This is a genomic window from Paenibacillus glycanilyticus NBRC 16618 (genome assembly GCF_004000805.1).
Taxonomy (GTDB): Bacteria; Bacillota; Bacilli; order Paenibacillales; family Paenibacillaceae; genus Pristimantibacillus; species Pristimantibacillus glycanilyticus.
The window spans coordinates 1-115,343 of the sequence record NZ_BILY01000004.1 but is presented as its reverse complement, the minus strand read 5'-3'; the positions used below and the strand labels follow the sequence as shown (position 1 = coordinate 115,343).

Sequence of the window (115,343 nt, the reverse complement as noted above, 5' to 3'; positions counted from 1 at the left end):
GGACTTATCACTGCAGTGGGCATAGGCTCGGCTACTGTTACAGTGACAAACGGTGCTTTCACTAGTACGGTTGATGTTACAGTAACGGCGGCTCCACCTACTTTCACAGGTTTGTGGATTGATTCTACTAACGTAACAATTACTCAAGCAGTGACTCATCAGATTGTTTTGAAGGCAAATTACAGCGATGATTCTCAAATTGACATTGCCCCAACACAAGCTACTTATAGTTCGAACAATCCGTTCATTCAGGTAAGTGCTAGTGGTGTGATTTCGTCGATAGCCATGATGCCTGGAATAACAGGTGTTGTTACGGTGATATATAACAATCTTCCACCTATTACTATCAACGTAACTGTTGCCGCAATTATGCCACAACCAACTCTGTTGGCTATGACTGCAACTCCGGGATATCATACTCTCGTTGTTGGACAAACAGCTCAATCGACAGTATCTGGTTTGTTCTCGGATGCTTCGACAGCTGATGTAACTAGCCAAGTTGTTTGGACTACTTCGGATGCAACTAGAGCAACTGTAAGCTCCACAGGTTTGATTACCGCAATCGCACCTAACCTTGGTCCAGTTACGATTACTGGTACTATCGGTTCGGTGGTAGTAAATATTCCGATTGCTATTACTGCGGTTCCTGTTACAACTACAAGTGTAACTATCCAAGGTAACTACCAGAACAATTCGGTTCCGGTTGGAACTAGTGGTCCGGTAATTGCATCTGCACTTATGTCTGATATGACTTCTATTTCGAACCTTGGTTCCTTGGCTACTTGGACTTCTTCGGATGCGAGCGTAGCTACAATCGATAACACTGGATTCGTTAATACTCTGAGCGTAGGTACAACTACAATTACTGTAACATACGGTGGGCAAACTGATTCTGTAGTTCTTACTGTAGTTCCGGTTGCTCCGACTGTAACAGGCATTACGGTTTCCCCTGCTACTACAACAGCAACCGTTGGAGGTACTCGTTCTTTGGCAGTAACAGCAGCTTATAGTGACACAACTACAGCTACTGTAACTTCGCAAGCCACGTATTCGTCCAGCAATACATCGGTTGCTACGGTATCTACTGCAGGTGTGATTACTGCGGTTCATTATGGAACAGCCACCATTACTGTTTCATTCAGTGGACATACGGCAACTTCTGTGGTCACTGTGAACTCGGCAGTAGTAACAACACCACCTCCGGTTGTGGCACCACCTACGGCGACTATACCTACAGTTCCGACTCTTGTGCATCCTGTTGCAAATCAAGATATTGTCAGCAATACTCTGATTATGAACATTCTTACTAAGGCTGCGACAGGTACTGCTCCTAATTTCGTAGACGTACCTGCTACTTCTTGGAGTTCGAGTGTAGTTGATAAGGCTGCTAAAATGGGTATTGTTGATGGTAAGGACGCGGAGCACTTTGACCCTAATGGTAAAGTTACTCGGGCAGAATTCTCAACAATGATCATGCGTGCTTTTGGAATCACACCTACTCAAGGTCAAAGTTTCGACGACATTCAAGGTCATTGGGCAGCTGAATCTATTCAAACGTTGGTTAATAAAGGAATTCTGAAAGGTTACACTGACGGAACTTTCCAACCGGAGAAAGAGATAACTCGCGAAGAGATGGCGGCAGTTCTTGCTCGTATGATTAACTTTGTTAAACCAGAAACTAACCAGTTCGCTGATTCGGCTAACAGCTGGGCAGTAAACGAAATCAATGCCCTTGCTAACGCAGGAGTTGTTGGTGGAGTTGGTAACGGTCAGTTCAATCCTCAAGGTGATGCTACTCGTGCTGAGTCAGTTGCGATGATCGTTCGCTTGATGGAAACTTTAGTTAAACCAGCAGACAAACAAGCTTAATGTTCTTTAGGGCCTCCCTATCTTCTGGTAGGGGTTCCCAATAAGACCATAAAGGCTGCCGAGTGCTGGAGCAGCTGGCTAGAACGATTTTATCTGGAATAGCGACATAGGTCGTTATACAAGTATTGAGTTTAAATTTCTCACTCAACAGTGGATTACGCTAATGGGCACGTTAGTTGATGACAACAGCGGCAGTCTAAGACTTTATTTTTCAAGTCTTGGTCCGCCGCTGCTGCTTTTAATGGATCAGTCTAAAACTTTTTTTTCAAAAGCTGACGATCCTTCAATTCAAAAGCCGCGTTAAATCAATGACTCCAGTCTAATACTTTATTTTCACCGAACATGAGCGGTAGTTGCCGCAGAACATCTACTATTTAATGGGAGTCGCATAAATGGCGACTTTTTTATTTTTGAGCAGGGTTCTTGTTTGTCGTCCTTCTATACAGACATGCTGGATCCCCATTTTGCACGATTTATTAAACGGGAGAATAGTTCCAATATGTGGTATTATCATGTTGGACTAAGGGCTTAAATACTCTTGTTATCGAGAGGAGAAAACATTTGAAAAAGGAAATAACCATAACCATAGAGATAAAGAATAAAAAAGCAAAAGCTCTATTAGGTCTTGGAGTAATTTTAGTCTTCCTATTCTTTTTGTGGTTTTATAGGGAACCTATTTCTTCCACCGATATAGAACTTAATGAAGTAAAACACTCAGGCAACCAACTAATTATTGATGGCATTTATAAGGATATGTGGACACGTTATAAAAGCTACTCAATTCAATACGTAAATACAGGTAATTCAAACTATGCAATATTAAAAATATACGGCGGTATTATTGGCAAGCGAGATATACATATCGAGACAAATGCAATAAACAACAACAGACCACTTTACCTTTACTATAAGCAACTAGAGGCAAGGACAGAGGACGTAATAAGACAAAACAAATAAACGAATTAAAGTATTAAACTATCGGGTAACATTAGTTTAAAACTACACAATGTCGGATGACTAATTATTGTTGAAAATGAGGTATAAGTGTATGCAACATATTATTAAAGTGGTTAGATATCCCGTAGAAGTGAATGGAAAATGGGGATACATTACTGTTAATGGTCATTCTTTAATGGATATAAATTATGATCAAGCAGGTCCTTATTCGAATAATCAGGCATGGGTTGAAGTTAATAATAACTATCTTATCATTGATAACAGTGGGATTGTTTTAAAAGAATATACATATGAAGAAGTTGAAGGAATTCTCTCATTTTCTGCAAATCTATATCTATTCGAGAAAGATGGAAGGTATGGTTATTTAGATAATCGGGGTATAGTGATCAATGCTATATATGATGAAGCAAGTCCATTTGATAATGGTGCTGCCTTTGTAACCCTTAAAAATATATCTTATTTTATTGATATTAACGGTGAGGTAATTAATTTTAATAATGATTATAAGGTTCAAGAAGATTTCTCTGAGGGATTGGCTCTTGTTTCAAATGGGAACGAATACGGCTATATAAATAGGTCCGGGAATCTTATAATTCCATTTAGTAAGCACCTAGGAAGTAGCTTTAGCGAAGGAATGGCTTTTATCTTTAACTCTAAAATTATGAAGTATGGATATATTAATACATCAGGTACTGAAGTTATAAACTCTAAATATGATGCTGCGTTACCATTTGTTAATGGACTGGCATTTGTAAGGGAAGGGAAGGAAGCAAAAGTAATTGATATTAATGAGAACATTAGGTACTCTCTTCCAGAGAAATGTTCTATTGACGTTGATTCTTATCTAAAAGGTCTCTTATTTTATAATATAACTGTCGATGGAAAAGAATTGGTCATAAATAGGATGTCAGGTGAAATTCGATCCTTCAGTGAATGATTAAATACCGAACATATAAAGATTCGTGAGATCCTCAAAAATAATATCCTAACAAAGAATCTATGGCTTATCTCGAGTTCTAACAATAATCCCTTATCTTGCAACCTTCCTCTATTTCCGAACGTCGATTAACTGATGAAAAGGGGGGCATTATGGAAAAAAAGATGATTACACTGATAGCCATTTGCTTCATTCTAACTGGATGCTTTTCTAATCAAACGAAAAATGAGCCAGTGAATGTGAATGATAAAGTTAAGCTTGTGACGGAAAACGAAAACAATCTTACTTTGGATAAAGTGATAACCGCTTTGAAAACTGAGGGAATTGAAATGTTTAAAGAGGAACTGAATAATGATTGGGTATTAAATAACGTTAACGGCAACAGGTTTTCTGTGTCTCGATCAACTGTAAAAGAACTTTATAAAGAGTACATTTCAATATACATTTTTAATTCAGAGACAGCTCGAAAAGAAGGTTTGAATGATTTTAATCATCAAAAGGAAAAGTATGATATGCAATTACCAAACATCTATGAATACAAAAATGTTCTTATTCTGTATTGGCATAATGAAACCGTAGACAACGCGAAGAATGCGAAACTTAATAAACAAATTGAAGTGGCAATTCATAGGATTTAAGTTTAGGAGTTCGACATTAAGCTAAGACTGGGAACATTAGCTGAATAAAGAAGAAAGGCCGCCGGTAATTATGACCGGCGGCCTTTCTCTTAATTTAAGGGGAGGAACTATTATGACAGTTTCTAGGTAACAAGTGAGGCAGCCTTCCGGAGAATCAGTTAGTGAATCGAACGGATCTTTTGCGACATTAGGTTAATGGACTTTTTCGGACTTATTTCTGCCAGTAATAAATTATGCTTTTCTGAAATAGGGTCTTAAAAACTTCCCGATATCCTCAGACTGAGATAGAAGCGAAATTGTTCTTCTAGCTCGGGCATCGTTAAGGGGAATGCTAACTAAAGAATGATTTGCTATATGTTCAGATACTATTTTCGGTACGAAAGTGATGCCTGCACCTGCTGCTACATAACCAAGGATGAAATCATTGAAGAAGACCTCGGTTTTTATCTGAGGATGAAGACCCTCTTCTAGCATTAATGATGTTAATAGTCTGCGTATGCTGCAATCTGGCGGGTTCAATATTAGCGGTTCATTTGCTATATCGTGTAAAGTGACAGATGGATACTTGGACAAACGATGTGTTGGATAAACGACTGTATAATAAGGCTCAATGAATAGATCTGCATTCCAGATTGAAGAATGGACGGCATTTTTCTCAAGAACGGCACCGTCGAGTTCACCGCATTTCAGCATTTGATACAATTCCATAGACGTGTTGCGAATCGTAACTTTGACATCTATGTTTTTGTTTTCCAATTCGAAAATGACTTCCGGTAAATAATTTGCTGCCAAACTAGGCAGCGTGCCTAAATTGATCATTTGAATATTGTTCACATTTATCATATCGTTCTTGAGAGTGATATCTATGTGACGTCCGACCATGATGAAGCAAAAAACTCGGTCATTGATCTATTACAAGGCGTTCCATTTCGGATAATGGACGCGGGCAAATTGATGAACAACAGGACGATCGAGAGGATGACACTGTTTGAACGCGATTCCAAAAAAGGAACATTAATGAGATCATTTTAAACGAGCCACTCAGGATCAAGAAAGTACAACTAGATCCATTATCATAAATTTAAAGGGAGGACAGACAGCCGTAGAAGCTACCGGTGCTGATCGGTGGCTTTGCTGCGTTAATGGATAGGGCATTTCCAATATTTGGTATAATAATGCGAGTATAATACATTGGTTCGACAGCGCTAAGTACCCTTATAAACATACTCAATTCACTAATTGGTAGATACAATGGAGGAGGATACATTGAATACTCTTTTCTTAACTCTAACCAACTTAAAAGAACGATTGATAGAAACTCCAATCATTAAAGTCCAAAGAGAACTAGGATATTTGTTTGAAAGTTCCTTTGTTTTCCATAGTGCATGCACAGAAGAAAGAATCAATGAATTTACAGAAGAAACTGCATTCAAAATTCCACAAGATTATCGTGAATTTTTACTTATTCATGATGGTGCTATTCTTTTTCAAGATGAATCTGGTCGGTCTAATCCCTCTTGGATAATCTTTGGTATTGATGATATAATTGACTATTTGAATAAACATCATATACCCGAGCATCTATATCCCATAGCTAAATATGGTCAAACCGTTATTTTTGTTAATGGAGATCGTGTAAACGAGGGTAGGGAAGACTATTTATTTGACCGTTCAATTTATGATTCGATTGATAGTGAAGGTGAAGATATTAAACTAAATTTCGAACTGTTCTTTGAGCGCCTAATTGTTTCACAAGGATCTCATTGTTGGTTTTGGAATCAAATTAACTCTACAAACTATTCAAGATAATATGAAAGAGTGGGCAATCCCACTTATCTTTCATGTCTACTGGCTCATAGGAGTTCAGCTCTAACGGGAGTTCAGAACAACCATTCGGCAGCTGATTCAGTGAATCAGCTGTCGTATTTGTTGAAGTAAAGGGCAGAAAAGCGGAATAAATCAATTATGGTGAAATTCGCCCTTTGATCAGTTATTTCTTCCTGTACAATACAGGTAAAAAGAAAAGGAGGATGCTCCTATGTTGTCGGAAGGTCCCAGCATTATTTTAATTACCGGGATAATGGCAAGTGGAAAATCAACAGTGGCGCAGCTACTCTCCGAACGATTTGAGAAATCGGTGCATTTGCGGGGAGATATTTTCCGAAGAATGATTGTGCATAATCGTAAAGAAGTTCGTCCAGACGCGGGAAGTGAAGAATTGGATCAGCTACGCCTACGATATCGGTTGGCTGCACAATCCGCGGAGACGTATCACGAAGCAGGGTTTACGGTTGTCGTTCAAGATGTCGTCATTGGACCTTTGTTGTATGATTTTATTTCTTATATCGAAAGCCGCCCTCTATATGTGGTGGTGCTTTGCCCGCACTCGTCGGTTGTTACGTTAAGGGAATCTATACGTTCAAAGAAAGGTTATGGTGCTTGGACCGTTGAAGGGTTAGATAGTGTACTACGAAATGAAACACCTCGAATTGGACTGTGGTTAGACTCATCTGAATTAACCCCTGAAAAAACCGTTGATGAAATTATCACAAGATTGCAGAATGAAGCGGTAATATTATAAGTGATTGAGCGAGAAACAATAGTTGAAAACAACGTAAAGGCAGCTGGTCAGAGGATCAGCTGCCTTATTTATTGAAGAAGGGAGGCTGCCGTTTTCTTCATTTAGTTCATTACAGTGAATTCCCGGAGTAATTCATTTAACTTGTCGCGCTCTTCGTAGAACGAACCGTGGCCGCTGTACATGAACGGCACGAGCCGTGAATGGGGGATTTTTCGATGCATCTCTTCTGCCTGGCTGAATGGAATAACCTTGTCGTGAATGCCATGCACGATCAGTGTCGGCACTTGGATTTTTGGCAGGTCGGCATTCAGATCAAGGTCGCGCAACGTGATGATGATCGCGGCCGTTGACCAGCCGGCAGCTTGCATGCCTATCTGATTGAACCAGTCCGATAATGGCTTGGTGATGTACTGGAAGAAGAAAATGTCAGTTACGCCGCGCAACATATTTGCCCTGTCGTTCAACGTTTGTTTCAGCAGCTGTGCTGCAGTCTCCTTGGTGAAGCCCGTTGGCGCTGCCGCGTCTATTAGCACAAGCTTGGATACGTCTCCGCCATTGTAACGCACCACGTACTTGATAGCTATTGCGCCTCCGGTCGAATGTCCGACGAGCACGAAATCTTTCAACTGTAGCACGTCAACGACTTTGCGGATATCGTCCGCAAGCCGCTCTAAAGTATAACCGCCATAGGGGCGATCTGACTTGCCGAAGCCGCGCCAATCGATACCGATGCAGCGAAACCCCGCGCTCGGCAGTACATCGAACTGATACTCGAATTGGTCATGGCTGAACGGCCAGCCATGAAGAAACACGATCGTCTTGCTTCCTCCCGGGTTGATGTCCTCAACGTAGAGCTTTACCCCGGGCTCTACCGTTACGTAATATCCCACTGTCGTTGCCTCCGCGAATCAAAATCCTTTCTCGATAGAATACGCGACACACGCCCAAACGTGAACTGTATAAGACCGTAATTCTTAGCTGACGAAGGAGAAGCTTCTCCTTGTTAAGGAAGGATATTGACTTCTTCCCACGGACACAAGATGGCGAGGGGGATTAGTAGCGGGAAGCAGACTGTTTAATCAAGCTCCTGACCTGACAATTAAAACATTAATTGAAAACAACAAGCCGGCTGCAGATCAGAGATCCATTGCCGGCTTGTTGTTGAAGTACCTAATACGAATTACGGAGCGCATCAGTCGGCTTACTGGAAGGTGTTCTGTTCTTTAATTCGTTGCGTGTTGCTTGATCAAGGTAACATCCTTACTGTTGGCGTCCTTATCATCGAAAGATGCGCGGAAAGTCGGGAGCAGCTGATCCGCTACCCATGTATGCTTTTCCACTGAACCATTGCCAATAAAGATCTCGATATAGTATGTCTTCTCCGGCAACCGTAGGATCCAGAATTGAGAGTACGTGACGGAAAACGGTTCATTATGGCCGGCCACAAAACCGACGAAACTGCCGTCGCTTGTCTTCAATGTCCGCTTCTGAATCGTAAACCAAGACGTATGGATTTGCTTCTTCAGTTGCTCCAACGACTCGTCCTCCGTCAATGGCTTCCCGCCGTCATCCGTCCATATCGTAACAGTGAAACTAGCGTTCGGATTTGCATTTAGCGATCCGCTCCAGTTCCAGGCTCCCGGATGGGTCTCGAATCCAAACAAACTAGTGGCGGTCGGTTCGCTCGGGTTATAAAGCGGTGCCGCGATCGACCAGCTATCCTTACTGCTGCCTATACGATGCTTGCCGTCGACGAGAATATCAGCCGCTCTCGTAATACGAATCGTCTTATTCTTCCTGTCAAGCTTGACTACGGCTTCAAGGGACTCGGCAAAAACCCGCAACGGAACCATAAGGGAGCCTTGCTTCTCTACCGCCGGCTGAGGAAGTTTTACAACTTTGCCGCCCACTTGAGCTTCCAGCGCGCCAAGTTTTACATAAGCACTGTAATCCCGATACGATTTGCTATTCAATGTGAAAGACTTTTCATGGGCACTATTAAAAAATTGAATGTTTAGCTCGAACGCTTTCATTAACACTCTAACGGGTATCATTGTGACGCCTTTTGTTTCATACATACCTTGAACTTTTATTTCTTTGCCATTTACTAAAGCCGTATCGCTGCCCAGCTTCAGCTCAATCTCTATTCCCGCAGGTTGAGCATCGGCAGCACTTGTTACCAATGGAGAAGCAGACAGCCCTCCTATTAACAGAGAAACAATTAATATAACCGCCACCAAATAAGCGATTCCGTTTTTCCTCCATTGCTGCGGCATAATTTGCAGGTTCAACGTAATGCGCACCTCCTCTTTTTTACTCTCAAAAACCGTAAAGTAGGTAAAATGTTTTCGTTCATTTTACTATGATATGGGATTAAATGTATATAAATACTTTTTATGCATACGCACCAATTGCTAACTCCGTTTGATTAGTTAAAAAACGCCCTAACCGTAAAGGGAAGTACCACTCTACGACTCAATTGATGAAATAGCAGACTACTATTGGGAACGTATTAATTCTGACACATTAGTTCAATAAATAAAGCTGCAGCAGATCGGAGGATCAACTGCAGCTTTTGTTTTAACGCGACTTTCAAGAACATTATGCGTCAATATTCAAAATGTAGTTATTAAGGGGGGGCCTAATTGAATACCAAGCTTACAATCGGAGTTTTAATTGGGATTATTGCGGTTTTGGTTATTATTCTAACCTTAACTCTTACGCAAAATAATACTTCGAAAACGAATGACACACAAAACATTATCCTTACCCGATTCGACAAAAAGGATATTAAGAGACTGAATGAGTTGGTTCAACGACATAATAATGGTGATGGAGACTATCTCATGTTAATCCCACCAGTTATTGATGGGGGATACTGGATATATGATGTGCGTTCAAATGGAAAAGAAATTACTTGGACAATTGATAATACAAGAGATGGTATGAGTGCAGAGAATGACAGAGGGAAAAAGGTGTATCAGTGTAAGAGTATTAGCTTGAATGAAAAATCAGACTCATATGAATATATATTAGATAAATGCGAAAATCTGGGTGACAAGAGTATTCCAATCTTCAGAATCTCAAAGTAAACTTCGTTGTTAGGAGGAAATTGCATGCAGAAAGATTGCAAGTTAATCTTGGTCGAAGGGTTGTGCGGCACTGGTAAATCAACGTTAGCGGAACGATTGCATCACTATCTTGTGCAACAAGGCAAATCGTCTGTTTTTTATGATGAAGGTGCCGAAGGGCATCCAGCAAGCTTAAACTGGCATGCACTCTTTCGAGAAGAGGAATATAATGAATTTCTGGAACGTTATCCGAACCTAGCTAACGATATCAGTTTACGGGCTATAAAGGATGGTAGCAATTTTTTACTGCCCTATCGTGGGGTTAAGGAGTTCAACGGACAAATTGCGCTCAATGCAGAGTTGAAATCCCGTGAGTTATGCTGGGCGGAAATGCCTATAGTTGCGCAGTCAGAGTTTACATATTTAATCCAACGCCATTGGGCTCGTTTCGTCGAGCTTGCCAGCCTTACCGATACCGTTTATGTACTTGAAGCGGTGTTTTTTCAGCATCAAATTCATGATTTGCTAAAACATTATCAAGCCTCTGATAGCCAAATTGAGCAGCATATTCAAGGAATCGCCCATCAAATTGCTGCTATGAATCCAATCTTAATTTATTTAACCCAACCTAGTGTGCGCGACCAGCAAGTATGGATTTCATCCATCCGTTCAAAACCCCGTTTCGCATCAGAACAAAATATTAAGTTTATGGAGAACCGCAAGAGAATCGAATTATGGTTGCTTGATGTTTTCTTTAAAATGGTATGCGCAATGAAAGACCGAACTGAGGATGCATTGTGCTCTAACGGGTAACGATAGTTCAAATCAAACTGATCGCAGCCAACAGTAATCGGCTACTGTTTTGCAATATTTTAGAGTATCTTTATCTGAATTCACTGCTCGTAACGGAAGGGAGTTCAAGCTTTTGACAACAAGTGTTTACGTAAAACAAGCAGAGGAATAAGTTGATTTCACTCTGTGTTTGCACGAAAAATTACTTTCGAAACGCGGTCGAGGAGTTGAAGGATGATCCTGATGAGGCGGACTTCGTTCAGAAAATAGAAGCTTTCCTTGTTGGAGATGAGGTCCGCTATCACTACTATTATGACCGTCCAGAAGACGATGATCTTTATGAATTGCCTTATGAGAAGTTGCCACGCAACGAGCGTGGCTTGTATCCTCGTTCATTGGAAGTATGGTATCCGAGTAAAGGTATTAATGAAGCAGTCATAGAAGCATGTATAAGAGAAGTTAGCCGGGATTATCTTGAGTTAGAGACTGGCTATATTTCATTTATTCACCCGATTGTCAGGGAGGAGGCGCTGCAAGCCTATTCTGAGCATATAGCTCGTTTCGGGGGGAATGTAAAGATGGTTTTTACGGAAGAACTGATTGAGTTAATGATGAAACAAATGTCACTCACGCGAGAGGAAGTAGTGAATCTGCTTGACCGCAGCGTATAACAGTACCAATAACGAGAGTTAATGGGTATTGTGTTACACTAAGTTGAGAACAACAAACCAGCAGCAGATCAGAGATCTGCTGCTGGTTTGTTATTGAAGTAAAAGCAGTTTAATATCGTCTGCAAATCAATTAGGAGCAACTAATCCGGTGATTCCTGAGTCATATAAGAAGGAGGTGCTTTTGGTGAAAAAATTATCCATTGCGCTGATTGTTTTCTTTATTTTGTTATCTGGTTGTACGAGTGAAGAAAAAGGTGAATCTTCAAATCCATCCTTGACCCTATCTCAACCGACCTTTACTCAATCAACAGTTATGTCTACCCAACCAACTACAGCTAGCGAACACAAAGAGGATGGATTACTGGCTTCCTTCTCATCAAATTCGCAAGATAAGCAACTGGTGCTTTATAGGAACAGTGTTTCTTCCCTTACTGTAAAAACAAACGGTGGTACATCAAACGTGCCGATTAGTAAGGACTGGGAAAAATACGTCGTAAAAGAAAGTATCTTTGCCTCAATTGTTCCTAATTCAAATGTTAGCTGGCTTCTGCTCACTTCTGAACCGTCAGCTGGGCAAATGGGGAAGACCCTCTATAAATCTAAAGACAACGGAAAGTCTTGGGCCCTCGTTAATGACATCTCTCAAGTTATAGATGGTTATGTAACAGGCGTAACTTTTAGTGATGACAAGAATGGCTGGGTTGCAGCATCCCAGCATGGAACGGAATTGGTGCCACTTTATCGCACAAAAGATGGAGGGAAAAGCTGGAGTGTTCAGAGTATTGATATCCCTAAGGGATATCAATACGGTAATGCGTACCCACCCATTTTCAATGAAAAAGATACAAAGCAAGGAACATTAAAGATTGAATTTGTGGGCATCTCGAATACAGAGTCAGTTGAATTTAAAACAACAGATGGTGGAGAGACTTGGAAATCCTAGTGAAGACAACTTGCAGATTTTTTTATATTGATACCGATAAAGCTACTGTGCATATATAATCATTGTGGTATTAAGCTATCTGGAGACGATAGCTGAATAGCATGTAATTATAAAAAGGAGGTACTAATGACTCCATTAATGCCATGTGGGATGCCGATTGATTTTACTATTTAGTTCAAATTCAGGAGCAGTTTGCTAAACGCAGCAACTGCTCCTTTTTATTGAACCATAGGGCAGTTATCTTTGATAAATATGGTATAATTTTCAAAACGCATGTGTGGGAGAGTGGGGAAATGAATCTTGGAACCGATTTTTTGAAATTAGGTACAGATGAACTTAAGGATCTCTATCAAGAGTTACAGGGAGAATACAACGAGTACAAGAATCGGAATCTGAAATTGGATATGTCCAGAGGGAAGCCTTGTCCTGAACAGCTTGAGCTTTCTATGGAAATGCTTGATATATTGAAATCTGATGATCAAATAAAAGCTATGGATGGTATAGACTGCCGCAATTATGGGGGAGTTGATGGAATAGACGAAGCGAAGGAATTATTTGCTCAAATGCTTGGGGTGAGTACCAAAGAAATCATTATCGGTGGGAATTCCAGCCTGAATATGATGTACGATGCTCTATCCAGAGCGATGCTATTCGGAGTCAGCGAAGGCGAAATGCCATGGGGGAAACTCCCGAAAGTTAAATTTCTTTGCCCGAGTCCCGGTTACGACAGGCATTTCGCAATCTGCGAACTCTTAAATATTGAGATGATAACCATAGACATGAATCAAGATGGCCCGGATATGGATACCATTGAAAGGCTTGTAAGTGAAGACGATTCCATAAAAGGTATTTGGTGCGTTCCCAAGTATAGTAATCCTGATGGAATCACTTACTCCGATAAGATAGTTGATAGGCTCGCCTGCATGAAGACAAAAGCAAGGGATTTTCGCATATTTTGGGATGATGCATATACCGTTCACCATTTAACCGATAAGCCCGATCAGTTGAAAAATATCCTCGCTGCTTGCAATACTGCAGGATATCCGAACCGCGTTTATATGTTTAGCTCTACTTCCAAAATTACGTTTCCTGGTTCAGGCGTTGCGATGATAGCATCCAGCGAAGAAAATGTGAATTTTATAAAGAAACAGCTTGGAATTCAAACCATTGGTCCGGATAAGATAAACCAACTTCGGCACGTTCGTTTCCTGCGAAGTCTGGATAATTTGAATGTTCATATGAAGAAGCAGGCTGCTATTATTAAACCTAAATTTGATTTGGTTTTACATCAGCTTGAGGTGGATTTAGGCGGGAAAAATATTGCCGAATGGAATAAGCCCAATGGCGGCTATTTCATTAGTCTTAACACGTTGGACGGTTGTGCAAAAGAAGTTGTAAATATGGCAGCCCAAATCGGGGTCACATTAACGAACGCAGGTGCTACATATCCTTATGGAAAAGATCCGAGAGATCGGAATATTCGAATAGCGCCAACTTTCCCTTCAATTAAGGAACTCGAGTTAGCGATTAAAGTGTTATGCGTATGCGTTCAATTAATAAGCATAAAAAAGATTTTGGCTGGCGGTATTTGATGTCCTTCTATTGCTTGATAGGTTGATATCCATGTGTATGCAATGCTGATTTCGACAGTGCTCTTCAAACAATTCTTTTTAGGAGGTTTTAGAGTGTCAACAGAGAAAAAAGCTGCGTACTCTGCGTGGTCAAACATCATGTACTCCATGCAGCTGCATTGGCGGGCGAGGCCGCTAACGCTCATTTGCTGTGCCGTCTCGGCGCTTGTTGGCGTCGGCGTGCCTTTTGTAAGCATCTACATGCCTAAAATTGTCATCGATAACATCACTGCGGGAGTCACGCCAAGCGAGTTTATACTGTCGGTAGGCCTCATGGCGCTTCTCCTGGCCGCGCTTAACAGTGCTAAAAGCTATGCCGATCTCATCACCCATGAATCCGTAGGTACCATCAGCATATTGAAGCACCTCCAAACCGTCATGCATAAGCATCTAAATATGGACTACGAGGTGCTGGAAAGCCCCGGATACGCCAAACGGGGCGAGAAGGCGTGGCGGGCCATGCAGAGCAATCACTCTCCCGCCTCCAACATACCGAGAAACCTATCGCAGCTTCTAATGAACGTATTGGGTTTTCTTGTATATGGAACAGTTATCGTCTCGGTACATCCCCTTATTATTCTCTTGCTGGCCATTTCTGCCGGAATCAATTGGCTTGCGCTCTCCCGTGCACGTAAGGTTGAGAGGGACACGCGAGAAGAACGGTCAAAGCTTCAAGGAAAGCTCTGGTATCTTCAGAAGGTATCGAAAGAGCCGTCCGGCGGTAAAGACGTACGTCTCTATGATCTTGGCAGCTTAATCCGCGGTATTTTTCAAAACGTACTCGGTTCCTCCACCGATAAGGAGCAAAAGGTAGCGGCTGGCGATATGAAGGCTCAGTTATCGGATGCGGCGCTTAGTCTCATTCGTGACGGTGCTTCATACGCGTTTCTAATTTATTTGCTGTTGAACGGCGAAATGACATTGGGCAGCTTCGTCCTCGTATTCGCCGCCATCGGGGCATTTGCGGGCTGGTTGTCGGGTATATTGACCAGCGCAAGCGAGCTGATTCGTGCCTTAAGCGAGCTGTCGGACATACGAGATTATCTGGATGTTCCGATCTTTCGAATACCGGCCCCGGCCATGCGCTGCCTTCCGGCGATCTTCTTCCTCCTACGATTACATTAAAAAACGTCGGATACACCTATCCGGATGCTAAAGAACCAACCCTTTCAAGCATCGATTTCGAGATCAAGCCGGGGGAGCGCATCGCCATTGTCGGGGCGAACGGAGCGGGCAAGACGACGCTTATTAAGTTATTATGCGGACTTTACCAGCCGACATGCGGGGAGATTACGCTCGGCGGCGTCGACATCACGCGTTATAACAGAGACGAATATTTTTCGCTTTTTTCAACGGTATTTCAGGATATTCATCTCTTCTGCTGTGATATTGCCGGCAATATCTCGCAGCAGTCACCGGAAGAGACGGACTACGGGAAGGTAGAGAAATGTCTCGTCATGTCCGGGCTTATGGATAAGGTTAGAGGGCTTGAGAAAGGGGAATCCACGCTTCTAGTACGCCGGGTGCATGCTGACGCTATCGAACTCTCGGGCGGCGAGAAGCAGAAGCTTGCGCTTGCGCGCGCGCTGTACAAAGACGCGCCGGTTATCATCTTGGATGAACCTACCGCTGCGCTTGACCCGATCGCCGAAAGCGAGATTTACCAGCGATACGCCGAACTGACTGCAGGGCGAACATCGATTTACATCTCTCATAGGCTGGCAAGCACGCGCTTCTGTGACAGGATTCTATTAATCGACGGCGGCGGCATCGCCGAGTGCGGCACGCACGATGAGCTCATGAGATATGGCGGGAAATATGCCGAGATGTTTAATGTGCAGTCTCATTATTATAAGGATGGGGAGGTGACCGATCATGAAGGAGCGTTCCATCTGGCGTAACCTGGTCCGAGGATACGGCATCGTAAATCGCTTAACGCCAACCTACATTCCGCTTACCGTCGCCTCCTCCTTTATTAAAGCGGTTCAGCCCTTAATGGTGCTCTTCCTATCCGCCCAGATCATCAACGAGCTGGCCGGCGAGCGCGACACCGGGCGCATTACGCTGTATGCCGTACTCGCAGTAGGACTTGCTTTTGCCGGTTCGGCTATCAATGCCGCGGTTAACCGACGGATCACGACCTTAAACAGCACGTTGTGGGCGCGTTTCTACTTCTTCCTGGGTAACCGGTACATGCAGCTGAACTACGATCAAGTGGAAGATACGATGAATAATGAGAGGTTAGCGGATATTGAAGCGAAGTCGAACGGAAACGGGCTTGGCCTTCTGCGTCTGCATTACAGTCTGCCGGAACTATTGCAGCCTCTTTTTGAACTGATTTTATCTATCATACTGGTTATCGGGATGTTCACGTCCGCTTCTTCCTACGAGCAGACGTTTATAACCTCACCGTATGCTACCGTTTTGCTGATTCTCCTCATCCTGTCCATGATTCCCTTCACTTATTTAATCAAAAAGAGGGAGGAGAGAATTCAGAAGAAGGTGTTCGAGGATAACCCGAAGGCAAATACCTATGTGGATTTCTTCAACGAATACATGCAGGCAAAGAATGCCGCCAAGGACATTCGACTCTATAAACAGGCGCCGGCGATAGAGGATCATTACAATAAATCGGTTGGAGCGGAGTACTGGTACCGCATTTTTAACCTGGTCGGAAAAAACAACGCCTTGGCAGCGGCTATGAATGCCGTACTAGGCGGCTGCGTGTATCTCTTTATCGGCCTGAGGGCGCTATATGGCATGTATCCTTTAGGCAGCGTGGTGCAGTACATCGGCGCAGTGACCGGCGTTGTAGGCGCGCTCGCCAAGCTGGTCTCCGTTGTGGGCAATTTTATAACAAACAACCCTTATCTGAGCCTTGTGTTCGAGTATCTTGACCTGCCGGACAACATGCAAAATAGCGCTAGCAGCAGACTAATCCCGCAAGAAGAACTAGAATTTGAGTTTCGTGACGTCTCGTTCAAATATCCTGGTTCCGACCATTACGCCATTAAGAACCTTAGCATGAAATTCAATATCGGCGAGCGGCTTGCCGTCGTGGGGTTGAATGGCAGCGATGATTAAGCTGCTATGCCGGCTTTACGAGCCTACGGAGGGCGTTGTCACGTTAAACGGCATCGACATCAGAGAGTACGACTATTCGGCATATATGGGCGTATTCAGCGTTGTGTTTCAAGATTTTAAACTGTATTCGTTCTCCCTTGGCCATAACGTTGCCGCATCCGAGAGTTATGACGCGGCATTGGCGGAGGAGTCGCTTATTATGGCGGGGCTGAGCGAAAAGGTAAGGAACATGCCGGAAGGGCTTCATACTTACCTTCATAAGGATTTCTCTGACGACGGCGTGGAGATTTCAGGAGGGGAAGCGCAGAAGGTGGCACTTGCAAGGGCGCTGTACAAGAACGCGCCTTTCGTGATATTAGACGAACCTACGGCGGCACTGGACCCGATCGCGGAGTTCGAGATTTATTCCCGGTTTAATGAATTAATCGGCGGTAAAACGGCGATCTTCGTCTCGCACCGGCTCTCGTCCTGCCGATTCTGTCATGATATCGCCGTGTTTCACGAGGGCCGGCTTATTCAACGCGGTTCCCATGACAAGCTCCTCGCTGAACGGGACGGGAAATACGCGGAGCTGTGGAATGCGCAGGCTCAGTATTACGTTGGGGCATAAAAGGTTTTGTTCAATAGCGGCTATGGCTTGATGCTCATAACTGCTTAATTAATAATCGTTTTATTCCTATCAGCATAGAAAAGAGCCCTTTACAGCAAAAGGGCTCTTTTCTTTAGAATTTAATTCCATTAATTTGAAGCGGAAGCCATTGCTATATAGCAAGGCTGGGTACTTTTATTATGATGATCTGTGGTTGACCGAAGGATTTAGTAAGACACGGTTGTCTTGATGCGACAGGTTTTCGAACCTTCCTCCCGATGGATGTCCCTTTAGATACTGTTCCAGATATAACTCGACGTATTTCAGAATCAGTCGATGGCTTTGCTTCGGATTCGGTGCTTTGGCTTTCCACTTCAGAAAAGGGGAGTACATGTAAAAATCCGAGAAGCTTGAATGCTTTATCCCTTTAAGCTGCAAAATTTGACCGCCTTCGGATATCGCTTGGTCTTTTCTGCGATAGAAGTTGTCTATCCAGTCATTATAAACGGCTCGTTGTATCCCTTCTTCCGACAACTGCTTGTCGCTTGGTTCCGGCAGACCTAGCCCATTCAAATAATTATCGGTGCACATCCATAGAAAAGATTGATTCGCGGAAAGCGGGGTCTGTGTACTTCCGTAAAAGGAGCCGTCCAGACTAATTCCCACCTTGAACCTTTTGTCCTTGCGAAGCACGGCAAGGGCATCATCCCCGCCAAAAGAATGGCCGGCAATTGCGGTTTCCTCCAGATTTAGACGATGGTTGAACCGTTTATCCATAATTCCCTCGTTCAGCTTTTCCAACTGATCCAGCACAAAGCTGTCGTCTTCCGCCCAAACATTATCGATGATACGGTCCCAAGCCGGAAGTTGAAATTCCGAAGGAGCTTTTTGGGACATAATCCGACCGTCGGGATAAACAGTCGCAAGCGTACCGTAGGTGTGCTCGACTACGGCTACCACATAACCTTTGCTAGCTAAATCCGTGACTAGATAATGATAGGCGTACCGTGCGCCTGGCCAACCATGGGAAAAGATAACGACTGGATACAGGCTTTGATTATTCGCCATATCGGCATCCATGTAGGTATACGTCCTCGCAAGGCGCATGTAGCTCAGCAAGAAGGAAGGAATATGCAAGCGCTGGTTTATGTAATGGCTCAAGCCGGTTAGTTCGGGAATATACGGAGCCTGCTGTATTCTTCCTTTGACTTGTGCCGGATACCAGATTTGAACGTTCATCTCACGGTATTTATTCGTCTTCTCCATAGTCTGCTCGGGCCTGCTTGTGTCAATCCAGTGATACATGACTGTACCGACCGGGTTATTTCCCGACGGAACCTCTAGCGAAGGAACGGGTATCAAATAAGGCAATGCCCAGCACATCAGCAGCAATCCGAGTGAGGGTATCAATCCCATACGGATGGGGGACATGCGCTTTCGCTTGAATAATCCCGGAACAGCGGTCACAAACGAATAGAAAGCGAATAAATACGAAGGAACCATTTGCCAGCGATATCCTTCGGTTAATAAATGAACAATCATGGGAACGGGCAAAAGCATACAAAAGAAGCGTAAGTAAGACTGATTTCGATTCATTGTCATCGTGCTAATGGTCAGCATAATAAGCAGAACGGATTCCCAAATTCTCATTGTTCCATGGTAGGGCTTATATATAAGGCATGGTTCATGTAAGGATTGCCCTTTCTCCAAACTTTATTGGTCATTATAGTATAGTGTAATATTATTTTTCCCCTAAAAAAATATGTACAGACTGAGAAAGCGCCCAGCTTTGCTTGCAAAGCCGGGTGCTTTCTTTTAATTCTCTTTCGCCAATAATTGCAAATTGTAAAGGCTGTAACCTTTAAATTCATAGATGCGTCTAGAAAGTACATCTGAGCAGAAAGGAAGAATATAAATATGCGTAAAAAAAATCTCATGCTGTCCAGTCTTCTTGTCGCAACCGCGATTTCAGCAGGCAGCGCTTCAATAGTACACGGAGCAGAAAGCCAATCTGCAACTGCCGCGGCTTCTGCGGTTACTTTCAAAATTAACGATGTTCTTTATAGCGATAACACGGGCAAGCATAGCTTGCTCGCAGCGCCTTATGTTCGTAACGGAAGCACGATGGTTCCCGTTAGAGCCGCTGCCGAATCACTCGGCGCATCGATAAGCTGGAATAACAAGGATCGAATGATTACCTTGTCGGGGAAAGCCTTCGGAACGATTAAATTCACCTTGAACTCTTCCTATGCGGTAAATGCGAAGGGAGAGAAAATCAAGCTGCCCGAGCAGGTTCGCCAGGCCAAGGGAACGGTATTTGTTCCGGCCCGGTCGTTGGCGGCTCTTATGGGGGCCCGCCTGCAATGGGTGTCTGCAGCCAATACGGTTACTCTCACCAGTCAGGCGAATACTCCTGCCAGTCTGGACTCCAATTATTCATTTGCGAAGGATACGGAAGGATGGAAGGGCGGCTTTGCCGATATGCCGACCAACTATAACAAAGAGATTTACGAGCTCGACTTTGCGCGCAGCTTGATTCCGGTCCCGAACAATACTTCTAATTACGGCTTGAAGCTTTCCGGGCATAATCGAAGCGATGATTTGTTTATGTATCTTTCCAAAGGTATTGAAGGCTTCAAACCAAATACCTCTTACAACGTTAATTTGAAATTTGCGATGTACACCGAAGCGGGAGGAGGATCGATTGGTATCGGAGGCTCGCCTGCGGAATCTATCTTCATAAAGGCCGGTATCCTGCCGAGCGAGCCGTTGTCCGTGCCTACCTCCTCTTCGGGTGAAGAATATTACAGAATGAACGTAGACATCGGCAGCCAAGGAACCGGCGGCAAGGATGTCAAGGTCATCGGCAATGCGGCTAAACCGGATGTGGACAAGGAAGGGTATAAGCGTGTTGAGTTTGACTACAACGCCAAGGTGACGGCGAACGCCAAAGGCCAGATCTTTATTCTAATTGGCTCCGATTCAGGCTTTGAAGGGCTGACTACTCTTTACTTTGACGATATCAAGGTAAGCGCTAAGGTCGCAGACTGAGAGGAATAAGGCGCAAGAAGCAACAAAAAGCCTGCGGCAATCAGCCGCAGGCAACAATAGAGAATATATAAAGGGGGGTCATGTCCCTTATTATAGGAGCCGATGATGAAAGGAACCTGAGCGAAATATTACAGGAAGATTACAAATGATCCTGGGGTTCTCGACAATCTAGCTAGCTAGCATAAGCAAAAAGCTGCCATTTAAGCGGCATTTTTTATTATTTCCGGATAATCGAAATAATCTCCTGCAGCTCGGGAAGATGCTTATGCTTGCTTTTATAACCAATCAACAGGTCATTGGTGACAGTCAGATTGTCGAAGCAGGTACGGATACCGGCCTTCGAATTCTCGAGCAGATACGTCGGGATCACGCTGATTCCGGCTCCCATCTCTACGGCTCTAACGACCGCATGCAGATTAGGGATTACGTGCTTGGGCTTAATTAGAGGACGTCTCTTGAAATGCTCTCTCCATAAACGTCTGATAATCGGGAGCTCCAGCCCGTAGGAAATCCATCGCTGCGCGGACAACCATTCCTCGATTTCTTTGGGATGGTGAAGATCGGGGATCTCGAGCGAAGCCGGCGTTATGATCGTAAACGTCTCTTCCATTAGCAGTTCATACTCAATGCCGGGCACGATAAATTTCTTGGGAGTAATAATGAGCTCCACTTGATCTTCTTTTAACAGCTCGAGCAATTGGTCGGCGGTCCCGAAGTAAGAGACGCTGCACATGCCGGAATTCGTAACCTTGGGAAGAAACAGCTCCTGGAAATACTCCAGGGACAAGCCAATGCGGAACACTTTATTGTTCGGCAGGGACGTGGATTTCAGCCCGGCCGTTGTTTCCTCCAGGGACTCGACTAACGGCGCAACCCGGGAGTAGAGCTCCTTCCCCCGTTCGGTTACGACAAGTCTTCTCGATACTCGCGTAAATAAAGCTTCGCCAACCTCGGCCTCAAGTGCGGCTAAATGCTGGCTCATGGCGGGCTGCGTCATCATTCTGGTCTTGGCGGCCTCGGAGACGGAGTGATGCTTGTAGATAGCAATAAAGCTTCGGTACCATTCAAAATCGACCATCTTATTCCTCATCCTCTATTGTTCATAAGTAAAACCAAATTATAAATATTTTTATGATTTAATGCAATTTATATAATTAGTTTTATTGTCGGAACAAGGGTATAATGGGCTCTGTAACATTTCTTTACAAATGCCTGTTCATGAGTTGTCCGAAACGGGGTACATTATGATGTAGCCGAATTGGATCCGTGGAACTATAGAATAGAGGAGAGATCGTATTTTGAAGCACTTATTTACTCCGTACGAAATGAAAAGCTTGTCCTTGAAAAACCGCGTCGTTATGCCGCCGATGTGCCAATACTCGGTAACGGCCAAAGACGGCATCGCAAACGATTGGCATTACGCGCATTACGTCAGCCGCGCGGTTGGCGGTGCGGGATTGATTATTATCGAAATGACGGACGTCGAGCCGGACGGCCGGATTACCGATTATGATCTGGGATTGTGGTCGGATGATCATATTCCGGCGCTAGCCCGCATCGTTGATGCCGTCCATCAGCATGGGGCCAAGATAGGCATTCAGATTGCCCATGCCGGCCGTAAAGCCGAGGACGCGGAGCTGCCGGTAGCCCCGTCGGCAATTCCTTTTGACGAAAATTCCAAAACGCCCCGGGCTTTGACTACCGAAGAAGTAGAGCAAATGGTGGAGAAATTTAGACTTGCCGTGCGCCGTGCCGTACAGGCTGGCGTAGATACGATTGAGATTCACGGTGCCCACGGCTACCTGATTCACCAGTTTGTGTCTCCGCTGACGAACAAAAGAAACGATAAATACGGTCAAGACCGGACGCTATTCGGCAAAGAAGTGATTAAAGCCGCAAAAAGCGAAATGCCGGACCATATGCCGTTAATTATGCGGATTTCCGCACGCGAATATGTAGAAGGCGGCTATGGCATTAACGAAAGCATTGCTTTCGCGAAAGAATTCAAAGAAGCTGGCGTCGACCTCTTCCATATCAGCGCGGGCGGCGAAGGTCAGATCGCGGCTGCCGGCAGACCGGGTACGCATGCGGGTTACCAGGTGCCTCTCGCGAGAGCGATCAGAGAAGCACTGGATATCCCGGTTATCGCAGTCGGCAGACTAGACGATCCAGCGCTCGCCAACTCCGTGATCGGCAACGAAGACGCGGACCTTGTAGCCGTCGGCCGAGGCATGCTTCGCAATCCTTACTGGGCCCTCGAAGCAGCGACCGTTCTCCACAAAGAGATCGAAGTTCCAAGACAATACGATCGCGGTTTCGCGCGCGGTTAATATAACTTAATGACCCAAAGCGGTGCAGGACTAAATCCTGCACCGCTTTTTTTTCACAAGAATAGTTCAGTTATCCCAATAGCAGAACCAAGAGGACCTCTTCCCCCAAGTCGTACGAATGTAAGGGAAGGTTAATGCCAAACGGAGCATTCGATGATTCTGGAGAAGTGGAACGTTCGCTTTTGTGAGGGGATTCCTTCCTTATTCCCCGTTTAGGGGAATCGCCGAGCAATGGCGATCGGAAGAACATCGAATGCGCAGTTTGCAATTTAACCTACTGGTCTAAGCAAAGAGGCTGTCTCAATCTTAGGTTGAGACAGCCCCTTTTATTTGTATAGCCTGCCGCTATTGCCAATTGCGGATTTTGCCCGGTGCAATCCCGTAGGCGTCTTTAAAGAGATGGTAGAAATGGCTTAGATTATCGAACCCGGCGTCGTAAGCGATATCGACGATGGGCAGCTGCGTGGTGAGCAGCAGGTTTTTGGCATGGCCTAGCCGGAGGTGGTTCAAATAAGCCGTTGGCGTCATGCGGAGATATTGCTTGAATACGCGGTTAAGATGGCCGTCGCTCCGGTCCGTTAATTCCCGCAACCTGGGCAGTCCGGCGCTGAAATTTTCTTTTCGCTGCAGCTGCGCGAGCAGCTGATCGAACCATTGCGGCAGCGCCCGCGTGCTATCATTGCGGAAGTGAAGGAAGAAATGGGTTAAGGCATCGCTTAAGAAGCTGCGGGCCATCGTTCTTGCCTTTTGCTTATCGGTCGAGTTAAACAGCTGAATCTGCTCGCTTTTTCTCATGAGAGCCTCCATGTCCGTTCCGGGCAGCTGGATGACGGGCGGAAGCTGCGGACTCCGGAGCGCCTGGGCAAACGCCGCGTGTCCGATGTAATCGAAAGCGCCCTCCACAACCTCTTTATAGAAGTTGACGTTCAAGAACTGACAGTCTTTTCCCTCCAGCAAATCGTATCCGTGCGTATCGTCGGGACGAATGAATACCATGTCCCCCTCCTTCAGCAATTGGACGTCACCGTTGATCAAATGCGTGCATTGGCCGGAAATGACGATAAAGATTTCGTAGAAGTCGTGTCCGTGCAGCGGATAAGCGTGTCTGACCGAGTGCACGATGTGAAAGTTGGATTGCACAAGCGGATCGATCAGCGCCGCGGCGTACAGCATGTTAACGGTCATGGAGGCCGTCCTCCTTGTCGTCGTTGGATTTAAATAGTGATGTTAATATAGCACAAAAAAAGCATTTGCATAACAAGACGTTAAATGGCTTCGAATGCTACGATAGGGCCGAATCATGCATCCTTCCTAACCTAATGTCGAAGGAATGGCATCATTCCAGCACAATTCATACATTTGAAAGCAGGTTGATAAGCATGCGCTTAGTAACGCTAAACGGCAATTGGACGATGAAAAGAACGGATGAAGCGGAGTGGAACAACGCGATTGTTCCCGGCTCCGTATTCCATGATTTAATGACTGCAGGCAAGATGGAAGATCCGTATTATCGAGATAACGAATACGATATTTTGGAGCTGACGAAGTTCGATTACGAATACCGGCGGAGCTTCCTCGTCGACGGGGAGTTGCTGCGGATGGACTGCGTGCTGCTCCGCTGCGAAGGGCTGGATACGCTCTGCGAGGTTTACGTAAACGGACAAGCCGTATTAAATACGGACAATATGCACCGGACCTACGAAGCCGATGTGAAGGGGCTGCTCACCGCAGGCAGCAATGACATTCACGTCATTATCCGCTCCGCCACGAACTTCGTGCTTGCGAAGGATAAGGAGCTTTTTCTGACGAGCTGCGCCGACGCCGTACCGGGCATCTCGCATTTGCGCAAAGCGCATAGCATGTTTGGCTGGGATTGGGGTCCGCAGCTGCCGGATATGGGCATTTGGCGGGATATAACGCTATGCGGCTTCAATATTGGCCGAATCGATGATGTCTACATTACGCAGCAGCATGGCGACAATAACGTTAAGGTGAATATCGCCGCGGAATTGCAGCGCTGGTCCTCTGACGAATCGCTTGCTCTTTACGCCACGATCGAGACACCGGATGGAAGGACGCTGGAGGCGTCGGTGTACGAAGCTGGCGACATCTCGAACCTCGTGATCGCTGTTCAGAATCCCGAGCTATGGTGGCCGAACAATCTCGGAAGCCAGCCTTTATACGGGCTGCGGGTCGAACTTCGGAGCGGAGACCGGATACTGGATGAACGCTCGCTGAGCATCGGACTCCGGACGCTGCATGTCGCCCGTCAACCGGATCAATGGGGCGAATCGTTTGCGTTTGAAATTAACGGTCATCAGATCTTCGCGATGGGGGCCAATTTTATTCCCGAGGACAACATCTTTGGGCGGCGCAGCAACGAACGGACGGAGCAGCTGATCCAAAGCTGCGTCGAGGCTAACTACAACTGCATCCGCGTCTGGGGCGGCGGGTACTACGCGGACGATTATTTCTATGACCTATGCGACCGGCACGGTTTGATCGTGTGGCAGGATCACTTATATGCTTGCGGCGCTTACGATTTCAATGACGAGTTTAAGGAAAATATCCGCCTCGAGACGATCGACAATATGAAGCGGCTTCGTCACCATGCCTCGCTGGGCCTCTGGAGCGGAAACAACGAGCTGGAATATGCATGGGCGTATTGGGGCTGGACGGAGCGTTACGGCGAGAAGCAGCGCGACGATTACCTGAAGCAGTTCGAAGAGTTCCTGCCGGTGCTGTCGCAGTCGCTTGATCCAAACACCTCTTATTTGGTATCCTCGCCATCCTCCAAGGGCGGTATTGACGATCCGAATAACGAAGATATCGGCGACATGCATTATTGGGATGTCTGGCACGGACGGAAGCCGATAACGGAATACCGGACGCTGCATCCGCGCTTTATGTCCGAGTTCGGCTTGCAGTCGTTCCCTTCCATCAAGACGGTGGAGACGTTTACGCTTCCCGAAGACCGCAATATTTTCTCGCGGGTGATGGAGGCTCATCAGAAGAACGGCACCGGCAACGAAAAGATCATGTATTACATCAGCGAATATTTCAAATATCCGAGAAACTTCGAGAAGCTGCTATACGTTTCCCAGCTCATTCAGGCCGAAGGCATGCGGGTTGGCGTGGAGCATTGGAGACGCAACCGCGGCAGATGCATGGGTGCGGTCTACTGGCAGCTTAACGACATCTGGCCGGGCGCGTCCTGGTCCAGTCTGGATTACTTCGGCAGATGGAAGGCGACGCATCATGCCGCCAAGCGTTTCTTTGCGCCGGTGCTTGCATCCGCTCTGGAGGAAGGGACGACGGTATCGCTTCACGTGACCAACGAAACGCTGCAGACGGTCAAAGGGCAGCTCCGTTGGAGACTGCTGGACCGCAAGTCGGAGACGATCCAATTCGGCGAAGCCGAAGTAACGCTGGACGCTCTCGCTTCGGAAGAGATCGTCTCGCTCGATTTCTCGGAGACGCTGACGACCAAGCAGCTGTTAGGCCAAAGCTATCTAGCATACGAATTTGTCAGGGGCAAAGAGACGATCAGCGAGGGTACGGCTCTGTTCGTGAAGCCGAAGCATTTTGAGCTGCTGAATCCGGAAATCCGCGCTGCGGTTGTGGAGGAAGACGACCGTTTTGTCGTTACGCTGGACAGCCGGGCGTTTGCGCCGTTCGTATTGCTGGAGCTGAGCCATGCCGACGCCCGCTGGAGCAACAACGTATTTGCTCTTTCGGCCGATCGCCCGGCCGTTGTGACGGTACCGAAGGACGGCTTGTCCGAGCCGCTTAGCCTGGCTGCGTTCCGCGAGCAGCTAGTTGTTACAAGCTTATACGATACTTTTGAATAAAGCTCATCATGGAAGGGAAGGGAGGACACACGCCTGGCAATAGCCGCTTGCGTGTGTCTTTTCTCTTCGGGGCAGTCAATTGAAATTGACAAACATAGCGATAGAAAACCAATCGTTGTTGCGTAGTTCGAAAGTCCGGCGCTGCCGTACAATTAAGCTAGAAAGAGGTGATACGATGTCTGCCATACTTAAATACAAATGGCAATATCTCATGATCATGCCGGCCGTCGTGCTGCTTCTGCTGTTCAGCTACGTGCCGATGGCCGGTATACAGGTCGCGTTCAAGGACTTCCATATCGGCTATACGATTTGGAACAGCCCATGGACCGGCTTCGAAAATTTCGCATTCCTTCAGGACAGCCAATTCTGGCTGGTGGTGAAGAACACCGTGTACATCGCGTTGCTCAAATTCGTATTCGGTTTTCCCGCTCCAATCATTCTGGCTTTGATGATCAACGAAGTAAGCCACGGGGGCTTCAAACGATTCGTCCAATCGGTCAGCTATCTGCCCCACTTTTTCTCCTGGATTGTAGTCGCTTACATTCTGCAATCGCTGCTTACTCTGGACAACGGTCTCGTGAATCAGCTGATCGTGTCTCTCGGCGGTGATCCGGTATTTTTCCTGGGCTCGACCGAGTGGTTCCGCCCGATGATCGTAGCCAGCGGATTGTGGAAGGAGGTTGGCTGGAATACGATTCTGTATCTGGCCGCGATCACGTCCATCGATCCGCAGCTCTACGAAGCAGCCAAGGTGGAAGGAGCGGGCCGTCTGGCGCAAATCCGGCACATCACGTTCCCGGGTATTCTGCCGACGATTTCCATCGTCCTGATCCTCAGCATGCCAAGTTTGATTGCGGTCGGCATGGATCAGATTTATCCGCTGATGAACCCAGCCAACCAACCGGTTGCGGATGTTCTGGATACTTATATTCTCCGAAGCGGTCTGCAGCAAGGCTATTTCGGCAGCGCGACGGCAGTAGGCTTGTTGTCCTCGGTTATCAGTCTGCTGCTGGTTCTCAGCACGAACCAGATATCCCGAAGAATCAACGGAGAGGGGCTCTGGTAACCGATGAAACGTTCAACCGGCGAAAAGTTCGGACAGGCGGTTATTACCCTGCTCCTGCTGCTGCTCTGCCTGACGGTCCTCTATCCCTTCGTTTACATGCTGGCGATTTCCCTGAATACGGGCAGCGACGCCGCCAAGGGAGGCGTATATTTATGGCCGAGGCAATTCACGTGGTCCAACTTCCATATCGTGCTTGGCAACAAGGTCATTCAGCACTCTTACCTGATTACGATTCTGCGAACGATCATTGGCACAGTAAGCGGTCTTCTGGTGACTCTGCTTGCCGCGTTCGCCTTGTCCTACAGGCAGATGCCGGCGAGAAAGGCGCTGCTGACGATCGTGCTGATCACGATGCTGTTCAGCGGCGGACTCATTCCTTTCTATATCCAGCTGTTTAATCTGTCGCTGATCAACACGTTCTGGGTATACATTCTGCCAAGCGCCTTTTCGGCCTGGAACATGTTCGTCATGCTAAAGTTTATCCAGGGCATTCCGGAAGCCTTGATCGAATCGGCCGAGATGGATGGCGCCAAGCCGCCAAGAGTCCTGTTCTCAATTATTATTCCGTTATCCAAGCCGATGCTCGCCGCGCTTGGTCTCTTCACGGGCGTTATGCACTGGAACGACTGGTTCGCCGGCGCCTTCTTCGTCTCGGACCAGAATCTGATTCCGGTCCAAACGTTCCTGCAGCAGCTGCTCTCCGCCCAGGATATCTCGGTGGTGATGGGCTCCAACAATAGCGTGGAGGCGCTCGCGCGGGGCAGCCAGAACTTGGCCCAAATGACGCTGATGTCCGTCAAGATGGCAACCGTTATGGTAAGCGCCATTCCGATTCTGTGCGTGTATCCGTTCCTTCAGCGGTTTTTTGTCAAAGGCGTACTAATCGGTTCGGTCAAAGGATAAGACATTCCGATCTTGTTGAAGGTTATCGCAGGGTATTAGGATTAACCACATATACCAAAATAGCTAGACAGAGAGGGGAAAAAACATGAAAAGTCGCGCATTTTACGCGAAATCGACCACGGCCGGCGCGCTGGCCGCGCTTATGCTGGCATTAACCGCCTGCTCGGGCGGAGGCGGCAATTCGACGAACTCGCCATCGAAGGATCCGGAACAGACCGGGCAGACGGCCGAGGGAGGCAAGCAAGGCGGGAAGTTTGATCTGTGGCTCGGATGGACGACCACCGTCAACAACGACAGCATGGTTCAAAAATATTGGAGAGAGAACGAACCATTTGTCGATGTACAGATCGAGTCCACGCAAGGCGATGCATCCACCGCGCTTAACTTAAAGCTGAATACGGGCGGCTTCGACGATGCGGCCATCTTCGGGCGGAGCGACGTTATCAATACGTCCATGGTTCGCTCCGGCACGATCCAGCCGCTTGAGCAATACTTCGACATGCCGGACAAATATCCGGGACTCGCTTCGATTCCGAAGCAATATCTGGATGCGATGAAGGACAAGGACGGACATATCTGGTCCATTCCGACGTGGTTTGACCAGAATCCGCAAGATCCATGGCCGGGCTGGGCATCTCTTGGGTGGTTCGTGCGCGAGGACGTCCTGGAGAAAGCGGGCATGAAGAAAGAAGATTTGGCTACGATTGAAGGCGTTGAGCAATACTTGAAGGCGGCAAGCCAGCAGACGGACGCCTCCGGCAACAAGCTTATCCCGCTTGGCTTTCTGTCGGATGCCAATGACGAGAACGTCATTCTGAACACGTTCGGCGTATCGACCAGCGGAGGCGGCGTCGTACCGGTGGAGAAGAAGGGCGACGACTACGAGTTCATCTATGACAATCCGCAATACAAGGAAGCTTACAAATGGATGAACAAAATGTACAATGAAGGTCTAATCGACAAAGAAGCGATCACGGACAAAAAAGAGCGCTACAAGGAAAAAAATCAGTCCGGACGCATTGCGATGAACGCTGGCGGATTCTTCAACATGGACGCCTCGCTCTGGGAAACTCTCAATGGACCAACGGCACCAGCTTGGTATTTACAGACTATTCCGTATCCTAAAGTAGCCGGCGTAGACAAAGTCGGCATCAACACCATCATTAATCCGAATCCGGGCGATGACGTGTATATCAGCAAAAATACGAAAAATCTCGATGCCATACTCAAATTCTTCGATTATACGCTTACGCCTAAGCCGGAAATGCAGCAAGTGGTCAATGAAGGACCTGCGGGAACCTTCTGGGATTGGGTGGATAAGCCTCTCGGCAAATGGCATTATATCGACGAGAATTACACGGCTCTTCACGATTCCGGCGATGCGGCGAAGAAAGCTAGCACAACACCTGAGCTTTATGCAACGTCCTCGTACAGCAACGAGTGGTATCCATGGTGGAACTACGAGGCAACCGACAGCGTAGCGGGACGCCAGAAGACAATCGACTTTACCAACGCAATCAGCAAAATGGGGGCCATTCGTGTCGCTCAGCCTTATGACCTGGTCAAATCCGAACCGGGCAGCCTGTGGGAGAAATATTCGCCCGAGCTGGAAAACGTAAGAAAAGAATACAAGGCCAAGCTTATGATGGCCAAGGACGACAAGGCCTTCGAAGCGGCATGGACCGAATTCCAGTCGGCGCTTGAGAAGCGCGCGCACTGGAGCGAGCTGAAGGATGAATGGCATCAGCTGCTGTCCAAGCAATTCCCGGGAGCATAAAAAACATAGATACGGCGCAGATCAAGCCGTGAGAGAAGGGAAGCCGGGATGCCGGCTTCCCTTCCGTCGGCTGCGGCCGGGCATTTTCAGGAAAGGAGCGGGAGCTCTTGCGTGTTCCTCTCTCTCGATGGATTATCCGATTTACCCGCGGCATGAGTCTCCGCGGCAAGATTTTGTCCCTATACGTGCTCATCCTGCTGCTACCCACGCTGTTATTGGGAAGCGGTTCCGCGTATCTGGTCGCCCGGGGCTTCCATAACAGCTATTTGTCCGCCGTGGATGAGACGGTTCTTCAGACGGCGCAGATTGCGGATTTCAGCAAACGAAACTATGATCTATTAGCCGTCCGAACGGCAACCGACGGGGAATTGATCTCCCGTCTCTCCAGGCATTACGACGATATGACGGAAGTGGTGGATACCGTCAATTACGTAGATCGCACCTTCCTGCTTACGGGCAAGTATTTGCCCGGCATTTTGGATTTCCGCATTTATCATACGAACGATACGCTTGTGCAGGACGGCCAGCTGTTATGGCGCCCGGAATCGAGAAGCATTGCGGGCCAGAAGGAAAGCGCGTGGTATCGGGATACCATGGCGGCCGCGGAGCCTCTTAAATGGAGCAGCGTGCCGGGGAGCCCTGATCGTGTCGTCATCACGCACAAGATTGTAGACAGGACGGGGACTCCGCTGGGTCTCGTTTATATATTGCTGGACTATGACGCCGTATTCGGGGAGCGGGTCGACCGTCCGTTTAACGATAAGGGAAGCTTGTTCATCGTGGATAACAACCGGAGCATCTTGGCGGCAACCGACCGGGAGCAGATCGGGAAAAGGCTTGCGCTAAGCGAGTGGCAAGAGCAACTCCAGGAGGACAACATCAACGATAAAGCTCATTGGCTGGATCTCACGCACAGCAAAGAGCTGCTCATCGTTAAGCCGCTCTCTTCCGGTTGGAGCGTTGTCTCGTCCACCGCGATGAAGCAGTTGAGCACGCAGGACCGCATGATCCTGCTTCTTATTGCCGGGATTACGATCTTCTTTCTGCTGCTGTCCGTATCTTTGATGATGACCGTCGTGCAGAACATCGTTCGGCGGATCCGGAAGCTTGGCAACCGAATGGGCGATCTGTCCCGGGGAGAATTCGAAGCGGCCATCCGCTACAGCGAGCAGGACGAACTAGGCGACCTGGAAAATAGGTTTAACCTGATGTCCGAACGTCTAGGCAAACTCGTCGAAGACATCACGCAAGCCGGCTTGCAGGAGAAGGAGCAGGCATTCAGGGCATTACAGGCCCAAATCAATCCGCATTTTATTTATAATTCGCTGGGACTGCTCCGCTGGCGCGCCATGGATGCGAGGGATCAGGAGCAAATTCAGATTATCGACGCGCTGACGACCTTCTACCGGCTGACGCTGAACAATCAGATTAGCGTTATCCGAATCAGGGAAGAGGTAGAGCATGTGAAGGCATACCTGGAAATCTGCGAATTCCGCTATCCGGGCAAAGTCCGGCTTGAGTGGGACATCGACGAATCGGCGCTTGACCTGTATACGATCAAGACGGTGCTGCAGCCGATTGTGGAGAACTGCTACCAGCATGGCGCTATTGTCCGCAAGCCGGACGCTTTCATCCGTATCTCCATTCATAGAAGGGATGACCGGGTCGTTATGTCGGTATTCGACAACGGGCAAGGCATTTCCGGGGATACGATCAGGCAGCTGGCTGATGGCGTGTACGAAGGAAAAGGAAACGGTTTTGGCTCTACGAATATTAAGGAGCGGCTGGCGCTGTATTTTGGCGGCGATGCCCGTTATACGATAGAAAGCGCTATGGGAGCATGGACGCTGGTTACGATTGATTTTCCGGCCTGCCGGGTGCAGCCAGTCATTAAGAAGGGGCGATAGAGATGCTGAACGTACTTATTGTGGATGACGAAATATCGCATGTGCAGGGACTCGTCCGGTTTATCGAATGGGAGGAGCTTGGCTACGCGGCCCCGTCGACGGCGGAATCGGGAGAGGAAGCCGTAGAGCTGCTTCAAGGCTCCGAATTTGACGTGCTGATCTCGGATGTTTCCATGCCCGGCATGACGGGAATCGAGCTTGCGGCGGAGGCGAAGCGGCTTCATCCCCATATTCAGATTCTGATGATTAGCGGCTATAACGAATTCGAATTCGTCCAGGATGCCATCCATGTCGGCGCCCAGGCTTATGTGCTGAAGCCGCTCAAGATTGAAGAGGTGACTTCGCGGCTGCAGAGCTTCCGGAGCGCCATCGAGATGCGGAAGGAAGTCGTAGAGCAGACCCGGGAGCTGGAGAAAAAAGTGTCGGGCAGCGTTAAGCTTGTCAAAGAAAGATTCGTAGACGACCTGATTGCCGAATCTCTTCCCGTCGATGAGCTCCTTGCTTCGTGGGACGGCCTGTTGACGCTGCCTGAACTGGATCACGGGTACCAGATTATCGTGCTAAGCCTGGACCGTAATCCTTCCTCCGGGCAAGAGGCGAAGCAGCGGATGCTGCTTGGCAGCAGCTTTAAGAAAACGGTGGAAATCGCCTTCGCCCAAGACGATTCCATCTGGCTTGCGCAGACTTCGTTTGACGAATTTGTCGCGCTCCACGTCAATCCGTCGCCGGCAGCGCGCGCGAAGGGAGAGAAGCAATATCAGTTTATTCAATCCATCATGAGCGAGCAGTACGGGGCAAGCGTGACGATCGGCTGCAGCCGTGAAGGCACCGAATGGGAGGACGCGCCGCTTCTCTACCGGGAAATTCGGTTCAGCATGACCAAGGCGAGGCTGATCGCCGACGGGCAGATCGTACGCGGGAGCGAATTAGAGCCGGGCGATTTTGCTGCCTACCGGATGCATGACGAATTTATTCCGGGCTTGCTTAAGCGGCTGGACTCCGGCGATGCGGAACAGGTCTCGGCATACATGAACAAGATCAAGGATGCGCTGCTCTCGACCGGCAATGCTTCCTTCTCCTATGCGCAAGCCTTCGCCATGAGCTTCCTGGGAGAGCTGATCCGCCATTTGAAGTGGAAGAACGAGCCGGAGAGCGAAGCCAACATTCTGCTGTGGCGGCAAATGCTCGATTGCGGGAGCGCCCTGCAGCTGGCGGAGCTGCTGGCCGGTTACGTGCAGCGGTACATGGATACCGAGCAGAAGGCGCAGCTGAATCAGCAGCATAACCTGATCAGGCGAGTATCCCTGTTCATCGAGGAGCGGCTTCACGAGCATTGGACGGTGAAGCAATTGGCGGAGCATTTCAACCTGAACGCCAGCTATCTCAGCGTGCTGTTCAAGCGGGAAATGGGCCGCACGATATCGGAGTTCGTTCAGGATACCCGAATTGAGCGGGCAAGGAAGCTGCTCCAGGACCCCAATATTAAAGTTTATGAGGTTGCCGAACAGGTAGGCATTCAGACAACCGCGTATTTTACTTACCTGTTCAAAAAGCTGGTTGGCGTCACTCCGCAGGAATACCGGGATTACGGTTATTCGCCGGAGGACAAATGACCGATATTGCCGGTATTGTTTTTGGTCAACAAATCCGTTCATCGTACATCTTCCGTGACCTTATTATACCGCCTTACGGGGGAGAGGCCATTGGCATAGCGGTTGGATTTTTATCGTTTTGATTGCCTGCTTGACTGAATCATCATATCGTCCATCATTATCCGTATATCGTTAATGGATTCGGGCTTCGTTTTTCCGTACGATAAGCGCATCAAATACATGAGGTGATTCTCTTGAACATACAATTTGACTCCGATTTGCAGTTATTTTCAATCTCGACGGTAAACAGCTCCTACGTGTTTGGTTTAAACGATAAGGGGATCCTGCAGCATTTGTATTGGGGGGCTCCCGTTGAAGCAGCCGATTGCGCGCTTCTCATGGGTTCCCGTTCGCATAGCTCGTTTGACGCCGCGCTTGACCGCGAAGCGGAAGAATTCGCTTTTTGGGGCGGGTTATCGTACATGGAGCCTACGCTGAAGGTTCGCTTGCACGATGGCGTGCGCGATCTGCGCCTTGTCTATGACGGATATCAAACGGAAGCAGCGGGCGGCAAAGAGACGCTGACCGTTACGCTGAAGGACGAGACGTACCCGATTGAAGCCCGTCTGATCTATACGGTAGTGCCCGGGCTTGATTTGATTGAGCGGTCCGCGGTTATCGTGAATACGGGCAGCGAGAATATCGTGCTGGAGAATGCCCAATCGGCAGCTTGGACGATGCCAACGCTCGAGAATTACCGGCTGACGCATGTAACGGGCAAATGGGCGGGCGAGTTTCAACTGAGGGAGACGGTGCTGTCGGAAGGGAAGAAGGTGCTGGAGTCCCGCCGCGGCTTTACCGATGCCCACGCGAATCCTTGGTTTGCGATCGACAACGGCAGAGCAACGGAGGAATCCGGAGAAGTATGGTTTGGCGCGCTCGCATGGAGCGGCAACTGGAAGATCGTAGCGGAGAAAACGGCGTTTGACCTTGTGCGGGTAACGGGCGGCATTAATGACTTCGACAGCGAATGGACGCTTGCTCCCGGAGAAAGCTTCGAGACGCCCGTATTTGTCGGAGGCTACGCTTCCGGCGGCTTTGGTTCGATGAGCCGAATGCTGCATCGCTATCAGTATGAAGTCGTGGCGCCGGGCCGGAGTCTGCGCAAGGTACTGTATAACTCGTGGGAAGCGACGTACTTTGACGTCAACGTTCAGGATCAGACGGCCCTTGCCGAGCGTGCGGCGAAGCTTGGCGTAGAGCTGTTCGTCATTGACGACGGCTGGTTCGGGCAGCGCAATCATGACCGCGCGGGCCTTGGGGATTGGATCGTTAATCCGGAGAAATTCCCGAACGGACTCGGCGAGCTGATTGACAAGGTTCGCGGACTTGGCATGGAGTTCGGCATCTGGGTAGAGCCGGAAGCCGTTAACCCGGACAGCGACCTGTACCGGCAGCACCCGGATTGGGTCTACCATTTCCCGACACGCTCGCGGACGGAGCTGAGAAACCAGCTTGTCCTCAACATTTCCATGCCGGAAGTAAAACGCTACATTATCGGCTTTATGTCCGATCTGCTGGAGCGTCATCATATTTCCTTCGTGAAATGGGACATGAACCGGACGATTACCGAGCCGGGCATGATGAACCATCCGCTTAACCGGCAGAAGGAGCTGTGGGTCCGCCATGTGCGAAGCTTGTATGAGATCTGGTCGGAGCTTAGGGAGAAATTCCCTCATGTCGCGTTTGAGACTTGCGCGGGCGGCGGTTCCCGCATCGACTTCGGCATGCTGCGTTATGCGGAGCAAGCTTGGCCAAGCGACAACACGGATGCTTTCGACCGGCTGAGCATTCAAGAAGGCTTCTCCTATGCGTACGCGCCGAAGCTGATGACCTGCTGGGTGACGGAAGAGGTAAGCGGAATGAACAAACGCGTGACTTCCATCCCGTATCGCTTCCATAGTGCCATGACGGGCACGCTTGGCATCGGGGCCAACCTGAATCATTGGAGCGAGGAGCAGCTTGCGGAAGCGGGCGCTTTGGTCGCGCAATACAAAACGATCCGTCCGCTCGTTCAAGAAGGCCGGCAGTATCGACTCCGCACGCTGAAGCATAAAGGCGTGGAAGCGGTGCAATACGTCGGTATCGGCGAAAGCGGGGAAGAAGAAAGCGTGCTGTTCGCCTTCCTGCATTCCCAGAAGCTTGGGGACCATTTCCCGCGTTTGCTTTTGCAGGGCCTTAACCCGGACAAGCGGTACGCTATTAAAGGTATCGAAGGCGTATTCAGCGGTCGGTCGCTCATGCGGATCGGCGTGGAGCTGCCGCTGAGAGGCGACTTCGACAGCTTGATGTACCATATTCGGGAACAACAATAATCGTATTCGGACGGGGAAGTTATCCTTTATGCGTGCTGCGGTACGCGGAAGGCGACTTCCCCATTATTTTTTTGAACAGCCGCGAGAAGTAATAGGGGTCCTGGAAGCCGACGCGAATGCCAACGGCCTTGACGCTTTGATCCGTCAGATCGAGGTATTGGCTGGCCAGCTGGATCTTCAGACGCAAGTAATAATCGATCGGCGAATAGCCGGTCTTTTTTTTGAACAATTGGGTAAAATGGGGCACGGACAGCGCCGCTTCCGCCGCCAGCTCCGCCAGCGACACGTTATCCTCCAGATGCTCCGTCATATATTGAATCGCCTTCTCGATGTCGAGCTGCCTGCGTGGGCTTGGAGCAGCCTGGCGATGCGCATGAATTAACCGGATCATGCCCGCCAGATGACAGGCGAGCTGCGAGACGTAGACGACATGATCCAGCGTGTAGCCTTTCAGCAGCATTTCGTAGCATTCGTCGAACAGCCCGATGATCGCCGAGGAACGCTCCACCGGGATGGGCACGGGGGCTGCTTTCCCCTGCTCGCCGAAGAAGGAGAAAGCAAGCTCGCCTTTGAGATGGATCCAATAGATGGTCCATGGCTCCTCTTCCGACGATCCGTATTCATGGGGCGTACCGGCGGGAATAACGGCAAGCTCGCCTTTGCGTACCTCATGGCGCCGCTCGTCGTCCAGTTTGACCCATCCGCAGCCGTCCGTGCAGTACATGACAATATAGGCCTCGCTTCCTTCCGGACGGCGGCGGTAGTGATGCCGCGCGTAAGGGAAGCAGCCGATATCCGTAATATGAAGGGGCCGGATAAGAGGATGGGCGGCATATTCGGCCAATATGTGATCGGGAAGCACTATTAGTCTCTGTGAAGGGAAGCCATCTTCCTTTAATAATCTATCCATGCCTTGAGATATCCTCCAATCATGCCTGTAGATCGGTCTTCGTATGTTCTAATAATCATCATATTGTCCATTATAATCATTTGATTGTCAATGGCGGTCCTAGCCGCGATTGCGTACGATTAATCCATAACTATCGTACCTCTGGGAGGATGAATCGAGAATGGCTGCTGAAGTAAAAGTATGGGAGCAGACGGTGGAGCTGCCCACTTATGAAGTCGGGAAACCGGACCCTAATCCGATGTTTCTGGAGAAACGCGTCTATCAAGGAAGCTCGGGACGGGTCTACCCGCATCCCGTTATCGACAAGATTTACGACGAGAAGGTGATGAAGCCTTACCGGATCGTTTTTTTGGAAAATGAATTCGTGCAAATTCAACTGATGCCCGAGCTTGGAGGCCGGATCTACCGGGCGGTGGATAAGACGAACAATTATGATTTCGTCTATCATAATCAGGTCATCAAGCCGGCTTTGGTTGGACTTGCCGGTCCTTGGATCTCCGGCGGCATTGAGTTCAACTGGCCGCAGCATCACCGTCCGAACACCTACGGACCGGTGGAATGCGATATTCGGGAGAATGCGGACGGCAGCAAGACGGTATGGGTCGGAGAAATCGACCGGATGTACGGAACCAAGGTGACGACAGGCTTCACCCTGTTCCCAGGAAAGGCTTATCTGGAAATAAGCGCGCAGCTGTTCAACCGGACCTCCGAGCCGCAAACGTTCCTGTGGTGGGCGAATCCGGCGGTTGCGGTCAACGACCATACGCAGTCCGTATTTCCGCCCGACGTTCACGCCGTGTTTGACCACGGCAAGCGGGATGTATCCAAATTCCCGATCGCAACCGGCACGTATTACAAAATGGACTATTCCGAAGGAGTCGACATTTCCCGTTACCGCAACATTCCGGTGCCAACCTCGTATATGGCGTACCGGTCGGATTACGATTTTGTCGGCGGCTATGACCACAACGTGAAAGCGGGCATTCTTCATATTGCCAACAAGCATGTGTCTCCCGGCAAAAAACAATGGACCTGGGGACATGGCGAATTTGGCCAGGCCTGGGACCGGAACCTGACGGACGAGGACGGGCCTTACATCGAGCTGATGACGGGCGTTTATACGGATAACCAGCCGGACTTCACCTGGCTGCAGCCGTACGAGGAGAAAAGCTTCAAGCAATACTTCATGCCTTACAAGGAAGTCGGCATGGTGAAGAATGCTACGATCGATGCCGCGGTTAATCTGGAAGTCGAAGGCCGGCAGGCTAGCGTAAATGCATACGCGACTTCGGTCTACGCAAATGCCCGCATCGTATTAAAGGGGGCAGCCCGCACCTATATTGATCAAACGGCGGATTTATCGCCATCCCAGGTTTTTGCCGCAACAGTGGTTCTTGAAGAAGGGGAGCTGGAGGAGAATCTGAAGCTTGCGGTATTCGCGGACAACGGCAAAGAGCTGGTCAGCTATCGTCCCCAGCGGAAGCAGCTGGAGAAAACGCCGGATCCGGCAAAAGCGATTGGCGAGCCGGAAGAGCTTCGCAGTACGGAGGCGTTATTCCTCGCAGCGCAGCATCTGGAGCAGTACCGGCATGCAACTTACGAGCCCGATCCTTACTACTTGGAAGGACTTAAGCGCGATCCGGGGGATATCCGCCTGAACAATGCTTACGGCTTGCTGCTGCTGCGACGGGGCCAATTCGCGGAGAGCGAGACGTATTTCCGCCGCGCGATCGAGACGCTGACGCGGCATAATGCGCGGCCATACGACGCGGAGCCATTCTTCCATCTGGGCAAGGTGCTGAAATGGCAGGGGCGTCATGAGGAAGCATTCGCCGCCTTCTATAAGTCGGTCTGGTCCGGTGCTTGGCAGGCCGCGGGATATTTTGCCCTTGCCCAGCTCGCCTCGGGCAGCGGCAAATACGAGGAAGCGCTGGAGTTAATCGATCGTTCCATCGATGCGCAGTATCGCAACCGCAAGGCCAGGCTGTTAAAAACGGCTCTGCTGCGCAGATTGGGACGCCTGGAAGAAGCGGGGCGGGTGGCGGCGGAAACATCCGAGTATGATCCGATCGACTTTGGCTCGCGCAACGAATGGATTCGCATTCATCAGCTGGAAGGAAGGGAAGAGCAAGCTTCGGCAGCTTTGGAAGCTCTCGCCGGCCTTATGCGGGACGACGCCCACAATTACATCTCGCTGGCGCAAGATTACGCGGATGCGGGATTGTACGCCGAAGCGCAAGACGTGCTGGGGCGGATCGAGGAGCGGACGGCGGGCAGCGTCTATCCGATGGTCCATTATTACCAGGGGTACTACCATCATATGGCGGGAGACCAATCCGCAGGCAACTATTGCTACTCGCTTGGCCAAGAGGCGAACCCGGCTTACTGCTTCCCGAATACGCTTGCGGATTACGTTGTTCTGACCCATGCGGCCCGGGTACGCGCGGATGACGCAAGAGCGTTCTATTATCTCGGCAATCTGCTGTATGACAAGAAGCGCCATGCGGAAGCCGCGGCAAGCTGGGAAGCTTCGGCGGCCATCGACGGCAATTACGCAACCGTGCACCGAAATCTCGCGCTTGCTTATTACAATAAACAGAACAAGCCGGAAGCGGCCTTGGCTTCGCTTGAGAAAGCGCATGCCTTGGCGCCGGACGACGCCCGCATTTTCTACGAGCTGGATCAGCTGTACAAGAAGCTGGCCTACACGGCGGAGCAGCGCCTGGCCGTCTTGGAGCGGAACAAGGAGCTGGTAGAGCTTCGCGATGATTTGTATCTCGAATACGTAACGCTTTACAACTCGCTTGGGCGTCATGAAGAAGCGCTGGAGCTCATCTTCGCCCGCAACTTCCATCCTTGGGAAGGCGGAGAAGGAAAGGTGCCGGCCCAATACGTACTGGCCCGCGTAGAGCTGGCTAAGCAGCTTCTGGAGCAAAGGCAAGCCGGCGAAGCCATCAAACAGCTGGAAGCGGCTAAGCAATATCCGTTGTCCATTAACGAAGGCAAGCTTGAAGGCGCGCAAGAGAACAATATCAATTACTATCTCGGCATGGCGTACCGGATTCTCGGCGACGCGGAGCGGGCTGAGGCCTTCTGGTCGCTGGCTTCGGAAGGGCTGGACGAACCAACTAGCGCCATGTTCTATAACGACCAGCCGCCTCACATGATTTATTACCAAGGCGTGGCGCTGCGCGAGCTCGGACGCGAGCGGGAAGCCCGCAGCCGGTTCAACAAGCTGGTCGACTACGGCGAGCAGCATTTGTTCCAGCCGCAGAAGATCGATTACTTTGCGGTATCGCTTCCGGATTTCCTGGTCTTCGACGAGGATCTGGACAAGAAGAACCGCATTCATTGCCACTACATGATAGCGCTTGGTCAATTAGGCTTAGGGCAGGCGGCAGCCGCCGAAGAGCATTTCCGCAAAGTGCTGGAGCTTGAGCCGACCCATCAGGGTGCCGCTATTCATTGTAGCTTGCCGGCTTCGGCCGTGGAGCATATCTCATAATTTCGCGGGAGCGAGGTACAGTCCGGTCAGGACTGTGCAACGCTCCTTTATTTGCCGAAGCCGCTTCATTAAGACGGGAGGTGCTTGAAGACAATGACAAGCATGTATTGGGAGAAAGTAATGTTCGAGGGGTGCGAGGCGTGGAGAGGCCGTTCTTCCATGCTGGAGCTGACGCTTATTCCGTCGCTGGGCAGCAAGGTCGTATCGCTCAAGAACGCTGCCGCCAGCCGGGAGTGGTTGTCCCGCACAACGCTTCCGCTTGGCAACGCGGGGTATGCCAGTTCTTTCGCGGAAGCCGACGGGAGCGGCTGGGACGAGATGTTCCCGACGGTGGATGCTTGCCGTCTGCGGCAATCGCCGTGGGCGGGCATTGAATTGCCCGATCACGGCGAGGTGTGGTCGTTGGCCTGGGAATGCGGCCTGCGGGACGATCAGCTTCATTGCGAGGTGGAAGGCCGCAGACTTCCCTACCGGTTGGAGAAGACCTGCTCGTTTACGGAAGAGGGACGCTTGAGGATTGATTATATCGCGCATAATCTAGGCGCTGAACCTCTCCCGTTTCTATGGGCAGCTCATCCCTTGTTTCAAGTCGAAGCGGGAATGGAAATTATCGTACCCGCAAGGCTGGAACGAATTGCGGTGTCCTACTCCCATAATCGCAGACTAGGCGATAAGGGAACGCTTCTGCCGTGGCCACGGCCGCTGCCGAACGTCAGCTTGAATATCGCGGAAGCGGCGGACGCGGAAACCGCGGAGAAGTTTTATTTTGACGGGCCGCTGCCGGATGGCCGGGCTTCCCTGTATGATCCCGCAAGCGGGGAGATGCTTACGATGACATTCCCGAAGGAGCAGGTCCCTTATTTGGCGGTGTGGGCGAATTACGGCGGTTATTTGAATCAGTATCATGTTGCGCTGGAGCCCGCAACCGGCTTCCTCGACGATGCGTCCGCAGCTTGGGACGAGGGTGAAACCTCGGTTATTCCCGGATACGGCCGGTACGAATGGTATCTGGAGCTTGAGCTTGAAAATAAACAACGCCAATAAGCAACGTCTATAACCTTTTCCTTCTTCCGGCTTTTTGTTGCCTTCGCCGTTTTATTATCGGGTTCCGAATAATACAATGGGCTTAAAGAAGGTTGTCGAAGAGGGAGGAGGATTCGTAGGCATGGAGACGTTTGGCAGAGGCTGCCTCTGGCTTATTATTGCGCTTTAGGCTTGCTGGTGCTCGCCGTCATTACCCAAAGTACGATTCATATTCCTTGGTTTATCTTTATTCCCATCGTCGTTCTCGTTTTCTGGATGGCTTCAAAGAAAAACAAAAAATGAGATACGGCATGCATGAAGGGCTGTCCCGAAGTCATTATTTGACGACGGGGCTGTCCTTTGTTTTTTATAAGCTTGGCTTAGAGCTTGATTGGATTTCATACAGCGTAAGAAGCGGTTTTTCCCTGCGATCCGAGCTACATTGGATTGTCTACATTAAAAACAGCCTATTTTTGTAATAGCAGCGTATTCCCGCCCTTTTTACTGGAGTGAATCCAACGTAGTCTCTGAAGTTCTTTCTATTAACCTGTTTTCATTGGAGAAAATCCAACGTCCGGTGAGTGCCCGGGAATGACACAATAGTTTTTGTCCGGATCCTTATCAAAAAGTAAATGTCGATGGCTCCGCTTTTATATATGGCGATCATTTCAATGAAAAAACCACGCTAACCTTGAAAGGAAATTATAATAAAAAAGAATATAGTTTCCAGGGCTCCTTAACAATTGGTGACAACATCAAGCTTGAACATGTTCTATTTGCGAGCGGGTACAGCCTCATCTCTTACGTCCGCGCAGAAAGGACATCCGTAGGTCAAGTCTTTTTTGATCCTAAAAGTTTAAGAGTATCTTTTGAGGTAACCGACCCGGAGATATACAAGCTTATTACATATCAAGAATACGATGGAAAATCAAAGCTTGTTTTCAGCTCTCCCGCTGTAAATAGGGATGAGGCTCAAAGAGTTAACGAAGAGCTGGAACAAATGAAAGCGCCATTCGATAAATAGTTGCGGGAATATACGCTGGATTTGGAGAAGGATCCAACTGCCCTATGGGGACTTTGCATGCTTGATCGCATTCTCGATGTAGGCTCTTACGGTTTTGATGAATGTGCGCATAGCATATCCAATATATTTGTCTCTGCGATAAATTAGACATATATCCTGGGAAGGTGAGGGATTCTTCAAATGCACGACTTTAATGTCGGGATTATGCAGATTTTCAAGCAGCAATCGCGGTAGAACGCAAGCGCCAACCTCATTTTGCACCATCTGGAGGAGAGATGATAAGGTTGTCGTCACCATATGAGGCTGCAAAGAAAACCCGTTGTCCGTGGCATAACGGTCGATCAGCATGCGGCATTGATGGTCGGGCGGGAACATGACCAGCTTCAGGGTTTGGAGCTTGTTGAATGGGATAATGCTCTCGGTTGCAAGAGGATCATTCCTGCTTACCGCCAATGAGAATTCTTCGTGAAACAAGGGGATTGAAGTGAGCCGTTCGTCTATAACAGGCCCAATAGTTACTCCGATATCAATGCTCCTGTCCAGTACTTGTTCGGTTACCTTCATAGATTCCAGTAGAGATAGAGAGATGGTTGGATACGTCTGGTGGAAGCTTAGCAGCAAAGCGTTAAACAGGAGATCCGCATCACCGGGCAAAACACCAATCGATAACGATCCTCCTCGCATCTGCTTCAGGTCAGCGATAGCGTCGCTCGCTTGTTGAAGATGTCCGAGCACGGCAGCGCCATGTTCACGGAGAATCGCTCCCGCTTCCGTCAGGACAATCGTTTTTCCAATTCTATCGAATAACAGGACTCCTAATTCCTCTTCTAATCTCCTTATCTGCTGACTAATGTTGGGGGCGCTGACTCCCATTTTTTCAGCCGCTCTCGTAAAGTGAAGCTCTTCGCATATCGCCATAAAATACTGCAGTTGTTTGAACTCCATAGCTCATACCTGCCTTCCATCGCTATGCGGGTATTTGATTAATGAATAGTGTCACGCGATCTTCCGCTTCTGTCAATATCTTGTTGTTAACTTATGCTTAACGTTTCGGTAACGCCTGCTGCATTGATGGAAAGTTCCGTGTGGAGGTAATCTTGGGATAAGAAAACGAACCACATGAAGTCAACTTTATTAGGAGGCGGTTAACAATGACACAATCCATTATCAATACCGGTAAAATGCTTCATCAGATCGTGATTGGCAAGCTACAAGGTATAACGGAAGGCTATTATGACACGCAACCGGAAGGCTTCAACAATACCATTCGTTGGAATGTCGGTCATATCATCTATTGGATGGATCAGTATTGTTCTATAAGCTTTGGTACCCCCTCGTCTATTCCCAGAACGTATCCAGAGTTGTTTAACTCTGGAACAAGACCTTCGGATTGGACGATTGTTCCTCCGTCTACGGAAGAGCTTGCAGAGTTATTAACGGCACAGTTTTCCCGCCTATCTGAGCTGACGCCTGAAATGCTGGAAAAGAAGCTTTCAGCTCCTTATGTATTTGGACCGTTTCAATTTAACACGGCCGGAGAATTATTCAACTTCGCCCTTATTCACGAAGCCATTCACCTAGGAACGATATCCAGCCAGTTGCAGGTTTTGTCGCGCTAATTGCTGTGAAGCATGAATTACATGAAGGAGGGCTCTTCCATGCATAAGTCCACTGGTACGCGTATATCCCGGACGTATGATGCATTTGATGCTTTCAAGCATGCTTTCGAAACAGGGAAGACCATACATTTTCTTCAGAAGGTAACGGAGGATTTTCGTTTCCGCGTCCCACTACCTTTGGAGGGATGGAACAACGAGCAGTATGGCAAAGAGAGGTTCGAGGATCTGATTAGGTTCGAACGCTCCGTATTGCAAGCATATTTCACCCCTATCCTTGTGCTAGAAAACGAAGACAACGGGATTGTTGTATTTCGCGCCGAAGGGGTATTAAACGGAAAGTCTTATCTCAATGAGCTTACTGTCGTCTTTGAGTATGAAGAAGACAGGATCCGGTCTTTCCGAGAATATGTAGGGACACCGTTAAAAAACTACGAGGCTCCATAAGTATGAGTTGAACAAAGCAGCAGCCTGGGAATTGCATTTCATCCCAGGCTGCTGCTTTATGCTTATTCGCTTATTATTTCAACACAACCGACAATCCAGTGAAAATAACCCCAAGCGCGTATGCGCCCGCATCGGGATAACCGATGCTGCGTTCGCCGACGGTGCCGGCGCGGCCCATGCGGGCAACGATCGTCTCGGTTTGCTTGGCGCCTTCGACTGCTGCTTCGGCAGCCGCAATGCCGGCAGCCTTCAGCTCGGTTCCCGCTTCCGCAGCGGATTTCCAGCTTTCCGCGTAAGGAATCAACGCGTCGATAAGCGTCTTGTCGCCTACAACGGCTCCGCGGCCAAAGGACCGTTCGCCGGTTGCCTGAATGCCTTTCACTACCGCATCAAGCAGTTCCGCTACCTCGGCAACAGTCAGCTCCGTTTTGCCTTCGGCATATTTGCCGCCCGCGCGGAAGGCCGAGCCCCAGATCGGACCGGACGCGCCGCCGCAATGCTCCATGATGATCAGGGAGCAGGCATGCAGGAAGCTGCCGATATCCTCGGACTCGCCCACGATATCCTTCCATTCCGCTTTCAGCTGCTTGAAGCCTTTCGCCACGCTCATGCCAAAGTCCCCGTCGCCGGCATGGGAATCCAGCTCGCAGAACGGCACTTCGTTCTCGATAATAATCTCGCTCATCTTATCGATAAGGTAAGTCAGATTGCGGAGGGACAGCTTTCCGTTCTCCACTACGGCATACTCTTCGCTTGTTTCAACGCGGTAAGACACGTTCTCATCATTTGCTGCCGTTTCCTCCAAAGCCACATAGGACACGGGCTTCGAGGCACCCCCGCGCACAAGGAAGGCAGGCGTATCGCATTCTTCGTTCAGCAGCTGCTTCAGCTGCTCGTCCAGCTTCATGATGGACAGGGATGCACCTGCCATATCGATGCTGGTCATGTAGTTGCCGACAAACACCTTGTTAACGGCAATGCCTTTTTCATGCAGCTCGCGCATGACGGCATTGTTCAGCAGGTACAGCTCCTGAAGCGGAGTACCTCCAAAGCCGTTGACCAAAACGGCAATTTCCTCGGTGGAGCCGGCATTCATGCCCAGGCTGGCAAGCAGCTCCGATACCATGCGCTGTGCAAGCTCGTCGGCGGAAATTCGCTTTTCTCTGCGGATCCCGGGCTCGCCGTGGATGCCAACGCCGTATTCCATTTCGTCTTCGCCAATCGCAAACGTTGGCGTGCCTTTCGCCGGAACCGTGCAGGAGGTAAAAGCAAACCCGATGCTTCGGACATTTGCAATCGCGTTCTCCGCCGCAGCTTTTACTTCGGCGAGACTCCGTCCCGCTTCCGCCGCAGCGCCGGCAATCTTATGAACAAGCACCGTGCCGGCAACGCCGCGGCGTCCAACCGTATACAGGCTGTCCTCAACGGCAATGTCGTCGTCGACTTTGACGTAATCAACCTGAATGCCGTCTTCTGCCGCAAGATGAGCGGCATTCTTGAAGTTCATCATATCGCCGCTGTAGTTCTTGATAATAAGCAGCGTGCCTTGCTCGCTTGCCGTAGACTTAATCGCCTGATAGACCTGAATCTGCGAAGGGGAGGCAAAGACGTCGCCGCAGACCGCCGCATCGAGCATTCCTTTGCCGATAAAGCCGGCATGAGCGGGCTCGTGGCCGCTGCCGCCGCCGCTGATCAGCGTCACTTTGGCGGCGTTAATGTCTTTTTTCTTCATGACTTTATATTTAGAGTTGAATTCGAGACCCGGATGCGCCATCGCAAGTCCGTTACACATCTCGCGGACAAGCGTCTCCGGCTGATTGATGATCTTTTTCATCTTACGACTTCCTTCCTTGTTTGAAAGCCTGGCCGAGCTGATCGGCAACAATGATCGCAGCGGCTACCGCTTCCTCCGTAATCGGGAATGGCATAGCATGAATCGATTCTTCCGGGATGCAGGCAAGCGCCGCAACCTGTGCAAGCTCCTCGCCGATAATGCTGTCTACGCCGATATCGGAAAGACATACCGGCAGTCCAACCGCCGCGCAGAATGCAAGCACTTCGTTTACTTCTTCCTTCGGCGCGTTCTCCAGAACGAGCTGCGCAATCGTGCTGAAGGCAACCTTCTCGCCGTGGAAATAGTGATGCGTGCCTTCAAGCACGGTCAGTCCGTTATGAATCGCATGGGCTGCCGCAAGGCCTCCGCTTTCGAAGCCAAGACCGGAGAGCAGGATGTTGGTCTCGATGATATTCTCAAGCGCCGTTGTCACCTTGTTGCTGTCGGACGCCAACTTCGCTTGCACGCCGTCCTCGAGGAGTGTCTCATAGCAGAGCTTCGCAAGCGCAAGCGCCGCTTTGGTTCCGCGGGCGATTGGCGCCGCGCCGGCATGTACGCCGTTAGGCAGGCCGGCATTTACTTTGGAGAAGGAGCGGGACGTTGCTCTAGCTTCAAAGTAAGTCGACAACGCGTCGCCCATGCCGGATACGAGGAAGCGTGTAGGGGCATTCGCAATAACGGTCGTGTCGATCATTACAACGCTAGGGCTGGATTTAAAGTATGCATAATCCTCGAAAGCCCCGTCATTCGTGTAAATAACGGCGGAATGGCTTGTTGGAGCATCGGTCGCTGCAATCGTCGGAACGATAATAAGCGCTTCGCCTTCGGCTACGCATTTCGCGGTATCGATCGCCTTGCCGCCGCCGAGGCCAATCGTGCAGGAGCAGTTTTTCTCACGGGCAAGCTCTTTCAAACGGGCGATTTCCTCACGGGAGCATTCGCCGCGGAATCCGCTTTCAACCAGCGTAATATGGAATTTATTAGAAGTAAAGTCCAGCTTGTCCTTTACGCGCTTTACATCATCGGGATGAGCAATTAGAAGGGCGGAATCGCCGTACGATTGAACGAAAAAGCCGAGGTTAAGCAGTTCGTTTTCACCTTGAACGTATTTGCTTGGGCTGATAAATGCTTTTCTCATCTTGGATATACCTCCTGAAATGAATTCATACTTCGTAAGCATGAGCCATGGTAAGCCTTCGCTTACGGACTACTCTCATTATAAAATCAGGGGGCGGGAGGAAGCATTGTACGATAAGCGCAAAATAAAGCAGATTACGATGGTGTTTTTATGCTCATTCTTTCCTGGAATTGTACTATTTTGTCCTGACGACGCGTTCTAGTATAATAAAGGCATCCCTTCAGGTTTGGAGCGATCTCAATGAACGCAAGATACGATCTGAAACAAATTATGGACATCGACAAATGGCATAAGCTTCAGGATTCCATGTCTCTTGTAACGAAGATGGCGATTATTACGGTCGATTACAAGGGTATCCCCGTCTCCAAGCATAGCGAATGCCAGGCTTTCTGCCGCGAGGTGCGGAAGGACCCTGCGTTATCGTCCTATTGCCAGAAATGCGACGCGCGCGGGGGACTTGAGGCAGTCCGGTCGAACAAGCCTTATATTTACCAATGCCATTTTCAAATTCTCGACATAGCGATTCCGATTGTGGTGGATAACCAATATATTGGCGCGGTTATGGCGGGACAGGTGAAGCTGAGCGATCCCCAAGTGCCGATTGAGCAGATTGTGACAAGGCCGCCCAATGCGGAGACGGATAAAAAGTTCAACGCTCTGCAGGAGCAGTACCGGTCGCTGCCGGTGTTGTCTTACGAGGAAGTAGAGAAGATCGCCGATATGCTGTTCCATCTGTGCAACTATATCGTGGAGGAAGCGATCCGCAAGAGCGACATGCTTCAGATGTACCGGGACTCCTTGTCCCGGGAAAATCCAACGGCTGCTCCGGTTCAAGCGATTGATTCTCCTTATGAGCACATTCAAGCGCTGCAAAGCGAACTGTCCAATACGCTGATTGAGAAAAAGCTGAAGAAATCCTCCGGCGTCTACCAGGCTGGCAACTCGATTTTGCAGCCGGCCTTTGATTATATTTACCGCCATAAGCATGAGAATGCGGACCTCAAGGAGATGGCTGCCTTATGCCATGTCAGCCCGAGTTATTTCAGCCGGATCTTCACGAGGGAAACGGGCGAGAATTTCTCGGTGTTTGTTCCGCATCTGAAGATCGGCTGGGCGAAGGAGCTGCTCGAGACAACGGAGCTGTCCGTCAACCAGATCAGCGACGAGCTTGGCTTCGCCGACGCGGGTTATTTTATTAAGACGTTCAAAAAGTTCGAGAGCCTTACGCCTGCCGCATACCGGAAAATCTACCGTGAAAAGGCCTGACCGTCGCTCACCTTGAATTCTAATTCACCTTGTCCCTTTGTAATAAGCAGGGGAGAGTCCAACGTATTTCTTGAACACTTTGCTGAAATAATAAATATCGCCGAAGCCAACCAGCTCGGCGACCTCGCCGATGGTCATTTGCGTTTTCTCCAGCAGCTCCCGGGCCCGGTTCACCCTCACTTTATTGACATAATGCGTGATAGAGCAGCCGGTAATTTTGTTAAAGATCCGGTTCAAATAATCGAAATTGCAATCAAATCGGGCTTCGATATCGGAGCCCGTTATTTTGTCCGGGTAATGCTGGTGGATGTAATCCAGCAGCTCGTAAGCGGTAGCCTCCCCTTTGGTGGACCGCTTCCTTGCGCTTTGCAGATGCTCCGCAAGATAAGATCGGGACAACTGGACGAATAGCTCCGCCAGCTTGAGGGCCGTCATGCTGCGGTTATAATTTTTCCGCTGGTATAGCTGCCCCATCTCATTCAGGTGATTGTACACTTGACTCCGCGCGTTTAGGTTAGCCAGGTTAAAGTGCTTCGGGAAGCCATGGCTGCAGCCGGCCTCAGGTTCCTGATCCTCCAGGAAGAAGCTCCTCGCGTAACTCTCCATATCCTCGATATGAACCGTTTGAATATCCGGATGCTTGAAGTGAATGTAGTAATAGTCGCATACATGCTTCTCGAATCCTTCGTGATCCAGATTCGGCTCCAGCATAAACACGTCTCCTTTGCGCAATGCGTAACGCTCGCCATTCTCCTCGATGTGCAGTTCTCCGCTTTTGATGATGTACAGAATATATTCGTCGACGTTTCGTTTGAAGTGAATCCAAGGGCTCGTGTAAGCCACGAATCCAAGAAACGTAACGGTAGGGACAAGCTCCATATTTACGGCCAGCATAACATTCCCCTTTTTTCTAAAAGTCGCTATTGTACAAAAAGTGTCTCGATCCGCCATTTTCAATCATTCTATCACAGGCTAATCTGATGGTGTGGTTTTTAATCCGGGAATCGTTGGGATGGTGCGTATGAGTAAATTAAAAATCGGTATTATCGGACTTGGCGGCATTGCCGACTTTCATAGCGAAGGCATACTTGCAAGCGGGGAGGCCGAGATTTGGGCGATCTGCGACGAGGATGAGAAGCGCCTTGCCGCAAGGCGCGCGCAGTGGAATATTCCCGAGGAGCGTGCTTACCTCAGCTATTCCGAGCTGCTTCGCAATCCGGAGGTGGATGCCGTCACCATCGGCACGCCAACCGTCAGCCACTTCGCCATTGCGATGGCAGCCATCGAGCACGGCAAGCCGTTTGCGCTGGAAAAGCCGGTCGGGATGAACGCGGAGGAAGCGGCCGCCTTGCGGGCGGCTTTGCAGAATAAACCGCTGCCTCATATGATCTGCTTCTCCTACCGCTATAAAGCAGCCGCCCGATACGCCAAGCAGCTTATCGAAGAAGGCAGACTGGGCACGATCCGCCACGTGTATAGCCAATACTTGCAGGAGTGGGGCATCCATGACGATATTCCGCTTGTATGGCGGTTCGTCAAGTCCGTTACCGGCTCGGGAGCCTTTGGCGACCTTGGCTGCCACATCCTGGATCTGACCCGCTTCCTGGTTGGCAATACGGAGCGCTTGATTGCCGATGCGGATACGATTATCAAGCAGCGGGATCTGCTGGACGGCTCCGGCCAAGGCGTGGTAGACGTGGATGACTTCTGCCATGTCCTCTCCCGGATGGAGGGCGGCATATCGGCTTCCATGCTGATCTCCCGCTTCGCTTACGGGCGGGGCAATTATCAGCAGATTGAGATTTACGGCTCCAAAGGCGCTCTTGTCTATAACCTGGAAGCGGCAGACTCGCTTCAAGTGAAGTTCAAGGAGGAAGGCGATGAGCATTTCAGGCAGGCTGACATACCCGACCATTGCCGCACGGGTCAAATGCAGGCGTTCTTTCACCTAGTAAAAGGCCAAGGGGACGGCATGGACGCCACGATAGAAGACGGTTATATCAACCAGCTGGCCGTAGACGCGATCATTCAATCTTTTACCGAAGAACGCTGGATCACCATTCAACAATAGGAGGCACTAACAAACATGAAGCAAATTAAAGTAACCGTATGGAACGAGTATCGCCACGAGAAGCATAACGAGCATGTAAAAGGCATCTATCCGGAAGGCATTCATAATGCGATTGGCGGATACCTGAAAACCATTGAAGGCTTTGAGGTTGGAACCGCTACGCTTGACGAGCCGGAGCATGGCCTCACGGACGACGTACTCAATAACACCGACGTGCTGATCTGGTGGGGGCATCTGGCCCATCATGAAGTACGGGACGATATTGCCGAGAAGGTAAGAGATCGCGTGCTTCAGGGCATGGGACTGATCGTGCTCCACTCGGGCCATGCATCCAAAGTGTTCGAGAAGCTGCTCGGCACGAAGACCGGCGCGCTCAAATGGCGGGATGACGGCGAGAAGGAGCGGCTTTGGGTTATTGAGCACGGCCACCCGATTGCGGACGGACTTGGCGAATACATCGAAATTCCGAAGGAAGAGATGTACGGCGAGCGCTTCGAAATTCCGGCACCGGATGAGCTGGTGTTCATCTCCTGGTTCGAAGGCGGCGAAGTATTCCGCAGCGGCTGCTGCTACCGCAGAGGCAAAGGCAAGCTGTTCTACTTCCGTCCGGGCCATGAAACGTTCCCGATTTATCATCAGCCGGAGATCCTTCACGTGATCAAAAATGCCGTAAATTGGGCGGCGCCGATACACGGAGCAGCAGCATCCTACGGCCGCGTAGAACCTCTAGAAAAAATAAGTAAATAATTTACTATTTCGCAAATATAAGAGTGTATAGATTTTTCTCTATACAGGACTTATATTTCACCGCGAAACGTAAGCTGCACCTCCTAAGGAAGGTGCAGCCGTTTACGCTTGGATTGACAGAAAGTTTTTCAGGGCCATATACTTTGAGGTAACCGGTTACGTAAAATGGACGGGGCAATACTTCATGGAATGAGATGGATGGTCTATGATACCGACAATCAGAGATGTTGCTAGAGAAGCCAATGTATCAATCGCCACTGTTTCCAGGGTTCTAAATGGATTAACAGGCTATTCCGATAAAACCAAGCAAAAGGTGATTAAAACAATAGAGGATATGGGCTATCATCCCAACGCCATAGCGCGTTACCTGAACAACAGGCGCACCCAGACGATTGGGGTGATGTTCCCCGCTGTCACGAACGAGTTCTCATCAGCGGTTCTGCAGGGGATCGAAGAATATGCGCTGGAGCGGGGCTACAGCGTGCTTGTATGCAATACGGCAGTAGACGGGAACCGGACGATGAAGTATCTGCAGGTGCTTCGGGAACGGCAGATCGACGGCATTATTTTCGCAAGCGAAGTGCTTAAGCATGAATACAAGCAGATGCTGGATACGATGCAGGTGCCGATTGTACTCGTTTCCTCCAAGAATGAGGATCCGAAGGTTCCGTTTGTGAAGGTCGATGACCGGCAGGCCTCGTACGATGCGGTACGTTATCTGATCGATAAGGGGCATAAGGATATCGCGATGATCGCCGGTACACCGGAGGATCCGATAGCGGGCATACCAAGATTGCAGGGCTATAAGGATGCCTTGAATGACAAAGGAATTCCGTTCCGCAGCTCGCGGGTTGCTTACGGGGATTTCCATTATGACAGCGGCAAAGCGGCGATGGAGACGCTGCTGGAGCACGAGCGCGGGATAACGGCCGTATTTGCCGCAAGCGACGAAATGGCCGTTGGAGCCATGAATGCTGCCATTCAGCTAGGCATCAGGGTGCCTGAGGATTTGTCCGTGATCGGCTACGATAATATCCGGCTGTCAAGGATGATCTATCCGGCGCTGACGACAGTTGGGCAGCCATTGCTGCAGCTAGGACGAGATGCGGTCGACAAGGTCATTACGATGATTGAAACGGGAAAGATCGTCCCGAGCCTTATTGTTCCGCATGAGATTGTGGAAAGGCAGACAGTCAAGGATTTGCGTACATAAAACAGGAAATGCGTGGCGGGCCAATGCAAGAGGTCTGTCACGCATTTTCTGCTCTTATATTGGGTGCGGGAGGTTCCACCATGTTTGGCAAATCCATGAAAAAAACGAAAAAGCTAAGCTCGCGGTTTGTCCTGCTGTTCTCGGCCGTCACCCTGCCGCTCCTGCTTATCCTGTTTGCCGCCGGTCACTACGCGCAGGATGTCGTGCTCACGCAGGTGGCGAATTCCTATCAGAATCTGGTGAATTCCAATCTGAATATGATCGACCGGAGCCTGGACGATATAACGACGAATATGGTCTACAACGTGGACCATGACGAGAACTTTCAGAAGTTCGGACAGACGGGGCTGTCGGACTCCGAATACTATTTTGCCCAGATGGAGCTGATTCAGAGAAATTCGGCTTACCGCTCCTATTACCATACGGTAGACATGTTCTATGTGTATTCGAAGCCCAATGACATCCTGGCGACAACCAATGTCATCTCGGACACCGACCATGACCAGGTCAGCAGCTGGATTACGCAGACTCTGAATAACGCCGAAGAGCTGCATCCGCTTCTCTATCAATGGAAGATCGTCAAGATTGGGCAGGACTATTATTTGCACAGGGTTGTCAGCGATGATACGACCAATAATGCCTATATCGGCGCCTTGATCAGCATGAATACGTTAAAGCTGCCTCTTCAGGATGTGCGGACGGGCGGCGACGTGCTGTTTGCCGGAGAAGACGGGATGATTCTGTCCAAGCCGTCAGACAGCTTAAGCAAGGATTTTCGGCTTCCGGCCGATAAGCTGGCGAGGAATACGTCCTTCTCCTATTCGGACGGAGGCAAGAAGCTGTTTGTCATTACGAGCAAATCGCCGCTCAGCGGGATCAGCATGGCCGTGGTTCTGCCGTATTCGGATCTCTTGAAAGGGCTGAAGCAATTCCAGACGATTATCAATTTGCTTCCGCTGTTTGTCCTGATTATTCTGCTTGTCTATCTCTTTGTATTCCGGCGCATCATCCTCGCCCCGATTCTCCAGCTGCTTGGCACCATCCGGCGGGTGAAGGACGGGGACATGGAGATGAAGCTGCCGGATTCGCCGATTACCGAGTTTGCGATCATTAATCATACCTTTAACAACATGATGGACGAGATCAAGGACCTAAAGATCGACGTGTACGAGGAACGTCTGAACGCCCAGAAGGCGGAGCTGAAACATCTGCAGACACAGATTAATCCGCATTTTTTCCTCAATACGATGAACATTATTTTTCAGCTGGCGGATTTGAAAAGATACGAGCTGGTGAAGAAGACGGTCCGCCATATGGTCGGCTACTTCCGGTTTATGCTTGGAACGAGCCGGGATACGATCACCCTGTCGCAGGAGCTTGAGCATATCCGCAACTATCTGGAGATTCAGAAGATGCGGTATCAGGATACCTTCGAATTCGAGATCGGGTGCGCGGAGGAGCTTCGGGATGCCCGTATTCCCTCGCTGCTCGTACAGCCGTTTGCGGAAAATGCGATGATTCACGGCATGAGCGTCAAAGGTGAACCGTTCCTGCTTCAAATCACGGCCATGCGGGACGCCGAGGACTCCGGCCTGATGCAGATCGAAGTCAAGGATAACGGCAAAGGCTTAAGCGAGGAGCGGATGGAGGAGCTGGCATCGGAGCAATACAAGCCCTCCTCGGACGATAATCACATCGGAATCTGGAACGTGAAGAAACGGGCGGCGATGCGTTACGGCAGCCTAGCCCGGATCAGTTTCCGGCCAAATGAACCAAAAGGATTAGCCATACGGCTGACTTTACCTATCGATCATACAAAGGAGCGGGATGAAGATGGCGCGGATGCTGGTCGTTGACGACGAGAAATTTGCGGTGGACGGCATTTGCGAATGCAACGATTGGTCAACGCTGGGCATTGAAGCCGTGTATACCGCCAATCACGCCGATGCCGCAAGACAAATCATGAAGGAGCACCGCATCGATATTCTCGTCTGCGATATCGAGATGCCCGACGAGGACGGATTGTCGCTGGTCCGTTGGGTGAAACAGCATTCCCCGCATACCGAGTCTCTGTTTCTTACATGCCACTCGGAGTTTACTTACGCCAAGCAGGCGGTTAACCTCGGCAGCTTCGATTATTTGCTGAAGCCGGTCGACGGCGAGGAGCTGGTGCAGGCGGTCTCCTTAATGCTTCAGGCGGTTAGAGAGAAGGAAGAGAGCGTACAGCATCATGCCGAGTACCGCAAATACGCGGAGCTGTGGCGCAAGCAGCAGCCGCTGCTCGCCGAACGTTTCTGGCAGGATATGTTGTCGAGGCGTCAGCTCTCGTTCGGAGGTTTCCTTGAGCGGGGACTGAAGGATGCCCAAATCGAGCTGGAAGCGGACGGCAGAGTTATGCCTATTCTCATCAGCATCGAAGAATGGCATAAGCCGCTTGATGCGCGGGATCAGGAGATTATGGAGTACGCGGTGAAAAAAGCCGCCGGAGAGCTGTTCCTCTCGGGCGGCGCCGGGGATGTCATTACGGACCGGAGCGGCGTGATGTTCGCGATGGTCTATACGGGAGGAGCCGCCCGGTCTGCGGGCAGCTGGGCCGAGCCCTGCAGAAGGTTCATCGAAGTATGCCGAACCTATTTCTATTGCCAGATCACCTGTTATATCGGAAAGTTCGTTAGCCTTCAGGAAGTGTCCGGGTTATGCGAAGGGCTGAAGGACAAGGAGCGTCATAACGTCAAGGAGTCGCAGTCGGTCATTATGTATGTGCCTCAAGGCAGTACGGCCGCGCCGCTGCTTGTGCCGGACAACATCAACGTAACGGAATGGTCGTCCTATATGCTGAACAAGGAACGGGACAAGGTGATCTCCTTGATTAACCGGAGCGTGGATAAGCTGGAAGCGGGTCAAATACATCAGAACCAGCTGGAGACCTACCATCTGGACACGCTGCAGGTGGTTTACGGCTTTATGCACGTAAAGGGAATCAACCCAAGCCAGGTGCCCAACTTCCCGCTGTGGGCATCGGCTCAAATCCGCAGCTTGTCCCAATACAGGCATTGGGCGGAAAATATCGTCTCTGCCGTCATGGATGCGGCCTTTACTGCATTAGAGAGCAACAGCGTGGTGCAGAAGTCGGTTCAGTATATGAAAGAGAACGTGGAGGAGGACATCTCCCGCGAGGACGTCGCCGCGCATGTCGGTTTGAATCCGGCTTATTTATCCCGCCTGTTCAAGAAGGAGACCGGGCAGAACCTGATTGATTACCTCATCGAGACGAAGATGGCAAGAGCCAGACAGCTGCTCGATACGACGGGAATGACGGTCAGCGCAATCGCGCAGCAGGTCGGCTATTCGAATTTTTCGCATTTTACGAAGATGTTCAAGAAGCAATATGGAGTTAATCCGCAAGAATACCGCAATGTCACAAAACGACTAGACTGAGGTTACAAAAACGGTAGGGAGGTCTGCCGGGCGGCCGTATACTTAGGACATACAAACAACAAGAAGGTGAAACACATGCCCGTGCTGCGACGGCTGCTGAAGCATCGCGCATTGATTATTCTCGCGATACCGGGGATTATCATGCTATTTATCAATAACTATCTTCCGATGTTCGGCATTTTCCTGGCGTTCAAGGATCTGAATTATACGAAGGGCGTATGGGGCAGTGATTGGGTAGGACTGCAGAACTTCAAGTTCCTGTTTGCCTCCAATGACGCATGGATGATCATTAAGCACACGATTTTGTACAATGTCGCTTTTCTGGTCATCAATACGGCATTGGCCGTACTGCTTGCGATTCTGCTCAATGAGGTCAGGCGGAAGGTGCTGTCGAAGTTTTTCCAGAGTGCCGCCATTCTTCCGAACTTTGTATCAATGGTTATCGTTGGCTACCTCGTCTACGGCTTCCTGAATCCGGAGCTTGGCTTTATTAACAAGTCGATTCTCGAACCGATGGGCAAGGAGACGATTGCCTGGTATGCGGAGCCGAAATATTGGCCGTATATTCTCACGATCGTCAATACGTGGAAGACGGTCGGCTACTCCGCCATCGTCTATCTGGCCGCGATTGTTGGCATCGACCAGGAGTATTACGAAGCCGCCCGCATTGACGGGGCGAGCAAATGGAAGCAGATGACCGGCATAACCGTACCGCTCATCACGCCGGTCATTATTATTCTGACGCTGCTTGCGGTAGGCCGGATTTTTAACGCGGATTTCGGCTTGTTCTACCAAGCGACGATGGCTTCGGGGATGCTGAAGGAAACAACCGAGGTTATCGATACCTACGTCTACAACGCTTTGCTGGTAACCGGCGATACGGGGCTCGCATCGTCCGCAGGTCTTCTTCAATCGGTCGTTGGCTTTGTGCTTGTTCTTACGGTCAACTATATCGTGAAGAAATTCAGCAAAGAAAACGCGTTGTTCTAGGGGGCCAAGCATGAAGACGAATAATCGCACAAACCCGTTTATCCTGTTGTTCTTAACCTTGTTCAGTTTGTCTTGTCTCATTCCGTTCTGGCTTGTTTTTATGGTATCGGTGACCAATGAGAACGATCTAACGCGAAACGGCTACACGTTCTGGCCCAAGCATTTCGACTGGGAAGCCTACCGTTACCTGATCCATGATTCCGCGAATATCGCGAGAGCGTACGGGGTAACGATCACGGTTACGCTTACCGGCGTTGTCATCAGTCTGCTGATTACTTCGGCCATGGCCTACGCCTTGTCTCGAACTGAGTTTCCGTATCGGAATGCACTAGGTTTCTATGTATTCTTCACCATGCTGTTCTCCGGCGGACTGCTGCCTTGGTATCTGGTTTATACCCGGTTCCTTCATGTGCAGGATACGCTGCTTGCGCTTATCATACCGGGGTTAATCGGCGGCTTCAACGTCTTTATTATCCGGACGTTCTTTACGAACAGCATTCCGCCGTCCCTTGTCGAGTCGGCTAAGATTGACGGCGCGAGCGAGTACCGGACGTACTTCAGCATCATATTGCCGCTATCCCTGCCGGTTATGGCCACGATCGGGCTGTTCACTATCGTTTCCTACTGGAACGACTGGTTCACAAGCCTGGTGTTTATCAATAACGAGAAGCTGTACTCCTTGCAGTATCTGCTTAACAAAACGCTGATGAACGCTTCGTTCCTGCAAAGCATCGCGAACAAGGCCTACAGCAATACCGCCAATGTGACGCAGCCGCTGGAATCGATCCGGATGGCGATGGCGATGGTGGCGATCGGACCGCTTGTGTTCGTGTTTCCGTTCCTGCAGAAGTATTTCGTCAAAGGGCTGACGGTAGGCGCAGTCAAAGGCTAAGTCCGAACTCGCTTCGGTTTAGTATACAGAACTTAAGCTTGATCATTTTGGGGAGGTCACTTTAATGAAAAGGTTTAGACAAAGCTCGCTTGTTCTTCTGACGCTTATCCTTGCGATTGCGTTTGCCGCAACGGGATGCTCGTCGACGAACAAAGCCTCAAACGGCAACAAGGAAGAGAATACGGCTTCGAGCTCGGCGAATACTTCGGCGGAACCGGCAAAAAACGCAGCGAAGGCGCTTGATCCTTATGAGGTCGTGATGGTGTACCCGGACGCGCCGCAAGCGGATCTGGCTAGCGTACAGACCGGAATGAACGATTATTTGAAGCAAACATACCCGGAATTAAATATGACGGTGAAGCTGAATCCGATTGACTGGGGCGCTTGGAACGACAAGACGAACCTTATGATGGCCTCCAACGAGAAGTTCGACCTGCTCTTCACGGCCGATTGGTTAGGCTATAACCAGCAGGTATTAAAGGGCGGATTGCTTCCGCTTGACGATCTGCTTGCCCAATACGGCCCGGATATCGAGGCGGTGGAAAAGGATTACCACGAGCCGGCCAAACGCGGCGGCAAGCTGTACGGCATTCATACGCATCAGGAGCTGGGCGGCTCGCAAGGGGTCTATCTCGACAAAGCGCTGGTCGACAAATACAACATGGACCTATCCGCTCTGAAATCCGGCAAAGTAGAAGATCTGGAGCCTTTGCTTCAAATCATTAAAGATAATGAGCCGGGCGTAACGCCGCTGGCGGCGCCAAGCTTCCCGCTTGAAGCTTACTATTCGTCGGGCACGCTGGATACAATCTCGAGCGTAGCGGCGGTAAACACGTTAAATACGGATCCGAGCAGCCTTGATGTCATTAATTCTTTTGAAACGCCTCGTTACAAGGAGCTTGCCGACTTGACCCACAAATGGTTCAAAGCGGGCTTTATTAACAAAGACGCGTTGACTCCGGGACTTGATGCATGGAAGAAAATCCAGGCTGGCAAAGCTTTCGCCCTGGTAGGCGATATGGAGATTTTGGCTAATATGGAGATCGGCTCGGTAGCTATAGCGCCTAACGCCTCTATTAAAGCCGGCCATGAAATGATCCAAATCCCGTTAAACGTCGACAGACTGCAAACCGGCAAAATGACGGCAACGATGCAAGCTATATCCAAAACGTCGAAAGACCCGGCACGTGCCATGATGCTGCTGAACCTGTTCTTCAAGGATCAAAAGCTTCTGACGTTGTTCAACTTCGGCGTAGAGGGTAAGCATTACGTGCTGAAGAACGGCCAAATCGCGCTGCCTGACGGCAAAACAACAAACGACACGGGCTTCTATCACGATATTATGTGGCAGATCGGCAACCAGATGCTGAACTACACCCGCGAAGGCGAAGATCCGAACAAATATCAGAACTACGAGAAGTTTAACGAGATGGTCTCGAGCCGTCCAGCCCGTACGTTTGGCTTTATCTTTGATCCGGAACCGGTGAAGAACGAGATTATCGCCATCGACAATGCTAACAAAGCTTTTGTTGACGGACTGAAATCCGGTCAGCTGGATCCGGAGGAGAACATTCCGAAATTGCTCGAGAAGCAAAAAGCGGCAGGCGTGGACAAAGTCATCGCCGAAGCGCAAAAACAGCTTGACGCTTGGCGCGCGGCAAACGGCAAATAAGCAGCATGAAGGGTATAATCCACAGCGGTTATACCCTTCTTATTTAGAACGGCAGACATACGAATTTCATTTTAGGAGGATACGATGAACAAGCTGAATAAAACCCTGCTGCAGTCGCTTGCAGCTATAGTTGCCTTGCAAGGCGCGGTGCCGGTATTCGAAGCGGCAGCCGGTGAACATACGGCGAAGGCTTATGCCGAAACGACAAGCAGTGAACAGCGCCAATTCGTGAAAGCGATTACTTCGCTGACGGTGGATAAGGCCCGCTATACGCCCGGCGAAGAGGCAACGCTGACTTTCGCATTGAAGGACGACAGCTCCTGGAGCGGCGAGCTCAATGTGGAGATTTATCAGTTAAACAAGCTTGTGGCCAAAGGCGTTAAGGCCGTTACGGTCCTGCAGGGGCAAGGAGAGCTGCAGGTAAAGTGGAAGCCGCCGGCGGAGGACTATAAGGGCTATCTGGTGAAGGCTTGGATAAAAGGGGCGGCCAGCGATGATTTTGCAACCGCTGCCATCGATGTGTCCAGCGATTGGAAGAAGTACCCGAGGTACGGCTATGTCGGCGAGTTTCCGAAGGAAAAGGCGGAGCAAAGCGATGCGAAGCTGAAGCAGCTGTCCCAGGACTACTATTTGAACGGCTACCAGTTTTACGATTGGATGTGGCGGCACGATGTATCGGTCTATTCCAAAACGGACAGCAGCGGCAAGCCTATTACCGACGAGAACGGAAATTTCATAACGGAAACGATGGATGCGGATACGCATTACACGGATTTGCTCGGACGCGAATTATTTCCGATGTCGGTGAAGCAGCAGGTGGCAGCCGCCCAGAAATACGGCTCTGCCGCGATGGCTTACGAGATGAATTATGCCGCGAGGGAGAGTTATGAGGATTTTGGCGTCAGCCCGCTATGGGGGCTGTATAACAAGTCGGCGCAGTTCCCGCTTGATACGGGCAACCCGCAGAAGGACCAGAACGGATTTACGTTTGACGTGAACGGCCATCCGACGTCGCTGTTCCTGCAGGATCCGGGCAATACGGAGTGGCAGGCTTTTATTGCGAAGGAATTTAACCGCGCGGTAAACGAGTTTGGCTTTAACGGCATTCATCTGGACCAATGGGGAGCAAACGATAACGACTATTTGTATGATTACAACGGCAACAAACGGTATTATTCGCTTGATTACGATAAGCTGATTAACGCGGTCAAGAATTCGTTGACCGTCAATAACCCGAATAGAAACGATGTGACCTTCAACATGGTCGGCGGCAATGCGGAATACAGCGCGGTGCCGAATCCGGCCACCAAGACGGACTTTGATTACAGCGAAATCTGGCAGGACCGGAATCAATACCGCGATCTTCAGAAGGTTGTGGAGGGTACGCGCTCCGCAAACGGCGGCAAAGCGATGGTTATCGCGGGCTATATGAACTATAAGCAGGCGACCGGCGTAACGACCCGAGGAACGGAAGCGGAGGATGTTCCGGCCACTGTCGATTACCAGTCCCGGATAACAAAGGCTTACGGATGGGTTGGCAACTTCGGACGCAAGGATGCCGACGCGGTGACCTTTACCGTAACCGTTCCGGAAGCAGGGAGTTACAATCTTGTTCTGAATTACGGACAAGGCAACGGGACGGCTGGACCGGAAGGCAAGCTGTCCGTAAACGGCGAGGTTGCGGAAGGCGCTATTCCTTTTTCGGTCAATACGGGCTGGGGGAATCCAACCGCGCAATACACAGTGCCGGCGGAGCTTAAAGCCGGTGAGAACACGGTTAAGCTGACGCTCAATACGAACAACCTGTGGCTGAACCTGGCCAGCCTGGACGTGGTGGGAAGCGGCGTGAACGACCGTTACGAAGCGGTGGACGCCAAGCTGGATACGACTATCGTCGATCAGTACAGCAACGTCTACTATTTCGATACAAAAGGCGATTATTTGAAGTTCCGCGTCCGCGTGCCGGAAGCGGGCGATTATCCGCTTGGCTTCAGCTACGCGTCGGATTGGCAGACGGTAAGCCGGGACCTGGTCGTTAACGATCAGCCTCAGGGCAGCCTTGCTTTCCATGGCAACGGCACTTGGGATAAGTTTGTTACGCATAGTGGACTGGCGACCGTTCATCTGGAGGCTGGCGATAATACGGTTATGTTGAAGGCGCCAACGGATGATCTGGGCATCAAGCTGCGGTATATGACTGTCGGGGACAAAAAGTACGAGGCGCTATATGCGGATATCCCGCAGACGAACAGTATTTCCTACAATGAGAGCAAGACGGATAATTTCGGTCAGGCCGGTCAAACGATAACCTATGAGGTGAATCTGGCAGATGCCGTTGATCGGATTACGGTGCTCTATCATGGCGACAACAGCCCAACGATGTCCGTGCTGGTAGACGGCGAGCCTGCGGCGAGCGCGCAAAAGGTGTTGTTCCCGAAAACGCCTGGCGGCTGGGGCGGCGCGATGCAGCGGATGGCGCTGGAGGCAGCGGTTCCGGCCGGCCATCATGCGATTACGCTCCGGATGGAATCCAGCGGCCAATATACGAATGTCGGCGGGCTGCTGGCCGGCGGCTACGAATACAGCACGGGAAGCGCGGTGACTGGCGGAGGCGTCATTCCGGTGGTTGGTTATGCCTCCGATTTTAACAACGAAAACGACCGGCTTGCGTTCAACGTAGACGCGGAGGAAGCGGGAAGCTATGATCTGCATTGGTTCTACCGGAATAACGGGTCGGATGTTGTGCCGCTAAGCCGCTCGGTTTATATCGGGGACGGAGCAGGTCAGACGGTAAGCTTTGCGCCTACGGCTAGCGACGAATGGGGCGAAGCCGTGTTAAGCGGAGTACAGCTTCAAAAAGGCGCAAACCGGGTAGTGATCAAGATGCTTGAAGGCAGCGACAGCGGCATTCAGCTGGACAAGCTGAAGGTTATTCCAGCAGGAGGCGGCAGCCTTGCCGAGCGCTCCTATGAGGCGGAAAGCTTAAACACGGAAACGCCGTTTTCGTTATACAAAGACACGGTAATGAATTTCAGCGAAGTCGGACAGCAGGTCACTTATCCGGTCACGATCCCGCAGTCCGGAGAGCAAAGCCTGATCTTTACGTATTCCAACCCGGGGGCGTTCACGACCCGTTCCATCTATATAGATGGCGTAAGAGCCAAGGATGCAAACGGGAATACTCTTAAGCTGGGATTATCGGGGACGGACAACAAAGACCGTTACAGCGGCGACGGGTACGTGATTATCCCGCATATGACGGCTGGGCAGCACACGGTGACGCTTAAGATGGAAGAGGACGATGAACCCGGCATGATTCAGCTGCGCGGCGTAACGGCAGGCTATTTCGACGAATCTTCCGTGCGCTTGATGGATGCGGCGCTGGCATCTATGGGAGCCACCCATATCGAGCTGGGCACGGCGGAGAAGCTCGGGGAGGGGCCAAATATGCTGGCTCACGAGTATTACCCGAACCGCAGCAAGAAGATGACGGAAAGCACGAAGGAAGCGATGAAGGATTATTACAAGTTTTTCGCGGCGTACGAGAACCTGCTCTTCGACAGTAAGGCCGATTCTGACGCTACAATTGGCGTTAAAACCGCAGGAGGAAACGATCTGGCGCTAAGCAAGGACGGCTCGGAAAATACGCTCTGGTATACCGTCCGCAGGAATGCTTCGAACGAAGGCTATGAACATTACGATATTATCCATCTTGTTAATTTGCTCAATAACGACTCCGACTGGAGAAACGCGGCGAACGAGCCGGAGAAGCAAGGCGATCTGAAGGTTGATTATGCGGTTGGCGTCACCAAGCAGGAAGCTGCGGGGCTTAAGGTGTTTGCGGCTACCCCTGACCGTGGGGAAGGCGCCATGACGGAGCTGGCTTATACCTGGAATGGCGATCATATTGCGATTGATGTTCCGTCAGTAGATTATTGGACGATGCTGGTCGTAGACCGCGATCCGAAGCAAGGGCAGGTACAGCAGCTTGATCTAAACGGCAGTGCGGGATCAGGCGGGGGCACGACGGTTATACCGCCGTCTGAGGGCAGTCGCATCGTAACCGAACAGGATGTGAACAACGCCGCAAACGGTCAAGTGGCCATCTTATTGGAAAAAGGAACGGACCGCGTATTGCTCCCTGTTTCGCTCATCGGCAGCCTCGGCACGAATAAACTAGCGCTTCGGGCAAGCGGCGGTCTTACGCTGCAGTGGAATCCTGATACGCTGAAGAAGCTTGCAGGTTCGGCGCCGGCCGGAGCCTATATGGAGCTTGAGCTGAAGCCGTTGCCGTCCGCCGCAGCGCCTGCCGTTGCGCCAGCCATGAAGCTTAAAGGTACCGTCTATTCCATTGAGCTGAATTTGAAGGCAATGGACGGAAGGCTGCTGACATCCGCTCAGTCCCATCTTCAGGCTGAAGTGGAGTCTGAAGTGTCAGCTCCCAAGCTAAAGGGTAAGCTGCTTGGTTTGTATGTCTATGACCGCGAGAATAGTCAGTGGAAGTATGCGGGCGGCAGATACAAGGCTTCAAATGGCAGCTTTACGGCTGAATTAAATACCTCAGGCACCTTTGCCGTATTTGAATACGAGAAGAGCTACCTGGATGTAGGAAGCTCGAGCTGGTTCTACGAAGCCGTTGCTTCGCTGTCGGCGAAGCATGTCGTTAACGGGGTGACCGAGGAGCAGTTTGCTCCTGAACGGAAGGGCACCCGCGCCGAAGTGATGACTATGATTGTCCGTGCGCTAAATCTGAGCGGGAACGGGACCTCCTCTGCAGTCGGATTTAAGGATGTTCCGGCAGGTGCCTGGTATAGCAAGGAATTAGCCACCGCTTATGAAGCGGAGCTCATTCAAGGAGATGCTTCAGGACGCTTTAACCCGAACGCTCCAATTACCCGCCAGGAGCTGGCCGTCATGCTGCTGAGAGCTTATAAGCTTGCAGGCGGCGAATTGCCGGAGGCTGAGGCCGGCAGGACGCGGTATGCCGATGCGGCACTAATAGCCGCCTGGGCGAAAAAGGAGATTGCCGAAGCCAGCGCGGCCGGCCTGATGCAAGGGGACGGCAACGGGCAATTCGCTCCGGGTCGTCAAGGCACCCGCTCGGAAATTGCGCAGGCCATCGATAATTTACTGGAAAAGATCTAAAGATCCAGGGTGTAACCTTCCCTAGGCTGAGCAGCTCTATCTGCTCAGCCTTTTTAATAGGAACTCCTTATATTATCAAAGAATCTGCTAAGGTATGTGTACATGCCTTTATGCTATAGTTAATAGAATGGAAGATTAAGGAGGAGGTTGCGCTGTGAATATACTTATTACGGGTTCCAATAGAGGTCTGGGTTACGAAATCGCTGCCGAAGCGCTGGAGCGCGGGCATCATGTTCTTGCCGGCGTGCGCGATACCGCGGCGCCGGGCAAGCTTGCCGAACTTGCCAAGCCATACGGCGGGCAGCTGGAGCTTGTGGAGCTGGATGTTACGGACGAAGCGGGAGTTGCCGCGTTAGCGGGGACCTTGCGGCAGCAAGGAAGAGCCATTGGCGCAATCGTCAATAATGCCGCCATTCTCGTAGAACGCAATACCCCGATTGAGCAGTTGAATATCGAGGAAGTCGCTAAAACCTTCGATATTAATCTGTTTGGGCCAATGCGGGTCGCAAAGCATTTCCTTCCGTTAGTAACGGAGAAGCATGGAGCCATCATCAATATTTCTTCCGAAGCGGGCAGCATCTCGAATGCTTATCCGGGTGATTACCCGTACGGCATCTCGAAGACGGCGCTGAATATGTTCACGCAGCAGCTCCTATCCGCCGTAAGGGAGCGGGGCATTCAAGTGCTTAGCGTACATCCGGGCTGGATGAAGACGGACATGGGCGGGGAGAACGCGCCTACCGATCCGCGCCAAAGCGCGAAGGGTATTCTGGATATGATCGAAGGTCAGCTCGTGCCGAAGGGCAAGTTCAATTTTGTCGATTATACGGGCAAGGAAATGCCGATCTAGCTATGTAATCGTTGTTGAAAGCCTGTCTCCCGACCGGGAATACAGGCTTTTTGAGTTGTCGTTATTCTGCAGTTGATATGTCATTTCATCTTGGCAAATAACATATATCATGATATATTGTTATATAATAAACACTTGTCAGAGGGAAGACGGGGGAACGAACAGGATGAACGAATCATCGAAACCGATGTATGAACGGATTTTCGAAGCACTCCGCGAAGACATTATAGAGAAGAAATATACGGCGGGCGACCGGGTTCCTTCGGAGAAGGAGCTGGGCGACGAATACAACGTGAGCCGGATTACGAGCAAGAAGGCGCTGGAGCTTCTGGCTAACGAAGGCTATATTATCCGGCAGCCGGGACGCGGCTCTTTCGTATCGGATCAGCCGGCGCCGCAGCCGAAGCAGCAGGCAGCAGCCGGGACCCCGGCACAGAAGGCGCGCAAGGAAGACGGCAAGCTGCTGATTGGCCTTGTCATTACCGATTTTGCGGACAGCTACGGCAACGGGCTGATTTACGGCATGGAGGAAGCCTCCCGCCATCATAACTGCTACCTGGTTCTTCGGCGTACGTTCGGCATGCCAGCCCTCGAAGAGGAGGCAATCAAGGGACTGCTGGAGCTTGGCGTGGACGGACTCATTATTTTCCCGGCGCAAGGCGAATACTTTAATGCCGAAATTTTGAAGCTGGTCATTAACCAGTTCCCGTTTGTGCTTGTCGACCGCCATCTGAAGGGGATCTCGGCCAGCTCCATTGCAACGGACAATGTAGGCGCCGCCAAGGACGGAACAAACTACTTGTTTGAGCTTGGACATAAATCAATTGCATTCCTGACGCCTCCGCCGGTGGACACAACCGCTATCGAGGAGCGGATCGAAGGGTTTATACAAGCCCATGCGGAGAAGGGGATAGTTGTTGACCGGGAGATCTGGATGGAGAATATTACGTCTACGCTTCCGAAGCACAATACGGAGGAGAACAAGCAGGAGGATATTCAGAAGCTGATCAGCCATCTGAACAAGCACCCGCAGATAACGGCGCTGTTTGCGACGGAATTCAATATCGGGCAGATCGCTTTTCAGGCGGTGCAGCAGATGGGCAAGTCCGTGCCTAAGGACTATTCGATTGTCTGCTTCGACTGTCCGGAAACCAATGGACGTTACCCGTTTACCCACCTTAGCCAGAATCAGCACGAGATGGGGCGCGTTGCTTTCGAGAACGTGCTTAAGCTGTGGGCCGGGCAATCCGTACCGAATAAAATTCTGCTGGATGCTGCGCTTGTTGTCAGCGACTCGACAGGTCCGGCCCCATCCTAGTTTTCAAGTACACAAAAGCCTCCTTTGCGGAGGTTTTTTTATTTGCGCTTTTTCATGGCGGGCAAGGAATAACAAAATAAGGTTAGAGCACAATATTTTTGCAGGGAGAAATGGAGTAACGCGGATAAAGTCATTCTGCTTATCCCGAAAGCCTGCCGGCAATCCCTTCAGTTTGGTCTCTATTTATTGGCTCACTACTTTAGTCGCCGACAAAAATTCCAAGAGCTGATCTGAGCTCGACCTATAAAGAGGGGCAATCGATGTGCATTTGATCCTAGGGGTTATTACCGTGCTCGCGGCATGGAGGTACGGGGATTGGCGGCATTGGCAAAGATATCATCACACCATGATGTTTATTGTCATTGGCAACCTGCTCTATAATTTTTTGACGGCCGGCCACTTCCTCTGGAAGCTGAAGCCGGACTTTTTTCCTAACCACAGCTTGACCGAAATGGTATACACCTTTGTCATTTTCCCTGCTACGGCGTTAATGTTTATCTCGAATTACCCTGACCGGTATAGCAAAATCATCGGCCACTACCTGAGATACATCGGGGTATACGTAGGAGTGGAATGGTTCTTTATGCTGACGGACCGGATCATTTACCAGTACGGTTGGAATCTAAGCTGGTCTATCTTTTTTGACTTCACCATGTTCCCTTTGCTGTGGATCTTCCACAGGAGACCGCTCGTTGCTTACGGCATTATGTTTGCGCTATGCATGTTTATTTCAAGATCCCGGTTAACGTTCCCGTTGAACAAAGAAATTGATCGGAAATAAATGCGTAGGAAGAGCCTCCGTTCTGGAGGCTCTTTTTTTGCGTCCGAAGTCCCGGTAGATTAGTATAAAGGTTGGTATAACCTTTCAAAAAAATATATATTGACATACCATATACATGCCAATATAATAGCAATATCAAATGAAAGCGTTTTATAAAAAGCGTTCAAAGGAAACAAGGAGGCACGAAACTGATGACGCAATCGACAGAAATTCCCGCATCCTTAACGCGACTAGTGGAGCGTATCAAGGAAAAAACAGCGGATCATCCGAATTGGTCGGCGATATTCGAGAAGGCCATTCACAATACGCTGCAAACGACGATTCAGCGCCTGCCGGACTTCACGACATTTGTTATAACAGGTGATATACCAGCTATGTGGCTTCGCGATTCCGCCGCGCAGCTTCGCCCGTTCCTGGTGCTTGCGTCCGAGGATGCCGAGCTGGCTGATCTGATTGAAGGTCTTGTCCGGAGGCAAATGGATTCGATCCTGCTTGATCCTTACGCGAATGCCTTTAATAACGGGCCAACCGGCAAAGGACATCAGGATGATCTGACGGATATGGGACCATCCATCTGGGAGCGCAAATACGAAATCGATTCGCTTTGCTACCCGCTGCAGCTCAGCTATCTGCTCTGGAAGAATACCGGCAGAACCTCGCAATTTGGAACCGCCTTCCGTCAAGCCGCGGATGCGATTCTGAATCTCTGGACAACGGAGCAGCAGCATGAGAGCGCATCGCCTTACCGGTTCCAGCGCTTTAATTGCGCGTCAACGGATACGCTGCTGCGCGAAGGCAAAGGCACGGAGACCGCATATACGGGCATGACATGGAGCGGCTTCCGTCCTAGCGATGATGCTTGTACATACGGTTACTTGGTACCGGCTAACATGTTTGCGGTTGTCGTCTTGGGCTATCTCAAGGAAATTGCGGAAGAAGTGCTTGGCGACGAGGAGCTTGCGGCAAGAGCGGCTAAGCTTGGCGGGGAGCTTCATCAAGGCATCCAGACCTACGCCATTACGGATCATCCGGAATTTGGAAAAATTTATGCCTATGAAACCGACGGATTAGGCCATTACAATTTTATGGATGACGCTAACGTACCGAGTCTTCTGTCGATTCCTTATCTCGGCTATACCTCGCAGGAGGATCCGATCTACCGCAATACGCGCGATTTTGTGCTAAGCAGCAGCAATCCTTATTACTTCGAAGGCGAAGCGGCAGCCGGAATCGGCAGTCCGCATACCCCGGACCGTTACATCTGGCACATTGCGCTGGCGATGCAGGGGTTGACTACGAATGACCGTTCCGAGAAGGAGAGATTGCTGAGCCTGATGGAAGCCACAACGGCTGGAACCGGATTTATGCACGAAGGGTTCCACGCGGATGATCCGTATCAGTTCAGCCGACCATGGTTCTCGTGGGCCAACATGATGTTCAGCGAGCTTCTGCTTGATTATTGCGGGATTCGAGTACAAACGAAATAAAAGCGGTTTCATAGGAGGCTTTGCTTAACGGAGGCTTCCTTCGAAATAAACAGTATAGTGGGTTACTAAAAAAGGGAGGCATGAAAAGTGAAAAAATGGATCACGATGATCGCCTTGGTCACGGTAGTAGCAACGGCAGCCGGCTGCGCAAAAACAACGACAAGCAGCAATGGCAACAGCACGGAAAGCAGCAATGCGAGTGCAAGCAACGATGGGCAAACGGATAACGCTTCAAGCAATTCCGGCGACGGCAAAGCCGTAGAGCTGACGTTCTGGGGCGACTGGGCCGGTGACGGACAGAAGCAATTCCAGACGATGGTTGACGCTTTCAACAAATCGCAGGACAAAATTCATGTCAAGTATGTGCTTCAGCAGGATCTGATTACGAAGTTCCTGACGGCTGCCACATCCGGCGGCGCACCTGACGTGCTGCTGTGGGACAGATGGCGGACGCCGCTGTACGCGCCGAAAAACGTGCTTCACCCAATCGATGATTTCATGGCGAAAGACGGCTTGAACAAGGATGATTTCTACGGCGAAGCGCTGAAGGAATTGTCCAATAGCGACAAGCTGTACGGCCTTCCTTTAACCGTTGATGCCCGCGCGCTTTTCTATAACAAAAAACTTTTGGCCGACGCAGGCGTAACGCAGCCTCCTACAACTTGGGATGAGCTCGAGCAGGCTGCCATCAAGACAACCAAATGGAACGGAAGCAAGCTTGAAGTAGCAGGCTTCTCGCTTGCCGATAACGGACTCTTTAATATGTATCTTCAACAAGCAGGCGGCTCGATGCTGACCGACGACGGCAAGAAAACGAACTTCAACAACGAAAAAGGCCTGTCCGTGCTAGAGTTCTGGGACCGCATGCTGAACCAGGACAAAGTGTATAAGGTTGGCTTCGAGCAAGGTCTTGGCGAAGGAACCGACGCTTTCGCAACCGGCAAGGTTGCAATGACTTACAACGGTCCATGGATGCTAAGCACGTATAAGAAATACGGCAAGGATCTGGACTTCGGGGTTGTGCCTCCTCCGGCTGGACCTAACGGAGACAAAGGCGGCGTGATGGGCGGCTTTGGCCTCGTTATTCCGGAAGCCTCGAAAAATCAGGAAGCGGCATGGGAGTTCATCAAGTGGTGGACGGCGAATAAAGACAACGCGCTTCTGTGGGCAAAAACAAGCTTGAACATTCCTGGCTACAAGCCGGCGCTTGACGATCCGTTCTTCAAGGAAGATCCGCTCTGGCAGCCATTCCTCGATACGCTCGAATTCGCGAAGACTCGTCCGGCTCACCCTGGCTACTCCGTCATGGAGACCGAAGCGCTTATTCCGAACCTGCAGCTGTACCAGCAGAAGAAGCAAAACGCGGAGGATACGCTTAAGAAAGCGCAGCAGCGGGGAGACCAGCAGCTCGCGGACAACGAAGACGTGAAATAATTGAAGGTCTCCCGGTGGTGCGGACCGGATGGTAAAGGGAGGGAGACCTCCCTTTATCTATTCCGGCCGGCCTTACGGGATTCACTACGAAGGAGGGAGGAGTGCTGATGTCTTCAATGGGCAAGCTGAATCAGCATCAGGCCCGCATGGCCTACTTATTTATTACCCCAACGATGCTGCTGTTTTTCGCTTTTACCATTATTCCTGTCGTCATGGCGCTCTACTTAAGCTTTACGAACTACGATGTGGTCAGCCGGATGGAATTCGTTAAGCTCGACAATTACAAGAAGCTGCTTGAGGATGATCTGTTCTGGACGACGTTCAAGAACGTATTCTTCTATTCCGTTATTTTCGTGCCGCTGAACATCATCATTTCCTTATTGCTTGCCATGCTTCTGAACTTCAAGCGGTTCGGCGTCAAGCTATTCCGTACGCTCAATTATCTTCCGACCTTAACCTCCGCCGTTGCGGCGTCCACCGTCTGGATCTGGCTGCTCCACCCGGAGTTCGGCCTGGTGAACAACCTGCTCAGCTACGCGGGCATTACCGGTCCGGCTTGGCTCGCTCAGACCGAGACGGCGATGTTCTCCATTATTATGGTGACGTTATGGCAGTCGGTCGGCTCCAATATGATCATTTATATCGCCGGCCTGCAAGGCGTGCCGGATTACTTGTACGAATCCGCCAAGCTGGACGGAGCAACCGCATTTGCGCGGTTCCGTTATATTACTTGGCCGCAGCTTCGCCCAACGACGTTCCTTGTCAGCACGATGGCGATTATCGGGGCGCTGCAGCTGTTCGACCAGGCCTTTGTCTTGACGCAAGGCGGTCCGGGCAACGTGACCAAGACGCCGGTATATCTCATTTATAACCAGGGCTTCAACCAGCTCAAGATGGGTTACGCGTCTGCCCAAGCGTTTGTGCTGGCCGTGGCGATTCTGATCTTTTCTTTCATTAACATGCGCATTAATAAATCCGAAGAACCGATTGTGTAAGGAGGCACGCAAATGGCACAGCCTATTGTCAAATCCATTGCAGTACGCGCACCCAAGCCGCCTTCTTATACTCTCAAAAGAGTTCTGGTCGGCGTCCTGTTCTACGCGGTTGCGATAGCTATAGCGGCAGCAATGTTCTTGCCGTTTTTCTGGAGTCTGATTACTTCGTTTAAACCAAGCAACGAGATCTTCTCGGTGCCGATCAAGTGGATTCCGTCCAAGCTTACGTTAGAGCATTACCGGTCGGCGTTTACGACCGTACCGTTCGCGGGATATTTCGCAAACTCCTTTATCCTGGCCGCAGCGGGCGTATTATGCAACCTGTTCTTTGGGTCTATCAGCGGCTACGCCTTCGCCAAGCTGAACTTCAAGCTGAATAAACCGCTGTTCCGCATCCTGCTGGCGGCGATGATGATTCCGGGCATCGTGACAATGATTCCAAGCTTCTATGTATTGAAGCATTTCCCGCTGATTGGCGGAAATGACATCCTTGGTGCAGGAGGCAACGGCTTCCTGAATTCCTTCTGGGGAATTATTCTGCCGGGTGCGTCCGGATCATTCGCGGTCTTCTTCATGCGGCAGTTCTTCCTGACGCTGCCTTCCGACATGATGGAAATGGCGCGGATCGAAGGCGCCGGCGAGTTCCGCATCTTCTGGAATATTTATCTGCCGCTGACGAAGCCGGCGCTTGCAACCCTTTCGATCTTTACCTTCCAGGCGGGCTGGAACAGCTTCCTGTGGCCGATGATCATCTTGAATGACCCGGCAAAAGCAACGATACAGATGGGACTGCAGGCGTTCTCGTTCAACCATCAGACCGATTTCGGCCCTATGATGGCCGGTGCGCTGATCGCGATTCTGCCCATTCTCGTCTTGTTCCTTCTGCTTCAGAAGTATTTCGTACAGGGCATTGCCTTTACGGGAACGAAAGGCTGATCGCATTGAATCGCAACAAACGATATTTGTGGCTGGCCGGCGCAACGGCAGTTATCCTCATAGCGTTGGTCTGGTCATTGGTCTGGAAGGATAAACCGGCAGCAACCCCCGTCATTTGGCAGGAGCGGGCGGAAGAAGCGCAGCTTGAACTGACCAAGTCGTTCTGGGACGACAAGCGCGGGCTCTACAACAATGCTGCACCGTGCATTGCTCAGCTATGCACCGATCCGTTTAATTATTGGTGGCTGGCGCATGCGGTGGATGCGCTGGTCGACGGCTACGAGCGCAGCGGCGATGAACGGTACGCGGAGCAAATCGCCAAGCTGTATCAAGGTCTGCTCGATCGCAACGCCGGCGTGATGATCAACGATTATTACGATGATATGGAATGGATGGCGTTAGCCTGGCTGAGAGCTTACGATGCCACCAAGGACGAGAAGTATAAGCAGGCAGCGCTTGAACTGTGGGAAGAGATTAAAGGCGGCTGGAACGGGGAGATGGGCGGCGGCATCGCTTGGCGCAAGGAGCAGACCGATTACAAGAATACGCCAGCGAATGCTCCTGCGGCTATTTTGGCGGCACGGCTGTACGGCCATTTCCATAACGGGGAAGATCTGGCCTGGGCGAAAAAGATTTACGATTGGCAAAAAGAGACGCTTGTGGATCCGGATACCGGTCTCGTATGGGACGGAATCAACCGGACGGGCGACGGCAATATCGACAAGGAATGGAGATTCACGTATGGCCAAGGCGTGTTTATCGGGTCCGGCGTTGAGCTGTTCCGGGCAACGGAGGATAAGGCTTATCTGGAGGATGCCCGCCGGACGGCGGCTCATCTGAAGGAGGCGTTCCTGTCTCCCGCAACCGGCATGCTTCCATCGGAAGGCGACGGCGACGGGGGCTTGTTCAAAGGCGTATTAATCCGCTATTTGGGAGAGCTGATTGCCGCTGATCCGGATGGGCCGGAGCGTAAAGAATGGATTGGCATGCTTGAGACCAACGCGAACAGCTTATGGCAATACGGCAAAGCGGAAGATAAAGCGGTATTCAGCAATTCATGGGCCGAAGCGCCGGATTCAATCGTGCAGTTAAGCACGGAACTAAGCGGAATAATGCTGCTCGAGCAGATGGCCGTATTGGAGAAAAACGGACAATTACAGTAGGCAGAGGATACGGGGAGAGTGAGAGCAATGGTGTGGGCGGCAAGAGCGGAAGAGGCGCAGCAGGCATTGGAGCAATTGTATTGGAATCCTTCCATTAACATGTACGATATCGAAATTCCGTGCCCGGACGGCGCTTGCAATACGATTTTTCATTACTGGTGGATGGCGCATGCCGTAGATGCATTGGCGGATGGACTGAACCGCACGGGAAGCGACTTCTACAGGGAGCGGCTGGATGCCTTCTATGAAGGCATATTGAGCCGCAACAACGGCGAATGGCCCAATGAGCTGTACGACGACATGGAATGGATGGCGATCGCTTGGCTGCGGGCTTATCAGGGGACAGGCGTAGAGAAATACAAAGGTGCGGCCCTTCTCTTGTGGGAGGATATCCAAACCGGCTGGAATGAGCATGCGGGCGGCGGAATCGCTTGGCAGAAGCCGCAGCTCGATTACAAGAATACCCCTGCCAACGCGCCTGCCGTTATTTTGGCGGCAAGATTGTATCAAGCGTTTGGCCGGGAAGAGGATCTGGCGTGGGCTCACAAAATCTACAATTGGCTGAAGGCAAGCCTTGTGGATCCGGAGACCGGCTTTGTCTGGGACGGCATGAACCGGACCGGCGACGGCTCGATTGATAAGGACTGGAAATTCACTTACTGCCAAGGCGTTTATATTGGCGCTGCGGTAGAGCTGTTCCGGATTACGGGCGACTCGGCTTATTTGCGGGATGCGGAGCGTACGGCGAAGGCAGCGGCTGACGAGCTGCTTCAGGGCGGTCTATGGCCGGATGAAGGCGATGGGGACGGCGGCTTGTTCAAGGGCATTCTGATCCGCTATCTGGGCGAGCTGGCTTCCGTATCGGAGGATCGGGCCGAGCTGTCGGCGCTGCTGGAGCAGCAGGGCCAGGCGCTCTGGACGCGTGGTGCCGATCCGGCGCGCAAGGTGTTCAGCACCTTCTGGAGCGTTCAGCCGGAAGAGCGCGTTACGCTTAGCACGCAGCTTAGCGGCATTATGCTGCTGGAGCAGCTGGCTGTGCTGGAGAAGCGCGGTCTGACAAGCACGGCATTATCCGAGGAGGTACAGTCCTGATGGCGATGGCAGCACAAGGAATTTGGGCAGAACGCGCGGCAATCGCGCAGGAGGATTTTCGCCGTCTGTTCTGGAATGAACAGCGCGGCGTAATGGATCAGGTGGTGCCATGCAACGGCACTTGCAATGATCACTGGATTTATTGGTGGCATGCGCATGTGGTAGACGTATTGGTAGACTCCCTGGGGCGCACAAAGTCGGAAGAGGATGAGGCTCTGCTGGAGCGGGCATTCCGCGGGGCAAAGAAATGGAACGGCGATACGCTGCTTCATAACTACTACGACGATATGGAATGGATGGCGCTTGCGCTGCTCAGAGCTTATAGTGCGACCGGGAAATCGTTCTATAAGGAAGGCGCTCTTGAGCTGTGGGAAGATATCAAGACCGCGTGGAACGATCATATGGGCGGCGGCATGGCGTGGAAGAAGGATCAGCTGGACTACAAAAACACGCCAGCGAATGCTCCGGCCTCCATTCTGGCTGCGCGCATTTATCAGTTGAACCGCCGCGAAGAAGACTTGGAATGGGCGAAGCGGATCTACCAATTCAATAAGGAACGGCTTGTTGACCCGGAGACCGGCTTCGTCTGGGACGGCATGAACCGGCTGGGAGACGGCAAGATCGATTACGATTGGAAATATACGTATTGCCAAGGCGTCTTTATCGGAGCCGGCATTGAGCTGTACAACTGCACGGGGGATGAAAGATATCTCGTTGAAGCTCAGAGAACCGCAGGGGCGGCTGTCCAGGAGCTGGTCGATCCGGAGACGGGCATGCTGCCGCGCGAGGGGAATGACGACTGCGGCCTGTTCAAAGGCATTCTGATCCGTTATCTGGTTAATCTCATCCGTATTCAGCCCGATTTGTCGCTGCCATGGATCAATCTGATCCGGCATAACGCGGGCTCCTTGTGGGAGAGGGGACGTTCGGAAGCCGGCTTGTTCAGCTTATCCTGGGCAGGAGAGCCGGAGCCGGAAGTTCAACTGAGCGGCCAGCTGAGCGGCGTGATGCTTCTTGAGGCGATGGCGGAGCTGGAAAGAGACGGCTTCCTCGCGCCTAGGTAGCGGGCGGCTTGCTCTGACGGTACAGCATCCGGAACTGCTTAGGCGTCTTGCCGGTTCGCTTGTGGAAGCAGCGGACGAAATACGGGAAGGAACCAAAGCCGGTATCCTCCGCAATGGCGCCGACAGGATCGTTGGTGTGAATAAGCAGCCGTTTGGCTTGTTCGATCCGGTATTGGGTGACATAGTCAAGCGGCGTGCAGCCAAACGTTCTTTTCATGCACAAGGCGATATAGTTGGCGTGAAAATGCAGCTCCTCCGCCATCCGCTTATAGCTTAGCGGGTCGCGGTAATGCTTGCGCAAATAAAGAGCGGCATCCTCGGCCAGCTGCAGATGGGAGCTTTGCGTTGTCTTTTCCTTGCTGTCCTCCTGAAGCTTAAGGAGAATCGCGTGGAACAGCTGCTGCTCCTGCCAGCGGGAGTTTCCGGCCGGATTCTCATACAGGTGAAGAAGCTCGCGGAACAGCTCTTCTCCTCTTCCGAGGCTTTGTACCGGGCCGGAGCGCGGCAGATAGAAGGAGAAGTATTCGATAGGCGGATAAAGAGGCTCTTGCTCAGGCGGCAAGGGTTCTTTGTCGTAAGGCTCGGGATGCCACTGTCCGGTCGTCTGGAAATGCAGCCAGTAGAAGTGAGTCTCTTCCCTGCAAGGGATGACGGTATGATGGTCCAGGTCCGGGCGCAAAATGCCGAAAAAACCGGCCGGCAAGGTGAGCTCGTTCTCCCCTTCGGCCAGATACAGGCATCCTTCGGTTACGAAGAGGAGATCAAACACGCCGATGCTGCTGCGGTCGGGATGTTTTCTGCCCGGTTGGTACGTATCTTCCCCGATTTGAACGAAGTGGGGCATAGGCGGACATTCAAAATGAAACATTATCTGTCTCCTCCGATTGTACAGGAATGAATCCAGTATAAGTAAATGCGGGACATTCGTAAACATCCCTCCGAATCTATTAAGTTGTGATCGGACAAATAGTAGTTGCGATTGTCTATCCAGCCGGAGGTCCGTTCAATGGTATATTCGAGACAGACGAATGGGAGGGAGCTTAACCATGAAGAGTATCTTTGAGGCTTTGCCGCTCGGCAGCATACAAGCGGAAGGGTGGCTGTACAACCAGCTTCGGATTCAGGCAGACGGATTAACGGGACATCTGGAGGAGCATTGGCCGGACGTTGGCCCGGATAACGGATGGATTGGCGGCAACGGCGAAAGCTGGGAGCGTGGTCCGTATTATTTGGACGGATTGCTGCCGCTTGCGTATATTTTGAACGATGAGACATTGATCGCGAAGGCAAACCGCTGGGTGGAATGGGCGCTGAACAGCCAGCAGGAGAGCGGCATGTTTGGTCCTGCGCGAATCGAGACGGTCAATAATGACGTAAGCAAGGAGCAGGATTGGTGGCATTACATGATCATGCTCAAGGTCTTTACGCAATACGAGGAAGCGACCGGCGATGCGCGGGTTATTCCGTTCCTGACGAGATTCGCGGATTACGTAGCCGGGCAGATTGAGGAGCAGCCGCTGCAGGGATGGGCCAAAGCGCGCGGCGCGGAGCTGCTTCTCTGCCTCATCTGGCTGTATAAGCGCACCGGCAAGGAAGAACTGCTGAAGCTGGCTTCCATCGTGAAGGAGCAGACAACGGACTGGACCGATATCTTTTACGATTTTCCGTTCTGGCGGAAGGTCGAGCAGTGGGATTGGAGAACGCATGTCGTTAATGTGGCGATGGGACTCAAGACGCCGGGCGTGCTCTACGAGCTGACCGAGGACAGCCATGAGCTGGAGGCGGTGTACCGCGGAATCGAAAGCCTGATGACTTATCATGGACAGGCGCATGGCATGTTCTCCGGCGACGAATGGCTGTCTGGCACGCATCCAAGCCAAGGCGTGGAATTATGCGCGGTAGTGGAATACATGTTCACGCTGGAGCAGTTGACACGGATTTTCGGAGACGGCAAATTTGCCGACGTATTGGAAAAGGTAGCCTTTAACGCTTTGCCTGCCGCCATTTCGGCGGATTGGACCTCCCATCAATACGATCAGCAGGTGAATCAGATTATTTGCAACGTGGCCCCACGTGCATGGAGCAACGGTCCATATGCCAACGTCTTTGGCCTGGAGCCGAATTTCGGGTGCTGTACGGCCAACATGCACCAGGGCTGGCCTAAGCTGGTTTCCCATTTGTGGATGAAAGACCATGAGGGCGGGTTAGCTGCCGTTTCCTATGCTCCTTGTCTTGTTCGTACGAAGGTCGCGGGCGGCGTGCAAGCCGAGCTTCGGGTATCCGGGGAGTATCCGTTCCGGGAGCGGGTAAAAGTAGAGCTTCAGCTGGAGCGTTCGGCCAGCTTTGCGGTACGGCTGCGTATTCCGGGCTGGTGCGAATCGCCGGTCATTACGGTAAACGGAACCGCTGCAGCGCTTGAGATCGAGCAAGGTTATGCGGCCATTCACCGCGAATGGCAGACCGGGGACCGCATTGAGCTGTTGCTTCCGATGGAGCCGAAGACCGTCTCCCGCAATTTGTATGCCGTAAGCGTGGAACGCGGACCTCTTGTTTATGCCCTTCCCGTGGAAGAGAACTGGCAGCTGCTGCGGAAGCGCGAACGGTTCCATGATTATGAGGTGTACCCGGCTTCCCCGTGGAAATACGGCTTGCTGGCGGATACCACGTTCAAGGCGGTTGCAAGCAGCGAGGAAATTCCATACCAGCCGTTCCTGGCCGTAGAGTCTCCCGTTAAGCTCGCCGTATTGGGCCAGCTGGTGCCGGATTGGAAAATGGAGGGCAATAATGCAGGAACTCCGCCAATCGCACCGAATACAGATGATCAGCCGGTCACCGAGCTTGTGCTTGTTCCGTATGGCGGAGCAAAGCTTCGGATCGGGGAATTCCCGTTAATCGGCGAACGAAAGACATCAAGAACACGATAATACGGAAACTAACAGACGAGGTGTAAGAAGAATGACGGTAAATCAAGCAAACGAAGGATTATTCCACGGCGAACGCGCGATTTGGCTGCGTTTTGGACCGTACGAGGCTGCACTTCTTCCTGAGATTGGCGGCAACCTGATTGCTTTTCGGGATGTAGAGAAGGAATACCGCTTCCTGCATGAACCAACGCCCGAGGAGATGGAGAGCTTCAAGGCAAGGCCGATGATCCACGGCATCCCCGTGCTGTTCCCGCCGAACCGCTATGAGGACGGCAAATTCCCTTGGAAGGGGAAAGTTCATCAATTCGAGGTCAATGAACCGGCAACGGGCAACCATCTTCATGGCTTCCTTTATCAGACGCCATGGCAGGTTGAAGACTTCGGCGTTAACAAAACGGAAAGCTACGTAGTTGTATCGGTTCAGGTGAATGAGAGCCATCCTTCTTATGCCAGCTTCCCGTTTAACTATACGATTCGTCTCCGTTACTCGTTAAGCGAGAACGGCCTGCTGCAGCAAGTGACGGTCCGCAATGACGGCGAAGAGGCAATGCCTTGCCTGCTCGCTTTCCATACTTCGGTGAACGCACCGTTTGTGCCGGGCGGAGAGGCTAAGGATTACCGCATCCATATGACGCTTGGCGAGCGTTGGGAGCTGAACGAGCGGATGCTGCCGACGAAGCAGTACCAGCCTCTGAAGGAAGAAGAGCAGCTTATGCGCGACAGCGGCGTATATCCGTTCTTCGAAGCGATGGATAACCACTATACGGCTCGCCCGCAGAACGGACGCAACCGGATGGAGCTGAGCGATACAAAAGCGGGCGTTAAGCTTGTCTATGATGTAGGCACCTCCTACAAGCAGTGGATGATCTGGAATAACAACGCGACGGAGGGCTTCTTCTGCCCAGAGCCGCAGGTCAATCTGGTGAACGCGCCAAATGTGGATCTGCCAGCGGATGAGATTGGCCTTCTAAGCCTGGCTGCTGGGGAAATCTTTGAGGAATCCAGCCGGCTTTATGTTGTAAAAGGCTAATAGCGCGTGGAGCTGCCCCTCGTCATCTTCGGATGATGAGGGGCAGCTTTTTGCCTATCGCCAAATCGCCAAATCGCCAAATCGCCAAATCGCCTGACTGCTAACGAAACTACGTAACGCTATTCGCTTCAAAACGAGGACTTTGTAATTGTAACGAAACTACATATCGTTATTGACGGTGTATTGGTGCAATTTGACCGTCAATGTGCCAAATAGCGATATACAGTTTCGTTAAAACTGGCGAGAGGTTGTTTTCCGCGTTCTAAGGCTCTGTAGTTTCGTTAACGGGGGGAACGCAACTTCGGCGAGCTTCATGCGTTAGAATTCATGGGAATAGGATAATATTTACAACAATCCGCGATCGAAAGTTGAGGGGACGTTATGGGAATCTTTTTTATCATTGCGTTTGTCATTATGCTGCTGGCCGTGCTCAATATAGACGGGAAAATAAAGAAGCATTTGGAGAATCAGAAGCTTATAATCGAGAAGCTTGATCTTCTGCTCCATTCCCAAACCAATAAAGACTCCGAATAAAAGGGAGCGCATATTTCGGTATGAAAATAATGTGGTGCTGGAGATGCAAACAAGAAGTTCCGATGCTTGATGAAAAGAATACCGTCGCATCCATAAAATCTATAAAAAATGTTTTGACCGTGTGCAAAAATATAGAATGTCGAGAAGCAGTGTTCGGATAGACAGTCCTATTAACGAATCCTTTAAGCTCCTGGTAAGAGAATACGAGAAAATGACCGGTTATAAAGATATGCATCACAATGCCATCATGCACCATAGAATCTCCATGTACGGGGAACCCTGCCCCAAATGCGGTAAGCCATTGCGCACGCCGCAAGCAAAAATATGCGCTGCATGCGGCGAAAAGGTTCATCCCGCGCGATGACCTGATTTCATTTGATAGACTTGGTCATGAGAACATGAGGGATGCCATCCTCCATGAATTCAGCCGATGCTCCCTCATAGCCAAGCTTTTCATAGAATCCTTTCGCATGCGTTTGTCCGTGCAGCTTAACTTTAGGAAGCCCCTTCTCGAGCGCGATTTCCTCCAATGCGGCGATGATTTGCCGGCCAATCCCGAATTTACGGTAAGGCTCTAATAGGCAAATACGCTCTAGCTTGCCCATTCCTTCGACCGTGCGGATCCTTCCCGTACCAACCGCTTCCCCATCATAATAGGCCAGAATATGCTCGCATTTTCCGTCCAACCGATCAAATTCGTCAAATTCATCGGCAAGAGGTACTCCTTGTTCTTCAACAAACACTTTCTTTCTGATCGAAAATGCGCTCTCGAGCTCCTCGGGCGTTGCAATTTTTGTTGGGTTCATACGTTCCCCAGCCTTTCCGGATTTATTTTTATGGCGATTATCGTCATAATGAATAACAGCGATACATGCAGTATATATAAAATTATTATTGCTGTAAATGCAACAAAATTTAACGGCTGGCAGGTGACAACATGAGGGAGATACTTCGTGAGGTTGGCATGATCGCGAGGGCATTAGATTCCATAAGCAATATCGAGTTCAAGGAGCTTGAGCTTACCAAAGGACAATACCTGTATCTGGTTCGCATCTTTGAGCATCCGGGAATTATTCAGGAGAAGCTGGCGGAAATGATAAAGGTAGACCGGACGACGGCTGCGCGTGCGATCCAGAAGCTTGAGATTCAAGGCTTTATCGAGAAGAAAGACGATGAATCAAACAAGAAGATCAAAAGGCTGTTTACAACGGAGAAAGGCAAGTTGGCTTATCCTTTTTTGAAGCGGGAAGGGGATCATTCGAATTCTGTGGCACTGGCGGGAATAACGGAAGAGGAAGCGGAAACGCTTTTCCAATTGCTGCAAAGGGTTAGGAAAAATATTGAGGTCGAGTGGGACTCCGTGAAAAAGGGGAATAAAAGAGACTACTAAGAGAAGGCAGCCGTCATGAATGACCGGCTGCCGGGTAGGAATAGGCCCGTTCAACTTTACAGATTTTAACGTTGTAGATCTCATACCAAGCCTGCTTGCCTTTCTCCTGGGCAACCTGGTGCAGCCCGTTCTGCCTCCAGTTTTGAATCGCCTCCAGGCTTTCCCAATAGGAAATCGTAATGCCCGCTCCCGAGGCATCCCTCACGCTCTCCACGGACAGGAATCCAGGCTGCTTTGCGGCAAGCTCCTCCATTTTGTCGGACATAGCGCCGTATCCATGATCCCCGTCCGTCCGTTGACTCGAAAAAATAACCGCATAACAAGTGTCCATTACCATGTTTATCAGGCTCCTTTCTGCGTTAATTAGACTATACTATTGATTGTAAGATAAATAAAATGAATGATAATAATGCTAAACATGAAAGAGTTTCATTTAAGGCGGGGCAACGATGAATATAGAAAAGTACCGGATTTTTAGCAAGGTCGTTGAGGTGGGAAGTTTAACAAAGGCGGGGGAGCTCTTGAATCTGACGCAATCGGCGATCAGTCACGCGGTTTCCAGCTTGGAGAACGAGCTTGGCTTAAGTCTGCTTATAAGAAACAGGGCGGGAATTCAGCTTACGAACAACGGTGAACGTCTGATCCATCCGATCAGAGAAATTCTTCGCGCGAATGATATTTTGAACCAAGAGGTAGCCGCTATAAAAGGAATCGAGATCGGAATGGTTAAGATCGCGACCTTCACTAGCGTTTCAATACAATGGCTGCCGCAAATCATGAAGCAATTTCAGAATCTGTATCCTCAAATCGAAGTGAAGCTGCTGGACGGCAACTATCATGAGATCGAGGAGTGGATCGCGAATGGATCGGCCGATTTTGGCTTTGTTAATCTCCCAGCCCGCAAAGCATTTGATGTAGTACCGCTTCATCAGGATAGGATGATGTGCGTAATGAATGCCGGGCATCCTTTCAGTCATCGGAAGGCTGTCAGCTTGGAGCTGATTATGGAGGAGCCTTTTATTATGCCGGTTGCAGGCTGCGACACGGATGTACAACGAATCTTTTCGCAGAACAAATGCAAGCCGCAAATTAAATACGAGTTGGAGGATGACCATGCCATCATTGCAATGGTGCAAAGCAATCTTGGGATCAGCATTCTTCCCGAAATGATATTGACGCATCTTCCGGACAACGTCTGCTGCCGTCCGCTGGAAAGCGAGCATTTCCGCCATATTGGCCTTGCCGCAAGGTCTTTTAAGAATGTCTCCCCGGCAGCAAGAAAGTTGATGGAATGGATTAGAACTTGGATGGCGTCCCGATAGACTTATAGTTACACAAAATCTGAAACAAAAACAAAATTATATTTTGTTACAAATAAACTAGACAAAAATTTCAAATGGCGCTAATCTGATTGTAAGAAACATAATCGATACAGAGGAAGAAGGGACTTTGCGTTGTTAGAATTAACGATAGACGAGCCCGATCGTCTCGTAAAGGTTGCGCATGCTCTTAGTACACATACCAGAATCGGCATCATAAAGCTGCTGCTTGCCAAGCCAAACCTGAATATTATTGAAATTGCGGAAGCGCTCGATATTCCAGTCTCCACGGCGGCTACCAATGTAAAGGTGCTCGAAGAGGCGGAGCTTATTCTGACCGAGCTTCAGCCTGCATCGCGCGGGGCCATGAAGGTGTGCAGCCGGAATTTCGACGATGTGCGCATGATCCTTAATCCGATTGCTTACTATCATAATACGAGCAAGGCGGTAGAAGTCGAAATGCCGATCGGCCATTTCATTAACTTCGACATCCAGCCAACCTGCGGGATGGCGAATACGACCGGCATGCTCTTTATTGAGGATGAACCGGAAAACTTCTATCATCCGGACAGCCGGACGGCCGAGATTATCTGGTTCCGCAAGGGCTGGATCGAATACCGGTTTCCAAAGAAGCTGCCGGCGGGCGCTAAGGTGAAGTCGCTCGAGTTCTCTCTTGAGCTATGCTCGGAAGCGCCGAACTATAATAACGATTGGCCTTCCGAAATTACGGTATGGGTAAATGATAGGGAGATAGGCTCCTGGATTTCGCCCGGCGATTTCGGCGACCACCGGGGCAAGCTCAATCCGCCTTGGTGGAATGACTCCAGCACCCAGCACGGACTGCTCAAAACCTGGGCGATCGAAGAAAGCCGCAGTACCATCGATAACGAGAAAAGCTCCTCGACAACGCTTCGGGATCTGCAGATGGACCAGAAGCCGTTTATTACATTCCGGATCGGACTCAAGCCGGATGCCAAGCATCAGGGCGGCATGAATTTGTTCGGCAAATCGTTTGGCGATTACGCGCAGGGAATAATTATGCGCATGCAATACGAATAGCGTCCAATTGTTCCAGATGTTTTGTTAGCAAAAAAGCATCTGGAACTTTTTTGTTGAATGATACAGTTTTATTGAAAGAAAGCGTTGACATTACGATATGGCGCATGTATATTTTGTTTATAAACAAATAAGTTGAAACAAAATAAAAAATATGTCGGTATGCACGAGCCTGTGGAAGGAATGCTAGCGGGGGTCGTTTGAACTGTACATAAGGGTCATGGCTTATTTGTTTTAAGCGCAGGGAATCATATCGTTCATTCATTATGAAGGGGGAAGTAACAGATGGCGAAATGGAGAAGCGGTAAAATTTGGATGGCTGCAATGCTTTGTCTCATTATCGTACTGGCAGGCTGCAGCTCCAATAACGGCGGTAGCAAGGAAAGCTCCAATAACGGCAAGAACAACAGCAACGCGGCAGCACAGGAATCTTCGAATACGGGAGCGGCGGCAGAAGGAACGGATGCCGGAGCCGACGCGAAATCGAGCATCGAATTTATGGGCTGGGGCGGAGACACGGAGAAAGCCGTCTTCCAAAAGCTGATTGATGCTTATATGAAGAAGTATCCGAACAAAAAGGTAAAATACACGGTTGTACCTCCAGGCGAGTATTACCAAAAGCTCGATACTCTGATCGCGGCTAAGAAAACACCGGATGTGTTCTACGCAGGCGGCGCGAACTTCAACAAGCTCGTAAGCAGCGGCGTGTTGATGAACCTTCAGAAGTTGCTGGACACAAGCAGTCTGGTTGATCAAAGCAACGTATGGCCTGCCGCTCTGGACCGCTACCGTTATGACGGTACAGCTTCCGGCAAAGGCGACATCTACGGTCTTCCGAAAGACGTTGGCCCTTGGGCGCTTGCTTACAACAAAGATCTGTTCGACAAAGCCGGTCTTCCTTATCCTAGCGCAAAAGCCGGCGAATACACGTGGGACGATATGATTGCCGACGCGAAGAAGCTGACGGTTGCTAATGAACGCGGCAAGATCGATACCTTTGGCGTTGCCGCATACTCCACCGAATCTGCCGTATGGGCAAACGGAGGAGACTGGACAGACGGCAATGGCAAGATCACGATTGATACTCCTGAGTTTGCGCAAGCCATGCAATTTGTAGCGGACCTTAGCCTTGTTAACAAAGTAAGTCCTTCCAAGGATGATGAAAAAGCGCAAAACGGTTATTCGCGTTTCGTAGCGGGTAAAGTAGCGATGTTCCCGATGGGCCCATGGGATCAACCGGGCTTCTGGGATCTGCCTTTCAACTGGGATATCGCGGCATGGCCAGCTAGCCCGAATACAGGCAAAACCGCAACATGGCTTGGATCGCTTGGCTTTGTCGTATCGGCTAAAACCGAGTTCCCTGATGACGCCTTCCGTCTTGCGGCATACCTCAGCCTTGACCAAGACTCGCAAAGACAAAACTATCAGCTTGGCCAAGCGGTTCCGAACCTGATGGATATGGCTAAAGGCGAATTTATGCAAATGGACAAAAAACCGGAGAGCCGCCAAGTATTCCTTGATATTATCTCCGATTACGGCCGTCCTCCAATTGAAAACAGCTCGAAAAACACAAAATGGCTGGATACGTTCTGGCAGGACGCAAGCGCGGTCTGGACCGGCAAGCAAAGCGCGGCCGACTTCGTGAAAGCGGAGCAGCCGAAGCTTCAAAAACTGTACGACGAAGGCAACAAGTAAGCAGGTTGAACTTGCTGGAGTACGCGGGGGAAAGGCAATCGCATGAAGCGATGTGTCTTTGCCCCTCTCATCTTCGGCCAGGGAGGATTATTAATGAAGAAAACAATTACCGGATACCGGCGCAAGGAAATTATCTGGTCCCTCATATTTGTCACGCCGCCCGTGCTTGGATTTCTGATCTTTGGGCTGGCGCCGCTCTTAACTTCGTTTGGTCTCAGCTTTATGACCTGGGATATGTTAACCCCTTCGAAAATTGTCGGCTTCGATAATTTTCATTATATGTTTAATGACGAGAAATTTTATAAGTCGCTATACAACACCTTCTTCCTGCTGCTCGGCATTCCGCTAGGCATGGTCATCTCGATGATTCTGGCTATTATGATGAACCGCAAGCTGGCAGGCATCTCGATTTTCCGGACGATTTATTACATTCCCGTCATCTCGCCGATTATTGCGGTATCCCTCTTATGGCAGTGGATGCTTAATTATGATTACGGCCTGGTTAACGAGTTTATTTGGAAAGTCTTCGGAACTCAAGGCCCGAATTGGCTGGGCGATCCGAATTGGGTAAAACCATCCTTCATTATTATGGGATTATGGGGCGGCGTAGGGGGTACGATGGTGTTGTATCTGGCCGGTCTCCAAGGCATTTCATCTTCCTATTACGAAGCAGCAGAAGTTGACGGGGCTACCCGTTGGCATCAATTCAGGCATATTACGCTTCCGCTTTTGTCGCCGATTCACTTCTATGTTGTCGTTATGGGCATTATCGGAACGTTCCAGTCCTTTAGCCAAATGTACATTCTGGCTGCAGACGGCGGACCGGAATACAGCGGCGCGACAATCGTGTACTACATTTTCCAAGAAGCGTTCAAATATTTCAACATGGGTTACGCAAGTTCGGTTGCCTGGGTGCTTGGCATCCTTATATTCATCATTACGTTGGTACAGTTCCGCTTGTCCAAGCGGTGGGTGTACCAGGATTAGGAGGCCTTTAAGCAATGGCTAATCAACGCCGTCTTATCAATACCTTAATATTCGTGCTGCTGCTTGCGGGATCCGTTATTATGCTGGGCCCGCTCGTATGGACAGTGTCGACTTCATTAAAAACGCAGCAGCATGTGTTCGACGTGCCTCCGCAATGGATTCCGGAACCGCTCACTTGGCTCAACTATAAGGATGTCTGGTCGAAGGCGCCCCTATTATACGGATTCATGAACAGCGCAATCGTTGTCGTGTGCGTGCTGACTGTCGGTTTGTTTGTGGCAGCAATGGCCGCTTACGCATTCTCCAAGTTCGAGTTTCCGTTCAAGGAATGGATCTTTATGGCGCTGCTTGGCACTATGATGATTCCTTATTCGGTTGTTATGATCCCGCAATATATCGGCTTCTCGGAGCTTGGGTGGGTGGATACGCTTGCGCCGCTTATCGTTCCGGGCCTGTTCGGCAATATCGTAACGATCTTCTTCTTCCGGCAGTTTATGCAGGGCTCTATACCGAATGATCTGATCGATGCGGCCAAAATCGACGGCTGCGGCTATTTCCGCACCTTTACGACCGTTGCGCTTCCGATTGCGAAGCCGGCGATTGCCGCGCAAGCAGCGCTTGGTTTTATGGGCATCTGGAATGATTTTATGGGTCCGCTCATTTACCTGCATACGCCAGAACGCCAAACGATTCAAGTGCTTATCGCAAGCATGCAGTCCAACTATATTTCCACCTCGAATTACCCGTCCCTGATGGCGGCGTCGATTGTTGCGCTTGTGCCGGTTGTTATCGTGTTCTTTATGGCGCAGCGTTACTTCATCGAATCGATGGCGATCAGCGGTATTAAGGGGTAAAGACATGAACGGATGGCAAATGAAACGGTCCTTGATCGGCATTGGCATCGCGGTCGTACTCGCAGCAGGCGGAGGGGGGATATGGTTGCTTACGCAAAAGCAGGATGAGCAGGGACAAGCAAGAGAGGCTATTACGATGGACCGGACCTATCAGAATCCGATGACGCTGGACCAGGAATGGGAGGATTACGGCATCGGCGATCCTTACGTGCTGCGCCACAACGGCAAATATTATTTGTACTGCAGCACGAAGGACTGGCGGGTCGGCATAAAAGCGTGGAGCTCCGACGATCTGGTGAATTGGAGCTACGAAGGGCTGGTAACGGAGGAGCCGGTAAGCGAAGGCGCTTATGCGCCGGAGGTGGTCTATTGGAACGGTTCCTTCTATATGTATACGTCTCCCGCGGGCAAAGGGCATTACGTGCTGCAAAGCGACAATCCCACGGGACCGTTCAAGGTAAAAACCGATAATCTCGGGCTTACGATTGACGGCTCCGTCTTTATCGACGATGACGCCAAATGGTATTTCACCCATGCGGAATCCGGCGGCATTATGGCCAGCAGCATGAGCGATCCTTATACGATCGAAGCAGGCGATAAGCTGAACACGTCATTGGGGCATTGGACGGAAGGCTCGATGATTATTAAGCGGGAAGGCAGATATTTTATTACGTATACCGGCAATCACGTATTCTCCAAGGGTTATCGCGTTAATTACGCGGTAGGGCATGAGTCGCCGACGGGCTTGTATACGATTCCCGAGAATAATCCGCTTATCATCTCGACGGACAAGGATTTTAACGGTCTTGGACATAGCGCAACGGTGCTTGGCCCGGACATGGATTCTTATTATATCGTCTATCACAATCTGGTCGGCAGCTCGGCCGAAGGACCTCCGGTAAGGAAGCTTAACATGGATCGTCTGACGTTTAACGGGGACAAAATGTCCGTGCTGGGGCCAACGCATGGCGCGCCGGTTCCGGCTCCCGCGCTTCCGGCATTCCGCGATCCGCTGGGCGGCAGTCCAAGCGCGGATAAATGGCAATCGGCCGAAATCTCCGGGGCGGATGCGGCCTGGGTGACTAAGATGCCAACCGGGGATCGGTTTACGGCAGAATACAACGTTGCGCTTGGCAGCGAGAGCGGTGAATTGGAGACGATCTTCTCTTATGCAAGCGCGGATAATTATCGCAGCATTCGGATCAATCCGGCAGACCATTCCATTTCGTTAAGGGATGCGGCGGAGGATAAAGAAATCCAGAAGGCCTCTTTGCCTGAGGGCATGGACTTCTCCAAGCTGCATACCGTTCGGGTGGAAGCGGACCAAAGCGGAACAAGAGCGTATTGGGATGGACTTCTGCTCATCGATAATGCGGGGCTCGCGGCAAAAGCCGGCCAAATCGGTTACGCCTGGACGGGAAGCCTGAAGCCGGAGCTGCAGTACACGGCATTCTCGAATGAAGCGGGCGGCAGCAGCGACAACAAAATGATCAAGCAGGTGCCCGGCACGATGGAAGCCGCACATGCCGCAGCGTCCGATAATAATGAAGTCACTATTCATCATGAAGGAACGCCTGACGGCAGCTATTCGGCCGAACTGACCGGCAAAGCCGCGGAGCTAGCTTTCCCGATATACGTCCGTTCGGACGGGGACTATATGCTGGCTGCGATGGTATCGGATGCTTCCGCGGGTTCTACGCTTGAGGTTGAAGCGGGCGGCGTAAAGCGGTCCGTAAAGCTTAAGCCGGAGCTGTTCGTTACCGAAGACGATTCTTCGGAATGGATGAAGGTTCCGCTAGGAACGTACTCGTTAAAGCAAGGCCTGCAGTGGCTGACGCTTTCCAAAGGAAAAGGAAATCCGGACATCCGGTTCATCGAAACAAGCGAGGCGGCAGCGCCTGAAGCAGAGCAGCAGGTTGCTTTTGACCCGGACTCAACCTTTGGGTATTGGCAGGAAGACGGCGGTACCGTAGGGCTGCAGCTGGCCGGCGATAATTCGATGATTTTCGGCGGGGATGCCCGCTGGACGGACATGGAGGTTGGCGTGGACGTCACACAGGCCGAAGCAGCCGAAGACGAGGCATCTATTCTGCTGCGGACAACGATGGAATCCTCGTTTCGCGATCAGGTTGCCGATTCTTTTATCGGATACGAGCTTACCTTCCGCAACGGCAGAATCATCCTGAAGAAAGTCAGCTACGAAGTGAATCAGGAGCTTACCTCCGGCGTGCTGGAGCTGGGGAACGGCAAAGCCCACCCGATCCGGATTAAGCTGAAGGGACCAAGCATAGAGGTATTCGACGGGGACAATGACGAGCCCGTTCTGTCCTGGACGGACCGGAATGCCTTCCTGCATGGAAGGATCGGACTTCGCGCAAGCTCTTCGGACTGGCAATTCAGCCATATCACGGTCAATACGAAATCATACATTCATCCATAATTAAACGCAGCACATAAGCGTTACAGGAAGCAGGGAACACGCATGACAACAAAAATGTATATCAAAAACTACCCCCGTCCGCAATTCGTCCGCGAGCAATGGGTCGATTTGAACGGCGAATGGAACTTTGCGTTTGATGATGCCAATACGGGCGAAGCGAATTTGCCTGCTGTATTCAGCAGCGATTTGAAGATTAACGTGCCTTTTACTTACGAAACGCCGGCCAGCGGCATTAACGACGAAAGCCATCATCCTTATGTCTGGTACAATCGTACGCTGGATATTCCGGCCGAAGCAGAGGGCTCGAAAGTGCTGCTGCATTTCCAGGCTGTCGACTATGTCGCGAAGGTATGGGTTAACGGTACTTACATCGGCTCCCATCAAGGCGGCTATGCGGCTTTTTCCTTCGACATTACGCCTTATATCGCCGTTGGCGGGGAGAACCAGCTGACCGTTAAGGTGGAGGACAGCATGGACGCAACGCAGCCGCGCGGCAAGCAGCGCTGGGTGAAGGATAATTTCGAATGCTTCTACGTGCAGACGACAGGGATCTGGCAATCGGTATGGATGGAGTTTGTCGCTCCCGTCCGCGTGGATGCCGTCAAGATTACGCCGGATATCGACAACCGCTCCGTTCGTTTCGAATATCAGGTAGAAGGAGATTACTCGGCTTCGGATATCCGCGTGGAGACCGTCATTAGCTTGAAGGGAAAGCAGGTGAAGCGGATGAGCCTGACGGTAGACCGTCCTTGGCTGCAGCTGGATGCCGACCTCGTTCACGAGGCGAACGGCCCATGGAAGCATAGCATGTGGTCGCCGCAGCATCCGAATCTGTATGACGTGGAGTTTATTTTGTACAAGGGCCATACCAAGCTGGACCACGTGTATTCGTACTTCGGCATGAGAAAAATCTCGATTGAAAAGGGCCGCATCCTGCTCAACAACGCGCCGCTCTATCAACGTCTTATTCTGGATCAAGGCTACTGGCCGGATAGTCATCTGACGCCTCCGTCGGAAGAAGCGCTGATTGAGGATATCGATCTTATTCTGGAGATGGGCTACAACGGCGTCCGCAAGCATATGAAGGTGGAGGATGCGCGCTTCCTGTACTGGTGCGACGTGAAAGGCCTGCTCGTCTGGTCGGAGATGGCCGCAACCTTCGAATTTAACGACAACGCCGTTCATAAGTTTACGAACGAATGGATGGAGGTTGTGCGCCAGCAATACAATCACCCGTCTATCATTACTTGGGTTCCTTTCAACGAATCTTGGGGCGTCATGAACATTAAGAAGGACAAGAAGCAGCAGAAGTTTACCGAAGCCATCTATCATTTGACCAAAAGCTTTGACCCCTACCGTCCGGTTATTACGAATGACGGCTGGGAGCATACCGTGTCTGATATTCTGACTCTTCACGACTACGTGGAGACGAAGGAAGAGTTCGAGAAGCGTTACAGCAACAAAGACGAAATTTTGAATAATGAAATCTCGTTTAACCATTGGAAGTATGCTTTTGCGGATGGTTACGAATATCAAGGGCAGCCGGTCATCGTCAGCGAATTTGGCGGCATCGCCTTCCAGACGGAAGCAGGCTGGGGTTACGGCAACCAGGTTGCGTCGGATGAGGCGTTCCTGAACCGCTTCCGCAATATCCATCAAGCGATCAAGGACAGAGATTATATCGTTGGCTACTGCTATACGCAAATTACGGACGTGCAGCAGGAAGTGAACGGAGTGCTTACGGCGGACCGCAAGCCAAAGCTGCCGATCGAGAAGATCCGCGAAGTAAATCTAATGTAACCATAAAAAATAGCGAAGCAGGAAACTCCTGCTTCGCTATTTTTCGTTTAACCTGTTATTTTGCCGAAGCAACCTGCTTCGTATCGTCTGCCGGCGTAACCTTCTTGTTCCATTCCGGCAGCGAAGCGACATATTCATCCGACATGCTGATCAGTCGGTGAGCTCTCGTGAAGGTGTCCTCCGTATCCTGCGGAGTTGTGACCGGACCGCCCGAGATCGGATAGGTGATGCCGTCCGCGTAACCCGAGCCTGGCACAAACGCGCCTTTATCCGTAATGAACGAACCGGTAGGGAGATAGTAACGTTCAGGCAAAATGTTGCTTGTATGGTTCAGCAGATCCTGTCCGAAGTGGACCTGATCTTTAAGCGAGACGCCAATCAAGTTCGAGATGGTCGGGAAAATATCCGACTGTCCGCCAACCTGAGGGAAGACTTGAGGAGTTTGACTCGGCACGGACATAATCAGCGGGATATTCATCATATCGGGCAGCGTATAGTCACGGCCGTAAATTTCCTTCATCAGCTTCTTCTCGTTGTTGTTCAGGGAATAAATCGGCAGCCCTTGATGATCGCCGTACAGGACGATTACGCTGTTATCCCAGACGCCGTTCTTCTTCAGCTCGTCGATCAATTGGCCAAGCGCGTAATCCGCGTAGTTCTGGGCTTCAATGTAGTCGCCGACAAGCGTGTTTTTATAGCGGTCCGGCAGTTCCATCTTGTATTTGCTTTCCGGAATGCGGAACGGATGATGGCCGGACATGGAAATCAGCTGAACGTAGAACGGCTGGCCGGTCTGCTGCATGCGCGCAAGCTCGTCGGCCGTCTTCGCGTACAGAACTTCGTCGGAAGGACCAAAAGCAACGGGATCCTCCTTGCCAAAGAACCGGTCATCATAATATTTGCCCCAGCCAAGCGCCTTATACAGCTGGTCGCGGTTCCAGAACATAACGTTGTTCGTATGGAAGGTTGCTGTCTGGTAGCCGTTAGCGGCAAAGGCCTTCGGCATGCTTGGCAGCTCCTTGTCGGCATACACCTCGGAAGCCGCGCCGTTAGGCGGCACGTAAAGCGATGTGTTCACGACAAACTCGGCATCCGCCGTATTGCCTTGACCTACTTGCTGGAAGAAATGCGGGAAGTAGAAGTGATCCGCGGCCAGCTTATTCATATTCGGCGTAATTTCTTTGCCGTCGATTTTCAAGTTAATGAGGAAATTCTGGAAGGCTTCAAGCTGTATGACAATAACGTTTTTGCCTTTAGCAGCTTCCCAATAAGCAGGCTGCGCGGGCTGAGCGCTTCCTTTTTCCTGCTCGACCATAGCCGGGGTTACTTCCTCCGCGTTAATCGGCAAGTCCTTGGAAGGAGCAAACGTCGCATAAATTTCGTAGTTCAGAATCCCCATGTTTTTCGCTTGCTGGAATTCGTTCATGTCCTGGCGGTAAGGAATAATGGCAGTCGCGCATGCGGCAACCGCAAGCACTTGTCCAGCCACAAACCAGCTTCTTTTTCCTTTAACCGACAAGGTGCGGCTCCATGCGCGGAATCGCTTGCTGCTGGCAAACATGATGAACAGGAACACGATATCCGTGAAGATAAACAGGAAGTAAGGATCCATCAGCGAGAAGACGCTGCTGTTTACTTCGCCAACCTGGTTCACCTGGCGCAGCTCATGATAAGTAACGATAACGCCGAAATATTTGTAATACATAATAACCGCAAAATATATACCGGTTAAAATAAGGTCGAGGATCAGGTAAGTCATAAACTTCTTCCTGTAAGCAAAGGCCTCGATAAGGCAGAAAATAAATCCGATTGATGAAATGCCGGTTAACAGCATTTTTACGATATCTCCCGTGCCGCCATCGAATACGATGATCCAGACGAGGAGCATTTTTAGAATCATGATGATGGAAAAGACAACAAAAGGCTTGTTCAGCAGCGCTTTCCACCGATATCCGTTAGTCAAAACGAATCGTCTCCCTTTCATTCAGTTAATTACCAGGGGTAAGCTGTATAATATGAACGGCTGCCCCCGTATGTACCGATTGCAGCTCGCGACTTGCGGGATTAGTAATAGGGTTGTTCAAAATCGTACGTTCATGCATGCCAGCAGACGAAAAAGTGCTGCGGGGGTGTTTGACGGGAAAGCATCAAAGCATTAACCTCCGAGCACGGGTGTACGAAGTCTCTATTATTTACTTTATTACTATAATTCATTAAGAGAATGAAAAGCAAGATGACTGAAACGGAAGCCAGCATTTGCATAGGCTGGCTTTATTTTTTCGCTTCCTGTTCGACAATGAAATCTTATCTTGCCATAGCGAAAAATAGCGTTATGATGGAGATAGATTCATATCCTTTATATTTTAGGTACTGTAGTGTTTATCACGATTGGGAATCGCATAAAATAAGGAAAGAAACTAATATTCCCGAAGCGGGAGGTACCTATGCGAAAAACAGGTTGGAAAATAGCGACAGTAGCAGCCTTGCTTGCCGTTGCCATCGGTTTAAATATGAAATCCGATCTGTTCTCTGTTTTCGCTTCCGCGTCAAGCGGCGGAGGCGGTACGATCGATCAGCTCGAGGATGAGCTGGCATCGCAATTTCAAAGCAGATCCGAGCATTTTACGCTTCAATATAAAGGAGACAAGCACAAGCTTTCCGACGGCTTGCAAAATACGATTAATCTTGCGCTGGCGCAGGATGATTACACCGCGTATATTCTTGACTCCTATCTTTATACCATCCGCAGCTGGGGTAATCTGTCCACCATCAAGCTGGAGGCCAGATACCGCGAGACGACGGACCAGACCGCTGCCGTTGACGCAACGGTCAGCCAAGCGATCAAGCAGATCATTACCCCGCAGATGAACGAGCACGAGAAGGTGAAGGCGATCCACGACTGGATTGTCAATAGACTGCAGTATGACGAGACGTTGAAGCATTACACCGCTTACGATGCTCTCACAACGGGAACCGCTGTATGTCAAGGTTATTCGCTGCTTGCTTATAAAATGCTAAAAGCTGTCGGAATTCCTGTTCTTATTGCCGAGGGCAAAGTCAAGACCGGCGATCATGCTTGGAATATGGTGCAGCTCGGCGGCAATTGGTATCATCTCGATTTGACCTGGGATGATCCGGTTGTGAAGCAAGCCGGCACGCAGCAGACCGAGTCCCGTCTCAGCTATAACTATTACTTGAAGACGGATGACGAGATGCGCGTCGATCATCAGTGGGTCAAAACTTATCCAACGGCGAACCATTCCTATGGCAGCGAGCTTAACAAGCTGCGGAGCACGGACAGCGGGAAGGCGGATGTCTACGCTAAGCTCATTACCGATCTTGGCCTGCACTGGACGGAGCCGGAAAATACGGTAGCGAGCCTGGTAGAGCTGGAGCAGGAAATCCGCGAGGCCGTGATGGAGCAGCAGACGGGCATGAAGTTCCGTTATGTGCATGGCTCGCAGCTTGCGACCGATCTGCCGACGGCCTTTAAGGTGGCGCATGTATCCGTTCGCTATTCGGCCCGTTACGAGCCGTACGGCAATGACGGTTCGATGCTTGTGCAGGTCCAGCTGGATTATCAATAAGAAGCCTAAACAATAAGAAAGAGCATTCGCTTGCGATCAAGCGAATGCTCTTTTTTTGCGACACCATTGCGGTATCAGCAGTATATATAGCCCGGATTGGCTTAAAAAGGATGGAATTGAGGTAATATATTGTACTTTCTGCAACTTAAATCCGCTTATCGCATGAAATTGTTCCATTAGGCTGCAATAGATACAATGCAGCTTGCAGCTTCGCTTCCGGTCTGAGGCTCAAATACGGTCTACGGCTGCTCTTATTGCTGCTGCTCGCTCCTTCTGGCGGCTGTCATCTGCTGCCATACCGAGCCGGCCGCTTCCTCGCCGCGCTCGATCCGCTCCAGCGCGATCTGCGCTTGCAGCTGGATCTCGAACTCGGCGTCCTTCGCTGCCTCGCGCAGCGCTTCCACGGCGCTCTCGTCGCCGGCTTCGTACAGGAAGCGCGCAGCACGCCAGCGGACAAGCTTGTTCGGATCGCGAAGCGCTTCAATCATCGGGCCGGTTGCGGCCGGATCGCCCCAATCGGACAACGTATCGCCGGCTGTACGGCGTACGGAGACGGACTTGTCGCGCAGCGCCTCGAACAGGTAAGGCATGGCTTCAGGCGTGCGAAGATCGCCAAGATAAACGACGGCAAGACGGCGGATCGACATGTTCTCGTCATGCAGTGCTTTGGAAATCAGCGGCAGCATCTCAGGCTCCGGGGCCATCCGCTCCAGCGTGGCGTAGCGGACCTGCCATTCCGGCGACTCGAAGCGCTCGGCGATTTCTTCGCCGGACAGCGGTGCCGGCCTAGCCGGAGCAGCGGATTCTTCGCCGGGACCTAATGCCTGGGCTGCCGAGATGAGCTCTTTCAGCCGGTCGGGCGTATAAGCCGCTTCCAGCTCCTTCACGATCTCGGCCGCAATCTCTTCAAGCTCGCCGTAACGAACGCCGAATTCCTCCAGCTTCCGTTCGCGGATCATCGAAGCGCCAGCTGCTTCGGTCACGGCATCGGTAAATTTCTGAGGCAGCGCGGAGCGGGCTTCGCGCTCGCCGTTTTTCACGCGTACCTGTATCGGAATGCCACGGTACATTTGCACAAGCACATGCGCCTCGCCGTAGCTCTCGGCCGCAAGCGCGGCTCCCGCTGCGGCGTCTCCGTCATTGCCGCCTTGCAGCAGCGCTCTCGCATCAGCGAGAATACGCGCCCAGTCCGCGTTAGACACGCGGTCCAGCGCGATAAAGTCGGCCGTGCGGAAGATGCTCCGCACGCCTTCAATAGCGAGGAGCGCCTTCAGCGGCTCCGGTGCGGACTCGATTTCTTTTTTCGTATAGGATTGTCTGATGCCGCGCGGTAGCGATTCATCCACGTTCAGCTTCATGGAATTTGGACTTGGGGTTGGTTCTATTGAAATAAGTTTCATTTTCATTATGCCTCCCGTTCACTAACTTGAGCTTATAATCATAGTGTACATGAAAAAAACAGCTTACGCGAATACAGCTCCGCAGCGGTTGATTGGACATTCCCAAGTTGGTATCTTTAAATAACAGGGCAAGACAATCAGGAGGGATGTACGGTTGAAGCAGAATAAATTTACGAAATTTACGAACAGCGAGCCGGTACAGCTGCAAAATTCCATTAAGCATTTGCAACGATGGCGCCAGGAGCGTCTCCGAAAAATAAAAACGAAGGATTATTCCTATTCCATTCCGAGCGTTGAGCCGGATCTTTCCTTTTTGCATGAAAATCGGGCAAAGCCGTCTTTGACATGGGTTGGGCATTCCACCTTCTTTATTCAGCTTGCCGGAAAAAATATGATCACGGATCCCGTATGGGCCGGACAAATGGCTTTTCAAAGACGGCTGGCACCGCCGGGGCTGCCCATCGAGGATGTGCCCCCGGTTGATATTATCCTTATCTCTCATTCCCATTACGATCATCTTCATATCCAATCGCTTCGGCGTCTTCAGGGCAGCAAGCTGCTGCTGGTTCCGGCAGGGCTCCGCACGAAGCTCAGGCTGAAGGGATTCACGAATGTGAAGGAGCTGCACTGGTGGGAGTCGGTTGTTATTGACGGCATCCGCATTACCTTTGTGCCTTCCCAGCATTGGACCCGCCGCAATCTATGGGACATGAACAGCTCTCATTGGGGCGGCTGGGTGATGGAGCCGGCCGACAAGAATTCCTTGGAGCCAACGATCTATTTTGCCGGTGACAGCGGTTATTTCTCCGGGTTCAGGGAAATCGGCAGCCGATTCGATATCGATGTGGCTTTAATGCCGATTGGCGCGTACGAGCCGGAATGGTTCATGGGACCACAGCACGTGACGCCGGAGGAGGCGCTGCAGGCGTTTGAGGATACGGGAGCCAAATGGTTTGTGCCGATGCATTACGGGGCGTTCAAGCTTGCCGACGATACGCCGCGCGAAGCTCTTGACCGGCTGGCTAACGAGCGGGAACGGATCGGGCTGGATGAACAACGTGTCCGAATTCTCCTTCACGGCGAGACTTGGCGCTGCCCAAGCCGGGAAAATAACAAACGAGAACAAGAGTAAGCCAAATAAGCACAGTGACTCTCCTCGGCAGGAGAGCTATACTTAGGGATATATTGTTGCAATTGAATATCGCCATTACGGGGATAATTCATTTTAGGAGGAAACTAGAGAACATGAGTCAGCCTATTCGTCTTGGCATAATTGGAGCAGGGGCTATCGGCAAGGTCCACTTGGAAACATTCGCGAAGGTTGGAGCGGAATCGGTATACGTTGCCGCGATTACCGATGCTTATTTGCCGCTTGCCGCGCAAAGAGCAGAGGAGTTCGGCGTAAAGACGGTTCACGAGAACCCGCAGGCCTTGCTGGAGGATCCGGAAATCGATGCCGTGGTTATCGGCGTTCCGAACCAGTTCCATGCACCGCTCGCCATTGAAGCTTTAAAGCAGGGCAAGCATGTCTTGCTCGAGAAACCGATGGCGATTGATGCCGAGGCGGCCCGTACGATCTACGAAGCGCAGAAGGCTTCGGGCAAAGTGCTCATGATGGCGCAGCAAATGCGCTGGACCGGCATTAACCGCGCGATTAAAGCGCGTGTTGAAAACGGCGATCTTGGCCGTATCTATAACGTAAAAACCGGCTGGGTGCGCAAAAAAGGCATCCCGGGCTGGGGCTCCTGGTTTACCCGCAAGGATATGGCCGGCGGCGGACCGCTGATCGACATCGGCGTTCATATGCTGGATCTGTCGCTTTATCTGATGGGCAATCCAAAGCCGGTATCCGTATACGGCTCCACTTATGCCGAATTTGGTCCGGAACGCCGCGGCATCGGCACTTGGGGTACGCCGAACTGGGACGGCTACTATGATGTTGAGGATCTTGCAACGGCGCTGATCAAGTTCGATAACGGCGCAACGCTGTCGCTTGACGTAAGCTGGGCCGCGCATGCGGCGGGCATGAGCCAGGATCCGTTTATCCACCTGATGGGCAAGGAAGGCGGCGCGGCGCTTGTTGGCAGCGACGGCAAATTCGTAACCCATGAAGGCGACGATATCGTCGAGTCGAACATTGAGCCGCTTGAAGGCGAAGAAGACCGCGTGCTGCTGAGCAAGCATTTCGTGGAATGCGTTAACGAAGGCAAGGAGCCGATATCCTCCGCGCTTTCGGGCTATACCAACAGCCGCATTTTGGACGCGATTTACGAATCGTCCCGTACCGGCAACGAAGTGAAGCTGAACTGGGATTAATAAGTTGAATGAATGTGCGGCCGTGTTTGTATTACACGGCCGCTTTTATTGTTTTTTTCATTATCAGGTTAAATTGCAAGCGGAGCATTACAAATGATTCTGGAGAAGCAGAGCTTATGCTTCCGAAGAGGCTTTCCTGCAGAAAGCTTTTAAGCGTTCGCTTTTGCTCGAGGATTCAAACAAATAAAGCTAAATTCAAAGGAATTCTCGAGTAATGGCGATCGGAAGAACATTTGAATGCGCAGTTTGCCATTTAACCTACTATTATCTTTTCCCATTGGGTGTAATTGAACGTTCAGACTGTGGTATAATGGTTCGAGATAAATTGAGTTGGAAAAGAAGGACGGGATTAAATACAATGATTAGTACTAGCGGCATAACGCTTCGCTACGGTAAGAAGCCATTGTTCGAAGATGTAAATATCAAATTTACGCCTGGCAACTGCTATGGCTTGATTGGCGCAAACGGCGCCGGTAAATCGACGTTTCTGAAAATTTTGTCCGGAGAGGTTGAACAGTCCAGCGGCGAAGTTCACATTACCCCGGGCGAACGTCTTGCGGTACTCAAGCAGAACCATTTCGAATACGACGAGTTTAACGTCCTCGAAACGGTTATTATGGGCCACAAGAAGCTGTATGACGTGATGAAAGAGAAGGATGCCCTTTACGCGAAAGCCGACTTCACCGATGAAGACGGCATGCGCGCAGGCGAGCTGGAAGCCGAATTCGCCGATATGAACGGCTGGGAAGCGGAATCGCAAGCGGCTGAGATGCTGAACGGTCTTGGCATCACTCCGGATCTGCATGATAAGAAAATGTCTGAGCTGGGCGGCAACGAGAAAGTCCGCGTCCTGCTCGCGCAAGCGTTGTTCGGCGAGCCGAACATCCTTCTCCTCGACGAGCCTACCAACCATTTGGACATCGAATCGATCCGTTGGCTGGAAGATTTCCTGTCCGGTTATGAAGGCACCGTTGTGGTTGTCAGCCATGACCGTCACTTCCTGAACACCGTATGTACGCATATTGCGGACATCGACTTTGGCAAAATCCAGATGTACGTGGGCAACTACGACTTCTGGTACGAGTCTTCTCAGCTGGCTCTCGCGCTTCAACGCAGCGAGAACAAGAAGAAAGAAGACAAGATTAAAGAACTTCAAGCGTTTGTCCAACGCTTCAGTGCGAATAAATCGAAGTCCAAGCAAGCGACCTCCCGTAAAAAATTGCTGGATAAAATTACGCTCGACGACATTCGTCCGTCAAACCGCAAATATCCGTTCATTCAATTCAAGGGCGAACGCGAAGCGGGCAAATCCTTGCTGCTTGTTGAAGGTCTGACTAAGACAATTGACGGCGAGAAAGTGATTGATAACTTGACGATTGCCGTAAACAAAGGCGACAAAATCGCTTTCGTTGGCCCTAACGGCCTGCCGAAGACGGTATTGTTCCAACTTCTCATGGGCGAGCTGGAAGCAGATTCCGGCACGTATCAATGGGGCGTTACGACAACGCAAGGCTACTTCCCGAAAGACAACGCGCCTTACTTCGACGGCGTGGAGCTGAACCTCGTGGAATGGCTTCGCCAATACTCCAAGGATCCGGACGAGACGTTTATCCGCGGCTTCCTGGGCCGTATGCTCTTCTCCGGCGACGATGCGATGAAGAAAGCATCCGTTTTGTCCGGCGGCGAGAAAGTGCGCTGCATGCTTTCCAAAATCATGCTGAGCGGCGCAAACGTGTTTATCCTTGACGAGCCTACGAACCACTTGGACCTCGAGTCCATTACGGCGCTTAACAATGGTCTGACGGAAACGGACTGCACGGTTCTGTTTACCTCGCATGACCATCAGTTCGTGCAAACTATTGCGAACAGAATCATGGAGATTACGCCTAACGGCTTGATCGACAGAATGATGACTTACGACGAGTACCTCGAGAGCGATGAGATTAAAGCCCTTCGCGAGCGGATGTACGCGGTTTAATCGTATAGAGAGAGCTGTACAGTCCTGACTGTACGGCTCTTTTTTTTTAGTCATGCATAAAAGCACGCATAGGGTAAACACTGTTTCTTTAGGCCCTAATGGAATCGCTTGGGTAGGGGAGGTTTGATTGCTGTCATGAATCAGTATGAAGAGATCAAGCAGGGCGAGAAAGGAGCCTTAATCAGCATCGGGGCTTATGTCGGGCTGTCGGCTATCAAGCTAGGCGCAGGCTATTGGTTTGCCTCTGGGGCGCTCGTTGCGGACGGCTTTAATAACCTGACGGATATTATCGCTTCGGTTGCTGTACTGATTGGTCTTCGCATTTCTCAGAAGCCGCCCGACAAGGATCATCCTTACGGACATTTCCGGGCAGAGACGATTGCGGCGCTTATTGCTTCGTTCATTATGGCGACGGTTGGTCTGCAGGTGATCATCAACACGGTACGTTCTTTATTCTCGGGTGAGCAGACCGTGCCTTCGCTGACCTCGGCATGGGTTGCTTTGTTTGCGGCAGCCTGTATGGGGGCCGTATACCTCTATAACCGCAGGCTGGCTAACCGGATCAATAACCAGGCTTTGCATGCGGCGGCAAAAGATAATTTATCCGACACGCTTGTCAGCATCGGTGCGGCAATCGGGATTATAGGCGCTCAGTTTGGCCTGCCTTGGCTGGATCCGGTAGCCGCGCTTGCGGTAGGCGCCATCATATGCAAGACAGCCTGGGATATTTTCTACAGCTCAACCCATGCCTTGACGGATGGCTTTGATGCCAACGAGCTCATGACGCTGCGTTCCACGATAGAGGGGACCAAGGGCGTCAAATCCATTAAGGACATAAAGGCCCGCGTACACGGAAGCAATGTGCTCATCGATGTAATTGTGCAGGTGGATCCCGGTCTGACGCTTATTGAAAGTCATCGGATCAGCGATGAGATCGAGCAGCGGATGGAAGGCAAACATAACATCATGAGCGTCCATGTTCATGTGGAGCCGCATGAAGAGCCCTATCCCGGTTCCGGTTCTCTGCATTAATAAATAAATAACCTTAGCCAGTGCGGCTAAGGTTATTTGCTGTAGGGCTATTCCTAATCAGTTATCCGTATTTCTTCAGCATCTCGAGGAATTTGTTGCCCGAGAGTGTCGGAGTTCCGGCGTTCAGTCGGAATGCTTCGTCTGACCCCGGTCTGTTTATGCCGGGATGCACGGTGAAGAATAAGGTAACGCCTGCATTTTTCTCAAGCTGTTTAGCCGTCGGGCTAAAAGCGCCATACGGGAAAGCGAGCATCTGACGCGTATTATTCAGCTCTTCCTTCAGCCTTTTTTCCATCAGCTGGGCATCCGCTTCAACGCGCGCCATGTATTCCTTCTTCGTCTCCACGCGCCCTTTGTCCGGAAGGTAAATCGGATTGCTTAGCATAGGGCCCTTTTTCTTGCCCTTTTTATCAAGAGGGGCATAGTCATGCTGGTTATAAGTATGGCTATAGAAGCTGAAGCCTTCGCCTTTTAGCTTGCGCATCGTATCCCAAGTCAGATGCTTCGTGTGCACATTCTGATGGTCGCTGCTCGAGCCGATAACGAAGTGTGTAGCCGGGAAATTATATTTTTTCAAAATGGGAACCGCATATTGGTCAAAGCTTTCGTACCCGTCGTCAAAGGTAATAACAACGGCGTTATCCGGTACTTTCGCTTTGTGCTGCATGAAATCCTCGAACTGCTCAATGCTGATGACATTGTAGCCGTTCTCCTTCAGAAGCTTCATATGCGTGCCGAATCGGCTGGGCGAGATCGTCGCTCCGCTTTCTTTCTCATCGATATGATGATACATAAGGACGATAACTTTGTTCTTGTAATGCGCTGGTTTGTTGGCGGAAGCCTCAAGCTGGTATTTGGACACCGGCCAAGTGATCGCAATGGCGATGACGAGGAGTGCAGCAATCACTTTCATTCTCACAACTTATTCCTCCTACGGATGTATTACGCGTCCAGCTGTCTTTCCGGCATAACCGGCTGAGAAGGCCGTTTTTTGGGCTTTGGCAGATTGCCGAAAGCGATCCAGTTAAATGGAACATAACGGGCGAAGAAACCAACCACGAACCAGGATGCGGTCAGGGCAAGCGCGAAGCCGCCGAGATACCAAAGATGAAGCAGCCATGCCGTACCCGTATGAAGCGGGTGTTCCCGGTAGAGAAGCAGGAAGAATGGATGAATCAGGTATACGCCAAACGATAAAGCGCCAAGTCTTGCGATAACCTTGGTCAGGACATGCGGCAGCTTTTTGGACAATATAAACGAAAGTTGCAATAAAACGAGCGCCGTCAGCACCCCATGAATATTCCACACCAGATCGAACAATGTAGTGTTGAACGATTTCAGGTGCAGCCTGGTCTCGTAATACAAATACACATGGGCCAAGCCCGCCGCGATCCACAGTGCCCACAAGGCAACCCACGTTACGACGCGAGCGTTAGTTGCATGCTTCCTTGCCATAATAATCCATTCTTTGATTTTCGGATAATAAATCCCAAGAGCAGCGCCAAGCAAGTAATAAGAGAAATAAGAGAACGACCAGCTGCCGCGGTTAGGAACGCCGGGGTCTGGAAGCACGTGTTTATTGATAATAAAGAACGCCCATTGAATGGCAATCCCCGCGGGAATGGCCCATTTGATCGTGCGCGGATATTTTTTCATCAGCCACAGGAACAACGGAAACATCAGATAGAACTGTATGTTTATATACACGAAATATAAATGCGTATAGGCCTTGCCGGTAAGTACTTTATCGATAAAATTATGAATTTCCGTTGATAGAGACCGATCCGGATAATAAAGGTAATGCAGCACCGTAAAATAAAACAAAGAGAAGACCAAATACGGAATTATAATGTACAACAACCGTTTCTTATAAAAGCTTCCGAGCAGCTGCTTGTCCAACGGCCGCGTATAATAATTGTAGAAGAGGACAAAGCTGCTTAGGAAAATAAAGGTTGTCGTTCCGATCTTCATGAAAATATTGAAGAAGTTGTAAAGAAAAAAGTAGTTCGAATCCACCATAGCGACGGTGGCAAACGAAGTGGAATGGACGGACAGGACGCCTATAATAGCCATTGCCCGTACGAGTAGCAGCTGGGGAATATTGTCCCTTTTCTGCAGGGTTGGTGAAGCCGTAGCCATTCGTTATACATCCTTCCTTAGGTTCTAAGCTATTAACTTAACCTATTAACCTAGTTATTATAGTATAAACGAACAGGCATACACAACAATTTGTCTTAATCTCCCAATTGAGATTAAGACAAATTTTGTTATTTCCTTTGTTTATTCTCTTGGTCTTCTGCGGGCTGCTCCGCTGTCCTGCGCAGCTTGGATCACTCTTTTGCGAACCTCTTCAACCACTCTTGCATTAAATACGCTTGGAATAATATAGAACCTGCTCAGCTCATCCTCGTTGATGACGGAGGCGATCGCTTCGGCTGCGGCAAGCTTCATCTGCTCATTGATCGTGACCGCGCGGCTGTCCAGCGCCCCCCGGAAAATGCCGGGAAAACAGAGGACGTTGTTAATCTGGTTCGGATAGTCGCTTCTTCCCGTAGCCATGACAGCTACGATATCTTCGGCCAGCTCCGGCCGAATCTCGGGTTCGGGATTTGCCATGGCGAACACGATAGGCTCGGGTGCCATCGATTGAATATGCTCCCGGGTCAGGATGCCGCCGGCGGATACCCCTATAAATACATCGGCATTGGCAAGCGCTTCTGTTAGCCCTCCGCTGATTCTTGCCTCATTGGTATTCTGAGCATACCATTGCCACATCGGATGGCTGTAGGTTTTGTCTGCCGTCAGAATCCCTTCGCGGTCAACCCCTACGATATGCTTGGCGCCGCCGGCTAGCAGCATTTTTGTGCATGCCGTTCCTGCAGCCCCGATTCCGCAAATGACAAACCGCGTATCTTCGATTTTTCGTTTCGTCAGCTTAAGAGCGTTCAGAAGCCCTGCGTACAGGACGACGGCCGTTCCGTGCTGATCGTCATGGAAGACCGGAATATCGAGCTCGTCCCTAAGCCTGCGTTCAATCTCGAAGCAGCGGGGCGCCGATATATCCTCCAGGTTAATGCCGCCGAAGGCAGGGGCGAGATGCTTGATCGACGCAATAATCTGCTCGGTATCCTGAGTATCGAGACAGATTGGGAAGGCGTCCACGTCCGCGAACTGCTTGAACAGCATCGCTTTGCCTTCCATAACGGGCATTGCCGCATAAGGGCCGATATTGCCGAGGCCAAGCACTGCGCTGCCGTCGGAGACGACGGCAACCGTATTGCGTTTGATGGTGAGGGTGAATGCCTTTTTCGGATCGGCCTCAATGGCTTGGCACACCCTCGCGACATCCGGAGTATACACGCGGGATAAATCATCCCGGTTTTGGATGGGGGTTTTGGGCTGTATCGTTATTTTACCGCCAAGATGCAATAGAAAAGTTCGGTCGGACACATGCCGGAGGCGAATGCCCGGCACGCTCTGAAGCGCGGCTTGCAGCCGCTCGGCTGCGCCGGCTTCCGTAATTTTCACCGTCAAGTCCCGTATGCTGACCTGCTTGTCGGTTTGAATGACGTCAATGGCTACAATATCGCCGCCTGCCGCTTCAATCGCGGAGACGGCTTTGCCGAAATACGCCTGCTGGGTATCGATCTCGAGACGCAGAATGATTGTTTTTCCGTCCATGCTCCGTTCCTTCATCTTAATCCTCTCCCTTTGCTATTCGACTGCGATATACGTATCCTTCTCTATAATAACAATAACCGGAAAAGGTTTGTACTATTCGAACGGGGAAGGATTTCGTACAAGCAAAAAGCCGTCATTGCAGCAGCTGCAAGACGGCTTTAGGACAAGTAAGCGGATTGTATTCTTCGTTTCTTTTATGGATCAGGGTCTGGCGGTAGCTGGCCGAAGCTTCGGGCTGCTGAATGACAGCCATCCATTTATCGACCGTTTCGGTCGTCTCCAGCATTTCGCCGAAGCCGTTTTTGATGAAATATTCGCAGTTTTGTTCTTCCTGCCCGGGAATCGGCTCGTAGAACAGCATCGGAATGCCTTTGCTCATCCCTTCCGTGCAGGTCATCCCGCCTGGCTTGGTTACCAGAACATCCGCGACATCCATCAGCTTGCTGACTTCTTTCGTAAATCCGATGACCCGGATGTTATCATGCCGGAACCTTGGATTCGCGAGCATTTTTTCTTTCACCTTGTCGTTATTACCTACGCAAAAAATAAATTGAACGCGTTCGCGCCACTCCGTCATATATTCCAGCAGGCTGTCTTCATACATAAGACCCCAGCCGCCGCCCATAATAAGGACGGTAGGAAGCGCCTTGAGTCCGAACTGTTCCCTGATCTGGGCCTTGTCGTAGCTCTTCCAGAAAAGAGGATGGACGGGGATGCCGGTTACGGCAATCCGGCTCTCCGGCACGCTGTGGTTAATGAGCTTGTCCTTTACCAGGGAAGAGGAGACAAGGAATTTGTTCACTTCCTGGTTCACCCATGAACCATGCGCGTCGTAATCGGTAATGACGGTGCATAGCTTTATGTTCAGCCCAAGCCGCTTCAGGCGGCTGACAACCGCGTTCGGAACGGGATGAGTACAAATGACGAGATCCGGCTTCAATTGGGCGATAACCTGCGAAGTATGTGTATAAAACATACGGTGAAGCGCAAGCTGCATAAATCGGTTTAACGATTTTTTATAATTGCTGCGGTACATCAGGCCAACCATCTTGGGCTGCCTGCTTACCGTTTTGCGATAGGCTGAAATAATTAAAGGTCCTAGCACGGGATTAAGAAAATTGCCCAGCTCCATCACGCGGGTCTGTATATCCGGGTTGAGCTGGCGCAGGCCTGCTGCCAAGGCATGCGCGGCTTGCGTGTGCCCTGATCCGAATCCTTCGGAGAGCAGGAGCACTCTTTTCTTACGCATAATGTCACCTACTTTTCTAGTTCCATATTACGACTCTGCTCGATTTAAAACAAGTCATCCTGCTATTGAAGTTGCAGGGGCGATAGTCCTAGCTGACGGCCATCGCGGCTGCAATCGGAAAATCACGGGTTGCTTTGCAAGAAAACATTCATATATGATATTGTGAATTTCTGCTGGATGAAGAAAAGCCGATCGATGTACTAAGCGGTATTATAGCACATTGGAAATAAGTAGCGAGCATTCGAATGTGCAAAACAGGTTAATCAATTTATTTTAGGAGGATTATTACATATGCAAGAAAACCGTGATTTTATCGTTCCGGGAGCGTTGGTTAAAGCCGATGTCAGGTCCGGCCAATATATTGGCGAGATTGTGGAAGTAAACGGGCCGCGCGCGGTCTTTAAGGTGCTGGCCGTATTGAAGCATCCCGAGCAGGGAGACCTGCATCATCCTTATAATCCGGACGTCGCGATGTTTCATGAGCGCAGAGCATTGAGCTATACGGAAAAAACGAATGTGCTGCTTCGCGATGTGAAGCCGTTTGAAGGGGAGGTGCCGGACTACAATGCCTCGCTGCAGGAGGCGGTTGCAGCCCAGATCGCCGCGCTGGACCGTCTGATGCGATGGTCCGCGCGCGGGCTGGAAATGTTGAAGGAATTGCGGAAGGAATATAAGTAACTAGAATAATTTCTTCTACTATAGTAGGTAAATCGAGACCTTGCGGTCTTTTTGGTTATTTGTTTATAAAGGCGGTTTGCAGGGTGCCGCGATAAGTGACCTGAAGGCCGAGTGCTTCGGACAAGGCGGAGAGCGGAAGGTAAGTTTTCGATTCCTTTCCTGACTTCAGCAAAAATGCGGGAGGCGTTGTCAGCTTGACCTTCTTGCCGTCGATCGTTACGTATGCGGAACCGATAGTAAGGATAACGGTATGATTATTATAAGAAACCGCTGCGCTTTGGGTTGCGTTATTCCAGGTCAGCTTCGCGCCTAAAGCATCCGTGATGTCCCTCATCGCAACAAAGCTGCGGTTGCTGCGAAGAACGGGCGGGGCTGCCGAAGCGGGAAGCTCCTTGCCGGCCACAACAACGGACATTTGAACGTTGGCCTGGCGCGGGCGGACGGTCCGGTAATCGCCCCAGATCGCGGTTGCGAAAGCGCGTCCCATTGCCGCGTAACCGAGATGGTTCGGATGAATGTCGCCTTGCGCGATGGAGGTGTACTCCAGCTCGTGGCCGACAAACAAGCTGCTGACATCCGCAACCTGAAGCTTGATGCCGTCGGCCGCAAGACGGGTGCTTACCAATTCAAGCTTGCCGCGGAGCTTCGTTACTCCGTCGAGCAGAAGCTTGCGCTTTGCTTCGGGATACAGCTCGATTGTCGTGGAGCCGAACTGCAAAGGCGCGGGAACCGGCAAATATTGATCCGACATGACCATTTGCGCCTTGGGGTTCAGGGCGGCTATCGTTCGGATTGAAGCTTCGAGATCTTTTTCGTATTGATCCAATATCGTTTGGATGTAGGTGGTAATTTCTTCGGCGGTTGCTCCGGAATCCAGCTTCGTCATCACCGGAAGCAGGTCGTTTCCTCCGATCGTTAGAACGATCAAGCTGGCGGAACGTATGGATTTAGCCATTTGGGCGGTTTGAGCGGCAAGCGTTTCCTTGCGGGGGTCCTGCAGCTCTTTTTGAATATCGTCGGCCTTCACGGTACGGCCGCCCGAAACAGCCTGAAGCAGGCGGTTCAAGCCTTCGGCTTTAAGTCCAAGTATCCCGTAATTGACGTATTCCGCGCGGAGACCGTGGAACAGCGACTGCTCGTACACCTGCTCGACGTAACCGTAAGGAACGGAGTTTTCGGTATAACCATGCTCGTAACCCGCAGTTAAGGAATCGCCGAGAGCAACGATCCGATAAGGCTCCGGCACCCCCGATTCAGCCCTAGCCGGCGACCCTCCCCAGGCCGATGCGGCCAAGATCATGAAAGCTAACACTACAATAACAGATTGGATTTTCCTTGATTTGCTATACAAATGTTCATCCTCCTTTTGATAAAATGTTAGGCATAGTATAAGAACACGAACAATGTGCTGTAAAGTAAAGTTTTATCACATTCATAAAAATATTAAATTGATTCCCTTTTGGCCTGATGTTAAAATAATATAATAACCGCAATGGCGGAACACGGCCCGGAACATGGTCAATCTTAAACGAAAGCTTCATGCAGCTAATTATTTTCGACCAGATACGAACGATTTCCTTTAAAAGCTTCGGAAAGTTTGTGTCCGCGGATAAGATGCCATCAAGCCATCACGTTTAAGCTCGTAAGAATGGCAAGCAACAGGCCGATGCGCCTCGATTGCTGCCGTTCGATATACCGTTATTGAGCTATGCTTGCCCAAAAATCTTCTGATAGAAAGGTTGCACACGATGAAAGAGAAAATTTTTGGATTACCGCCGAAACAAGGTCTATACGATCCGCGCTATGAAAAAGACGCATGCGGCATGGGATTTGTAGCAAACATCAAGGGAAGAAAATCGCATACTGTCATTCGTCAGGCGCTGACATTGCTCGAGAACATGGAGCACCGCGGCGGTCAAGGCAGCGAACCTAACACGGGGGATGGAGCAGGTATCCTGATTCAAATCCCGCATGATTTCTTCGCACGTGAATTGAAAAAGATTGAGATTGACCTTCCGCAAGAAGGAGAATATGCCGTTGGTCTGCTGTTTATGCCCCATGATGAAGCCATCCGCAGCTCGTTCGAGCGCGAACTGGAGAGCATCATCCGCGAAGAGGGCCAATCGCTGATCGGCTGGCGTACGGTTCCTACGAACGATTCGAAGCTTGGCCAATCCGCTTTGTCGGTGAAGCCGTTCGTTCGCCAAGTGTTTATAGCGAAGAACCCGGGCATTCAGGACGAATTGTCCTTTGAGCGCAAGCTGTACGTGATCCGCAAACGCGCGGAGATCGCCATCCGTTTCGGCGGCAAAGAAGGCGGAGAGATGTTCTATTTCACAAGCCTTTCGAGCAAGAAGATCGTCTACAAAGGGATGTTGACTACCGAGCAGGTACGCTCGTTCTACCAGGAGCTGAACGACGAAGCAGTCGTGTCGGCTATGGCACTTGTTCACTCCCGTTTCAGTACGAACACTTTCCCGAGCTGGGAGCGCGCGCATCCGTTCCATTATCTGATCCACAACGGCGAGATCAATACGCTGCGCGGCAACATCAACTGGATGCATGCCCGCCAGACCTTGTTCGAAACCGAGCTGTTCGGCGAAGACATGGAGAAGGTAAAACCGGTCATCAGCCCGGATGGTTCCGATACAGCGATGTTCGATAACGCGCTTGAGTTCTTGCATTTGTCCGGCCGTTCCCTTCCGCATGTTGCGATGATGATGGTACCGGAGCCTTGGTCGAACCATGAGAGCATGGACGACAAGAAAAAAGCATTCTATGAATACCACGCGACTCTGATGGAGCCGTGGGACGGACCTGCCGCAATGGCGATTACGAACGGTACGCAAATTTGCGCTTACCTGGACCGTAACGGCCTGCGTCCAGCCCGTTATTATGTAACGAAAGACGATCATATCATCCTCGGTTCCGAAGCCGGCACTGTCGAAATCGCTCCAGAAGAGATTGCGTACAAAGACCGTCTCCGTCCGGGCCGTATGCTCGTTGTAGATACGAAAGAAGGCCGCATTATTTCCGACGAGGAAGTAAAAGCGCAAATCGCGGCTGAACAGCCTTACCGCGAATGGCTCGACGAGCATCTCGTTGATCTCGAAGCATTGCCGGACGCGCCGGAGCTTCCTGAACTGGATCACGCTACCGTGCAGCAGCGTCAGCAGGCATTCGGCTATACGTTCGAAGACGTTCGCAAAGTGCTTGAGCCAATGGCGAGCAGCGGCCAGGAGCCGATCGCTTCCATGGGTTACGACGCGCCGCTTGCCGTATTGTCCGAGCGCCCTCAGCGCTTGTTCAACTACTTCAAGCAGCTGTTCGCGCAAGTGACGAACCCGCCGATCGACGCGATCCGCGAAGAGATCGTTACATCGGTAAGCACGACAATCGGACCTGAGCGCAACCTGCTGAAGCCGGAACCGGAAAGCGCGCGCCATATCAAGCTGGATACGCCAATCCTGTCGAACGAAGAATTTGCGAAGCTTCGCCACGTACGCCGTCCCGGCTTCAAGTCGATTACGCTTCCGATCTTCTTCCCGGCTGCCGAAGGCGAAAAAGGCCTGCGCGCAGCGCTGAAGCTGATGTGCGATGCAGCCGACCGCGTTATTGATAAAGGCCATAATATTCTTATTTTGTCCGACCGAGGTATTGACAAAGACAACGCTGCGATCCCGTCGTTGCTTGCGGTAGCGGCTCTGCACCATCATCTGATCCGTCAAGGCACAAGAACGAAGGTAGCGATTCTGCTTGAATCCGGCGATCCGCGCGAAGTGCATCATTTCGCTCTCCTTCTCGGTTACGGCGTCAATGCAGTTAACCCTTATCTCGCTTTCGAGACGCTTGACGATATGATCCGCCAGGGCATGCTGAGCAACATCAAGCATGAGAAGGCCGTTAAGAACTTCATCAAAGCGGCAACAAAAGGCGTAGTAAAAGTACTGTCCAAAATGGGTATTTCGACCATTCAATCGTACCGCGGCGCGCAGATCTTCGAAGCGCTTGGCCTGCAGGAAGAATTGATTAACGAATACTTCACATGGACTCCGTCGCGTATTGGCGGTATCGGTCTCGATATCATCGCTCAAGAAGCGCTGAAGCCTCATAACAAAGCATACGCCGACCAAGAGGGCGGGGAGAAAGAACTCGACTCCGGCGGCGACTACCAATGGCGTAAAGACGGCGAAGACCATTTGTTCAGCCCGCAAACGATTCACACGCTGCAAATGGCGTCCCGTAAGAACGACTATAAACTGTACAAGAAGTTCTCGAACATGGTTCAAGGCGAAGACAAGAAGCATATGATGCTCCGCTCGCTGCTCCAGTTCAAGGATGGACGGCAATCGGTACCTATCGAAGAGGTTGAACCGGTTGAATCGATCTTCAAACGTTTCAAAACAGGCGCAATGTCGTTTGGTTCCATCAGTAAAGAAGCGCATGAGAGCCTCGCAATCGCGATGAACCGTATTGGCGGCAAATCCAATACCGGCGAGGGCGGCGAAGACCCTGCGCGCTTTATCCCGGATGCGAACGGCGATTCCCGCCGCAGCGCGATCAAGCAGGTTGCATCGGGCCGTTTCGGCGTAACGAGCAACTACTTGGTTAACGCGGACGAGATTCAAATCAAGATGGCGCAAGGCGCGAAACCGGGTGAAGGCGGCCAGCTTCCAGGACGCAAGGTTTATCCTTGGGTTGCGGAAGTTCGCGGTTCCACTCCGGGCGTAGGCTTGATCTCGCCACCGCCGCATCATGATATTTATTCGATCGAGGACCTTGCCGAGCTGATTCATGACCTGAAGAACGCAAACCCTCGCGCTCGCATCAACGTGAAGCTCGTATCCGAGGTTGGCGTAGGCACTATCGCTGCAGGCGTTGCGAAAGCTCGTGCTGACGTTATCATGGTCAGCGGTTACGACGGCGGTACTGGCGCATCTCCAATGAACTCGATCCGCCATGCGGGTCTGCCATGGGAGCTTGGTCTTGCGGAGACGCATCAAACGCTGATGCTGAACAACCTGCGCGACCGCGTCGTTATCGAAACCGACGGTAAAATGATGAACGGCCGCGACGTTGCGATCGCCATCCTTCTCGGCGCTGAAGAATACGGCTTCTCGACTGCACCGCTTGTTGTACTGGGCTGCGTTATGATGCGCGTATGTCAGCTGGATACTTGCCCGGTTGGCGTTGCAACGCAAAACCCTGAGCTTCGCGCGAAGTTTATGGGCGATCCAAGCCATGTCGTGAACTACCTGACCTTCATTGCGCAGGAGCTTCGCGAAATTATGGCTGAACTAGGCTTCCGCACGATTCAAGAGATGGTCGGCCGCGTCGACATTCTCGAATCGAAGAACCTGGTTGACCATTACAAAGCAAAAGGCATCGATCTTAGCCTTCTGCTGCATACGCCGGACGTACCGCAAGACGCAGCGCGTCATAACGTACAAGAGCAAAATCATGGCCTCGAGCTGTCGCTCGACATGCAGGAGCTCGTTCCGGGCGCGCAAGCAGCTCTGGAAAGCGGCGAACGCGTTCGCGGCACATTCCCGATCTACAACACAAACCGCGTAGTAGGTACAATTTTGGGCAGCGAAGTAACCCGTCGTTACGGCGCGAAAGGCTTGCCTGAAGATACAATCTCGTACCACTTCGTTGGTTCTGCCGGCCAGAGCTTTGGCGCATTCGTACCGAAGGGCATTACGCTCTCGCTCGAAGGCGACTCCAATGACTATGTAGGCAAAGGCCTCTCCGGCGGTAAAATTATCGTTGCTCCGTCTCCGAAAGCTACGTTTGTAGCCGAAGAGAACGTTATTATCGGCAACACGGCGCTGTACGGTGCAACGGATGGCGAAGTTTACATCCGCGGTATCGCAGGCGAACGCTTCGCGGTTCGTAACTCCGGCGTGAAGGTTGTTGTCGAGGGCGTAGGCGATCACGGCTGTGAATACATGACGGGCGGCCGGGTAGTTGTACTTGGCGGCACGGGCCGCAACTTTGCGGCAGGTATGTCCGGCGGCGTTGCATACGTGTACGATGAGCAAGGCGATTTCTTCAATAACTGCAATATCGAGATGGTTCTCCTTGAGCGTCCGGAGACCGAAGAAGATGTTGCCGAGCTTCGCGGCCTGATTGAGCGCCATGTGGAGTACACAAGCTCTGCCGTTGGCTCGCGCATCCTGAACGATTGGGAAGGATCGCTCGCGAAATTCGTGAAGGTTATTCCGAAGGATTACAAAAAAATGCTGGAGCATATCCGCAAAGCGGAAGATGCCGGCTTGAAGGACGACAAAGCGCTTCTCGCCGCTTTCGAAGAAAGCATGAAAGAGCTGGCTCGTACAGGAGGATAATGGGGAACAGGCTGGGCAATTGCTCAGCCTGTTTTTTTGTTGTTTGGTGAGTGTGGGAGTGGCTCGGAATGCCGGGAAAGTATCTCCTTCCAGTCGCTGTTGAAATCGTGGGATTCTGAATTAATTAGGCTATGGTAATCCCACGATTTCAAAGGCGAACGCTCCGCTCTTCCAGGAGATACTTTCCCTCTATTCCTTCACACCCACACTACAAAAACAAAAAAGAGCAGGCTGTGCAAAATGCCGCTCGCCTGTTGAAGGCAAAGACAAGGGCAAGGGCAAGGGCGAAAAGCGAAAAGCGAAAAGCGAAAAGCGAAAAGCGAAAAGCGAAAAGCGAAAAGCGAAAAGCGAAAAGCGAAAAGCGAAAAGCGAAAAGC

At 50.7% G+C, this 115,343-nt stretch carries 88 protein-coding genes (1 of these 88 running past the window's edge); 66 read left to right on the top strand and 22 right to left on the bottom strand.

The window, feature by feature from the left end; translation table 11 throughout:
* The 4 genes from PGL01S_RS04185 to PGL01S_RS04170 form a co-directional block, all read left to right on the top strand.
* Positions 1-1,869 carry the 3' portion of an Ig-like domain-containing protein gene (locus PGL01S_RS04185; protein ID WP_127491726.1) on the top strand. 1,077 nt of this gene lie to the left of the window's left edge, so only the last 1,869 of its 2,946 coding nucleotides appear in the window; its start codon lies beyond the left edge, outside the window; its stop codon occupies positions 1,867-1,869.
* A 561-nt stretch (positions 1,870-2,430) separates the two neighbouring features.
* Entirely contained in the window at positions 2,431-2,826 is a 396-nt protein-coding gene (locus PGL01S_RS04180) for a hypothetical protein (protein ID WP_127491723.1), read from the top strand.
* A 91-nt stretch (positions 2,827-2,917) separates the two neighbouring features.
* Positions 2,918-3,763, top strand: coding sequence for a WG repeat-containing protein (locus PGL01S_RS04175; protein WP_164775376.1), 846 nt, complete (start codon positions 2,918-2,920; stop codon positions 3,761-3,763).
* 152 nt (positions 3,764-3,915) lie between these two features.
* Entirely contained in the window at positions 3,916-4,401 is a 486-nt protein-coding gene (locus PGL01S_RS04170; protein WP_127491719.1) for a hypothetical protein, read from the top strand.
* A gap of 231 nt (positions 4,402-4,632) precedes the next feature.
* On the opposite strand, the gene PGL01S_RS04165 is transcribed toward PGL01S_RS04170, so the two are convergent.
* On the bottom strand, positions 4,633-5,235 hold the full coding sequence (locus tag PGL01S_RS04165; RefSeq protein ID WP_164775375.1) for a LysR family transcriptional regulator substrate-binding protein: 603 nt from the start codon (positions 5,233-5,235) through the stop codon (positions 4,633-4,635).
* 432 nt (positions 5,236-5,667) lie between these two features.
* Here PGL01S_RS04165 and PGL01S_RS04160 point away from each other — a divergent pair, with 432 nt between their 5' ends.
* Together PGL01S_RS04160 and PGL01S_RS04155 are read left to right on the top strand one after the other, a co-directional pair.
* Entirely contained in the window at positions 5,668-6,210 is a 543-nt protein-coding gene (locus PGL01S_RS04160) for an SMI1/KNR4 family protein (protein WP_164775374.1), read from the top strand.
* Positions 6,211-6,439: 229 nt separating this feature from the next.
* Complete coding sequence (locus PGL01S_RS04155; RefSeq protein ID WP_127491713.1) at positions 6,440-6,982, top strand: AAA family ATPase; 543 nt, start codon at positions 6,440-6,442, stop codon at positions 6,980-6,982.
* Between the two features lie 101 nt (positions 6,983-7,083).
* Here PGL01S_RS04155 and PGL01S_RS04150 read toward each other — a convergent pair whose 3' ends face one another.
* Both PGL01S_RS04150 and PGL01S_RS04145 read right to left on the bottom strand, forming a co-directional pair.
* Entirely contained in the window at positions 7,084-7,872 is a 789-nt protein-coding gene (locus PGL01S_RS04150) for an alpha/beta fold hydrolase (RefSeq protein ID WP_127491711.1), read from the bottom strand.
* Positions 7,873-8,205: 333 nt separating this feature from the next.
* Positions 8,206-9,273: a stalk domain-containing protein gene (locus PGL01S_RS04145; protein ID WP_127491709.1), complete on the bottom strand. Its 1,068-nt coding sequence runs from the start codon at positions 9,271-9,273 to the stop codon at positions 8,206-8,208.
* A 354-nt stretch (positions 9,274-9,627) separates the two neighbouring features.
* Between PGL01S_RS04145 and PGL01S_RS04140 the strand changes: the two genes are divergently transcribed.
* From PGL01S_RS04140 to PGL01S_RS04105, 9 genes are all read left to right on the top strand, one after another.
* The gene (locus tag PGL01S_RS04140) at positions 9,628-10,074 is read left to right on the top strand and encodes a DUF4362 domain-containing protein (protein ID WP_127491707.1); all 447 of its coding nucleotides are present in this window, start codon (positions 9,628-9,630) and stop codon (positions 10,072-10,074) included.
* Positions 10,075-10,098: 24 nt separating this feature from the next.
* Complete coding sequence (locus PGL01S_RS04135; RefSeq protein WP_127491705.1) at positions 10,099-10,866, top strand: P-loop NTPase family protein; 768 nt, start codon at positions 10,099-10,101, stop codon at positions 10,864-10,866.
* A 206-nt stretch (positions 10,867-11,072) separates the two neighbouring features.
* Positions 11,073-11,516: a hypothetical protein gene (locus PGL01S_RS04130; protein ID WP_127491703.1), complete on the top strand. Its 444-nt coding sequence runs from the start codon at positions 11,073-11,075 to the stop codon at positions 11,514-11,516.
* A gap of 184 nt (positions 11,517-11,700) precedes the next feature.
* The gene (locus PGL01S_RS04125) at positions 11,701-12,459 is read left to right on the top strand and encodes a WD40/YVTN/BNR-like repeat-containing protein (protein WP_127491701.1); all 759 of its coding nucleotides are present in this window, start codon (positions 11,701-11,703) and stop codon (positions 12,457-12,459) included.
* Positions 12,460-12,752: 293 nt separating this feature from the next.
* Positions 12,753-14,051, top strand: coding sequence for an aspartate aminotransferase type Ic (locus PGL01S_RS04120; protein WP_127491699.1), 1,299 nt, complete (start codon positions 12,753-12,755; stop codon positions 14,049-14,051).
* Between the two features lie 93 nt (positions 14,052-14,144).
* Positions 14,145-15,215, top strand: coding sequence for an ABC transporter ATP-binding protein (locus PGL01S_RS31205; protein WP_244935503.1), 1,071 nt, complete (start codon positions 14,145-14,147; stop codon positions 15,213-15,215).
* The gene (locus tag PGL01S_RS04115; RefSeq protein WP_307719629.1) at positions 15,176-15,991 is read left to right on the top strand and encodes an ABC transporter ATP-binding protein; all 816 of its coding nucleotides are present in this window, start codon (positions 15,176-15,178) and stop codon (positions 15,989-15,991) included. The genes PGL01S_RS31205 and PGL01S_RS04115 overlap by 40 nt, the downstream gene beginning before the upstream one ends.
* Positions 15,966-17,174, top strand: coding sequence for an ABC transporter ATP-binding protein (locus PGL01S_RS04110; protein WP_127491695.1), 1,209 nt, complete (start codon positions 15,966-15,968; stop codon positions 17,172-17,174). The genes PGL01S_RS04115 and PGL01S_RS04110 overlap by 26 nt, the downstream gene beginning before the upstream one ends.
* Entirely contained in the window at positions 17,158-17,784 is a 627-nt protein-coding gene (locus PGL01S_RS04105; RefSeq protein ID WP_127491693.1) for an ATP-binding cassette domain-containing protein, read from the top strand. Before PGL01S_RS04110 ends, PGL01S_RS04105 begins: the two co-directional genes overlap by 17 nt.
* Before the next feature lie 177 nt (positions 17,785-17,961).
* Here the strand turns inward: PGL01S_RS04105 and PGL01S_RS04100 are convergent, their stop codons facing one another.
* Positions 17,962-19,266 (bottom strand): alpha/beta hydrolase family protein, encoded by a 1,305-nt coding sequence (locus PGL01S_RS04100; protein ID WP_164775373.1) that lies wholly within the window; start codon positions 19,264-19,266, stop codon positions 17,962-17,964.
* A gap of 414 nt (positions 19,267-19,680) precedes the next feature.
* On the opposite strand from PGL01S_RS04100, the gene PGL01S_RS04095 reads away from it, so the two are divergent.
* Positions 19,681-20,814, top strand: a complete 1,134-nt coding sequence (locus PGL01S_RS04095) for a copper amine oxidase N-terminal domain-containing protein (RefSeq protein WP_127491689.1) — start codon at positions 19,681-19,683, stop codon at positions 20,812-20,814.
* 217 nt (positions 20,815-21,031) lie between these two features.
* Here PGL01S_RS04095 and PGL01S_RS04090 read toward each other — a convergent pair whose 3' ends face one another.
* The gene (locus PGL01S_RS04090) at positions 21,032-21,892 is read right to left on the bottom strand and encodes a LysR family transcriptional regulator (protein WP_127491687.1); all 861 of its coding nucleotides are present in this window, start codon (positions 21,890-21,892) and stop codon (positions 21,032-21,034) included.
* Positions 21,893-22,112: 220 nt separating this feature from the next.
* On the opposite strand from PGL01S_RS04090, the gene PGL01S_RS04085 reads away from it, so the two are divergent.
* Positions 22,113-23,144, top strand: a complete 1,032-nt coding sequence (locus tag PGL01S_RS04085) for an NADH:flavin oxidoreductase/NADH oxidase (RefSeq protein WP_127491684.1) — start codon at positions 22,113-22,115, stop codon at positions 23,142-23,144.
* Between the two features lie 345 nt (positions 23,145-23,489).
* Here the strand turns inward: PGL01S_RS04085 and PGL01S_RS04080 are convergent, their stop codons facing one another.
* Positions 23,490-24,329 carry an AraC family transcriptional regulator gene (locus PGL01S_RS04080; RefSeq protein ID WP_127491682.1) on the bottom strand — a complete coding sequence of 280 codons (840 nt, stop codon included), beginning with the start codon at positions 24,327-24,329 and terminating at the stop codon, positions 23,490-23,492.
* A gap of 194 nt (positions 24,330-24,523) precedes the next feature.
* Here PGL01S_RS04080 and PGL01S_RS04075 point away from each other — a divergent pair, with 194 nt between their 5' ends.
* The 7 genes from PGL01S_RS04075 to PGL01S_RS04045 all read left to right on the top strand — a co-directional run bounded on the left by PGL01S_RS04075 (position 24,524) and on the right by PGL01S_RS04045 (position 36,615).
* A complete protein-coding gene (locus tag PGL01S_RS04075) occupies positions 24,524-26,995 on the top strand; it encodes a beta-mannosidase (RefSeq protein ID WP_127491680.1) in 2,472 nt (823 codons plus the stop codon).
* A gap of 175 nt (positions 26,996-27,170) precedes the next feature.
* Positions 27,171-28,061, top strand: coding sequence for an ABC transporter permease (locus PGL01S_RS04070; RefSeq protein WP_127491678.1), 891 nt, complete (start codon positions 27,171-27,173; stop codon positions 28,059-28,061).
* Positions 28,062-28,064: 3 nt separating this feature from the next.
* Entirely contained in the window at positions 28,065-28,964 is a 900-nt protein-coding gene (locus PGL01S_RS04065; protein ID WP_127491676.1) for a carbohydrate ABC transporter permease, read from the top strand.
* 85 nt (positions 28,965-29,049) lie between these two features.
* Positions 29,050-30,741 (top strand): type 2 periplasmic-binding domain-containing protein, encoded by a 1,692-nt coding sequence (locus PGL01S_RS04060; RefSeq protein ID WP_127491674.1) that lies wholly within the window; start codon positions 29,050-29,052, stop codon positions 30,739-30,741.
* A 107-nt stretch (positions 30,742-30,848) separates the two neighbouring features.
* On the top strand, positions 30,849-32,648 hold the full coding sequence (locus PGL01S_RS04055; RefSeq protein WP_127491671.1) for a cache domain-containing sensor histidine kinase: 1,800 nt from the start codon (positions 30,849-30,851) through the stop codon (positions 32,646-32,648).
* 2 nt (positions 32,649-32,650) lie between these two features.
* Positions 32,651-34,261, top strand: a complete 1,611-nt coding sequence (locus PGL01S_RS04050) for a response regulator (RefSeq protein ID WP_127491669.1) — start codon at positions 32,651-32,653, stop codon at positions 34,259-34,261.
* Positions 34,262-34,494: 233 nt separating this feature from the next.
* Positions 34,495-36,615 carry an alpha-galactosidase gene (locus tag PGL01S_RS04045; RefSeq protein ID WP_127491667.1) on the top strand — a complete coding sequence of 707 codons (2,121 nt, stop codon included), beginning with the start codon at positions 34,495-34,497 and terminating at the stop codon, positions 36,613-36,615.
* Between the two features lie 19 nt (positions 36,616-36,634).
* Here the strand turns inward: PGL01S_RS04045 and PGL01S_RS04040 are convergent, their stop codons facing one another.
* Entirely contained in the window at positions 36,635-37,525 is an 891-nt protein-coding gene (locus PGL01S_RS04040; RefSeq protein WP_127491665.1) for an AraC family transcriptional regulator, read from the bottom strand.
* Between the two features lie 160 nt (positions 37,526-37,685).
* On the opposite strand from PGL01S_RS04040, the gene PGL01S_RS04035 reads away from it, so the two are divergent.
* Positions 37,686-41,030, top strand: coding sequence for a DUF5107 domain-containing protein (locus PGL01S_RS04035; protein ID WP_127491663.1), 3,345 nt, complete (start codon positions 37,686-37,688; stop codon positions 41,028-41,030).
* A gap of 93 nt (positions 41,031-41,123) precedes the next feature.
* Positions 41,124-42,074: an aldose epimerase family protein gene (locus PGL01S_RS04030; RefSeq protein WP_127491661.1), complete on the top strand. Its 951-nt coding sequence runs from the start codon at positions 41,124-41,126 to the stop codon at positions 42,072-42,074.
* A gap of 1,045 nt (positions 42,075-43,119) precedes the next feature.
* Here the strand turns inward: PGL01S_RS04030 and PGL01S_RS04025 are convergent.
* Positions 43,120-44,022, bottom strand: coding sequence for a LysR family transcriptional regulator (locus tag PGL01S_RS04025; RefSeq protein WP_127491659.1), 903 nt, complete (start codon positions 44,020-44,022; stop codon positions 43,120-43,122).
* A 206-nt stretch (positions 44,023-44,228) separates the two neighbouring features.
* On the opposite strand from PGL01S_RS04025, the gene PGL01S_RS04020 reads away from it, so the two are divergent.
* Both PGL01S_RS04020 and PGL01S_RS04015 read left to right on the top strand, forming a co-directional pair.
* Complete coding sequence (locus tag PGL01S_RS04020) at positions 44,229-44,696, top strand: DinB family protein (RefSeq protein WP_127491657.1); 468 nt, start codon at positions 44,229-44,231, stop codon at positions 44,694-44,696.
* Between the two features lie 39 nt (positions 44,697-44,735).
* Positions 44,736-45,140 (top strand): nuclear transport factor 2 family protein, encoded by a 405-nt coding sequence (locus PGL01S_RS04015; RefSeq protein ID WP_127491655.1) that lies wholly within the window; start codon positions 44,736-44,738, stop codon positions 45,138-45,140.
* A 73-nt stretch (positions 45,141-45,213) separates the two neighbouring features.
* On the opposite strand, the gene dhaK is transcribed toward PGL01S_RS04015, so the two are convergent.
* Positions 45,214-46,974, bottom strand: coding sequence for a dihydroxyacetone kinase subunit DhaK (dhaK, locus tag PGL01S_RS04010; RefSeq protein WP_127491653.1), 1,761 nt, complete (start codon positions 46,972-46,974; stop codon positions 45,214-45,216).
* Position 46,975: 1 nt separating this feature from the next.
* Positions 46,976-48,112 (bottom strand): glycerol dehydrogenase, encoded by a 1,137-nt coding sequence (locus PGL01S_RS04005; RefSeq protein ID WP_127491651.1) that lies wholly within the window; start codon positions 48,110-48,112, stop codon positions 46,976-46,978.
* 240 nt (positions 48,113-48,352) lie between these two features.
* On the opposite strand from PGL01S_RS04005, the gene PGL01S_RS04000 reads away from it, so the two are divergent.
* Entirely contained in the window at positions 48,353-49,378 is a 1,026-nt protein-coding gene (locus PGL01S_RS04000; protein WP_127491649.1) for a PocR ligand-binding domain-containing protein, read from the top strand.
* A 24-nt stretch (positions 49,379-49,402) separates the two neighbouring features.
* On the opposite strand, the gene PGL01S_RS03995 is transcribed toward PGL01S_RS04000, so the two are convergent.
* A complete protein-coding gene (locus tag PGL01S_RS03995) occupies positions 49,403-50,272 on the bottom strand; it encodes an AraC family transcriptional regulator (RefSeq protein WP_127491647.1) in 870 nt (289 codons plus the stop codon).
* A gap of 127 nt (positions 50,273-50,399) precedes the next feature.
* Here PGL01S_RS03995 and PGL01S_RS03990 point away from each other — a divergent pair, with 127 nt between their 5' ends.
* From PGL01S_RS03990 to PGL01S_RS03905, 19 genes are all read left to right on the top strand, one after another.
* The gene (locus PGL01S_RS03990) at positions 50,400-51,449 is read left to right on the top strand and encodes a Gfo/Idh/MocA family protein (RefSeq protein ID WP_244935502.1); all 1,050 of its coding nucleotides are present in this window, start codon (positions 50,400-50,402) and stop codon (positions 51,447-51,449) included.
* Positions 51,450-51,464: 15 nt separating this feature from the next.
* Complete coding sequence (locus tag PGL01S_RS03985) at positions 51,465-52,196, top strand: ThuA domain-containing protein (RefSeq protein ID WP_127491643.1); 732 nt, start codon at positions 51,465-51,467, stop codon at positions 52,194-52,196.
* A 205-nt stretch (positions 52,197-52,401) separates the two neighbouring features.
* A complete protein-coding gene (locus tag PGL01S_RS03980; protein ID WP_127491641.1) occupies positions 52,402-53,409 on the top strand; it encodes a LacI family DNA-binding transcriptional regulator in 1,008 nt (335 codons plus the stop codon).
* Positions 53,410-53,489: 80 nt separating this feature from the next.
* Positions 53,490-55,265, top strand: coding sequence for a sensor histidine kinase (locus PGL01S_RS03975; RefSeq protein ID WP_127491639.1), 1,776 nt, complete (start codon positions 53,490-53,492; stop codon positions 55,263-55,265).
* Entirely contained in the window at positions 55,243-56,847 is a 1,605-nt protein-coding gene (locus PGL01S_RS03970; RefSeq protein WP_127491637.1) for a response regulator transcription factor, read from the top strand. Before PGL01S_RS03975 ends, PGL01S_RS03970 begins: the two co-directional genes overlap by 23 nt.
* A gap of 75 nt (positions 56,848-56,922) precedes the next feature.
* The gene (locus PGL01S_RS03965) at positions 56,923-57,837 is read left to right on the top strand and encodes an ABC transporter permease (RefSeq protein ID WP_127491635.1); all 915 of its coding nucleotides are present in this window, start codon (positions 56,923-56,925) and stop codon (positions 57,835-57,837) included.
* A 10-nt stretch (positions 57,838-57,847) separates the two neighbouring features.
* Positions 57,848-58,729 (top strand): carbohydrate ABC transporter permease, encoded by an 882-nt coding sequence (locus tag PGL01S_RS03960; RefSeq protein WP_127491633.1) that lies wholly within the window; start codon positions 57,848-57,850, stop codon positions 58,727-58,729.
* A 64-nt stretch (positions 58,730-58,793) separates the two neighbouring features.
* Positions 58,794-60,401 carry an ABC transporter substrate-binding protein gene (locus tag PGL01S_RS03955; RefSeq protein ID WP_127491630.1) on the top strand — a complete coding sequence of 536 codons (1,608 nt, stop codon included), beginning with the start codon at positions 58,794-58,796 and terminating at the stop codon, positions 60,399-60,401.
* Positions 60,402-60,485: 84 nt separating this feature from the next.
* A complete protein-coding gene (locus PGL01S_RS03950) occupies positions 60,486-65,546 on the top strand; it encodes a glycoside hydrolase family 66 protein (protein WP_127491628.1) in 5,061 nt (1,686 codons plus the stop codon).
* Between the two features lie 154 nt (positions 65,547-65,700).
* On the top strand, positions 65,701-66,396 hold the full coding sequence (locus PGL01S_RS03945) for an SDR family oxidoreductase (RefSeq protein WP_127491626.1): 696 nt from the start codon (positions 65,701-65,703) through the stop codon (positions 66,394-66,396).
* A gap of 166 nt (positions 66,397-66,562) precedes the next feature.
* Complete coding sequence (locus tag PGL01S_RS03940; RefSeq protein ID WP_127491624.1) at positions 66,563-67,714, top strand: GntR family transcriptional regulator; 1,152 nt, start codon at positions 66,563-66,565, stop codon at positions 67,712-67,714.
* 262 nt (positions 67,715-67,976) lie between these two features.
* Complete coding sequence (locus PGL01S_RS03935) at positions 67,977-68,495, top strand: CBO0543 family protein (protein ID WP_127491622.1); 519 nt, start codon at positions 67,977-67,979, stop codon at positions 68,493-68,495.
* Between the two features lie 191 nt (positions 68,496-68,686).
* Positions 68,687-69,982 carry a glycoside hydrolase family 125 protein gene (locus tag PGL01S_RS03930; RefSeq protein WP_127491620.1) on the top strand — a complete coding sequence of 432 codons (1,296 nt, stop codon included), beginning with the start codon at positions 68,687-68,689 and terminating at the stop codon, positions 69,980-69,982.
* Positions 69,983-70,069: 87 nt separating this feature from the next.
* Positions 70,070-71,416 carry an ABC transporter substrate-binding protein gene (locus tag PGL01S_RS03925; RefSeq protein ID WP_127491618.1) on the top strand — a complete coding sequence of 449 codons (1,347 nt, stop codon included), beginning with the start codon at positions 70,070-70,072 and terminating at the stop codon, positions 71,414-71,416.
* 107 nt (positions 71,417-71,523) lie between these two features.
* On the top strand, positions 71,524-72,411 hold the full coding sequence (locus PGL01S_RS03920; RefSeq protein WP_127491616.1) for a carbohydrate ABC transporter permease: 888 nt from the start codon (positions 71,524-71,526) through the stop codon (positions 72,409-72,411).
* Between the two features lie 12 nt (positions 72,412-72,423).
* Positions 72,424-73,347 (top strand): carbohydrate ABC transporter permease, encoded by a 924-nt coding sequence (locus tag PGL01S_RS03915; protein WP_174806525.1) that lies wholly within the window; start codon positions 72,424-72,426, stop codon positions 73,345-73,347.
* 5 nt (positions 73,348-73,352) lie between these two features.
* Positions 73,353-74,510: a glycoside hydrolase family 76 protein gene (locus PGL01S_RS31200; RefSeq protein WP_244935501.1), complete on the top strand. Its 1,158-nt coding sequence runs from the start codon at positions 73,353-73,355 to the stop codon at positions 74,508-74,510.
* 27 nt (positions 74,511-74,537) lie between these two features.
* Positions 74,538-75,602, top strand: a complete 1,065-nt coding sequence (locus tag PGL01S_RS31195; RefSeq protein ID WP_244935509.1) for a glycoside hydrolase family 76 protein — start codon at positions 74,538-74,540, stop codon at positions 75,600-75,602.
* Positions 75,602-76,666 (top strand): glycoside hydrolase family 76 protein, encoded by a 1,065-nt coding sequence (locus PGL01S_RS03905; protein ID WP_244935500.1) that lies wholly within the window; start codon positions 75,602-75,604, stop codon positions 76,664-76,666. The genes PGL01S_RS31195 and PGL01S_RS03905 overlap by 1 nt, the downstream gene beginning before the upstream one ends.
* Here the strand turns inward: PGL01S_RS03905 and PGL01S_RS03900 are convergent.
* The gene (locus PGL01S_RS03900; RefSeq protein WP_127491614.1) at positions 76,659-77,534 is read right to left on the bottom strand and encodes a helix-turn-helix transcriptional regulator; all 876 of its coding nucleotides are present in this window, start codon (positions 77,532-77,534) and stop codon (positions 76,659-76,661) included. The two genes, PGL01S_RS03905 and PGL01S_RS03900, sit on opposite strands and share 8 nt — an antisense overlap.
* 178 nt (positions 77,535-77,712) lie before the next feature.
* On the opposite strand from PGL01S_RS03900, the gene PGL01S_RS03895 reads away from it, so the two are divergent.
* From PGL01S_RS03895 to PGL01S_RS30740, 3 genes are all read left to right on the top strand, one after another.
* A complete protein-coding gene (locus tag PGL01S_RS03895) occupies positions 77,713-79,590 on the top strand; it encodes a beta-L-arabinofuranosidase domain-containing protein (RefSeq protein ID WP_174806524.1) in 1,878 nt (625 codons plus the stop codon).
* A gap of 31 nt (positions 79,591-79,621) precedes the next feature.
* On the top strand, positions 79,622-80,620 hold the full coding sequence (locus PGL01S_RS03890; RefSeq protein WP_127491610.1) for an aldose 1-epimerase: 999 nt from the start codon (positions 79,622-79,624) through the stop codon (positions 80,618-80,620).
* 381 nt (positions 80,621-81,001) lie between these two features.
* Positions 81,002-81,154 carry a hypothetical protein gene (locus PGL01S_RS30740; protein WP_164775372.1) on the top strand — a complete coding sequence of 51 codons (153 nt, stop codon included), beginning with the start codon at positions 81,002-81,004 and terminating at the stop codon, positions 81,152-81,154.
* Positions 81,155-81,525: 371 nt separating this feature from the next.
* On the opposite strand, the gene PGL01S_RS03880 is transcribed toward PGL01S_RS30740, so the two are convergent.
* Entirely contained in the window at positions 81,526-81,960 is a 435-nt protein-coding gene (locus PGL01S_RS03880; RefSeq protein ID WP_127491608.1) for a GNAT family N-acetyltransferase, read from the bottom strand.
* Positions 81,961-82,091: 131 nt separating this feature from the next.
* On the opposite strand from PGL01S_RS03880, the gene PGL01S_RS03875 reads away from it, so the two are divergent.
* Entirely contained in the window at positions 82,092-82,544 is a 453-nt protein-coding gene (locus tag PGL01S_RS03875; RefSeq protein ID WP_127491606.1) for a MarR family winged helix-turn-helix transcriptional regulator, read from the top strand.
* Positions 82,545-82,557: 13 nt separating this feature from the next.
* Here the strand turns inward: PGL01S_RS03875 and PGL01S_RS03870 are convergent, their stop codons facing one another.
* Positions 82,558-82,881 (bottom strand): antibiotic biosynthesis monooxygenase family protein, encoded by a 324-nt coding sequence (locus PGL01S_RS03870; RefSeq protein ID WP_127491604.1) that lies wholly within the window; start codon positions 82,879-82,881, stop codon positions 82,558-82,560.
* 112 nt (positions 82,882-82,993) lie between these two features.
* Here PGL01S_RS03870 and PGL01S_RS03865 point away from each other — a divergent pair, with 112 nt between their 5' ends.
* From PGL01S_RS03865 to PGL01S_RS03835, 7 genes are all read left to right on the top strand, one after another.
* A complete protein-coding gene (locus PGL01S_RS03865; RefSeq protein WP_127491602.1) occupies positions 82,994-83,866 on the top strand; it encodes a LysR family transcriptional regulator in 873 nt (290 codons plus the stop codon).
* 132 nt (positions 83,867-83,998) lie between these two features.
* On the top strand, positions 83,999-84,922 hold the full coding sequence (locus tag PGL01S_RS03860) for an ArsR/SmtB family transcription factor (protein ID WP_127491600.1): 924 nt from the start codon (positions 83,999-84,001) through the stop codon (positions 84,920-84,922).
* Positions 84,923-85,204: 282 nt separating this feature from the next.
* Entirely contained in the window at positions 85,205-86,614 is a 1,410-nt protein-coding gene (locus PGL01S_RS03855) for an ABC transporter substrate-binding protein (protein WP_127491598.1), read from the top strand.
* A 93-nt stretch (positions 86,615-86,707) separates the two neighbouring features.
* On the top strand, positions 86,708-87,601 hold the full coding sequence (locus PGL01S_RS03850; RefSeq protein ID WP_127491596.1) for a carbohydrate ABC transporter permease: 894 nt from the start codon (positions 86,708-86,710) through the stop codon (positions 87,599-87,601).
* 14 nt (positions 87,602-87,615) lie between these two features.
* Positions 87,616-88,455 (top strand): carbohydrate ABC transporter permease, encoded by an 840-nt coding sequence (locus tag PGL01S_RS03845; RefSeq protein WP_127491594.1) that lies wholly within the window; start codon positions 87,616-87,618, stop codon positions 88,453-88,455.
* A gap of 4 nt (positions 88,456-88,459) precedes the next feature.
* A complete protein-coding gene (locus PGL01S_RS03840) occupies positions 88,460-90,895 on the top strand; it encodes a glycoside hydrolase family 43 protein (RefSeq protein ID WP_127491593.1) in 2,436 nt (811 codons plus the stop codon).
* Positions 90,896-90,937: 42 nt separating this feature from the next.
* Positions 90,938-92,695 (top strand): glycoside hydrolase family 2 protein, encoded by a 1,758-nt coding sequence (locus tag PGL01S_RS03835; RefSeq protein ID WP_127491591.1) that lies wholly within the window; start codon positions 90,938-90,940, stop codon positions 92,693-92,695.
* A gap of 55 nt (positions 92,696-92,750) precedes the next feature.
* Here the strand turns inward: PGL01S_RS03835 and PGL01S_RS03830 are convergent, their stop codons facing one another.
* Complete coding sequence (locus PGL01S_RS03830; RefSeq protein WP_127491589.1) at positions 92,751-94,658, bottom strand: LTA synthase family protein; 1,908 nt, start codon at positions 94,656-94,658, stop codon at positions 92,751-92,753.
* A gap of 481 nt (positions 94,659-95,139) precedes the next feature.
* On the opposite strand from PGL01S_RS03830, the gene PGL01S_RS03825 reads away from it, so the two are divergent.
* On the top strand, positions 95,140-96,282 hold the full coding sequence (locus tag PGL01S_RS03825) for a transglutaminase domain-containing protein (protein ID WP_127491587.1): 1,143 nt from the start codon (positions 95,140-95,142) through the stop codon (positions 96,280-96,282).
* A gap of 251 nt (positions 96,283-96,533) precedes the next feature.
* Here PGL01S_RS03825 and PGL01S_RS03820 read toward each other — a convergent pair whose 3' ends face one another.
* Entirely contained in the window at positions 96,534-97,682 is a 1,149-nt protein-coding gene (locus tag PGL01S_RS03820) for a virulence factor (RefSeq protein ID WP_127491585.1), read from the bottom strand.
* Between the two features lie 154 nt (positions 97,683-97,836).
* Here PGL01S_RS03820 and PGL01S_RS03815 point away from each other — a divergent pair, with 154 nt between their 5' ends.
* The 4 genes from PGL01S_RS03815 to PGL01S_RS03800 all read left to right on the top strand — a co-directional run bounded on the left by PGL01S_RS03815 (position 97,837) and on the right by PGL01S_RS03800 (position 103,008).
* Positions 97,837-98,814, top strand: coding sequence for an MBL fold metallo-hydrolase (locus PGL01S_RS03815; protein WP_127491582.1), 978 nt, complete (start codon positions 97,837-97,839; stop codon positions 98,812-98,814).
* Between the two features lie 113 nt (positions 98,815-98,927).
* On the top strand, positions 98,928-99,998 hold the full coding sequence (locus tag PGL01S_RS03810; RefSeq protein WP_127491580.1) for a Gfo/Idh/MocA family protein: 1,071 nt from the start codon (positions 98,928-98,930) through the stop codon (positions 99,996-99,998).
* Positions 99,999-100,356: 358 nt separating this feature from the next.
* Positions 100,357-101,976, top strand: a complete 1,620-nt coding sequence (locus PGL01S_RS03805) for an ABC-F family ATP-binding cassette domain-containing protein (RefSeq protein ID WP_127491578.1) — start codon at positions 100,357-100,359, stop codon at positions 101,974-101,976.
* 135 nt (positions 101,977-102,111) lie between these two features.
* Positions 102,112-103,008: a cation diffusion facilitator family transporter gene (locus PGL01S_RS03800; protein ID WP_127491576.1), complete on the top strand. Its 897-nt coding sequence runs from the start codon at positions 102,112-102,114 to the stop codon at positions 103,006-103,008.
* A 61-nt stretch (positions 103,009-103,069) separates the two neighbouring features.
* On the opposite strand, the gene PGL01S_RS03795 is transcribed toward PGL01S_RS03800, so the two are convergent.
* The 4 genes from PGL01S_RS03795 to PGL01S_RS03780 form a co-directional block, all read right to left on the bottom strand.
* Positions 103,070-103,921 (bottom strand): polysaccharide deacetylase family protein, encoded by an 852-nt coding sequence (locus PGL01S_RS03795; protein ID WP_244935508.1) that lies wholly within the window; start codon positions 103,919-103,921, stop codon positions 103,070-103,072.
* A 29-nt stretch (positions 103,922-103,950) separates the two neighbouring features.
* On the bottom strand, positions 103,951-105,147 hold the full coding sequence (locus tag PGL01S_RS03790) for an acyltransferase (protein ID WP_127491572.1): 1,197 nt from the start codon (positions 105,145-105,147) through the stop codon (positions 103,951-103,953).
* A gap of 141 nt (positions 105,148-105,288) precedes the next feature.
* The gene (locus PGL01S_RS03785) at positions 105,289-106,704 is read right to left on the bottom strand and encodes an NAD-dependent malic enzyme (RefSeq protein ID WP_127491570.1); all 1,416 of its coding nucleotides are present in this window, start codon (positions 106,702-106,704) and stop codon (positions 105,289-105,291) included.
* A 118-nt stretch (positions 106,705-106,822) separates the two neighbouring features.
* A complete protein-coding gene (locus PGL01S_RS03780; RefSeq protein ID WP_127491568.1) occupies positions 106,823-107,938 on the bottom strand; it encodes an MGDG synthase family glycosyltransferase in 1,116 nt (371 codons plus the stop codon).
* A gap of 291 nt (positions 107,939-108,229) precedes the next feature.
* Between PGL01S_RS03780 and kapB the strand changes: the two genes are divergently transcribed.
* Positions 108,230-108,616 (top strand): kinase-associated lipoprotein KapB, encoded by a 387-nt coding sequence (gene kapB, locus PGL01S_RS03775; RefSeq protein WP_127491566.1) that lies wholly within the window; start codon positions 108,230-108,232, stop codon positions 108,614-108,616.
* A gap of 55 nt (positions 108,617-108,671) precedes the next feature.
* Here the strand turns inward: kapB and PGL01S_RS03770 are convergent, their stop codons facing one another.
* Positions 108,672-109,967: a stalk domain-containing protein gene (locus PGL01S_RS03770; RefSeq protein ID WP_127491564.1), complete on the bottom strand. Its 1,296-nt coding sequence runs from the start codon at positions 109,965-109,967 to the stop codon at positions 108,672-108,674.
* Between the two features lie 397 nt (positions 109,968-110,364).
* On the opposite strand from PGL01S_RS03770, the gene gltB reads away from it, so the two are divergent.
* Positions 110,365-114,966 carry a glutamate synthase large subunit gene (gltB, locus tag PGL01S_RS03765; protein WP_127491562.1) on the top strand — a complete coding sequence of 1,534 codons (4,602 nt, stop codon included), beginning with the start codon at positions 110,365-110,367 and terminating at the stop codon, positions 114,964-114,966.
* Between the two features lie 189 nt (positions 114,967-115,155).
* On the opposite strand, the gene PGL01S_RS31105 is transcribed toward gltB, so the two are convergent.
* On the bottom strand, positions 115,156-115,343 hold a 188-nt coding region (locus tag PGL01S_RS31105), incomplete at its 5' end, for a hypothetical protein (protein WP_218032358.1).

What these genes read in the sequence shown, in the direction of transcription:
- PGL01S_RS04175 (WP_164775376.1), top strand. Translation starts at nt 2,918, where the DNA reads ATGCAACATATTATTAAAGTGGTTAGATATCCCGTAGAAGTGAATGGA.
- PGL01S_RS04170 (WP_127491719.1), top strand. Translation starts at nt 3,916, where the DNA reads ATGGAAAAAAAGATGATTACACTGATAGCCATTTGCTTCATTCTAACT.
- PGL01S_RS04155 (WP_127491713.1), top strand. Translation starts at nt 6,440, where the DNA reads ATGTTGTCGGAAGGTCCCAGCATTATTTTAATTACCGGGATAATGGCA.
- PGL01S_RS04135 (WP_127491705.1), top strand. Translation starts at nt 10,099, where the DNA reads ATGCAGAAAGATTGCAAGTTAATCTTGGTCGAAGGGTTGTGCGGCACT.
- PGL01S_RS04120 (WP_127491699.1), top strand. Translation starts at nt 12,753, where the DNA reads ATGAATCTTGGAACCGATTTTTTGAAATTAGGTACAGATGAACTTAAG.
- PGL01S_RS04110 (WP_127491695.1), top strand. Translation starts at nt 15,966, where the DNA reads ATGAAGGAGCGTTCCATCTGGCGTAACCTGGTCCGAGGATACGGCATC.
- PGL01S_RS04105 (WP_127491693.1), top strand. Translation starts at nt 17,158, where the DNA reads ATGGCAGCGATGATTAAGCTGCTATGCCGGCTTTACGAGCCTACGGAG.
- PGL01S_RS04100 (WP_164775373.1), bottom strand. Translation starts at nt 19,266, where the DNA reads ATGGTTCCTTCGTATTTATTCGCTTTCTATTCGTTTGTGACCGCTGTT.
- PGL01S_RS04095 (WP_127491689.1), top strand. Translation starts at nt 19,681, where the DNA reads ATGCGTAAAAAAAATCTCATGCTGTCCAGTCTTCTTGTCGCAACCGCG.
- PGL01S_RS04090 (WP_127491687.1), bottom strand. Translation starts at nt 21,892, where the DNA reads ATGGTCGATTTTGAATGGTACCGAAGCTTTATTGCTATCTACAAGCAT.
- PGL01S_RS04080 (WP_127491682.1), bottom strand. Translation starts at nt 24,329, where the DNA reads ATGACCGTTAACATGCTGTACGCCGCGGCGCTGATCGATCCGCTTGTG.
- PGL01S_RS04075 (WP_127491680.1), top strand. Translation starts at nt 24,524, where the DNA reads ATGCGCTTAGTAACGCTAAACGGCAATTGGACGATGAAAAGAACGGAT.
- PGL01S_RS04070 (WP_127491678.1), top strand. Translation starts at nt 27,171, where the DNA reads ATGTCTGCCATACTTAAATACAAATGGCAATATCTCATGATCATGCCG.
- PGL01S_RS04065 (WP_127491676.1), top strand. Translation starts at nt 28,065, where the DNA reads ATGAAACGTTCAACCGGCGAAAAGTTCGGACAGGCGGTTATTACCCTG.
- PGL01S_RS04060 (WP_127491674.1), top strand. Translation starts at nt 29,050, where the DNA reads ATGAAAAGTCGCGCATTTTACGCGAAATCGACCACGGCCGGCGCGCTG.
- PGL01S_RS04050 (WP_127491669.1), top strand. Translation starts at nt 32,651, where the DNA reads ATGCTGAACGTACTTATTGTGGATGACGAAATATCGCATGTGCAGGGA.
- PGL01S_RS04040 (WP_127491665.1), bottom strand. Translation starts at nt 37,525, where the DNA reads ATGGATAGATTATTAAAGGAAGATGGCTTCCCTTCACAGAGACTAATA.
- PGL01S_RS04035 (WP_127491663.1), top strand. Translation starts at nt 37,686, where the DNA reads ATGGCTGCTGAAGTAAAAGTATGGGAGCAGACGGTGGAGCTGCCCACT.
- PGL01S_RS04030 (WP_127491661.1), top strand. Translation starts at nt 41,124, where the DNA reads ATGACAAGCATGTATTGGGAGAAAGTAATGTTCGAGGGGTGCGAGGCG.
- PGL01S_RS04025 (WP_127491659.1), bottom strand. Translation starts at nt 44,022, where the DNA reads ATGGAGTTCAAACAACTGCAGTATTTTATGGCGATATGCGAAGAGCTT.
- PGL01S_RS04020 (WP_127491657.1), top strand. Translation starts at nt 44,229, where the DNA reads ATGACACAATCCATTATCAATACCGGTAAAATGCTTCATCAGATCGTG.
- PGL01S_RS04015 (WP_127491655.1), top strand. Translation starts at nt 44,736, where the DNA reads ATGCATAAGTCCACTGGTACGCGTATATCCCGGACGTATGATGCATTT.
- dhaK (WP_127491653.1), bottom strand. Translation starts at nt 46,974, where the DNA reads ATGAAAAAGATCATCAATCAGCCGGAGACGCTTGTCCGCGAGATGTGT.
- PGL01S_RS04005 (WP_127491651.1), bottom strand. Translation starts at nt 48,112, where the DNA reads ATGAGAAAAGCATTTATCAGCCCAAGCAAATACGTTCAAGGTGAAAAC.
- PGL01S_RS04000 (WP_127491649.1), top strand. Translation starts at nt 48,353, where the DNA reads ATGAACGCAAGATACGATCTGAAACAAATTATGGACATCGACAAATGG.
- PGL01S_RS03995 (WP_127491647.1), bottom strand. Translation starts at nt 50,272, where the DNA reads ATGCTGGCCGTAAATATGGAGCTTGTCCCTACCGTTACGTTTCTTGGA.
- PGL01S_RS03990 (WP_244935502.1), top strand. Translation starts at nt 50,400, where the DNA reads ATGAGTAAATTAAAAATCGGTATTATCGGACTTGGCGGCATTGCCGAC.
- PGL01S_RS03985 (WP_127491643.1), top strand. Translation starts at nt 51,465, where the DNA reads ATGAAGCAAATTAAAGTAACCGTATGGAACGAGTATCGCCACGAGAAG.
- PGL01S_RS03980 (WP_127491641.1), top strand. Translation starts at nt 52,402, where the DNA reads ATGATACCGACAATCAGAGATGTTGCTAGAGAAGCCAATGTATCAATC.
- PGL01S_RS03975 (WP_127491639.1), top strand. Translation starts at nt 53,490, where the DNA reads ATGTTTGGCAAATCCATGAAAAAAACGAAAAAGCTAAGCTCGCGGTTT.
- PGL01S_RS03970 (WP_127491637.1), top strand. Translation starts at nt 55,243, where the DNA reads ATGGCGCGGATGCTGGTCGTTGACGACGAGAAATTTGCGGTGGACGGC.
- PGL01S_RS03965 (WP_127491635.1), top strand. Translation starts at nt 56,923, where the DNA reads ATGCCCGTGCTGCGACGGCTGCTGAAGCATCGCGCATTGATTATTCTC.
- PGL01S_RS03960 (WP_127491633.1), top strand. Translation starts at nt 57,848, where the DNA reads ATGAAGACGAATAATCGCACAAACCCGTTTATCCTGTTGTTCTTAACC.
- PGL01S_RS03955 (WP_127491630.1), top strand. Translation starts at nt 58,794, where the DNA reads ATGAAAAGGTTTAGACAAAGCTCGCTTGTTCTTCTGACGCTTATCCTT.
- PGL01S_RS03950 (WP_127491628.1), top strand. Translation starts at nt 60,486, where the DNA reads ATGAACAAGCTGAATAAAACCCTGCTGCAGTCGCTTGCAGCTATAGTT.
- PGL01S_RS03940 (WP_127491624.1), top strand. Translation starts at nt 66,563, where the DNA reads ATGAACGAATCATCGAAACCGATGTATGAACGGATTTTCGAAGCACTC.
- PGL01S_RS03930 (WP_127491620.1), top strand. Translation starts at nt 68,687, where the DNA reads ATGACGCAATCGACAGAAATTCCCGCATCCTTAACGCGACTAGTGGAG.
- PGL01S_RS03920 (WP_127491616.1), top strand. Translation starts at nt 71,524, where the DNA reads ATGTCTTCAATGGGCAAGCTGAATCAGCATCAGGCCCGCATGGCCTAC.
- PGL01S_RS03915 (WP_174806525.1), top strand. Translation starts at nt 72,424, where the DNA reads ATGGCACAGCCTATTGTCAAATCCATTGCAGTACGCGCACCCAAGCCG.
- PGL01S_RS31195 (WP_244935509.1), top strand. Translation starts at nt 74,538, where the DNA reads ATGGTGTGGGCGGCAAGAGCGGAAGAGGCGCAGCAGGCATTGGAGCAA.
- PGL01S_RS03905 (WP_244935500.1), top strand. Translation starts at nt 75,602, where the DNA reads ATGGCGATGGCAGCACAAGGAATTTGGGCAGAACGCGCGGCAATCGCG.
- PGL01S_RS03900 (WP_127491614.1), bottom strand. Translation starts at nt 77,534, where the DNA reads ATGTTTCATTTTGAATGTCCGCCTATGCCCCACTTCGTTCAAATCGGG.
- PGL01S_RS03895 (WP_174806524.1), top strand. Translation starts at nt 77,713, where the DNA reads ATGAAGAGTATCTTTGAGGCTTTGCCGCTCGGCAGCATACAAGCGGAA.
- PGL01S_RS03890 (WP_127491610.1), top strand. Translation starts at nt 79,622, where the DNA reads ATGACGGTAAATCAAGCAAACGAAGGATTATTCCACGGCGAACGCGCG.
- PGL01S_RS30740 (WP_164775372.1), top strand. Translation starts at nt 81,002, where the DNA reads ATGGGAATCTTTTTTATCATTGCGTTTGTCATTATGCTGCTGGCCGTG.
- PGL01S_RS03880 (WP_127491608.1), bottom strand. Translation starts at nt 81,960, where the DNA reads ATGAACCCAACAAAAATTGCAACGCCCGAGGAGCTCGAGAGCGCATTT.
- PGL01S_RS03875 (WP_127491606.1), top strand. Translation starts at nt 82,092, where the DNA reads ATGAGGGAGATACTTCGTGAGGTTGGCATGATCGCGAGGGCATTAGAT.
- PGL01S_RS03870 (WP_127491604.1), bottom strand. Translation starts at nt 82,881, where the DNA reads ATGGTAATGGACACTTGTTATGCGGTTATTTTTTCGAGTCAACGGACG.
- PGL01S_RS03865 (WP_127491602.1), top strand. Translation starts at nt 82,994, where the DNA reads ATGAATATAGAAAAGTACCGGATTTTTAGCAAGGTCGTTGAGGTGGGA.
- PGL01S_RS03855 (WP_127491598.1), top strand. Translation starts at nt 85,205, where the DNA reads ATGGCGAAATGGAGAAGCGGTAAAATTTGGATGGCTGCAATGCTTTGT.
- PGL01S_RS03850 (WP_127491596.1), top strand. Translation starts at nt 86,708, where the DNA reads ATGAAGAAAACAATTACCGGATACCGGCGCAAGGAAATTATCTGGTCC.
- PGL01S_RS03845 (WP_127491594.1), top strand. Translation starts at nt 87,616, where the DNA reads ATGGCTAATCAACGCCGTCTTATCAATACCTTAATATTCGTGCTGCTG.
- PGL01S_RS03840 (WP_127491593.1), top strand. Translation starts at nt 88,460, where the DNA reads ATGAACGGATGGCAAATGAAACGGTCCTTGATCGGCATTGGCATCGCG.
- PGL01S_RS03835 (WP_127491591.1), top strand. Translation starts at nt 90,938, where the DNA reads ATGACAACAAAAATGTATATCAAAAACTACCCCCGTCCGCAATTCGTC.
- PGL01S_RS03825 (WP_127491587.1), top strand. Translation starts at nt 95,140, where the DNA reads ATGCGAAAAACAGGTTGGAAAATAGCGACAGTAGCAGCCTTGCTTGCC.
- PGL01S_RS03820 (WP_127491585.1), bottom strand. Translation starts at nt 97,682, where the DNA reads ATGAAACTTATTTCAATAGAACCAACCCCAAGTCCAAATTCCATGAAG.
- PGL01S_RS03810 (WP_127491580.1), top strand. Translation starts at nt 98,928, where the DNA reads ATGAGTCAGCCTATTCGTCTTGGCATAATTGGAGCAGGGGCTATCGGC.
- PGL01S_RS03805 (WP_127491578.1), top strand. Translation starts at nt 100,357, where the DNA reads ATGATTAGTACTAGCGGCATAACGCTTCGCTACGGTAAGAAGCCATTG.
- PGL01S_RS03800 (WP_127491576.1), top strand. Translation starts at nt 102,112, where the DNA reads ATGAATCAGTATGAAGAGATCAAGCAGGGCGAGAAAGGAGCCTTAATC.
- PGL01S_RS03795 (WP_244935508.1), bottom strand. Translation starts at nt 103,921, where the DNA reads ATGAAAGTGATTGCTGCACTCCTCGTCATCGCCATTGCGATCACTTGG.
- PGL01S_RS03790 (WP_127491572.1), bottom strand. Translation starts at nt 105,147, where the DNA reads ATGGCTACGGCTTCACCAACCCTGCAGAAAAGGGACAATATTCCCCAG.
- PGL01S_RS03785 (WP_127491570.1), bottom strand. Translation starts at nt 106,704, where the DNA reads ATGAAGGAACGGAGCATGGACGGAAAAACAATCATTCTGCGTCTCGAG.
- PGL01S_RS03780 (WP_127491568.1), bottom strand. Translation starts at nt 107,938, where the DNA reads ATGCGTAAGAAAAGAGTGCTCCTGCTCTCCGAAGGATTCGGATCAGGG.
- kapB (WP_127491566.1), top strand. Translation starts at nt 108,230, where the DNA reads ATGCAAGAAAACCGTGATTTTATCGTTCCGGGAGCGTTGGTTAAAGCC.
- gltB (WP_127491562.1), top strand. Translation starts at nt 110,365, where the DNA reads ATGAAAGAGAAAATTTTTGGATTACCGCCGAAACAAGGTCTATACGAT.